This window comes from Serratia sp. CY37869, assembly GCF_052168895.1.
GTDB classification, from domain to species: domain Bacteria; phylum Pseudomonadota; class Gammaproteobacteria; order Enterobacterales; family Enterobacteriaceae; genus Serratia; species Serratia ureilytica.
Window position 1 is genome coordinate 343,797 of record NZ_JBJNLU010000003.1, and the last position, 112,020, is coordinate 455,816.

The window sequence follows — 112,020 nt, forward strand, 5'->3', positions numbered from 1 at the left end:
GGCCGGCAAGGCGGTCAGCGACGATTGGCAGACGGAGGACGAGTACCATCTGTGGCTGCTCGGCCCCAACGGTTTTCATCGTGAAATGCGCGGCGCGCTGAGCCGGCCGCAGCCGGAAGTGCGTTTGCGCCCGACGGGCCGCAGCCTGCTGCTGCAGTTGGATAACCCGGGTGCCGAAACGGTGACGGTCACTCTCGACCGCTGCCCTTACTCGCAACAAGGCCCGTGGCCCATCACGCTGCCTGCGGGCGGCAGCCACCGCCAAACGTTTGACGCCCGCGCCAGCGGCGGTTGGTATGATCTTGCGCTGCACAGCGCCGGAGGCTGGCGGCGCCGCCTGGCAGGCCGACTGGAGGATGGCGAACACAGCGTCAGCGACCCGCTGATGGGCCAGGAGTAGCCTATCGACAGCGAAGAGGTTCAAAAAGCGAAAGGATATCGCTTATCATTGCGTTCTCGTTCCTAGCCGATTACTCAAGGATCTCCATGTCCGCTGTTCTTATCGCCAAAGCCGGCCGCTGGCTGGCCGCCTGCGTTTTGCTGTTGGCCGGCGCCGCTCAAGCCGCGCCGATCGTCGTTACCGATGTCGCCGGCCGTCAGGTTACGCTGCCGCAACCGGCCAAGCGCGTTATCCTGGCCGACGCCCGAGCGCTGTTGGCGCTGAATATTCTGCATCCGCAGGAGCCGCTGAAAAACATCATCGCCTGGGACAACTCGCTGAAGGTCAAAGCGCCGGATCTGGTTGAGGCCTATGCGAAAAAATTCCCGCAGGTCATGCAAATCCCCACCTTCGACAACCCCTACACCAGTGACTTCAGCGTGGAGAGCGCGGTGGTGCGCCAACCGGACCTGATCATTTTCGACATCGGTCTGCTGAGCAAATTGAAAGACAGCGGCGTACTGACCCAGCTGGAAAAAGTCGGCATCCCGGTGCTGATCATCGATTTCCGCCAGCAGCCGCTGACCAACACCGTCGCCAGCATGGCGCTGTTGGGCAAAGTGTTTGACGAGCAGCCCAACGCCGACGCCTTTATCCGTTTCTATCAGCAACGCCTCGAGCTGGTGCGCCAGCGCGTCGCCACGCTGAAACCGGAGCAGCGCCCCAGCGTCTTCATCGAACGCAGCGCCGGCATCAAAGGCGAGCAGTGCTGCAATACCTTCGGCAAAGGCAGCTTCGGGCAGTTTATCGATACCGCCGGCGGCGACAATATCGGCAGCAAACTGTTTTCAGACATGGGCGGTGAAGTGAACGTCGAACAGGTGATCGCCAGCAATCCGGATTTCTATCTGCTGACCGGCGCCGACTGGAGCCGTGGCCATCGCGGTACGCTGGCCGTGCCGCTGGGCTACACCACCGATATGGCCACCAGCCAAAAGAAACTGGCGCATCTGCTGGATCGCACCGGCATTAACGTGTTGAAAGCGGTGAAAGAAAAACGCGTGATGGCGATTTATCATCAATTTTACGACACGCCGCTCAACTTTATCGCGGTCGAGGCGATCGCCAAATTCCTGCACCCGGCGCTGTTTAAAGATATTGATCCGCAAGCGGATATCGAAAGCGTGCACCAGAAATTCACCGCGCTGGATTACAGCGGGGTCTTCTGGCTTACGCCGCAATAATCCCCGCCAGGGCCCGCCAACCGGGCCCTGCTACCGGCATCCTTCATGTAGTTACCCGCTTAACTATTCCATAACAATTCTATTTACTTGCCAATAATTATCATTAAGATTGTCGTTTCTAAAAAAACACATCCGGGTCTGAAACTTCTAAGGCATTATTATGTCAATTCTTTTTCGCCTCTCCCTGCTGGCGACCTCTATCGCCGTTGCTTTCCCCATCCTTGCTGCTGATAACTCATCTCAAAACGATGCCGATACGGTAACCGTCGTCGGCAACTGGCTGGACAACCCTGATACCAGTTCGGTGCTGCTCAACCATCCGGGCGCGCGATCCATCGTCACTCAGCAGCAGATGCATGAGCAAGGCGACCAAACCATCGCCGACAGCCTGCGCGGTGTGCCCGGCGTGCAGGTGCGCGACAGCAACGGCACCGGCGGCAGCGACATTTCGCTCAACGTCGGCGTGCGCGGCCTGACCTCACGCCTTTCTCCGCGATCCACCATTCTGATGGACGGCGTTCCGTTGGCCGTCGCGCCTTACGGCCAGCCACAGCTGTCGATGGCGCCGCTGTCGATCGGCAACCTGCAATCGGTTGACGTGGTGCGCGGCGGCGGCGCGGTGCGTTACGGGCCGCAAAACGTCGGCGGCGTGATCAACTTCGTCACCCGCGACATTCCAAAAGCGTTTGGCGGCACCGCCGGCGTGCAAACTCAGGGCGCCAGCCACGGCGGCCTGAAGACCCTGACCAGCGCCTCGGTGGGCGGCACCGCAGATAACGGCTTCGGCGCCGAGCTGCTTTACTCCGGCCTGCACGGCCAGGGCTACCGCGACAACAACGACAACACCGACATCGACGATTTCATGCTGAAAACGCGTTATGCGTTCACCGATCGTGACGAACTGCTGGCCAATTTCCACTACTACGACGCCAAAGCCGGCATGCCGGGCGGCCTGAGCAGCGCGCAATACGCGCAGAACCCGTTCCAGTCCACGCGTCCCTGGGACCAGTTCGAAGGCCGCCGCAAGGATATGTCGTTCAAATACAAACATCAGGAAGACGACAAACAGTTCGAAGTGTTGACCTACTTCACCGACAGCTACCGCGGCAGCAACATCGAGTCGGAAGGCACCGGCAAAAATGCCGGGTTGCGGCGCATGGTGTCCTATCCGCGCCACTATTCGACCTGGGCGATCGAACCAAGCTATTCGCAGTTGTTTCGCTTCTGGGATATGGCGCACGAGATCACCCTCGGTTACCGCTACCTGAATGAAACCATGGATGAAAAGGCGTCGCGTTCGGCCTGGTATAACCCGGCGAATGTCGGCGCCACGCCGGATACCCCGGACTATTACCAGCACACCTCCGGCGGCACCGCAGCCAACGCGTTCTATATCGACGATACCATTAACGTCGGCAACTGGACGGTCACGCCGGGCCTGCGTTATGAAAGCATTCGCACCCACGTGGACGATTCGTTCAACAACATCAGCCGCGAGAAAAGCTACAGCGAACCGCTGCCGTCATTGAACGTGATGTACCACCTGTCCGACGCCTGGAAACTGTTCGCCAACGCCAACACCTCGTTCGGCAGCATGCAGTACTTCCAGCTGACCAAAGGCGGCAACGGCAACCAGCCTGCGCCGGGGCTGACGGCGGAAAAAGCGCATACCTATGAGTTCGGCACCCGCTACGACGACACCGTGGTCAAGGCCGAAGCCACGCTGTTCTATATCGACTTCGATAATCAGCTGCAATACATCAGCAACGATGTGGGCTGGACCAACATGGGCGCCACCAAGCACAAAGGCATCGAGCTGGCGCTCAGCTACGATCTCAGCGAGCTGAACCGCGCGCTCGACGGCGCCAGCGTCTACACCAGCTATACCTACACCAAGGCCAGCACCGACAAGGGCGACTTCGCCGGTAAAGACCTGCCGTTCTACTCGCGCCAGGTCTATACCGTCGGCACGCGCTACGCCACCGGCAACTGGGTATGGAATCTGGACGGTTACGCGCAGTCCAAACAGCATTCGCCGGGCACCGGGCCGGAGTACGTCACGCAGGAAAGCGCCGATGGTCAATTCGGCAATATCGCCGGTTACATGGTGTGGAACATGCGCGGGGAATATAATTTCGGGCCGCAGCTATCGAACCTGACGCTGGGCGCCGGGGTGAAAAACCTGTTCGATCAGCGCTACTTTACCCGCTCCAACGACAATAACTTCGGCAAGTACGTCGGTGAACCGCGCACCTTCTTCGTGCAGGGTTCCGTCGCATTCTGACGCCCAGCGCCCACTACAGGCGCTTCGTTCATCCATACCGCCCGCTCGCATCGCGGGCGGTATTTCCTGCGCCTGACCCGCCCTATTTTTTGATCTTCCTCACTCCCCAAACGCCTGACGCATTATTTCATTGCTTTGCTAAACCGGTTCTTCTATTTTAGCCACCCATCAGACATCGGTAGAAACAGGGATTAAGCATGGCGAATCGCGTATGGGTGCTGGGCGACGCAGTGGTCGATTTGGTGCCAGAAAATTCAAACAGTTATCTTAAATGCCCCGGCGGCGCGCCGGCTAACGTGGCGGTGGGCGTCGCCCGCTTGGGCGGCGACAGCGCCTTTATCGGCCGAGTGGGGCAAGACAGCTTCGGCGCCTTTCTGCAGCAGGTGCTGAGCGAAGAAGGGGTGGATATTGACCATATGCTTTCGGATCCCGAACACCACACCTCCACGGTGGTGGTGGATCTCGATCAGCACGGTGAGCGCTCATTCACGTTTATGGTGCAGCCCAGCGCCGATCTGTTTTTGCAGCCCGACGATCTGCCGGCTTTCCAACGGGGCGAATGGCTGCACCTCTGCTCCATCGCGCTGTCGCAGGAGCCCAGCCGCAGCACGGCCTTTACGGCGATGGAACGCATGCGGGCAGTCGGCGGCCGGGTCAGTTTCGATCCCAACATCCGCGAAGAGGTCTGGCGTCAGCCGGAAGCGCTGCGCCCCTGCCTGCAAAAGGCGCTGCTGCTGGCGGACGTGGTGAAACTGTCGCGCGAAGAGCTGGTTTTCATCAGCCATCTTGACGATGTGGAGAACGGCATCCGCTGGATGATGCAAACCTACCCGTTGCGCCTGTTGCTGGTCACGCTGGGCGGCGACGGCGTCTACGTGCATGACGGCCAACGGCTGCGTCATTTCCGCGCGGCGCCTGTCGTGCCGGTCGATACCACCGGTGCCGGCGACGCGTTTGTCGCCGGGCTGTTAGCGGCGCTGGCGCGCCTTCACGCATTGCCGCAAGAAGCGCAATGGCCGGCGATTATCGCCCAGGCTCAGGCCTGCGGCGCGTTGGCCACCACCGCCAAAGGCGCCATGACCGCCCTGCCCCGCGCCGAAGAGCTCGCCGCTTTTCTGCGCTGATCCCCTGCATCCACGGCGATCCCCTGGGCGCCGTGGTCTTTTAACCCCACGATTTGCGCACTCGATCACAATAGCTGAATCGGGTTAGCAAACTTGATTGCCAGTCCGCTTCTCGATCGTTATCTTTCGCCATGAAAAACCGGTTTAGCAATTTAGCAAAAAATAATAACAACCCTTCCCGGATGATAGACGATGATGAAAAAACTCAGCTATTTGGCGATAACAACAGGGCTTTTCCTCTCCACTTCTGCCGCTGCGGCCTCCGGCGACGGCAGTATCGAGGCGCGTCTTAACGCGCTGGAACAACGTCTGGCGCAGGCGGAACAGCGCGCCGCTCAGGCTGAAACCCGCGCCACGGCGGCGGAACGCCAGGCGCAACAGCTGGAGCAGCGCACCGCCAGCACCGAGCGGCAAACCGCGCGGGTCGCGCAACGCGCCGCCGCGCTGGAAACGCAATCCCCCGCAACCGGCGCGCTGAAACTGAACGGCTTCAACGATCTGAAGCTATACGGCGACGTGGAGTTCAATCTGGACGGCGCCAGCCGCAGCGGCCAACTGACGTCGTTGAAAGGCAGCGATCACAAGGATTGGAAACCCGGCAACAAAGAGCGCTGGGATATCAACGGCCGTATTCTGGTGGGGCTGGACGGCTATCGCCGCAATCCGGACGGCAACTTCTCCGGTTTCAGCGTCCAGCCGCTGGCGGACATGACCGGCAAAATGAACCTGGACGACGCCGCTTTCTTCTTCGGCAATGAAAAGAACTGGCAAACCAAAATCGGCCGCTTCGAAGCCTACGACATGTTCCCGCTGAATCAGGACACTTTCATTCAGTATTCAGGCAACACCGCCAACGATCTTTACGCTGACGGCTTTGGCTATATCTATATGATGAAAGAAGGCCGTGGCCGCAGCAGCAGCGGCGGAAACCTGATGTTGAGCAAATACGCCGGGGATGTCTATTTCGAACTGAACACGCTGGTGGAAGACGGCACCTCACTGTTCCAGGACAACAGCTACCACGGCAATGCGCTGAACAATAAGAAAAACGTCGCCTATTTGCGCCCGGTGATCGCCTGGAAGAAAGAGGCCTTCAGCATCGCGGCGGCGATGGAAAGCAACGTGGTGAATAATGCCTACGGCTATCAGGACAGCCAGGGCCGCTTCGTCGATCAATCCAAGCGCAACGGCTACGGCATGACCATGAGCTGGAACACCAACGCGGCCGATCCGGATAACGGCGTGGTGGCCAACCTGAGCACCGCCTACCTGGACGCCGCCGGCGAGCAGGACTTGACCGCCGGCGTCAACGTGCTGTGGCGGCGCTTCGAACTGGGTTATATCTATGCGCACAACAACATCAAAGAGTTCAATACCGCCGGGATCGCCGCCGATATCCACAATCCGCTCAGCGAGCCGGGCAACTACGACATCCACACCGTTCACGCGTCGTATCAGATACCTAACATTATGAATATGAAGAATTTCAATGTGTATTTAGGCGCCTATGTTTCGCTGCTGGAAGCCAACGCCGAGAACAAGATCGCCAACGGCGACAACGACCAGCGTTATGGCGTGCGCGCCAGATTCAAGTATTTCTTCTGACATCGATGAACGTATTTCCGCCGCGCAGAGCGCGGCGGCATTTTAATTCAGCAAGGGGACAACATGGACATTACCGCAACCGCCAACGCGCTGTTGCCGCTGCTCGGCGGTAAAGAGAACATCGCCAGCGCCGCCCACTGCGCCACGCGCCTGCGCCTGGTGCTGGTGGACGACAGCAAGGTGGACAAAGAGGCCATCGGCAAACTGGACGGCGTCAAAGGCTGCTTCAGCAACGCCGGTCAGATCCAGGTGATCTTCGGCACCGGGCTGGTCAACAAGGTGCATGCGGAATTCATCAAGGCGGCAGGCGTCAGCGAATCCAGCAAGGCCGAAGCCGCCGATATCGCGGCGAAAAAGCTCAACCCGCTGCAGCGCATCGCCCGCCTGCTGTCGAACATCTTCGTGCCGATCATCCCGGCCATCGTCGCCTCCGGCCTGCTGATGGGGCTGCTCGGCATGGTGAAAACCTATGGTTGGGCGGATGCCGACAGCGCGCTGTTCGTGATGCTGAACATGTTCAGCTCGGCGGCGTTCATTATCCTGCCGATTCTGATCGGTTTCACCGCCGCCCGCGAATTCGGCGGCAACCCCTATCTGGGCGCCACGCTCGGCGGCATTCTGACGCACCCGGCGCTGACCAACGCCTGGGGCGTCGCCGGAGGGTTCCATACCATGAACTTCTTCGGTCTGGAGATCGCCATGATCGGCTATCAGGGCACGGTATTTCCGGTGCTGCTGACGGTGTGGTTCATGAGCCTGTTGGAAAAACGCCTGCGCAAGGTGATCCCCAACGCGCTGGATTTGATCCTGACGCCGTTCCTGACGGTCGTGATCTCCGGGTTTGTCGCCCTGCTGTTTATCGGCCCCGCCGGCCGGGCGCTGGGCGACGGCATCTCCTTCGTGCTCAGCACGCTGATCGCCCATGCCGGTTGGTTCGCCGGCCTGCTGTTCGGCGGCCTCTATTCCGCCATTGTCATCACCGGCATCCATCACAGCTTCCACGCGGTGGAGGCCGGGCTGCTCGGCAACCCCAACATCGGCGTCAACTTCCTGCTGCCGATTTGGTCGATGGCCAACATCGCTCAGGGCGGCGCCTGCCTGGCGGTGTATTTCAAAACGCGCGATGCCAAAATCAAAGCCATCGCGGTGCCTTCAGCCTTTTCCGCCATGCTCGGCATCACCGAGGCGGCGCTGTTCGGCATCAACCTGCGCTTCGTGAAACCGTTCCTGGCGGCGCTGGCGGGCGGCGCGCTCGGCGGCGCCTGGGTGGTGGCCAATCATGTCGGCATGAACGCGGTCGGGCTGACGGCGATCCCCGGCATGGCGATCGTGCAGGCCAGTTCGCTGGTCAGCTATATCATCGGCCTGGCGATCGCGTTTGGCAGCGCCTTCGCCCTCTCCCTGCTGCTGAAATATAAAACGGACGCGCAATGATGGAGGAGCTCAGCTTAATCAAACAGGCACTGCGGGCGGTCATGAACGGCCTGCCACTCGCGCTGCGCGATCCGCACCGCCCGGCCTGGCATCTGGCGCCCAGCGTTGGCCTGCTGAACGATCCCAACGGCTTCATTCAGCACAACGGCGTTTATCATCTGTTCTATCAATGGAATCCGCTGGGCTGCGACCATCGCAACAAGTGCTGGGGACATTGGCAGTCGACCGACTTGCTGCGTTGGGCGCATCAGCCGATCGCCCTGGCGCCGGGCGCCTGTTACGACAGCCACGGCTGTTACTCCGGCTCGGCGGTGGTGGCGGAAGACAAAATCACGCTGATCTACACCGGCAACGTGAAATTCCCCGATGGCTCACGCACCGCTTACCAGTGCCTGGCTCAGGAAAGCGATCGGGACGAGTACCGCAAACTCGGGCCGGTGCTGCCGCTGCCGGCGGGCTACAGCGGGCACGTACGCGATCCGAAAGTGTGGCGTCATCAGAATGCGTGGTACATGGTACTCGGCGCGCGGGACTTGCAGGATCGCGGCAAGGTGCTGTTACTGCGCTCCGCCGATCTGCGCGGCTGGCAACCGTTGGGCGAGATCGCCGGTTCCGGCCTGAACGGCTTAGGCGAATTCGGCTACATGTGGGAGTGCCCGGATCTGTTCTCGCTGGACGACGCCGACGTGTTGATCTGCTGCCCGCAGGGGCTGACGCCGCAGCCGGAACGCTACCTCAATCGCTATCAGGCCGGTTATCTGATCGGCAAGCTGGATTACCGCCAGGCGGCCTTCCGTCACGGCGAATTCCGCGAACTGGACGCCGGCTTCGAGTTTTATGCGCCGCAGACGACGCTGGCGGAAGATGGCCGCCGCTTGCTGTTCGGCTGGATGGGCGTGCCCGAGCAAGATGAAGAAGCCCATCCGACGCGCCGCTACGGCTGGATCCACACCATGACCTGCCCGCGCGAGCTGTCGCTGCGGCATGGCCGCCTCCAGCAGCGTCCGGCGCGCGAGCTGCAACAGCTGCGCGGCGAACGAACATGCTGGCAGGGCCGCGCCGATGGCGCCCCCGCCTGCGCGCTGGGGGCCGCGGAGCTGCAGTTGGCGCCGCAGGGCGCGTTCAACGCCGCCTTTGGCGACGCAATGACGCTGAACTGGGACGGCGAAAGGCTGCGGCTGACGCGCGCTTCCCTGGCCGACGGCCAGCCGGAGCACCGTTACTGGCGCGGCCCGGTCACGCATCTGCAGCTGCTGTTCGATCGTTCCAGCGTGGAGATCTTCATCAACCACGGCGAGGCCGTGATGAGCGCGCGCTACTTCCCGGCCATTGAGCCGCAACTGCGGCTGTCCGGAAACGCGCCGCTGGCGTTGGAATACTGGCCGCTGACGCCATGCATGCTAGAATGACGCATCCTCCGATGACTTCAGATGGCGTCAGTGAAAAAAAATAAACGCATTACCATCAGTGACATCGCCACGCTGGCCGGGGTGTCGAAATCGACCGCCAGCCTGGTGCTGAACGGCCGCAGCAAGGAATACCGGGTGTCCGACGACACCCGCGACCGCATTCTGGCGCTGGCGCACGAGCACCATTATCAGCCCAGCATCCACGCCCGCTCCCTGCGCTCCAACCGCAGCCACACGCTGGGGCTGGTGGTGCCGGAGATGACCAACTACGGCTTTGCGGTGATTTCACGCGAGCTGGAAACGCTGTGCCGCGAAGCTGGCCTGCAGCTGTTGATCGCCTGCACCGATGAAAACCCGGCGCAGGAGATGATGGCGGTGAACAGTCTGGTACAGCGGCAGGTGGACGGCTTGATCGTCGCCTCCAGCCAGTTGAACGACGCAGAATACCAGAAGATCAACGCCGGGCTGCCGGTGGTGCAGATGGATCGCCTGATCGCCGGCTCCGAACTGCCGCTGGTGATCACCGATTCGGTCAATTCGACCGCCGACCTGGTGGAAACGGTCGCGCGCCAACATCCGGATGAGATCTATTTTCTCGGCGGGCAGCCGCGCATTTCGCCGACCCGCGATCGCCTGGCCGGCTTCCAGCTTGGCCTGGAGCGCGCCGGCGTAACGTGCAAACCGGAATGGATCATCAACGGCAACTATCACCCCAGCTCAGGTTACGAGATGTTCGCTCAGCTGTGCGCACAGTTAGGGCGTCCGCCCAAAGCGCTGTTTACCGCCGCCTGCGGCCTGCTGGAAGGCGTATTGCGATATCTGACTCAGCATCAGCTGATGGAGAGCGACATTCACCTGTGCAGCTTCGACGATCACTACCTGTTCGACTGCATGACGCTGAAGATAGACACGGTCGCGCAAGACTGCCTGGCACTGGCGCAACATAGCTTCGACAATGTCACCGCGCTTATCGACGAGCGGCCGCTGGAACAGAACGCGCTGTATCTGCCGGGCCGCATCCACTGGCGCCATGCCGGTTCCAGGGATTTGCTGGCAAAGGCGTGACATCTCTTTAGCCGTAAAAAAAGGGCGCCTGAGCGCCCTTTATCGTTTTGCTGCCGCTACTTGGCGGCGCCTTCCATACCCACCAGCCCCACTTTCAGGTAACCCGCTTTACGCAGGGTGTCCATCACGCTCATCAGCGTTTCATAGTCCACGCTCTTGTCCGCCTGGAAGAAGATGGTGGTTTCTTTGTTAGCCTGGGTGCGTTGATCCAGCACCGAGGTCAGCTGATCGGCATTCACCGGCTGATCGCCGACGTAGAGCTGCTTGTCGGCCTTCACCGACAGGAAGACCGGTTTTTCCGGCCGCGGCTGCGGCTTGGCGGAAGAAGCCGGCAGATCGACGCGGATATCTACCGTTGCCAGCGGCGCGGCCACCATAAAGATGATCAACAGCACCAACATGACGTCGATAAACGGCGTCACGTTGATTTCATGCAGTTCGCCGCTGTCGTCCAGATCTTCATTTAAGCGCATCGCCATGACTCACCCCGCCCGCAGTTGATGTGCGTGCTGTGAGCGCTTGGCTTCCGCCGTTGCGGCCAGATCCAGATCGCGGCCCTGCAGCAGCAAGACCTGGGCCGCCACGTCGCCCACCTGGGCGCGATGGCCGCTGATGACGCGGGCGAAGATGTTGTAGATCACCACCGCCGGGATCGCCGCCACCAGGCCCATTGCGGTTGCCAGCAGCGCCTCGGCGATGCCCGGCGCCACGACCGCCAGGTTGGTGGTCTGCGAATGGGCGATGCCGATGAAGCTGTTCATGATGCCCCATACGGTACCGAACAGGCCGACGAACGGCGAGATGGCGCCGATGGTGGCCAGAAAGCCGTTGCCGCGGCCCATGTTGCGGCTGTAGGCCGCCACGCGGCGCTCGAGACGGAAACCGGTGCGTTCTTTGATGCCGTTGTTGTCGTTGGATTCCGCAGACAGCTCCAGCTCATTTTGCGCATCGTTCAGCAGCACCGCACTGACACTCTCCGCGGAGAAGTTTTGCGCCAGCTCGGAAGCTTCATCCAGCGAGCGCGCTTCGGCCAGCGCCAGCTGCTCGCGGCGCAGACGGCGCTTGGCGCGCAGCAGTTCGCTGCCTTTAGCGAACAAAATGGTCCAGGTCACGATAGACGCCAGCACCAGGCCGATCATCACCGCTTTCACCACCGCGTCGGCGTGCTGGTACATGCCCCAAATGGACAGGTCCATGCCGCGGGTTTCCGGTGGCTGGATCGTCGGTGCCGGGTTCACCGGCGTGATGCTTTCCGGCGCAGCGGCTGCTGGTGCAGGCGCGGTGGTCGGCGCAACGCTTTCGGTAACGGCCGGATTGGCCGCCGGCGCTGCCTGCGCGCTGCCGGCCAGCCCCACAACCAGCACCATAGAAGCCATCAGGCTGCGGCCAAAGGCCTTGCCCCACTGCGCCCGGCCCTGGCCGAACGATCCTTGATTTAAATTCTTGCCAGCCGTTTTCACGCTGTGCCTCCACCCATTACCGATCAAAATTAAGGAATAATTCAGCGTGCGATCATATCAAACCAACCGGGGATTGATAGTAGTTCTCATTATTATTTACCAAATAAACGAGAAAATTTTAGACACCTCCGCAACCAAACGCCAATCTACGCCCGTTCACCGCTAAAAGCCCCTTTTATAGGGCGATTTCGTTACTTTTCTCCCACAACGGCGCAACAACGCCACGCTGCCGAACGGCGTCTCGACCGATGAATGGGCTTCTCTCTGGCCGCTCGGCAGAAGGATGACGCGAAAAATGCGCGGGCGGCAGCCAATTATAGCCGTTTCTATATCCAGAAGTTAAAACGTCTGGATGGCTATAATAACTCATGCTAACGTAAGGGCTATCGCAAACGGGCAGTGCAGAGCAACCAGAGGTGAGCCAGGTACCATGACGTCAAAACACATCGAAACCACGCTGATCGGCGCCGGCCGCGGCAAACGCTACACCCAGGGCTCCGTCAACCCCGTGACTCAACGCGCCTCTTCCCTGGTCTTCGACTCCGTCGCCGCCAAAAAACAGGCCACCGCGCAACGCGCCCACGGCGAGCTGTTTTATGGCCGACGCGGCACGCTGACCCACTTCGCGCTGCAGGATGCGATGGTGGAGCTGGAGGGCGGCGCCGGCTGCGTGCTGTACCCCTGCGGCGCGGCGGCGGTGGCCAATGCGATCCTGTCGTTCGTCGGCGCCGGCGATCACCTGCTGGTCACCGGCTCAGCGTATGAACCGACCCAGGACTTCTGCACCCACATCCTCGGCCGCATGAACGTCAGCACCACCTATTTCGATCCGCTGATCGGCGCCGACATCGCCACGCTTATCCAACCCAATACCCGCGTGGTGTTCCTTGAGTCCCCCGGCTCCATCACCCTGGAAGTGCAGGATATCCCGGCGATGGTGCAGGCCATTCGCGCCGTGGCGCCGGACGTGGTGATCATGATAGACAACACCTGGGCGGCGGGCGTGCTGTTCAAGGCGCTGGATTTCGACATCGACATTTCCATTCAGGCCGGCACCAAATACCTGATCGGCCATTCCGATTACATGCTCGGCACCGCCGTCGCCAACGCGCGCTGTTGGGAGCAACTGCGCGAGTACTCCTATCTAATGGGGCAGATGGTGGATGCCGACACCGCCTACATGGCGAGCCGCGGCCTGCGCACCCTGAGCGTGCGGCTCAAGCAGCACGAACGCAGCAGCATTGAGGTCGCCAACTGGCTGGCCGAACGGCCGGAGGTGGCGACGGTCAATCACCCGGCCCTGCCCAGCTGCAAGGGCCACGCGTTCTACCGCCGCGACTTCAGCGGCTGCAACGGGCTGTTCTCTTTCGTGCTGAAAGAGCGGCTGGATGAGGCGCAGCTGGCCGCTTACCTGGACAACTTCAGCCACTTCAGCATGGCCTACTCCTGGGGCGGCTTCGAGTCGCTGATCCTGGCCAATCAGCCGGAAGAACTGGAAGCGATCCGCCCGGCGGGCGGCGTCGATTTTTCCGGCACGCTGGTGCGATTGCATATCGGTCTGGAGAACGTCGAAGACCTGATCGCCGATCTGGCGGCCGGCTTCGATCGCCTCAACGGCGTGCGCTAAGGCGGATTCCGGTAATTTTCTTCGTCTCGTTTAATGTCGGCTTAAGCTATTAGCGGTACACTAACCGGGTAACTGTCAGATACGGTAACCGCCGCATCCTGGAGAACGTGACCCCGGGCGCAACCGGCATGCAACAGGACATAAAATGGATGTATTACGAGAGATTATTCATGCGCTTTGGCAGCAGGACTTCATCGCCCTCGCCGATCCCAGCGTGATTTGGGTGGTTTACGCCGTACTTTTCACCACCTTGTTTTTGGAAAACGGACTGCTGCCCGCCTCCTTCCTCCCCGGTGATAGCCTGCTGTTGCTGTCGGGCGCGCTGATCGCCAAAGGCGTGATGGGCTTTGCCCCCACCCTGTTGATTCTGACCGCCGCCGCCGGCCTCGGCTGCTGGCTGAGCTATATCCAGGGCCGCTGGCTGGGCCACACCAGCCTGGTGAAAGGCTGGCTGCTGCAACTGCCGGCGCAATACCATCAGCGCGCGCATAACCTGTTCAACCGCCACGGGCTGACGGCGCTGCTGATCGGCCGCTTCCTCGGCTTCGTGCGCACGCTGCTGCCGACCATGGCCGGCATTTCCGGGCTCAACAGCTCGCGCTTCCAGGTTTTCAACTGGCTGAGCGCAGCGATCTGGGTCTGCGCGCTGGTCGGCCTCGGCTACGCTTTCAGCCAAATTCCGCTGGTGAAACGCCACGAAAGCCAGGTGATGACCGGCCTGATGCTGCTGCCGCTGCTGCTGCTGTTCGTCGGCCTGCTCGGCGCCATGCTGGTGGTCTGGCGTAAAAAACGCGCCTCCTCTTCCTGATCCCGGCGCGCTACAGCGCTTTCTCGACCAACGCCAGGCGAGGCGGCAACTTGCTCACCAACGTATCCACCGCCAGCCGCACCTTCAGCGGCAGGTGAGGCGTGTGCGGCCACACCGCATGCGCTTCAAAGGCGGCGCCGGGCCGATCGCGCAGCAGGCGCACCAGCGCCCCGCTCAACAGCTGCTCACGCACCAGCCAACACGGCAGCCAGGCGATGCCGAACCCGGCCGTCGCCGCATCCGCAATCGCCTGCAAATCGTCCATCTGCAATCGGTTATTCGGCATCACTTCCTGCGGCTCGCCGTTCTCGTCCAGCACCCGCCAGCTGCGCCGCGCGCCGGCGCGCATATAGGCCACCGCCTCGTGCTGGGCCAGTTGCTCAATGCTGTGCGGTTCGCCGCACCGCTGCAGATAGGCCGGCGAGGCGCACAGCGTCATGCGGTGATCGCCGATGCGCCGCGCCACCAGCCCATTGCTGTTGGCCAGCGTGCCGTTGCGGATCGCCATATCGAAACCGTCCTCAATCAGATCCACCACCCGATCGCTGAACGACAGCTCCAGCTCCAGGCCGGGATGCTCACGCGTCAGCTCGGTCAGCAGCGGCGCGATGCACATGCGGCCAAACAACACCGGCATCGATACCCGCAGCCGGCCACTGACCTGCCGCTTGCCCGACTCCAGCAGCGTTTCCGCGCCGCGGATCTCCTCCAGCGCCCGCAGGCAACGCTCATAGAACAACGCGCCATCGTCGGTCAGGCTCTGGCTGCGGGTGGTGCGATGAAACAGCCGCACGCCCAGCCGCTGTTCCAGCCGGGCGATCGTTTTCCCCACCGCCGAGCGCGACAGGTGCAGCCGACTGGCCGCCAACGCAAAACTGCCCGCCTCCACGGCGGTGACGAATACCGAAATGCCGCTCAATCGATCGCTCATGGTTTGTCGCTCTAAAAGAAACAATCTGCGGAAATCTTATCGCCACTGGCGAACCTTCATCAACGATATTATCGACAGGTCGTTAATCGCAGACTTTGGAGAACATCATGACCGACACGATGCAACGCTGGACGATGGACGCCCTGGGGCGTGAACACCTGCAGCTGACCACCGACGCGATCCCGCAGCCGGGGCCGCGCGAGATCAGAGTGAAAGTGAAGGCGGTAGCGCTCAACTACCGCGACAAAATGATGATTGAAAGCGGCATGGGGCTGACGCTGCCGCAGTCGTTCACCCCCGCCTCGGACATGGCCGGCGAGGTCGACGCCGTCGGGCCCGGCGTCAGCCGTTTCCAACCCGGCGCCCGGGTCATTTCTACCTTCAGCCCCGGCTGGATCGACGGCCGGCAAAAACCGTACGGCAATGCGCGCCAGGTGCCTTACCACACCCTTGGCGGCTTCTATCAGGGCGTGCTGGCGGAATACGTGATTTTGCATGAAGACTGGTTGGTGGCGGCGCCGGCGTCGCTGGACGACGTGCAGGCCAGCACCCTGCCTTGCGCCGGGCTGACCGCCTGGTTCGCGCTGGTGGAACAGGGCAAACTGCATGCCGGCGAGACGGTGCTGGTGCAAGGCACCGGCGGCGTGGCGCTGTTCGCGCTGCAGATCGCCAAAGCCCACGGCGCGGAGGTCTATGTCACCTCCGGCAGCGATGAAAAGCTGGCGCGAGCCCTGGCATTGGGCGCCAATCATGGCATCAACCGGCTGGACGGCGATTGGGTGGAGGCGATTTATGCGCTGACGCAGGATCGCGGCATCGACCATGTGATCGATACCGTCGGCGGCCCGAATTTGGGCAACTCGGTGCGCGCCGTGGCGATGGGCGGCCGCATCTCAGTGATCGGCGTGCTGGCGGGCGCCGAGATCTCCGCCCCCGCCGGCCTGCTGCTGCTGAAATCGGCGGAGATCCAGGGCATCGGCGTCGGCCACCGCCGCGCGCTGGAAGATCTGGTGCGCGCCGTGGACGCCGTCAACCTGCAGCCGGTGATCGACCAGGTATACCGGCTCGATCAACTGCCGCAGGCGTTGGATCACCTCGATCGCGGCCCGTTCGGCAAGATCGTGCTAACCCCATAGCCCGCCGCCCGGCGGCGGCTCACCCCTCCAGCATCAGCGGATTGGCGTCGCGCAGCCGGGCGACTTCATCCCCCGGCGTGACGCCAAACAGGCGTTTGAATTCACGGCTGAACTGCGACGCGCTCTCGTAGCCGACGCGGATCGCCGCGGTACTGGCCTTCAGGCCATCATGCACCATCAGCAAACGCGCCTTGTGCAGCCGGTACGACTTCACGTACTGCAGCGGCGAGGTGTTGGTCACCGCCTTGAAGTTATGGTGAAACGCCGACACGCTCATGTTGACCTCGCCGGCCAACTGCTCGACGTTGAGGCTCTCGGCATACTGATTTTCTATGCGCCGCAGCGCCTTGGCGATCTGACTGAAATGGGTATGACGGTTGACCAGCTCCTGCAGCGACGCGCCGCAGGCGCCGCGCAGCACGTAGTAGAGGATCTCGCGTACGATCTGCGGCCCCAACACCCGAGCGTCGAGCGGCTTGGCCATCACGTCCAGCAGACGTTCGGTGGCGCACAACAGCTCTTCCGTCAGCTCGGCCAGGTTTACGCCGTTGCTCTCCGCGCGCGGCTGCATCAGGTAGTCGTCGTCGCCGATGTCGATCAGCAAGTCCTGCAGCATTTGGGTATCGATATTGACCGCCAATCCAACCAGCGGCAGCTCCGGGCTGGCGAAGGTTTCGCACTCGAACGGCAGCGGCACCGTCATCAGCAGGTAGTTGCGCGGATCGTACTGGAACACCTTGTTGCCGCAATAGCCGACCTTGTGCCCCTGAAAGATGATGACGATCCCCGGTTCGTACATCACCGGCTGGCGCGGGCAGTGGCGATCGACATACAGGATCTTCACCCGCGGCACCGGTGACGGCGTATAGCCGTTGCCGGTGGCGATAGCCATCGCCTGGCGCGCCATGCGGCTGCGCAGCGCATCGATTTCAGTCACGGAAACACCCTCTTACAGTCAGAACGATTCGGCATAAATCATAATTTAAAACTCTCTATTTCTACAGTCATCTGTAGAAATAGGCAAGAACCAAACAGGAATGTGCATTGTGCGTTACCGCCAGGTTGCTGACAATACGGGCCAGAAACCTTTGCGCCGCTTTGGCGCCCGCCTGACAGAAAGAGAGAAATCAGCCATGCAAAACTTCATTCTGCATACCCCAACCAAAATCCTGTTCGGCAAGCAGCAAATCGCCGAAGTGGCCGGCCAGATCCCGGCGGACGCGCGCATTCTGATCACCTACGGTGGCGGCAGCGTGAAGAAAAACGGCGTGCTCGACCAGGTGTATAGCGCGCTGGCCGGCCGCGACGTGCGGGAATTCTCCGGCATCGAACCTAACCCGACCTACGAAACCCTGATGAAAGCGGTCGAGGTGGTGAAAACGGAAAACATCGATTTCCTGCTGGCGGTCGGCGGCGGTTCGGTGGTTGACGGCACCAAGTTCATCGCCGCCGCGGCTCGTTATACGGCCGACAGCGATGCCTGGCATATTCTGCAGACCGTCGGCAGCCACATCACTGACGCGTTGCCGATGGGCTGCGTGCTGACGCTGCCGGCCACCGGTTCAGAATCCAACAGCGGCGCGGTGATCACCCGGAAGAGCAGCGGCGACAAGCAGCACTTCTTCTCACCGCTGGTGCAGCCGCGCTTCGCCGTACTGGATCCGGTGGTGACCTACTCGCTGCCGCCGCGCCAGGTAGCCAACGGCGTGGTCGACGCCTTCGTACACACCCTGGAACAGTATCTGACCTACCCGGTCGACGCCAAGGTGCAGGATCGCTTCGCCGAAGGCCTGCTGTTGACCCTGCTGGAAGACGGCCCGCGCGCGCTGGCCGAGCCGGAGAACTATGCGGTGCGCGCCAACGTGATGTGGAGCGCCACCATGGCGCTGAACGGCCTGATCGGCGCCGGCGTGCCGCAGGACTGGGCGACCCACATGCTGGGTCATGAGCTGACCGCCATGCACGACCTCGACCACGCGCAAACGCTGGCCATCGTGCTGCCGGCGCTGCTGCACGAGAAGAAAGCGCAGAAACGCGAAAAGCTGCTGCAGTACGCTGAACGCGTCTGGGGCCTGCGCGAAGGCAGCGAAGACAGCCGAATCGACGACGCGATCGCCGCCACCCGCGCCTTCTTCGAGCAGATGGGCGTGCCGACCCGCATGGCGGATTATCAGCTCGACGGCAGCAGCATTCCCGCGCTGCTCGACAAGCTGCAGCAGCACGGCATGACCGCCCTGGGCGAGCATCAGGACATCACCCTGGACGTCAGCCGCCGCATTTATGAAGCGGCGCGTTAATCGCAAAACGGCGATTTTTTGCTAGGCTTTAGTCTTCGCCAGCCATTTTTCGCCGCATTCTGCGCTCGGCCGATCGCCGGGCGCAGTCGGGCGCCTCAGCGCGCCGCCGCTCGTTTCGTACCCTTCGTCTTACCGCTCATTCGCAGGGAGAGCGGGGAGAAAATCGCCCTCCCGCCACCGCTGAAATTAGGCTGGCAAACCCGGCAACCGCCCATTTTGCCAACTAGAATTTATCTATAGCCGTTTCGGTGCCGCAGGCGCCGCAATCCGTACACAAGGAGATGCGCATGACAACGCAACAACCCATCATCAAACTCCACGATGGTAATCTGATGCCGCAGTTGGGTCTCGGCGTTTGGCAGGCGAGTATTGAAGAGACCACCCACGCGGTCAGCAAAGCGCTGGAGATCGGTTACCGCTCCATCGACACCGCCGCGATCTACAAGAACGAGGAAGGCGTCGGCGCCGCGCTGCAGTCCAGCGCGCTGCCGCGCAGCGACCTGTTCATCACCACCAAACTGTGGAACGACGATCAGGGCGATCCGCTGGCGGCGCTGGAAACCAGTCTGGAAAAGCTCAAGCTGGACTACGTGGATCTGTATCTGATCCACTGGCCGCGCCCGCAGCAGGATCAATACGTCTCCGCCTGGCGCGAACTGATCAAACTGCGCGAACAAGGTCTGGTGAAAAGCATCGGCGTGTGCAACTTCCATACGCCGCACCTGCAGCGTCTGTTGGATGAAACCAACGTGGCGCCGGTCGTCAACCAGATCGAGCTGCACCCGTTGCTGCAACAGCGCCAGCTGCGCGCCTGGAACGCCACGCACCATATCGCCACCGAATCCTGGAGCCCGCTGGCGCAGGGTGGTGAAGGGGTATTCGACCAGCCGCTGATCAAGGCGCTGGCCGAGAAATACGAGAAGACTCCGGCGCAGATCGTGGTGCGCTGGCACCTGGACAGCGGCCTTATCGTGATCCCGAAATCGGTCACGCCGTCGCGCATCCGCGAAAACTTCGAGGTGTTTGATTTCAAACTCGATAAGGACGAACTGGGCGAGATCGCCAAGCTGGACGTCGGCAACCGCCTGGGGCCGGATCCGGATACCCTGTAACCCCCCTCAAGCCCTCTCCCGCCGGAGGGGGCTTTTCCTTCCCGCACATTGCTCCTTTGCGCCGCCTGACGTTATGATGACGACGCCGGAGGCTCCGGCCACCGGTTAACGCCGTTAAAAAACAGACAAGCACGGAGCACCATGAAATTCTCTTTCTCACACGGGTCACGGCTGGGCATGCTTTGCATCATGCTGGTGCTGGCGGGTTGCGCCGGCAAGAAACAGCGCGTCAGCTACGATCGCCACGCCTTCGATAGCGCCATTCAAGACGCCGCCAGCGAATACGGCGTGGACGCCAAGCTGATCACCGCCATGATCCAGGTGGAGTCCGGCTTCAACCCTTCCGCAGTGAGCAGATCCAATGCGATCGGTCTGATGCAGCTGAAAGCCGATACCGCCGGCTGCGACGCCTACCGCTACAAAGGCAAACGCGGCTGCCCGGACGACGATGACCTGCGGGATCCCGACACCAATATCGATCTCGGCGCCGCCTATCTGGCCACCTTGCAAAAACAACAGCTTAAAGGGATCGCCAATCCCGTCACGCTGCGCTACGCCACCATCATCGCCTACGTCAACGGTACCGGGGCGCTGCTGCGCACCTTCTCCAGCAACCGCCAGCAGGCGATCGCGATGATTAACAACCTGTCGCCGGAAGCCTTTAACAGGCACGTGCGCAAATACCATCCCGCCCCGCAGGCGCCGCGCCATTTGATGAAAGTGGAAGCCGCTTACGAACGGTTGTAATTAGCCAAAGTAAAAAGGAGAACCCGAGGGTTCTCCTTTTTGTTTGCGCGCGGGCCTCGTCGTTACGGCTTGGCCTTGCGAATCGGTTTGCGCGGCGGCCGGTTGGACGGCGTGCGCTGCCGATTGATGTCGGTATGCTTGGTCAACGCCGGTCGGGTGTGGCGCTGCAGCCGTTTCGCTTCGCGCTGCTCGTCGATGCTCGGCGCCGGTACCAGACACTCGCGGCGGCTGCCGATCAGGTGCTTCAGCCCCATCTCTTCCAGCGCGGTGCGGATCAGCGCCCAGTTGGCCGGATCGTGGTAACGCAGCAGCGCCTTATGCAGGCGACGCTGGCGCTCGCCGCGCGGCACCACCACGTCTTCACTCTTGTACCCCACCTTGCTCAGCGGGTTTTTGCCGCTGTAATACATGGTGGTGGAGTTGGCCATCGGCGAAGGATAGAAGTTCTGCACCTGATCGAGGCGGAAACGGTTCTTCTTCAGCCACAGCGCCAGGTTCACCATATCTTCATCGCGGGTGCCCGGGTGCGAAGAGATGAAGTACGGGATCAGGTACTGCTCTTTGCCCGCCTGCTTCGAATAGTGATCAAACAGCTGTTTGAAGCGATCGTAGCTGCCCATGCCCGGTTTCATCATTTTCGACAGCGGGCCTTCTTCGGTGTGCTCCGGCGCGATCTTCAGGTAGCCGCCGACGTGGTGGGTCGCCAGTTCCTTGATATAGCGCGGATCTTCCACCGCCAGATCGTAACGTACCCCGGAGGCGATCAGGATCTTCTTGATGCCCTCCAGCGAACGCGCGCGGCGGTAAAGCTTGATGGTCGGCTCGTGGTTGGTATCCATATAAGTGCAGATCTCCGGATACACGCACGAGGCGCGGCGGCAGGTCTGCTCGGCGCGCGGGTTGGTGCAGCGCAGCATGTACATGTTGGCGGTCGGGCCACCCAGATCGGAGATCACGCCGGTAAAGCCCGGCACTTTGTCGCGGATCTCTTCGATTTCGCGAACGATCGAATCTTCCGAACGGCTCTGGATGATGCGCCCTTCGTGCTCGGTGATCGAACAGAACGAACAGCCGCCGTAGCAACCGCGCATGATGTTCACCGAGAAGCGGATCATGTCGTAGGCAGGAATGCGTTCCTGACCGTAGGACGGGTGCGGCACGCGCTGGTAAGGCAGGGCGAAGACGCTGTCCATCTCCGGCGTGGTCAGCGGGATCGCCGGCGGGTTGATCCACACGTAGCGATCGCCGTGTTTTTGCATCAGCGCGCGGGCGCAGCCGGGGTTGGTTTCATGGTGCAAAATGCGCGAGGTGTGCGCATACAGCACCTTGTCGCCCTTCACTTTCTCGAAGGACGGCAGCAGCACGTAGGTCTTCTCCCACGGCTTCGGCTTGGCGGCGCGCACCGTGACAGGCTTGGCTTCCGGCTCCTTCGGTTTGGCGCCGTCGGCGCACGGCAGATCCTCGCCGTACGGGTTCGGGATAGGTTCGATGCGGCCCGGCTTGTCGAGGCGGGTGGAATCCACGCCGCTCCAGCCCGGCAGCGCTTCTTTACGCATCACCGCGGTATTGCGAATATCGTGGATATCGCCGATCTTCTCGCCGGCGGCCAGACGGTGCGCCACTTCCACCAGCGGGCGTTCGCCGTTGCCGTAGATCAGCATGTCGGCTTTGGAGTCCACCAGCACCGAGCGGCGCACGGTATCCGACCAATAGTCGTAGTGGGCGATGCGACGCAGGCTGGCTTCGATGCCGCCCAGCACGATCGGCACGTCTTTATAGGCTTCTTTGCAGCGCTGGCTGTAAACCAGGGTGGCGCGATCCGGGCGCTTGCCACCGACGTTGCCGGCGGTGTAGGCGTCGTCGTGGCGCAGTTTGCGATCGGCGGTATAGCGGTTGATCATCGAATCCATGTTGCCGGCGGTGATGCCGAAGAACAGATTCGGTTTCCCCAACCGCATGAAGTCTTCTTTGTTGCTCCAGTCCGGCTGCGCGATGATGCCGACGCGGAAGCCCTGCGCTTCCAGCATGCGGCCGATGATCGCCATCCCGAAGCTCGGGTGATCGACATAGGCGTCGCCGCTGATGATGATCACGTCGCAGCTGTCCCAGCCCAGTTGATCCATCTCTGCTCGCGACATCGGTAAAAACGGCGCGGTGCCATAACATTCCGCCCAATAAGGCTTATAAGAAAACAGTTCACGATCGGGTTGGATCAGGCTGGTGGTGCTCATTCTGCTGCTCTTTTTACAGGTTAATTAATCGCCGGGCGGCGATTATACGCACTAGTGGCAAAAAGAGCATGGTTATTTCGCTAACCATTCACCTCGAATTCATAAACGTCGCTGCGGCACAAGATATCGCTGAACTCCAGCGCCTCGCCCCGGGCGTTGCGGCTGGTTTGGATGATGTGCAACAACGGCGCGCCGCACGGTACGTTGAGCAGCTCGGCGACCTCGCCGCTGCAGGACACCGCCTTCAACAAAAAGTGTTTATCTTCAGGCACGATGCCGCGCGATTGCCATAACGCATACAGCGAATGCTCCAGCTGCGCCGGTTCAGGCAGGAAGCGCAGCGGAATATAGGTGGTTTCCAGCGAGACCGGGCTGCCGTTCAGCAAGCGTAAACGCCGCAGTTTGACCACCTCATCCCCTTCCGCGATCCCCAGCGCCGCCGCGGCCTTGGCCGGCGCGCCGACCCGCGCGCGCAGCAGCCATCGGTTGCTGACGCTGCTGCCATGACGCAGCGCCTGAGCGGTAAAACCGCTGTCCTTATCGAGGGAATAGCCGATACGCATCGCCACGCGGGTGCCAACGCCCTGCTGCCGCGAAATCAGCCCCTTCTCCTCCAGCAGTTTCATCGCCTTGCTGACGGTGACGCGCGACAGCGCCAAACCTTCCGCCATGTGCCGCTCCGGCGGCAGAAATGCCTCCGCCGCCAGCACCTGCTGCCTGATCGCGGTTTCTATCGCCGTCGCCAGCTGAATATAGCGCGGCGCCGCCGCCCCCTGCGCCAGATGTTCACGCAGCCAGGCCATAAAATCCGTCATTCGCCCGCCCTCTTGTTCCGCCCTATGCCCAAACTTCGCTTTCTCCTATCGCCGATCCGGCGATAAAGCCTCTCACCATAACTAAAATATTGCTAATGTTTTCAGAGGGACATCACAATTTTTATTCAATGGACTTTCATTGGATCTAGATCGCGCGTAATCTGTGCTTATTGATGTTGAAACATCAATGGCACCAACACCAGGGATCCACCTTTAAAACAACTAAAAATCCGCTGCCGACCAGACAGGACGCACCTGATGGTCAGGCAGCGGGCATACGCTGTCCGCATCCCGTTCGCTGAAGCGGATGGGCGACCCTTTGGGATGAATTGCCCGCTTCTCGCCGTACCCGATGGGTCACGTTGCCCAAGACGCCACTACAAATGACAAATAATAAGCAACGGTGCTAATGGATAGCTTGCTCACGGCTCATCATCCCCTCGCGCGATCCCCCTTGCGCCGGGTGAAACGGACTGATGCCTGCAAATAAAAACGTTCTCTCTCTTCCAAACTCCGCTGCAGACCCACTCTTTGTCTACACTCATTGGCGCCGTGCGGTCGGCAAGCCTCATCCGAGGCGGCGGCCGCAGCGCCAACAAAATCGCTTTTCAGTTAACTGCGGCGGCCCTCAAGGCCCTGCGCAACAGGGAACAATTGCTATGACCGATATCAATCGCAATGAAGCATGGAAGGTAGAGAGCACCGGTATCGACCGGGTGCCGGATGCGGAACAGACCGGGCGGCCCATCGAGCTGTTTTGGATCTGGTCGGCAGCCAATATCGGCATTCTCGGCGTGGTGTATGGCGCCATCATCGTCGGCTTCGGCTTATCCTTCCTGCAATCGGTGCTCGCCGCCTTGTTCGGCGTCGCCAGCTTCGTGCTGGTTGGCCTCACCAGCTTCGCCGGCAAGCGCGGGCGCACCTCTACGCTGACGCTGTCGCGAGTGATTTTCGGGCTGAAGGGCAACGTGGCGCCTACCCTGTTCAGTTGGATCAATCTGATGGGCTGGGAAGCGGTCAACGTGATCACCGGCACCCTGACGCTGGCGGCGCTGTTCGAGGCCTTCGGGCTGGGGGCCAGCCATCTGCTGACCGCGCTCAGCCTGTTGCTGTTCGCCGGGCTCACTATCGTCGTCAGCCTGCTGGGGCAGAATACCGTAGTCTGGATGCAAAGCTGGTTCAGCCGCATCTTCGGCACCATGACGCTGATCGTGGTGCTCTATATCCTGTTCAACACCGAGTGGAGCCAGGTGCTGGCGCTGCCTTCCGGCAGCTGGCTGACCGGCTTCCTGCCGGCGGTCTCGGTGATCGCCGCCGGTACCGGCATCAGTTGGGCGATCGCCGGCGCCGATTACAGCCGCTATCAAAGCCCGAATTCGTCGAGCAAAAGCATTTTCGCCGCGGTGATGGGCGGCGCCTGTTTGCCGCTGATGCTGCTGATGCTGACCGGCATTCTGCTTTCCGTGCAGCTGCCCGATCTGGCCAACGCCGCCAATCCCATCGCGCTGATAGGCTCAGTGCTGCCCGCCTGGATGGCGATCCCTTATCTGCTGGCCGCCACCGCCGGCATCGTCACCATCGCGGTGCTCAGCCTGTATTCCGCCAGCCTTAACCTGCTGACCATCGGCGTGCAGGTCAAACAGTGGTTGGCGGTATCGATCGACGCCGTGGTGGTGCTGGGTATCGCCCTGTATGTGCTGTTCATCTCCGGCGATTTTATGGGGCCGTTCATCTCCTTCCTGGTGTTCTGCGGGGTGTTCCTGGCGGCCTGGGAGGCGATTTTCCTGCTCGATTACCTGTGCCTGCGCCGCCACCACGGGTATGATGGCAACGCTTTGTACGGTCTGCATGGCCAGAACCGCGGCGTGCGCAAAGCCCCGCTGTTCTGCTGGTTCCTCGGCGCCCTGTGCGGCCTGCTGGTCACCAAAACCGGTTTTATCGACGGCCCGCTGGCTAAAGGCTTGTTTGCCGACTCCAGCCTGGGGCTGTTTGTGTCGTTTGCGGTTAGTCTGATCGCTTACGGTCTGTACCTGACCCAACGCAGAGAACATCAATGAATGAGTGGGAAGCTGTAACGCCTGTCCTGGTGATAGGGGGCGCGGTCGGCGATCTGGTGATGACGCTGCCGCGCCTGCCGACCAGCGGCGAAGATATCGAAGCCCAGCCGCAGGCGCGGCAAATCGGCGGTTGCGCGTTCAACGTGGCGCGCGCGCTGACGCGCCTTGAAGTGCCGGTGATCAACGGTATGCCGGTCGGCAACGGCGAATGGGGCGCGGCGATCGAAGCCGCCATGGGCGAACTGGGGCTGGAGGTGCTGTTGCGCCACGGCCAGATGGACAATGGCTGGTGCCTGGCGCTGGTGGAGCCGAACGGCGAACGCACCTTCATCACGGTTTCCGGTTGCGAAAGCCAATGGAATAAAGCGCAGCTGGCCACGCTGCCGCTGACGGAACACACCCTGATCTACGCCAGCGGCTACGAGCTGGCGGGCGAAAACGGCGAAGCGCTGCGCGAGTGGCTGACGCGCATGCCGTTCGACCAACCGCGTCTGATCGATCCCGGCCCGCGCATTGCCCAGCTCAGCGAAGATTTCTTCGCCATGCTCAGCGACAGCCACACCCTGCTGACGCTCAACCGCGACGAAGTGGCCGCGCTGTGCGGCGCCGGCGACGCCGTGGATGCCGCGCAGCGCTATGCCGCCGCCCGTAATCTGACGCTGATCTGCCGCCTGGATCGCGACGGCGCCTGGATCTGTGACGGCCGCACGCCGCCGCTGCACGTTCCCGCCTATCCGGTGGACGTCATCGATACCATCGGCGCGGGCGATGCCCACTGCGCCGGTTTGCTGGCGGGGCTGTCCGCTGGCTGGCCGCTGCCGCGGGCGGTCGATCTGGCCAACCGGGTCGCCGCCTGCGTGGTGGCCAGCCTCGGCGCCGCCAATCCGCCGGACCGGCATCAACTGCAACAACGCTTCCCGCAGGCCTGACGTTTCAGGGCGCCGCCATCCAGCGCCCTCAGCCTTACTGCGCCGCCGCCGCACTCTCCTGCGGCGAGTGGCGATAGTTGAAGCTCAACGCGAACACAATCCCCAGCACCAGCGTATACAGCGCAAACACCAGCCAGATGCTCTGCCAGTCTTTCACGCCGTCACGGCTGAAGAAATCCACCACTTCGCCGCTGGCGAGTGCCCCCACATAGGCGCCCAGACCGTTGACCATGGTCATGAACAGCCCCTGCGCGCTGGCGCGGATGCGGTGATCGGCCTCCTTCTCGACGAAAATGGCGCCGGAAATATTAAAGAAGTCGAACGCGCAACCGTAAACGATCATCGACAACAGCAGCAGCACGAAACCAAAACCGACCGGCGTGCCGTAGGCCAGGAACAGGAAACGCAGCGTCCAGGCCGCCATGCTGATCAGCATCACCTGCTTGATGCCGTAACGGCGCAGGAAAAAGGGAATGGTGAGGATAAAGAACACTTCAGAGATCTGCGACAGCGACAGCAGCACCGCCGGATACCGGACGCTGAGGCTGTCCTGATATAGCGGATTGAGCGACAGATCGTGCAGGAACGGGTTGCCGAAGGTGTTGGTTATCTGCAGCGCCGCGCCGAGCAACATGGCGAACAGGAGAAACAGCGCTATGCGCCGCTGGCGAAACAGCACCAGCGCATCCAGCCCCAGCACGCTCACCCAGCGCTTCGACTCGGCCGCGCGGTTGGTCGGGCAGCGCGGCAGCGTCAGCGAATAGGCGGACAGTAGCAGCGACGCCGCAGAAGCCAGATACAGCTGCAGATTACTGAGCTCGATTTGGCTGAAACCGACCAGCCACATTGCCAGAATGAATCCCACGGTGCCGTACACCCGCACCGGCGGAAAGTCCTTTACCGTGTCAAAGCCGTGCTTCTCCAGGCAAAAATAGGAAATGGCGTTGGAGAGCGCGATGGTCGGCATATAGACCATGGCGTTGAACAGCATTACCCAGAACATCAGCATCGGTTGCTCAACCTGCGCCGCACAGTACAGCGCCAGCGCCCCGAGCAGGTGGCAAAGCGCATACAGGTAGTTGGCCCTCATCCAACGGTCGGCGATGATGCCCGCCAGGCCCGGCATGATCAGCGCCGCGATCCCCTTGGCGCTGTAAACCATTCCCACCTGCATGCCGCTGAAATGCAGCGTGTTGATCATATAGGAGCCCAGCGTCACCAGCCAGGCGCCCCAGATAAAGAACTGCAGGAAAATCATCACCTTCAATCGTGTTTTTATCGCCATCGCCATCACCTTGTTATTATGCTTTCAACGATGATTGGTGCGGCGGGCCCACTGCAGCCCGCCGCCGGTTTGCTTACGGTGTCACAGCGTTTTGAACAGCTCGCGGATAAGGCGCATGAAATCGTCCGCCGCCAGCGCCGCGCAGCTGAGCGTTTGTTCGTGAGAAAGAGGCGTATCCGACAGCCCTTCGGCGTAGTTGGTCATCGCGGACACCACCAGCACCTTGAGGCCGCAGTGGCGCGCCGTCAGGACTTCCGGCACGATCGACATGCCCACGACGTCGCAGCCGAGGGTCTGCATCATGCGGATCTCCGCCGGCGTTTCGAAGTTCGGCCCGGTGTAAGCGGCGAACACCCCTTCCGCCAGCGGAATGCCCGCGCTTTCGGCCACCGCCGCCAGCTGGGCGCGCAGATCGCGATCGTAGGCGTTCGCCAGGCTGAAGAAGCGCGGCCCGAAGCGCTCGTCGTTGGCGCCGACCAGCGGCGACTCCGGCATGAAGTTGATGTGATCGGTAATGGCGACCAGGCTGCCCGGCGCCACCGAGCGGCGCAGAGAACCGGCGGCGTTGGTCGCCAGCAGAAATTCGCAGCCCAGCAGTTTGAAGGTGCGCACCGCGGTGGTCATCACCTGCATGCCGCGCCCTTCATAGAAATGACCGCGCCCTTTCATGCACAATACCGGTACGCCCTCCAGCTTGCCGGCGACCAGCTGCCCGGCATGGCCGGCGACGCCGCTCACCGGAAAGCCCGGCAGCGCCGCGTAGTCGAGGGTGACGGTTTCGGTCATCACCTCCGCCAGAGCGCCAAGCCCGGAGCCGAGAATCAAGGCCGCTTTCGGCTGGAAACCCGGCAGGCGTGCGCGCACGACATCGGCGCAGGTAAAAGCATCTTCTTGATTAAACATCGTATTCTCTCTTTCAGCGGGGGATAATAATCCCCATAGTAGAGAGCGAGGCTCAGCCGAGACCAATACATTCTTGGCGGCCGATTTATTCCATTTACCTATAAGTTGAGCTGCGTCACAAGGAGACGATATCCCGGATGAATCAGCCCCATGCCCTGCCCGATCCCGGCCGGATTAACTTCCGCCTGCTGCACTATTTCCGCGTGGTGGCGGAAGAGATGAACTTCACCCAGGCGGCGCGGCGGCTGAATATGTCACAGCCGCCGCTCAGCAAGCACATCAAGGAGCTGGAGAGCCAGCTCGGGGTGGTGCTGTTCAAACGCACCACCCGCTCCATGACGCTGACGCCGGCCGGCCGCACGCTGCTGCGTAACGTCGAGCGGCTGCTGGATCAGGCCGACAGCGCGCTGCATCAGGTGCAACAGATGGGGCGCGGCGAAGGCGGCCACATGGTGGTCGGCATGGTCGGCACCTCGGCCTGGGGCGGCCTGATCGCGGCGCTGCGGCGATTCAGCGAGCAAAGCGCCGGCGTCACCTGGTCGTTGAACGAGTTAACGCCCAGCCAGCAAATCATCGCGCTGCAAAAGCGGCATATCGACATCGGGGTCTGGCGAGAGGCGCAGCAGCAGACGCTGCCGGGGTTGACCTGCCAACGGTTGGCGTGCGAAAGCATCGCCGTGGTGCTGCCGCTTGATCATCCGCTGGCGAAGCAGGAAAACATCCCGCTGGCGGCGTTGCAGAACGACAGTTTCATCGTTCTGCCGCCACATGAGGCCAGCCTGGGGCTGTATCTGCACAATCTGTGTCTGCAGCAGGGATTTTTGCCGGACGTCGCTTATCAGGTTAACGAGCCGCAAACCCTGCTGGCGCTGGTGGCGGAAGGCTGCGGCATTACGCTGCTGCCGGACAGCTACGGCCGCATCCCGTGGCCCGGCGTGCGGTTTTGCTCGCTGCAGCAGGCGCCCCCGGCGGATCTGTATGCGGTATACCGTACCGACAGCGTCACGCCGGTGGTGCAGGCTTTTTTGGCGATGCTGCGGGCGCCCTAAGCGGCCCGCAGAGCGGGTTACATCGTCGGCTGCACCATCAGCTGGCCGGCGGTGCCGCGATCGGCCATCTCCAGCGTCTGGCTGTAATACAGGAACGGGAAGTGTTCGGAGGTGGATTGGTTGAAATACACCAGCAGCTCGACGTCGCCATCGACCCAGACGGTATCCTTCCAGCCGCGATCTTCCGCCATCGGCTGCGCGCCGTTGACGCGTTTAATCAGGAACTGCACGCCCTGAATATGGAACGACTGCGGCGTATCCGCATGAATGTTCCAGCGTTCCCAGGTGCCTTGCTGCGCCTGTACGTCGATGCGGTTCATGTCCCAAATTGCGCCGTTGATGCCGACGCCGCCGTCGCCCAGGCGGAAATCGCGGGTGCGGCTGGCGCTGCCGTCCAACAGCTGATCCGCCAGCAGGCGCATCGGCAGGTTGTCGGTCACCAGCGGCAGCAGGCCGGTCGGGCGCAGCGTCAGCACCTGGGTGGACACCAGAATGCTCGACGGCTCGAACAGGCCGCGCAGGCGATCCATGATGCCCGCCGCTTCACCGGCGGTGATGGTCACCTCGTCGCCCTTCGACATGTCGATCAGCACTTCCCGGCGCTCGCCCGGCGCCAACGACAGCTGCTGCACCGCAACCGGCGCAGGCAGGAAGCCCTGATCGCTGGCGATCACGTTGAACGGCCGCCCGTCGCTGAGCTGCAGGGTATAACGCCGCGCGTTGGAGGCGTTGAGCAAACGCAAACGCACCCAGCCGCGCGACACGTCGACATACGGGTTTTGCACGCCGTTGACCAACAGCGTATCGCCGACGAAGCCGCCCTGCGACGGCGCATCGTATTGCGGCGTGCCGAAGTTATCGAAGCGTTTGTCCTGAATGATCAGCGGGAAATCGTCGACGCCGTAGTGGTTGGGCAGCGGCAGCGCTTTGCTGACGGCATCCTCCACCAGCCACAATCCGGCCAGCCCGTTATACACATGCGGCGCCATGCGGTTTGGCGTGTTGGCGTGGTACCAGCAGGTAGCCGCCGCCTGACGAATGGGCAGCACCGGCGACCAGTCGACGTTGGGCGACATCATGCGCGGCGCGCCGCCCATCAGCGTGCCCGGCACCTGCAGACCGCTGATGGTCATCGCTACCGGTTCCTGCAGGCGGTTGCTGTAGATCAGTTTGACGTCGTCGCCGCTGTAAACCCGCACCGTCGGCCCCAGGTACATGCCGTTGATGCCCCACACCGCCGCTTTGCGGTTATCCATAAACGCCCAGTGGGCGCGCTGCAAGGTCAGGAACAGCGGCTGACCGCGGCGAGACTCCAGCAGCGGGGGAATGGGTAATGGGGTCTGCGTTCCGCTCGCCTCAGCCCTCAGCGGCACGGCGCCCGCGCACAGCGCCAGGCCCGATGCCTGTAAAAACTGACGTCGACTGAGTGACATATTTTCTCCATGAAAAGCAATAACTAAACCGTGTGCAAAACCCAAACGCCCGCCAATCAAGATTAGCAGGCGCTCAGGCGTTAACGGCGCTGAACGCCAATTAAAAAACTCTTCTTTGAAGCCGGTAGACTCTTATTTTTTGGCGGCGTTGCGCTGGGCGACTTCGGCGTCCAATTCGGCGATTTTCGCCTCCATCAGCTCGCGGCAATGGGCCGCCAGCTCGCGCACGTTTTCTTTGCCGTATTTGCTGGTATCCACCGGCGCCAACATCTCGACGATCACATGGCCGTTATTCCAGCGATTAAGATTTATATTACCGCTGGTGGTGGATACGCAGATAGGCACAATCGGCACGCCGGCGGCGATGGCCGCGTGGAACGCGCCGGTTTTAAACGGCATCAGCCCACGGCCGCGGCTGCGGGTCCCTTCCGGGAACATCCAGATCGAAATGTCTTTCTTCTTGAACTGCTCCGCCACCTGGGCGATGGTGCCGTGCGCCTTGGCGCGATTATCACGATCTATCAGCAGATTACCGGTCAGCCAATACAGCGGGCCGAAAAACGGGATCCACACCAGACTTTTTTTACCGACCGTCACGGTGCGCGGCTGCACGATATTAGAGGCCGTCACCATGTCGTAGTTATTTTGGTGGTTGGCGATATAGATGCAGTTGCCGTTGTTGGCCGCATCGGCCGGCACGCGGGTTTCAACCTTGATGCCGAACAGCGTCGACAGACGGCCGAAAAGATGGCCGAAGGTCGCCACATGGCGAGGATTACGCGGACTGAACAAGCAATAAACCGAACCGAAAATACACACCAGAATACAGAAAAGAGTGGCGAGAACGGCACGCAAAATCAATAACATAACAACCTCATTAGCACACTGCCAACGCAGTTTACTTCGCTGCGCAGATTCCTTTACTCATTATTTGCCGACCAGGCGGAAAGCACGCCTATGTCGCCTGCATTTCTCGCTATTTTCCCGCCAGGCGGCAGTACGCACAATAATTTTATGCGCAGAAATGTTAACTATTTGGAAAATAAACGCCAGCAAAAATAAATAAGGCGGCCACAGCATGCTGCGACCGCCCGTTAACGCTGGTGCCAACGCTTACTCTTCGCTGTCGCCACCCGACGCCCGCACCGGCGCATCCACTTCGACGCGATCGATGCGCTGCAGGCCGCGCGGCAGTTGGGTGCCCTTGCGGCCGCGTTCCGCACGGAACTTCTGCAGATCTTCCGGACGCAGCGTCAGCTTGCGTTTGCCGACGTGCAGCGTAACGGACGCCTGCGGCGGCAGCACGAACAGCCAGGCCAGCTTGTCTTCACCGGCGGCGGCCTGCGCCGCCGGAATGGAGACGATCTTGTTGCCCTTGCCCTTCGACAGCTGCGGCAGATCGGCGACCGGGAACATCAGCATGCGCCCGGCGGCGGTGATCGACAGCAGCATATCGTCTGCGCCGTGGATCTCCATCGGCGGCAGCGCTCTGGCGTTGTCCGGCAGCGTGATCATCACCTTGCCGGCGCGGTTGCGCGCCACCAGATCGTTAAAGGTGCAGACGAAACCGTAACCGGCGTCAGACGCCATCAGCAGCTTCTGATCGTCGGCCGCCATCAGCACCTGCTCGATGGTGGCGCCCGGCGGCGGCGTCAGCTTGCCGGTCAGCGGCTCGCCCTGCCCGCGCGCCGAAGGCAGCGTCATCGGATCGAGCGCATAGCTGCGCCCGGTAGAGTCGATAAACACCACCGGCTGATTGCTCTTGCCGCGCGCCGCGCCGCGGAAGCTGTCGCCGGCCTTGTAGCTCAACCCGGTCGGATCGATGTCATGGCCCTTGGCGCTGCGCACCCAGCCCATTTCCGACAGCACGATGGTCACCGGCTCGGACGGCACGAAGTCGTGCTCGCTCATCGCCTTGGCTTCCGCGCGCTCGGTCAGCGGCGAACGGCGATCGTCGCCGTAGGTCTGCGCATCGGCCTGGATCTCTTTCTTAATCAGCGTATTCAGCTTGCGTTCGGACGCCAGCAGCGCCTGCAGCTGATCGCGCTCTTTCGCCAGTTCGTCCTGCTCGCCGCGGATCTTGACCTCTTCCAGCTTGGCCAGGTGACGCAATTTCAGCTCGAGGATCGCTTCCGCCTGAGTATCGGAGATGCCGAAACGCTGCATCAGCACCGGCTTCGGCTCATCCTCGCTGCGGATGATGTGGATCACCTCGTCGATGTTGAGGAACGCCACCAGCAAACCTTCGAGGATATGCAGGCGCTTGAGCACCTTCTCGAGGCGGTAGTTCAGGCGGCGACGCACCGTATCGCGACGGTAGGCCAGCCATTCGGTGAGGATCTCCACCAGCCCTTTCACCTGCGGGCGGTTGTCCAGACCGATCATGTTCATGTTGATGCGGTAGCTGCGCTCCAGATCGGTGGTGGCGAACAGGTGATTCATCACCTGCTCCAGATCGATGCGGTTGGAACGTGGCACGATCACCAGACGCGTCGGGTTCTCGTGATCGGATTCGTCGCGCAGGTCTTCGACCATCGGCAGCTTCTTGGCGCGCATCTGGCTGGCTATCTGCTCCAGCACCTTGGCGCCGGAAACCTGATGCGGCAAGGCGGTGATCACCGCGCTGCCATCCTCTTTCTTCCACACGGCGCGCATGCGCACCGAGCCGCGGCCGCTCTGGTAAATTTTGCGAATTTCATCGCGCGGGGTGATGATCTCGGCTTCGGTCGGGAAGTCCGGCCCCTGTACGAACTCGAGCAGGTCATCGAGCGAGGCGCCCGGCTTGTCGAGCAGCGCCACCGCGGCGGCGGCGACTTCGCGCACGTTGTGCGGCGGAATGTCGGTCGCCATGCCGACCGCGATGCCGGTGGTGCCGTTCAGCAGGATGTTCGGCAGGCGCGCCGGCAGCATCTTCGGCTCTTGCAGCGTACCGTCAAAGTTCGGGATCCAGTCGACCGTGCCCTGTCCCAGTTCGGCCAGCAAGACCTCGGCGTATTTGGACAGGCGCGATTCGGTATAACGCATCGCCGCGAACGACTTGGGATCGTCCGGCGCCCCCCAGTTCCCCTGGCCGTCCACCAGCGGATAGCGATACGAGAACGGCTGCGCCATCAGCACCATGGCTTCATAACACGCGCTGTCGCCGTGCGGGTGATATTTACCCAGCACGTCGCCCACGGTGCGGGCGGACTTCTTGAATTTGGCGCTGTTAGTCAGCCCCAGTTCAGACATGGCGTAGATGATGCGGCGTTGTACCGGCTTCAAACCGTCGCCAATGTACGGCAACGCCCGATCCATGATGACGTACATGGAATAGTTCAGATAGGCGTTTTCAGTGAATGTGTGCAGCGGTAAACGCTCTACACCGTCATGAGTCAGATCACTCATTACTCAATTATCCTCAGACCGTGGCTTGGCAATCCCTTGGACGACAAAAGGCATCGCTTGTCGATTCTGCCCGCGATAGTAACCCATCTGCAGGGTGGCTGTCACAGTTGGCGCAAGGATCGCCGGCGGCGGCCGGTTGCGCGATGCGGTTTATGCAAAATTTCGCTGCCTGGCGGCCCATTTATTGACTGGCAGTCAATACTGTTGTGCGCTGGATCGCATTTTTACTTGCCCGCCTAACGATTACACTCGTCGCCAGCGAGCTGGTTTCCGCCTTTTCGGCGGGAAGCATGCCATATCTTAACTCTGACGGGAGCCGCGAAAGATGAGCAATATCCTGATTATCAACGCTAAAAAACAATTCGGCCATTCTAACGGCGAACTCAACCAAACCCTGAGCGACGTGGCGGAAAGCTTCCTGCGCGATCTGCAGCACGATGTGCAGGTCACCGTGGTCGACGACGGTTATGACATCGAAGCAGAGGTAAAGAAATACCTGTGGGCCGACGCGGTCATCTACCAGATGCCGGGCTGGTGGATGGGCGAACCCTGGATCCTGAAAAAATACATCGATGAAGTGTTCACCGCCGGTCACGGCAGCCTGTATGCCAGCGACGGCCGCTCTCGTTCTGACGAAAGCAAAAAATATGGCTCCGGCGGCCTGATCCAGGGCAAAAAATACCTGCTGAGCCTGACCTGGAACGCCCCGCTGGAGGCCTTCACCGATCCCGATCAGTTCTTCCACGGCGTCGGCGTCGACGGCGTTTACCTGCACTTCCACAAGGCCAACCAGTTCCTGGGAATGGAAGCGCTGTCGACCTTTATCTGCAATGACGTGATAAAACAACCGGATATCGAAGCGGACATCGCACGTTATCGCGAGCATCTGGCGAAAATTTTTGCTTAACTGACGCAGAACATACTCATCAACGAGGTAAGCATGATCACCGTAATCGCAGAAATCAAAGTGAAACCCGGCCACCGCGCCACCGTACTGCAAGCCATTGAAAAGCTGGTGCCGCTGGTGCTGGCGGAAGAGGGTTGCGGCGAATACACGCCGATGGTCGACAGCAATACCCAGGCGCCGTGGCAGAAGCGGTCGCCGGATTCGGTGTTCATGCTGGAGAAATGGGAAAGCATGGCGCATCTGGAAAAACATCTGGCCATTGAGCACATGCTCAAACACCGCGACACCCTCAAAGACAGCGTGCTGGACACCGAGATCTACATCCTGGAAAACGCCCTGTAAGCTCCGCCTTATAACGTCTGCGCGTCGATGTGCGCGCTGACGTAGTCAAGAAAACAGGTGATGCGCGCCGCCAATTGCGTATTGCGGTAATACACCGCATTAATCGGCTGGCGCACGTCCAGCGTCTCCTGCTCCAGCAACGGCACCAACTTGCCCGCTTCCCGATCGCGTCGGGTCATAAAGTCTGCCAGCTGTACGATCCCCTCGCCCCGCAGCGCCAATTGCCGCAGCGTTTCACCGCTGGACGCCGAGATCGTCGGCGTGATGGTGAAATGCGGCGCCTGGCGATAGCGCAACGGCCACTGGTTCAGCGATTCCGGCTGGGTAAAACCGAGCAGACAATGCCGGTGCAACGCCTCCACGCTCTGCGGCGTGCCGTGCTTCTGCAGATAAGCCGGGCTGGCGAGGATGCGCAACCGGCTGGCGCCCAGCGCGCGCGCATGAATGGTCGAATCGCGCAACGCGCCGATGCGAATGGCGATATCCGTGCGTTTTTCCAGCAGATCGATAATCAGATTGTCGGTGTTCAGCTCGAGCGAAATTTGCGGATAACGTTCCCTGAACCCCGCCACCAGCGGCACGATGACGTGCTCCATAAAAGGCGCAGCCGCATTGATCCGCAGTCGCCCGGCCGGCATCTGCCGGCGCACCGCCATTTGTTCTTCGGCATTTTCCACCGAGTTGATGATCGTACGCGCATGGCTCAGGAAGCTTTGCCCCTCTTCGGTCAGCTCCAGGCGACGCGTAGTGCGGCGCATCAGGGTGGTATCGAGCTTATTCTCCAGGCGGCTGAGCGCGCGGCTGATGCCGGAAGTCGTCTGGCCGAGCCGATCGGCGGCGGCGGTGATGGAACCGCTGTCGACCACCGAAGTGAACGCCAGCAATTCTTCGAGCGTGATCTTCATGCATTCCGGCCCAGGTTATCGGGCGCCGCATGAACGCCCTGCGGGAAAGCCGGCCCGGCGTTTCACCGGGCCAGGGTCAGGCTCAGACCGCCAATTCGGCCATGTCGCCCTTGTCTTGCAGCCAGTTGCGGCGATCTTCCGAACGCTTCTTGGCCAACAGCATGTCCATCACCGCCAGCGTCTGATCGACATCATCTTCCGCGACCGTCAATTGCACCAGACGGCGGGTGTTCGGATCGAGGGTGGTTTCGCGCAGCTGCAGCGGGTTCATCTCGCCCAGCCCTTTAAAGCGCTGGACGTTCGGCTTGCCTTTCTTGCGCTTCAGCTGTTCCAGCACGCCGGCTTTCTCTTCTTCATCCAGCGCGTAGAACACCTCTTTACCAAGATCGATGCGGTACAGCGGCGGCATGGCCACATAAACGTGCCCGCCTTTCACCAGCGAACGGAAGTGGCGCACGAACAGCGCGCACAGCAGCGTAGCGATGTGCAGGCCGTCGGAGTCCGCATCCGCCAGGATGCAGATTTTGCCGTAGCGCAACTGGCTGAGATCTTCGCTGTCCGGATCGATGCCGATCGCCACGGAAATGTCATGCACTTCCTGCGAGGCCAGCACTTCGTCCGAGGAGACTTCCCAGGTATTCAGGATCTTGCCCTTCAGCGGCATGATCGCCTGATATTCGCGATCGCGCGCCTGCTTGGCCGATCCGCCCGCCGAGTCCCCTTCCACCAGGAACAGTTCGGTCATGGCCAGATCCTGCGAGGTGCAGTCCGCCAGCTTGCCCGGCAGCGCCGGCCCGCTGGTCAGCTTCTTGCGCACCACTTTCTTGGCGGCACGCAGACGGCGTTGGGCGCTGGAAATTGCCAACTCGGCCAGCTGTTCCGCCGCCTGAACGTTCTGGTTCAGCCACAGGCTGAAGGCGTCTTTCACCACGCCGGAAACGAAGGCCGCGCACTGACGCGAGGAGAGACGCTCTTTGGTCTGCCCGGCGAACTGCGGATCCTGCATCTTCACCGACAGCACGTAAGCGCAGCGATCCCAGATATCCTCCGCCGACAGTTTCACCCCGCGCGGCAGGATGTTGCGGAATTCGCAAAACTCGCGCATCGCGTCCAGCAGCCCCTGACGCAGACCGTTGACGTGGGTGCCGCCCTGCATGGTCGGGATCAGGTTGACGTAGCTTTCGGTCAGCAGCTCGCCGCCTTCCGGCAGCCACAGCAGCGCCCAGTCCACCGCTTCGGTATCACCGGCGAAATTGCCGACGAACGGCGCTTCCGGCAGGGTGATCAGGCCGTTAACCGCTTCCATCAGGTAGTCGGTCAGGCCGTCCTGGTAGCACCAGCGCTGCTCGGTGTTGTTCACCTTGTCGATGAAATAGATCTCAACGCCGGGGCACAGCACCGCTTTGGCTTTCAGCAGGTGAGTGAGGCGCGATACCGAGAAACGCGGGCTGTCGAAGAACTGTTCGTCCGGCCAGAAGTGCACGCTGGTGCCGGTGTTGCGTTTGCCGCAGGTGCCGGTCACCGTCAGATCTTGCACTTTGTCGCCGTTTTCGAAGGCGATGCCGTAGACGTTGCCGTCGCGGCGCACGTTGACTTCCACCCGCTTCGACAGGGCGTTGACCACCGAGATCCCAACGCCGTGCAGGCCGCCGGAGAACTGGTAGTTTTTATTCGAGAATTTACCGCCGGCGTGCAGTCGGCACAGGATCAACTCAACCGCCGGCACGCCCTCTTCCGGGTGGATGTCCACCGGCATGCCGCGGCCGTCGTCGATCACTTCCAGCGACTGATCGGCGTGCAGGATCACGTCGATACGCTTGGCGTGTCCGGCCAACGCTTCGTCGACGCTGTTATCGATTACCTCTTGGCCGAGGTGGTTTGGGCGCGTCGTGTCGGTATACATGCCGGGACGACGGCGCACTGGTTCTAGACCGCTGAGTACTTCAATGGCATCAGCGTTATAGCTGGATTGAGTCATCGTTGATTATTTTTTCGTGGTTAAAGGGAGGTGCCGGAACGGTCCGTCAGACCGCGTTTAGCCCTAAAAAATCCACAATCTGGGGGAAGTAGTGCTCGAAACCGACGAAGGCGTGGTTTCCACCCGACTCCACCGTTTGCCGACACGCGGTGTAATACGCCACTGCCTGGCCGTAATCGAGAATTTCATCGCCCGTTTGCTGCAGCAGCCAGATTAAATCCGGCGACTCCAAAGGATCGATCTGCATCACTTTCAGATCGTAAACGTGACGAGACTCTAACACATATTGCTGGCCGGTGTAGGGGTTCTCGTTGGCGCCGAGATAGTCGACCAGCAGCTCAAACGGCTTGACCGCCGGGTTGACCACCACCGCCGGCAGCGAAAAACACTGCGACAGCCAGGTGGCGTAATAGCCGCCCAGCGAGGACCCCACCAATCCGAGCGTTTGTCCGGCGCGTTCCAGCACCAGATTTTCCAGCATTTCGGCGGCCTCCGCCGGAAAGGCCGGCAGCTGCGGCACCAGCATCTCGATAGCGGGATGGTGTTCGGCCAGCCAGGCCTTGAAGGCCACCGCCTTGGCCGACTGCGGCGAGCTGTTGAAACCGTGCAGGTAGAGCAGTGTCGAAGGCATCAGTATCCATCCGAGTCCATATCGGGGCGGAAATCGTCGTTTTCCAGGCGGAACACCTGCGTCTCGACGCGGCCGTCCGGCAGCAGATCGAGGTAACGCCAGCCGGGGGAGACGTCGTCGATGGTAAAGTTAGTGCAGTGCGGCTTGAATTGCACGCAGGTGGACGGCGTCGCCAACAGACGCCGGCCCTGCCATTCCAGATCCAGATCCTGGTGAATATGACCGCACACCACGGTATTCACCTTCGGGTAGCGCAACAGGATCGCGCCCAGCATATGCGGGTTGCGCAGGCTGTGCTGATCGAGCCAGGTGCAGCCGGAAGGCAGCGGATGGTGGTGCAGCAGCAACAGCGTGTAACGCTCGGGGTGCGCCTGCAGGCAGCGCTCCATCCACTCGAGCTGGTATTCGCTCAGCTCGCCGTGCGGTACGCCGAACACCTGGCTGTCCAACATCAGCACCTGCCAGTTATCGCCCAGCAGCACCTGCTTGGAAGGGGCGATGCCGGCGGCGGCCAACGCGTCGACCATCGCCGGTTGGAAATCGTGGTTGCCCGGCAGCCACACGCACGGGGCCGGCAGTTGCGCGATGCCGGCGGCGAAGTGGCGGTACGCCTCCTGCGAATGATCCTGCGCCAAATCTCCCGTGGCGACGATCAAATCGACATCGCAGCGCTGCGCCTGAATGGCGTCCAGCACCGCGTGATAGCTGCGATAGGTATTGATGCCGAGCAACGTCTCGTGTTCGCCGGCAAAAAGGTGGGTATCTGTTATTTGTAGAATCCTGACCGCGGCCCCACTCGCCACGGGCAGTTTAAACAGGCTTTCCAAATGGTGTCCTTTGTTATTTCAGTCTGTCTAACAAACCGGAACCGCCATCGCTCCATGCGCCAAACAGTAGCGCAGCCAATCAGCAAGAAACTGGTTAATTTGATGCTTTTCGTCGCGTTGATGCAACTTTTTATTAGGATAATCATAACGCGCTTTAAAGCGGTAGATCTGCTGACTGGAACACACTTCCGCAACCATGGCGTCATGGTATAACCGCACCGACATCGCGGGCAGGCTCCAGTAGCTGACCGCCGGAAAGATCTGCTCGATCTCCACCAGCGACGTGTAACGCGTGGACTCAACGATGGTCAAACGATAGCCGGCGCCGTTCACCTGATAAGTCACCGTTTCGCCCGCTTCGTCGTTGCGCGGCAGCAAGCGGCGCAATTGCGCGAAGTTGGTTTCGCACAATCTCATCATTTCGGGGAAATCAGGGGTATAGCGCTGTTTCATTAGTTGGCCCACTCTTTTCTCAACGATTCATGGTGCAACGCCAGCCATTGCAATGCAATCACTGATGCGGCGTTATCGATCGCGCCCTCTTCCACCCAGCGGTAAGCCTGCTCACGGCTGACCACATGGACGCGAATATCTTCATGCTCTTCCGCCAGGCCGTGGATGCCTTCGGCGGTGCCGGCGTCCACCTCGCCGACCATGATCGACAAGCGTTCGCTGGTGCCGCCGGGGCTGGCCAGATAGCTCAGCACCGGCTTGCAGCGCCCGACCACCACGCCGGCTTCTTCCTGCGCTTCGCGGCGGCACACGTCTTCGACGCTTTCGCCGGTTTCGATCATACCCGCCACCATTTCCAGCAGCCAGGGCGAATTACTGGTATCGACCGCGGCGATGCGCAGTTGTTCAATCAGCACCACTTCATCGCGCACCGGGTCGTAGGGCAGCAGCACCGCCGCATGGCCGCGCTCGAAAATTTCACGCGTGATTTCAGGACTCATTTCGCCATTGAACAAGCGATGGCGAAACCGGTATAAATTGAGTGAAAAAAAACCACGGTACAGCGTCTCGCGTGCAATAATTTCTACATCTTTTTTATCGAAGGTGACGGGTGACGGCTGCGAACGGTTCATGCGCGAATTCTCCTGCGTGAGTATGCCGATAAAATAAACGGTTTTGATGACAGAAACAGCGGGTCTCACCGCCGCCGCTTTATGTTAGGCTGTTTTTCGCCGCCGGACGCGGCGCGTTTGTGCGCTCGCGGGTAATAGCGGGAAACAATCCTGATTGTCAGCCATAATATCAGCTGCAGTCGGCCCGGGCAGTACGCCAAGGTAAATGGGCGGTCTGAAAGGTAAAAGTTACGTGAGATGGCACATTCAGCCACCTGATGCGTACCGCAGACTCTGCTAGAATCGGCAACTATTTCGTCTATCGTCAGCGCTAACATAGCAATATTGCTGCACAACAAGGAATGCAAATGAAGAAACTGCTCCCCCTTCTTATCGGACTGAGCCTGGGCGGCTTCAGTGCAATGAGCCAGGCAGAGAACCTGCTGCAGGTCTACAAACAGGCCAGGGAAAGTAACCCGGATCTGCGCAAAAGTGCTGCTGACCGCGACGCCGCATTCGAAAAGATCAATGAAGCGCGCAGCCCGCTGCTGCCGCAGCTCGGTTTAACCGCAGGTTACGATTACACCAACGGTTATCGTGACAGCAATGGCGTTAACAGCAACGTCACCAGCGGTTCGCTGGCATTGACGCAGACCCTCTTCGACATGTCGAAATGGCGCCAGCTGACGCTGCAGGAAAAGAGCGCCGGCATCTCCGACGTCACCTTCCAGACCGCAGAGCAGTCGCTGATTCTCAACACCGCCACCGCCTACTTTAACGTGCTGAAGGCGATCGACACGCTGTCGTACACCCAGGCGCAGAAAGACGCGGTGTACCGCACGCTGGATCAAACCACTCAGCGCTTCAACGTGGGCCTGGTGGCGATCACCGACGTGCAGAACGCCCGCTCGAACTATGACACCGTGCTGGCGGCGGAAGTCTCCGCCCGCAACGATCTGGACAACGCGCTGGAAACGCTGCGTCAGGTCACCGGCAGCTTCTACCCTGAGCTGGCCTCGCTGAACACCGATCGCTTCAGCACCCAGCGCCCGGAAGCGGTGAACAACCTGCTGAAAGAAGCGGAAGCGCGCAACCTGAGCCTGCTGTCCGCCCGCCTGAGCCAGGATCTGGCGCGCGAACAGATCCGCGCAGCCCAAACCGGCTATATGCCGACGATTGACGTCAGCGCGTCAACCGGCATCAGCAATACCAAATACAACGGCTCAAACACCGGCGGCGCAAATGCCGCACGCTACAGCGACTCCGATGCGGGCCAAAATAAAGTGGGCATCAGCTTCAACCTGCCGCTGTACAGCGGCGGCGCGACCAACTCGCAGGTTAAACAAGCGCAGTACGGCTTCGTCGGCGCCAGCGAGCAGCTGGAAAGCGCTCACCGCAGCGTGGTGCAGACCGTGCGTTCATCGTTCAACAACGTTAACGCTTCGATCAGCAGCATCAACGCCTACAAACAGGCGGTGATCTCCGCACAGAGCTCCCTGGACGCGATGGAAGCCGGTTATCAGGTCGGTACCCGCACCATCGTCGATGTGCTGGACGCCACCACCACGCTGTATAACGCCAAACGTCAGCTGTCCGACGCGCGTTATACCTATTTGATCAACCAGCTGAACATCAAGTCGGCGCTCGGCACGCTGAACCAGAACGATCTGCTGCTGCTGAACGGCGCGTTGGGCAAGCCGGTATCGACCGCGCCTGACGCCGTCGCACCGCAAAACCGCGCGCAGGACGCCTATGCGGACGGTTATCAGGACAATGCGCCGATGCAACAGACTGCGGCGCCGGCACCGGCGGCCACTCGCGCATCCGCGCCGGCCGTTACCACCAGCCAACCGGCTCGCCACAGCGGCAACCCATTCCGCAACTGATGTCCGCACGCTGACAAACACGGGGTCCGGCCTGCGCCGCGCCCCGTTTTTTTGTCCCGATTTTCCCCGCTTCTGCCCGCCGCCTCACAGCCGCCGCTGCGCCAGGTGATATCATCGTCACTCTCGTTTTCGCAGTTGGATGAGGTTCGATGGACAACGATTCACGTTGGCAGCAACTGATTAACGACGGCGAACTGCCGCCGCCGCTGCGCCCGACGCCGGCGGTGTACGCCTCCTGGCTGCGTTGCCGCAGCCTGATGCAGCCCGATGTCTGGCAAGCGCCGCACCGTGCGCAGGGCGCCACCTTCGAATCGATTTGCCGCCGCAAGAACGATCTGCTGACGCTCGGCCAGGCGGCGCTGGAAGACGCCTGTGAATACATGGAGCCGCGGCGTTGCCTGCTGATGATCCTCGACGAGAGCGGCTGCATGCTGTGGCGCTGCGGCGACGCCCAAACCTGGGAGCATCTGCAGCAACTGGGATTCGCCCCCGGCGCTTACTGGGCCGAAGGGCAGATAGGCACCAATGCCCCGGCGCTGGCGGCGGCGGAAGGCCACCCGGTGCGGGTGAGCGGTAAAGAACACGTGCGCCGAGCGCTGCACGGCTGGTCGTTCTGCGCCACGCCGGTCTACGACAACAGCGGCCGCCAGCGCGGCTCGATCGCGCTGGGCTGCCTGCTGGCCGACTGCGCCGCCGGCGATCTGTCGCTGACGCTGGCCATCGCCCGCGAAATCGGCAACTCGCTGAACGCCGACGGCCTGCTGGCGGAATCCAACCGCCATCTGAATCAGCTTTACGGCCTGCTGGACGGCGTCGACGACGGCGTCATGGCCTGGGATCACCGCGGCTACCTGCAATACATCAACCAACGCGCCGCCGGCCTGCTGAAGCTGGACGAACAGCAGAGCCAGGGCAAACCGTTGGCGCAGCTGTTGACGCTGCCCGCGCTGCTCAAGCGCGCCATCGCCGATCGCCAACCGCTGCAACACGTCGAAGTCACCTTCGAAAGCCAGCGGCAGTTTATCGCCGCCTTGCTGACGCTCAAGCCGATTTTCGACGGCGATCGCTGCAGTTTCATCGCCCTGCTGCACCCGCTCGAACGGCTGCGCCAATATGTCAGCAGCCAGCTGGGGCGCGTCAGCCACAGCTTCGAACAGATGCCTTCCGCCTCGCTGGAAATGCGGCGACTGATCCGTTACGGGCAGCAGGCGGCCAAAGGCCAGCATCCGATCCTGTTGCGCGGAGAAGAAGGCGTTGGCAAAGAGCTGCTCAGCCAGGCTATCCACAACGCCGGCGAACGCGCCGCCGGGCCGTATATCGCCCTCAACTGCCAACTGCTGCCGCAGGCGCAGGGGCTGCGTGAGCTGCTGGGCAGCGACGCCAGCGAAGAAGAGGCGGGCCAGCTCAGTAAATTCGAATTGGCTAACGGCGGCACGCTGTACCTGGAACAGATCGAATACCTGCCGGCGGAGATGCAGTCGGCGCTGCTGCAGGTGCTGAAAACCGGCGTGGTGATCCGCCTCAATTCCAGCCGGGTGATCCCGGTCGATGTGCGGGTGATCGCCGGCAGCGCCGCCGACCTGCCGCTGCTGGTGCAGCAAAACCGCTTCCGCCGCCAGCTGTTTTACAGCCTGCAGGCGTTCGAGATCCAAATCCCGCCGCTGCGTCAGCGGCTGAGCGATATTCCGCTGCTGGTCAAACATCATCTGCGCACGCTGGAGCAACATTTTCAGTGTCGCTTCCAGGTGGATGACGAGGTGATGGCTCAGCTGGCGCTCTATCTGTGGCCGGGCAACGATTTGGAACTGAAAGGGGTGGTGGAGCGCGCGGCAATGATTTGCCACGGCCACCACATCCAGCTGGCGGACCTGCCGGCGCACCTGCTCGGCCAACCGTCGCTGCTGGAAAGCGATCCGCAGCCCGGCGCACCGCTGTTGACGCTGACGGACATGGAGCGCCAGGCGATCCTGCGGGCGGCGACCGTCAGCCGCGGCCAACTGACGGAAATGGCGCAGTTGCTGGGCATCGGCCGCACCACGCTGTGGCGGAAGATCAAACAGCACGGGATCGACATCCGCCAGTTCAAGCTGCGCGCCTAGTGGCTGAGCTGCAACACCCCGCGCGCGGCGTCCAGCATCGCCTTCTGGCCGCTGCGGGTTTTGCTCAGGCAATCCTGCATGCCGACCACCATCGGAATGCCCATCGCCTTCGCCAGAATGGCGCTGTGCGAGAGGGCATTGCCGCCGCTCAGGCAGATGCCGAGCACTAGTCGGCGATCCAGCATCACTACCTCTGAGGGCATCAGCTCATCCATCACCAGTATTGACGGCTCTGCGAGCGCAATGGTCGGCAGCGGCTGCCCCTGCAGGTGGCACAGCGTGCGGCGCAGCATGTCGCGCACGTCCAGTTCGCGCGCCCGCATGTAGTCGTCATCCAACTCGCGGTACTCTTCGGCGATCGCCTCCAGCACCTGCCGCCAAGCCTGCTCGGCGCTGCACAACTGCTGCGCAATGCGGGTGTAAGCCGCCTGCTGCAGATCCGGATCGTCCAGCAGCATGCTGTGGGCGCCGAAGATAGCCGCCTGCGGCTTGCCGATCAGCGTGCCGGTGCGCTCCGCCAGCCGGTTGAGATCGCTCAACGTGTGCTGCAGCGCCTCCCGCAGGCGTTGCTGTTCGCCCAACACCTCGTCCGCGCCGATCCGGCGCTCGGCGGCTGACGGCCAGACACTGCGGGCCTGGAACACCGGCCCACTGGTGACGCTTTCCGCCACCGGAATGCCGTGCAGCGAAGGCTGCTGCCGCTCGGAGACCGTCTCGCCGAAATGCTGCTCCGCCAGCGTTTTGAACGCCGCCAGCGCCTCGTCCGCCTGCGCGCCGTCGGCGATCAAACGGATGGTGTCGCCGTGGCGCACCTGCAGCAGCGCCAGCTGATTGAGGCTGCGCGGATCGACGCACTGCCCCTGTTTTTCCAGCACCAGCTCAGCCTTGAACGGCGCCAGCGCTTCGACCAGCCGCGCCGCCGGGCGCGCGTGCAGTCCGTGCGGGTTCTGCACCGTCCAGGTTGCGCTTTTGCCCTGCGCCAGCGGCAAGGCCGCGCGCTTCGCGGCCGGTGAAGCCTCGCCCAATTGCGCCTGCTTGGCCTGCAGCGCCCCCTGCGCCTCCGCCACCACCTGCTCCAGCGAAGCGCCGGAGTTGGCGGCCACCACCGCCGCCAGCGTGCCTTCGATCAGCGGCGCGGCGCACAGCCGCACCTTGGCGGCCAACTCCGGATCCAGCAGATCGAGCGCGGTTTCGGCACTGAGCAGCGCGCTGCCCAGATCCATCAGCACCAGAATGCCATCGCCGTCGGCGACCGCTTCGATCGCCTCCATGACGTTGACCGCGTCGGTACCGATCGGGTGCTCTTCGTCATCCACGCCCGCCGCCAGCGCCAACTTGCAGCCGTCGCCGCGCATCATCTGCCGCGCCAGTTGCTCAACGCCGCGCGCCAGCAACGCGCTGTGCGACACCACCACGATATTAATCATCTCGCCTCCTGCTAACTGCCGGCGACCTCGGCCAGCGTTTTCATCATCAGCATCACCGAAGTGGCGCCGGGATCCTGGTGGCCGATGCTGCGCTCGCCCAGGTAACTGGCCCGCCCCTTGCGCGCCTGCATGGTGATGGTGCTCTCCACCGCCCGCTCGGCGCTGTCGGCGGCGCGCTGCAGCGCCTCCGCCACGCTCAGGTTCTGCTGCGCGGACTGGCCGAGGCTTTCCACCACCGGCCACCAGGCATCGCACATGGTCTTGTCGCCCGGCTCCGCCTTGCCGCGCATCACCACGCCTTCCACCCCTTCCTGCATCATTTGATGCAGCTCCGCCAGATCCAGGCTTTGCTTGGCGTTCGCCGCCTGCGCCGCGCGGATGAAGAAGGTGCCGAACAGCGGACCGCTGGCGCCGCCTACGCTCGACAGCAGCGTCATGCCGGTGTTTTTCAGGATAAAGCCGATATCCTTGTCCGCCACCGACGGCAGCTTTTCCACCACCTTATTGAAACCGCGATTCATGTTCAGGCCGTGGTCGGCATCGCCGATCTCGGTGTCCAGTTGGGTAAGAAAATCGCGCTCTCGGCTGAACACTTCGCCGCAACGCATCAGCCAATCGACGACCTGTGGTTTGGTCAACGCCATAATTCCTCCTCAGCAACCCCAACGCAGCGCAGGCGTTTTCACCGGCGCATCCCACAAGGACAACAGTTCGTCGTCCACGTTCAACAACGTGATGGACACGCCCTGCATATCGAGCGAAGTGCAATACGCGCCCACCAGGTTGCGTTCGATGATGATGCCCGCCTCGGCGCAGCGCTCCGCCAGCCGATGGTACACGCCGTACAGCTCGGACAGCGGCGTGGCGCCCAGGTTGTTGACCAACGCGATCACCCGATCGCCGCGCGTCAGCGGCTGCTTGGTCTGCATCTCGTCGCGCCACTCACCCTGTTGGCGATCCCAGACGCGGATCGTGCGCTGATAGTGGCCGTGGTCGATCAGCGTATGGAACATGTCATCCACCGCCGCGTTGAGCGTGGTGAACGGACGGCGCGCAATGCCCGGCTCGCCGTGAATGCCGACGCCGAACTCCATCTCGTTCTCCGCCAGGGTGAACGACGGTTTGCCGGCGGCGGGGACGGTACAGGCGCCCAGCGCGATACCGATCGAATGCCCGTGGTTGTTGATGCGATGCCCCAGCGTCACCACGCTGTCCAGATCGTCGCCGCGCGCCGCGGCGGCGCCCAGCAATTTCTCCATCAGCACGGTGTTGGCCACCCCGCGCCGCCCGGCGGTAAACAGGCTGTCCTTGACCGCCACGTCGTCATCCACCAGCACCGTCGCCACCGCGACGCCGCTGTCGTGCAGCAGCTCGGTGGCGGTTTCGAAGTTGAGCACGTCGCCGGTGTAGTTCTTGATCAGCAGCAGTACCCCGGCGCCGCCGTCGATCGCCTGACCGCACTCGTACATTTTATCCGGCGTCGGCGAGGTGAAAATCTCGCCCGGACAGGCGCCGTCGAGCATCCCTTCACCGACGAAACCGCAGTGCATCGGCTCGTGGCCGCTGCCGCCGCCGGACAGAATTGCCACTTTGCCCGCTACCGGCGCGTCGGCGCGGGTGACGAACGCCGGATCCGCATGCACCAGCAACTCGGGATGAGCCTCCGCCAGCCCCTGCAACTGCTCTTCCAACACCGACTCGACCTGATTAATCAGTTTTTTCACGATGGTTTCCTCTGTAAGCCAGGGGCGCGGCGCACCGCGCCCCAACGGTATCAATGACGCAGCAGCCAGGCGGCGCCGAGCCGATCCGCCGTCAGGATCGCCGCCTGCACGCCGGCAGGGGTGACCTTGAACGGCATGTTGTGAATGGTTTCGCCGACGGCGCAGCTGGCCTCGGCCACCGCCATCGTCTTCGTCGCCACGTCGCCGGTAACGCCCATCTGCGCCAGCGTGATCGGCAGGCCGATGCCATGACAAAACGCCAGCACGGTTTCAATCTGCGCCATCGGGCTGTTCTGCAGCACCAGCTGCGCCAGGGTGCCGAACGCCACTTTTTCGCCGTGATACAGGTGGTGACACTCCTCCAGCACGGTGAAACCGTTGTGAATGGCGTGCGCCGCCGCCAGCCCGCTGCTCTCGAAGCCGATGCCGCTCAGATACGTATTGGCCTCAATGATGCGTTCCACCGCTTCCGTCACCACGCCGGCCTCGACCGCCAGCTTGGCCTTCACCCCTTCGGCCAGCAGCGTGTCGTAGCACAGCCGCGCCAGACTGAGCGCCGCCAGCGTCGATTTGCCGCCGGCCATGCTGGTGGCCTGAGCGTCGAAGCAGGCCTGCGCTTCGAAATAGGTGGAGAGCGCGTCGCCCATGCCGGCTACCAGCAGGCGCACCGGCGCTTTGGCGATGATGGCGCTGTCCATCACTACCATGTCCGGGTTGCGCGGGTAGATCAGGTATTCGGCGAATTCGCCCTGTTCGGTGTAGATAACCGACAGCGCGCTGGTCGGCGCATCGGTGGAGGCGATGGTGGGAATGAGCACCACCGGCAGCCGTTGGTAGTGGGCGACGGCCTTGGCGGTGTCGAGCGTCTTGCCGCCGCCGACGCCGATCACCCCGCGGCAGCCGTGGGTCTGCAGCTCGCGGCCAAGCCGGTCTATCTCTTTACGGCAGCACTCGCCGTTGAAGCGGGCCGCATGATGTTTCACGCCGTGCTGCTGCAGGCTGCCCATCAGGGTGTCGCCCGCCAACTGCATCACGAAGTCGTCGGCGATCACGAAATAATGGTCGGCGAGGGATTTGGCGTATTCGCCGACGGCGGCCAGCGCATTGGCGCCCTGAATGTATTTGCCTGGTGACTGGATGATTCTCAACATAACCGGATCCTTGTAGGGAGTTGGCGATGGTAACGTTCAGATATCAGGTGATGACGCGCCGACTTCGCCGCCGGCTTGTTGTTGTGCTTCGACTATGAGCGTCTGCCGCCCGCCTGGCGAGCCACGCGATTTTTGTTCCATTATGGAACATCATCATAGCGATAACGTTTCATGATGAAACGCCAACGCGCGTTTTTTCGCCGCGAAAGCGAACTGGCGCACACCCCAACGTATAACTGCGTAAAGAGTGGATTCTGCGGGCGTTTCAGCTTTAATTTTGACCATGTTTCCCCTATCCTTAGCGCCACTACTGGGAAAGGGCGAAAACAGCCCGCATGATGGGATTGATAACGATGAAACGGACAAAAAACATCAACCAAGAGACGTTCCGCAAATCCTGGCGCAGCTACCGTGTCGCGCCCGTGGCCTTGGCGATCAGCGCCGTCTTTATGCTGGCCGGCTGCGAGAAGAGCGATGAAACGGTCTCCCTGTATCAGAATGCCGATGACTGTTCGCGCGCCAACCCTTCGATGAGCGAGCAGTGCACCACCGCCTACAACAACGCCCTGAAAGAAGCGGCGAAAACCGCGCCGAAATACGCCACCCGCGAAGACTGCGTCGCCGAGTTCGGCGAAGCGCAGTGCACCCAGGCGCCGGCTCCGGCGCAGGCCGGCATGGCGGCGGAATCGCAAAGCAGCGGCAGCTTCTGGATGCCGCTGATGGCGGGCTACATGATGGGCCGCCTGATGGGCGGTTCCGGCTTCGCGCAGCAGCCGCTGTTCACCTCCAAGAACGCCGCCAGCCCGGCGAACGGCAAGTTTGTCGACGCCAGCGGCAAGAGCTACGGCCCGGCCACCGCCGGCGGCCGCACCATGACGGTGCCGAAAACCGCCATGGCGCCGAAGCCTGCGGTCACCAACACCGTGACCCGCGGCGGTTTCGGCGAGACCGTGGCCAAGCAGACCAGCATGCAGCGCAGCAGCGCCACCTCCAACTCCGGCTCTCGCAGCATGGGCGGTTGATGCATGAAACGTATTGCCATTACCGAGCGCCCGGACTGGCGCGAAAAAGCGACCGAGTTCGGCTTCCGTTTCCACACCATGTACGGCGAGCCGTACTGGTGTGAAGACGCCTATTACCAGTTCACGCTGGCGCAGATTGAAGAGATCGAAAATGCCACCGCCGAGCTGCATCAGATGTGCCTGCAGGTGGTGGAGAAAGTGGTCGCCAGCGATGAGCTGATGGCCAAGTTCTGCATCCCGAAACACACCTGGGAATTCGTGCGCAGCTCCTGGCGCACCAACCAGCCATCGCTGTATTCGCGTCTCGATCTGGCCTACGACGGCGTCAATCCGCCGAAGCTGCTGGAGAACAACGCCGATACGCCCACCTCACTGTATGAAGCGGCCTTCTTCCAATGGCTGTGGCTGGAAGACCAGATCAACGCCGGCAAGCTGGATCCGGAATCGGATCAGTACAACAGCCTGCAGGAGAAACTGATCGAGCGTTTCGCCGAGCTGAAAGCGCATCACGGCTTCGGCCTGTTGCACCTGGCCTGCTGCCAGGACAGCGAAGAAGATCGCGGCACGGTGCAATACCTGCAGGACTGCGCGCAGGAAGCCGGTCTGCCGACCGAGTTCCTGTTCATGGAAGAGATCGGCCTCGGCGAGAAAGGCCAGTTCACCGATCTGCAGGATCAGGTGATCGGCAACCTGTTCAAGCTCTATCCGTGGGAATTCATGCTGCGCGAGATGTTCTCCACCAAGCTGGAAGACGCCGGCGTGCGCTGGCTGGAGCCGGCCTGGAAAAGCATCATCTCCAACAAGGCGCTGCTGCCGCTGCTGTGGGAAATGTTCCCGAATCACCCTAACCTGCTGCCGGCTTATTTCGCGCAAGACGATCATCCGCCGATGGATCATTACGTCACCAAACCGCTGTTCTCACGCGAAGGCGCCAATATCCAGATCGTCGAAAACGGTCAGGAAGTGGCGCGCGTCGATGGACCGTACGGTGAAGAAGGCATGATCGTGCAGCAGTTCCATCCGCTGCCGAAGTTCGAAGACAGCTACACGCTGATCGGCAGCTGGCTGGTGAACGATCAACCCTGCGGCATCGGCCTGCGCGAAGATCGCGAACTGATCACGCAGGATCTGTCGCGCTTCTATCCGCACACCATCCTCGGCTGATCGCCCCGCTGAAGGCAAAAACGCCAGTCTCTGACTGGCGTTTTTCTTTAGCCCACCTGCACCGACAGCATGCTCAGCGCTCCCATTTCGATACCGTCGATCGGCACGCTGATGGCCTCTTTTCCATCCCAGCCGCCGAGCACATACAGCAATGGCAGATAGTGTTCCGGCGTCGGGTTCGACAGCGCCGCGCCCTCATGGCGCATGAAATCCACCAGCGGGTGGTTATCGCCCCGATAACGCAGGTTATCCCGGACAAAGTTATTGAAAGACTCCGCCCACGGATAGGCGCTGGTATCGCCCTGCCATTTCACCATGCGCAGGTTGTGTACCACGTTGCCGCTGGCGACGATCATCACGCCCTCATCCCGCAGCGCCGCGAGTTTGCGGCCCAGCTCATAGTGGTAAGCCGCCGGCTGAGTGCCGTCGACGCTGAGCTGCACCACCGGGATATCGGCATTGGGATACATCTTGATCAATACGCCCCAGGTGCCGTGATCCAACCCCCACTCGCCGAGATCCGCCGTTACCGGCACCGGCGCCAGAATGTGCTGCAGCTGCGCAGCCAGCGCGGGGGAACCCGGCGCAGGGTAGCGGGTATCAAACAGCGCCTGCGGGAACCCGCCGAAGTCGTGAATGGTTTTGGGTTTTTCCATCGCGGTGACCGCAGTGCCGCGGGTATACCAATGCGCAGAAACCGCCACGATCGCCTTCGGACGCGGCAATGACTCACCCAACGCACGCCATGCCTGGGTGTAGCGGTTGTCTTCCAGCACGTTCATCGGGCTACCGTGGCCAAGAAACAGTGCCGGCATACGAGAGGTGTTCATAGAGCGATCCTTAGTTCAAATTGTGCTATGGCGTTACATTACGCGCTTTGCCGCAGCAACACAGCCGGATAACCGTGATGAAGATATTCAATAAATTTGAATTAAAAATCGCAAAAATGCACCGGCAAACAAAAAGTTAAAAAATGAATGATTTTCAAATGATTAATAAAAATCATGAATACAATGGCATTACTGCCACACAGATCTAAATTGTGAACAATTTATGTATTTTTTGTTAACACAATCGATACACTCCTCCTGCCGTCGACAGGGTGTTGGCAGCCCGTCGGCGCTACGGGAATCACGTCTCACCAAGGAGGAATTCATGTTCAGACTCACACTGGCAACCCGCCTGGCGCTTTCCATGTCCTTGTTAGCCACCGGGGCGGCAGCCGCCAAAGCGACGGACAACGCGCCGCTGACGCAGCGCGAAGACCCTTACTTCCTTCAGGCGCAAGCTCAGCTGCAACAGCGACTGAAACAGACCCCAAACACCAACCGCGCTAAAAACGTCATTCTGGTGGTCGGTGACGGCATGGGGTTTTCCACCGTGACCGCCGCCCGTATTTTTGAAGGACAGCAGCGCGGCGTGGACGGCGAATCCAACGTGCTGGCCTGGGAAGCCTTCCCCTATCTGGCGGCAGCCAAAACCTATTCTGCCGACGCCCAAATCACCGACTCCGCGCCCAGCGCGGTGGCGATGACCACCGGCGTCAAAACCATCAACGATCTGATGGGTCTCAACCATACGGCCGCCCTCAACAACTGCGAGGATCAGCAAACCAAGGCCGTCACCACGCTGTGGGAGATGGCCGCAACGCTCGGCATGTCCACCGGCGCCGTGACGACCGCGACCATTACCCACGCCACGCCGGGCGCCACCTATGCCCATATCGCCAACCGCGACTGGGAGTCTGACGCCAAAATGCCGGCGGATGCCCTGACCGCAGGCTGCCGCGACATCGCGCGCCAGCTGGTGGAAATGAAATACGGCAACGGCCTGAACGTGGCGATGGGCGGCGGGCGCGCCAACTTCCTGCCCGACAGCGTGAGCGATCCGGAATATCCCGGCAAGAAAGGCGCCAGAAGGGACGGCCGTGACCTGACGCAGGCCTGGCTGCAACGCTACGGCGAGCGCGGACAATACGTCTGGAATCAGGCCCAGTTCGACAAAATCGAACCGGGCAACGTCGACCATTTGCTGGCCCTGTTCGAGCCGTCGCACATGAACTTCGAGCATGACCGGCGGCAAGACGCGGCGGGAGAGCCTTCGCTGGCGGAAATGACCGGCAAGGCCATCGATATTTTGGCCAGGAATCCCGAAGGCTATCTGCTGCTGGTGGAAGGCGGGCGCGTCGATCACGGCAGCCATAACGGCAACGCCTACCGCACGCTAAGCGACGCGGTCGCCCTGAACGAGGCGGTGAAAACCATTGTCGGCAAGGTCAACCTGGACGAAACGCTGGTGATCGTGACCGGCGATCACAGCCACACGCTGACCATCGCCGGCTATGCCAAGCGCGGCAATCCTATCCTCGGCATTTCCGTCGGCGTCGACGGTAAACCTCGGCTGGGCAGCGACGGCAAGCCCTACACCACCCTCGGTTTCGCCAACGGCCCCGGCGGCGCGATCCCGCTGACCGAGCGCCCGGCATTGACCATGGAGCAAACCACCGCGCCCGACTTTATTCAGCCGGCGCTGGTGCCGCTGAAAAGCGAGACGCACGGCGGGGAAGATCTCGGCATCTACGCCATCGGCCCCTGGGCACATCTGTTCCAGGGTACGGTTGAGGAGAACTACACCTTCCACGTGATGAATTACGCCAGCCGCATCGGCGAACGCCTGTCAGAACGGTAGATACAAAAAAGCCGCATTACGCGGCTTTTTTATCGTTGAAAGCGGCCGGCTATCAGCTGGCTTTTTTCTCGTGCGCCTGGCGGTAGGCCACCAGATCTTCGATGGTCAGCACCACCATGTCGTGCTGTTTGGCGAAGGCGATCACTTCCGGCGCATGCGCCATGCTGCCATCGTCGTTGGTCAGTTCACACAGCACGCCGGCAGGTTTGAAACCGGCCATGGAGACCAGATCGATGGTCGCTTCGGTGTGGCCGCGACGGCTCAGCACGCCGCCCGGCTGCGCGCGCAGCGGGAACACGTGGCCCGGACGGTTCAGGTCGCTCGGCTTGGCGCTGTCTGCCACCGCCGCACGGATGGTGGTCAGGCGATCGGAAGCGGAAACCCCGGTGGTCACGCCCTGCGCCGCTTCGATGGTCACGGTGAAGGCGGTCTGGAACTGGCTGGAGTTGTTGGTCACCATCATCGGCAGCTCAAGCTGCTGACGGCGTTCTTCGGTGATGCATAGGCACACGATGCCGCTGCCGTGGCGAATGGTCAGCGCCATCTGCTCAACGGTCATGGTTTCCGCGGCGAAGATCATGTCACCTTCGTTTTCACGGTTTTCATCATCGAGCACCATCACGCCGCGCCCGTTGCGCAGTGCGTCGATCGCGCGTTCAACGCGTTCTGTCGGCGTGCCGAAGTCTGAAAGTAGCGTCTGATTCATGGTAAAAAACCTCATTAAAAATTATGGATTACCAGAACCAGGGCGATCTTGAGGAGTAGCTAGCAATAGCTAAAAAAATAACGCAAGCGGGCGCATGCCCGGCAGATACCGTTACTCTCTCCCATCCGGACTATAACCGTCGGCCCCGGAATTACACCGGATCTGCTGACCTCTAACCGGCCTTTACAGGCTGGCTGAGCGCTCGCGGGCTTTCACCGTAGAAGGTGATTTACCGCCGGTGGGGACTTTCACCCCGCCCTGAGAATAAGCAAGATGACTATAACGCTAATGGATAGACAGGGCAATTGGCAAAAGCACAATTCGGCCACGCGCGGCGAATGCGCTTAATGGTGTTTATCCGGCGGGCAACTCGCATTACACTAAGCGGCAGCTATTAAACTCTGAAAGGGATACGCCATGATTGACCCGAAAAAAATCGAACAAATCGCACGCCAGGTTCATGAGTCCATGCCTAAAGGCGTTCGTGAATTCGGGGAAGACGTTGAGAAAAAAATCCGTCAGGTGCTGCAGTCGCAGTTGACCCGCCTGGATTTGGTTAACCGCGAAGAGTTCGACGTGCAGACTCAGGTGCTGTTGCGCACCCGCGAAAAGCTGGCGCTGTTGGAACAGCGCATGGCCGAGCTGGAAAGCAAGCTGAGCGCGGCGCCGGCCGCCAAACAGGAAGACGAATAATTCCCGCCAAGGGCGCGCACCGCGCGCCCTTGTTCTTTACGTCGCCCGGCGTTAGCCGCGCCCGTCTTTGATCGCTTTGATGATGTTGGTGGTCGACAGGCCGTCTTCAAAGTTCAGCACTTTGACATCGCCGCCGTTGGCCCACACTTCCGCACTGCCGGCAATCTCTTCCGGCTTGTAATCGCCGCCTTTGACCAGCAGATCCGGCAAGATGTCGGCGATCAAGCGCTGCGGCGTGTCCTCCTCGAACGGCACCACCCAATCCACCGCTTCCAGCGCGCCCAGCACAATCATGCGGTTCTCCAGCGCGTTGACCGGGCGTTTTTCCCCTTTCAGGCGTTTGGTCGACGCATCGCTGTTCACCGCCACGATCAGGCGATCGCCCAGCTTGCGAGCATTGGCCAGATAAGAGACGTGGCCGGCATGCAGAATGTCGAAGATGCCGTTGGTCATCACCACTTTTTCGCCGCGCTGACGCGCCTGCGCGACGGCCTGTTTCAACTGCGCTTCGGTCATCACGCCAAAACCGGTCTCGGCGCGGCCGCGCACCGCGTTCTCCAGTTCGATCGGCGACACGGTGGAGGTACCGAGCTTGCCCACCACCACGCCGGCGGCGGCATTGGCCAGGAAACAGGACTCTTCCAGCGAGTTGCCGGCGGCCAGCGAGGCGGCCAGCACGCCGATCACGGTGTCGCCGGCGCCGGTCACATCGAACACTTCCTGCGCCTGGGTCGGCAAGTGCAGCGGCTCAACGCCCGGCTGTAGCAGCGTCATGCCGTGTTCGGAACGGGTAACCAGCAGCGCCGACAGCTCGAAATCCGCCACCAGCTTCATGCCGCGTTCCACCAGTTCCGCTTCATCCTTACAGTGGCCCACCACCGCTTCGAACTCGGACAGGTTCGGCGTCAGCAGCGTCGCGCCGCGATAGCGCTCGAAATCGGATCCTTTCGGATCGATCAGCACCGGCACCTTGGCGGCGCGCGCCAGTTGGATCATGCCCTGCACCTGGCTGAGCGCGCCCTTGGCGTAATCGGACAGCACCAGCGCGCCGATCTGCGGCAGCGCCTGCTGAATGCGCTCCAGCATCGGCTGCGGATCAACGTTGGAGAAGCCTTCTTCGAAGTCGAGACGGATCAGTTGCTGGTTGCGCGACAGCACGCGCAGCTTGGTAATGGTCGGATGGGTCGGCACCGAGACGAAGTCGCAGCGCACGTTGACTTCATTCAGCTTGGCGCTCAGCGCCCGCGCCGCATCGTCGATGCCGGTCAGGCCCACCAGACGGGAAGTGGCGCCCAGCGAAGCGATGTTCATCGCCACGTTAGCCGCGCCGCCGGGACGCTCTTCGATGGTATCGACCTTGACCACCGGCACCGGGGCTTCCGGTGAAATGCGGCTGGTCGGCCCATACCAATAGCGATCCAACATGACGTCACCGACCACCAGCACACCGGCGCGGCGAAAATCAGGCAGCGTAACTTTCATCCGATAACTCCAAAAAAGAACAAAATTTTAGTGGCGCAGATATTACCACAGACCGCCGGAATACCCGCAAAAAGGTATTAATCCAGCCATTTGGCCCAGCTGGCGCGCACCTGCTCGCGCTCGGCGGCAAACAGCCCGCTGCCGACCTTGCCGGAATGTTCCTGCAGCGCCAGGTGGTGGATCTCGTCGCGCATGGTGACATAGGCCTGGGTCAGCGCGCGCGCCTCTTCATCCGGCATGATGTCGTAATTGGCCATCAGCTCGAAGATGCGCACGTTGTCCGACCAACGCGTCAGGCGCGGTTCACCCGGCGCATAGCGTAAGACCAGATATTGGGCGATAAATTCGATGTCGGTAATGCCGCCCTCATCGGCCTTGATATCAAACAGATCGCGCTGCTTGTTGCCGAGATGGTTGCGCATCTTTTCGCGCATCTCGCGCACTTCGCGCTTCAGGGTCTGCGCATCGCGCGTTTTGCACAGGATCTCGCGCCGGATCGCGTCGAACTGCTGATGCAGCGCCGGATCGCCGTGCACGATGCGCGCGCGCACCAGAGCCTGATGCTCCCAGGTCCAGGCTTCGTTTTGCTGGTAGTCGGCGAACGCCTCGACGGTGCTGACCAGCATCCCCGCGGCGCCGGAAGGCCGCAGGCGCGCGTCCACCTCATACAGAATGCCCGAGGACGTGCGGGTGCTGAACAGATGCATCACCCGCTGCGCCAGCCGCAGGTAGAACTGGCGGCCGTCGATGCAGCGATCGCCGTCGGTCATCACCTCCGGCGGGCAATCCAACAGGAACACCAGATCGAGATCGGAACTGTACCCCAGCTCCCAGCCGCCCAGTTTGCCATAGCCGATCACCGCAAAGCCGCGCCCCTCCCGCTCCTGCAAATGGGTGGGCTGGCCATAGCGCGCCACCATGTCGCTCCAGGCCTGTTGCACCACCGCGTCGATGATCGCCTCAGCCAGATAAGTCAGGTGATCGCTCACTTTCATCACCGGCAGCGCGCCGGCGATATCCGCAGCGGCGATGCGCAGCTGCTGAGCCTGTTTGAACTGACGCAGCGCCTCCAGCTTTTGCTCTTCGTCGTCTTCCGGCACCCGCAGCAGATACTGCCGCAGCTCGCTGCGGTAGGCGTCCAGCGCCACCGGCTGATACAGCGTGGCCGGATCCAGCAGCTCGTCCAGCAGCAGCGGGTAACGCGACAGCTGGTTGGCGACCATCGGCGACGCGGCGCACAGGCGGATCAGATGGCTGAGCGCCGCATGGTACTCCACCAGCAACTCGAGATAGGTAGTGCGGGTGACGATGCTCAGCAGCAGCTGCGCCAGCCGCACCAGCGCGGTCGGTGCGTCCTGGCGCGGGCATACCTCCGCCAGCAGGCGCGGCATCAGCTGATCGAGCACGTCGCGGCCGCGCGGGCCGATGGTGCGCTTGTCGACGTCGTGACGAAAATCGGCGATGGTGCGCAGCATCTGTCGACGCGCCTCTTCGTCCAGGTGCGGCGTCAGCGGCGCCAGCTCGTTCTCCTCCAGCGCGTCCTGCCACAGACTGTGATAGTGCTGGTAATCGGGATCTTCGCCGACATCCGGGCTATCGTCACCGATCAGGTCGTCGAACACCGCGCGCACCGCCTGCATGTGCACGTCCAGCGCCGCCATCAGCGCCGGCCAATCCGCCAACCCCATGCCGTAGGCCAACCGGGCCTGATCGAGCGCCTCCTGCGGCAGCGTCTGGGTTTGCTGATCGCCGATCGCCTGCAGCAGGTTCTCCAGCCGCCGCAGGAACAGGTAGGCGGCGCTCAGCGCCCGCACCTGCTTGCTTTCCAGCAGCCCCAGCTCGCCCACCGCCTGCAGCGTCGGCAGCAGCGAACGCCCCTGCAGCGCCGGTTCACGGCCGCCGCGGATCAGCTGGAATACCTGGGTGATGAATTCGATTTCGCGAATGCCGCCGGCGCCCAGCTTGATGTTGTCCTTCAGGCCGCGCCGCCGCACTTCACGGGCGATCATGCCCTTCATGTTGCGCAGAGACTGAATGACGCTGAAATCAATGTAACGACGGAACACGAACGGCCGCAGCGTTTTACGCAGCTCCTGGCTGTAGGCGTCTTCCGCCCCGCCCATCAGGCGCGCCTTCACCATCGCATAGCGTTCCCAGTCGCGCCCCTGTTCCTGGTAGTAATCCTCCAGCGCCGCAAAGCTCATCACCAACGGGCCGCTGTCGCCGAACGGCCGCAGCCGCATGTCCACGCGATAGACGAAGCCATCGATGGTCTGTTGATCCAGCGCCTTGATCAGCCGCTGGCCGAGACGGGTGAAGAACTGGGCGTTATCCAGCTCGCGCCGCCCGCCCTGGGTTTGACCATTTTCCGGGTAAGCGAAGATCAGATCGATGTCCGACGAGAAGTTCAGTTCGCCGCCGCCCAGCTTGCCCATGCCGAGGACCAGCAGCGGCTGCGGTTCGCCGTCGGCATTGCACGGCGTGCCCCACTCGCGGCAACAGGTTTGGTACAGCCAGTCGCGCGCGCTGACGATCAGCGTCTCCGCCAGCCCGCTCAGCTGCAGCAACGTTTCTTCGGTCGAACACAGCCCCTGCGCCTGCGCCCAGGCGATGCGCACCAGCGTTTCGCGGCGAAACAGACGCAGCGTGCGCATCAGTTGCGCTTCGTCGCGCACCTCTTCCAGCTCGTCCTGCAACCAGGCGGCGTAGTGTTGCCACTCGCCAGGCGCCGGCGGCTGTTCGCGCAGCGTCGCCAGCCAGGCCGGCTGGGCGAGCAGCGCGTCGCTGACGAAGTCGCTCGACGCCAGCACCCACTGCTCTTGCTCGCTAAAGGCGCAGTCCGCGCCGTGAACTTCCTGAAAACGCTGCACAACCTGCTGTGCCTGAGCCTGTAACGCGGCTGAAAGTGGCGACATAGTGTATGACCCGTTCTGCGGCCCACGGCTGGCGGGCCGGCTGGATTAACGAAGCGCGCCGTTTAACCAGAATGGCGCATGCGATAAGGCCTGTTTGCGGCTGGCTTCATACCAGCCCTGGCGGCGCTCGCTCAGCGCCGCCTGCAGCTCGCGCCAGGCGTCGATATAAGGCTCGGTCTGCTCGTCGGGGTAAGCACCCGACAGCAGGACCAGCGCCGAAATCTGACGCGTCAGGCGCGGCAATTGTTCCTGATATTCATCTTCGTTCAGCGTACGGCTGAAGGCTTCTTTCAGCTCCGCGCCGCTGCGCCCCAGCATGATGTCGCTGAAGCGTTTGAAAGAACCGTCCAGTTTGGCCTGCCCTTTGGCGTCGATAAACGGCCGCCAGGCGCCGCGCACCAGCCATGATGTGAGCGCCAACTTACATTGCAGATAGGCCGCGCTGTAGCACAGGCTTTCCGGTTGCGCGGCTTTGTCCGCCAACAGCGGTTCGAGCTCGGTCAGGCGGGCGCGCAGATCGGCGCTGGCCTTGCGCGGCACCAGGCCGCCGAAGATCACCAGCGCCTGGCGGATGGTGCCGACCGCTTCGAGGACCGCCCCGCGCGCCTGCGCATCGCCGCGCAGCCACAGCTCCTCATGGTACTGCCAATGGTTGAGCGCCAGCTCGAAGGCGGCGATCATCCCCTGCTCCACGGTCGCCTTCGCCGCCGGCTTCAGCACCCGCAGCGGGCGCACCTCGCGCGGCGGATTGCCCTGCGCCAGGTGGTAGCCGCGCGCCGCCTTGCTCAGGCTGCCCTGACGCAGCCCGCCATGGGCCGCCAGCTCGCCGGCCAATGCCAGCAGATCGGCGGTGTTGCCTTTCAGCAGCTCCAGTTCGATCTCGCTCAGGGCTTCGCTGAGGTCACCGGCACGCACCTCTCCCTGATCCAAGCCAATCTCGATCTCGCTTTGGCCGTAAGTGACCACCCACTTTTCACGCGCAAAGTCGGTACGGAACAGCGGCTGCAACGCCTGCTGCAGCGCCGCGATATCACAATCCTGTGGCCAGATGTCGGCAGGAAACTGCGCCAGCGCCAGCTGCGGCTCGGCGATAGCGACGTTGTATTCCGGACGTTGGTGCAGGCCGGCCACCACTTTACCGGCGGTTTTGATGGTCATCTCATAACGATCGTCGAAACCGCGAATGCGCAGCCCCATGTCGTGATTGCGCAGGAAGTTATCGGCCGTTTCGAAGTAAATGTTGGTCAGTTTTTGCGGCGCGGAATGCTGATGCGGCCAGGCGGCAAGCCATTGCGGCAGAGCGGCCACCGCTTGCGGCGCGGCGATGAATTTCAGTTCAATTTCAACGGTCATAATTCTTTAACACCAATAAGTTATGCATTCACGTCTGTTTCAGCGCGGCGCGTTCGGCCGCCGCATACTGCCCAATGACGCACAGTTGCCGTTATCTTACCGCGATTCCCGGCGCCTTAACCCTGCTAACTGTAGAAAAAACCTGTTACGTTATAAAACGCCGCGCAACTCACAGAATCAGCCACAGTAAGATAGTTCTCATTCCGGTTTTGGCGTTGCGTCGTCAGACTGAACGCTCTACTATCGTTCCATAAATTCACCAAGAAACGATGAACTAATGCAGAAATTACGCCTGATTTGCCTTGCCGCGCTGAGCTTCAGCATCACTTGGGGCGCACATGCCGAAGATAAACGCTATATCTCCGATGAGTTAAGCACTTACGTCCATAGCGGCCCAGGTAATCAGTACCGTATTGTCGGCACTCTGAACGCCGGTGAAGAAGTCACCCTGCTGAGCGTCAACGACAGCACCAACTACGGCCAGATCCGCGATCCGAAAGGCCGCACCACCTGGATCCCACTCGATCAGCTCAGCCAGACGCCGAGCCTGCGCACCCGCGTGCCCGAGCTGGAACAGCAGGTGAAAACCCTGACCGACAAGCTGGCCAACATCGATAACACCTGGAACCAGCGCACGGCGGAAATGCAGGAAAAAGTCGCGGGCAGCGACAGCACCATCAGCAGCCTGCAGAAGGAAAACCAGGATCTGAAAAACCAGCTGGTGGTCGCGCAGAAGAAGGTTAACGCCGTTAACCTGCAGCTCGACGACAAACAGCGCACCATTATTCTGCAGTGGTTCATGTACGGCGGCGGCGTCGCCGGCGTCGGCTTGCTGCTGGGCCTGCTGTTGCCGCACCTGATCCCGCGCCGCAAGAACAACAATCGCTGGATGAACTGATCTCAGTATCGTTCAGTTTGAGTATGGGCGCCTGCGGGCGCCCTTTTCATTGGCGCCGACATCCCGCGGCCAATTCATGTAATCTGATAGACAGAGCCTTACACGATATTCAGGAGTCAACAGTGCAGATTTATCTGGTCGGCGGCGCCGTTCGCGACAGCCTGCTCGACATTCCGGTGGTCGATCATGATTGGGTGGTGGTGGGCGCCACGCCGGCCGAGCTGCTGGCATTGGGCTACCAGCAGGTCGGCAAAGACTTTCCGGTATTCCTCAATCCCGACACCCACGAGGAGTACGCGCTGGCGCGCACCGAGCGCAAATCCGGCCAGGGATACACCGGTTTTACCTGCTATGCCGCGCCGGACGTCACGCTGGAGGAGGATCTGCTGCGGCGCGATCTGACCATCAACGCCATCGCCCGTTCCGCCGAGGGGGAGCTGATTGATCCTTACGGCGGCGTGGCCGATCTGCAGGCGCGCGTGCTGCGCCACGTTTCCGACGCCTTCGGCGAAGATCCGCTGCGCGTACTGCGCGTGGCGCGCTTCACCGCCCGCTTCGCCCATCTGGGTTTTCGCATCGCCGACGAAACGCTCGCCCTGATGCGCCGGATGGCGCACAGCGGTGAACTGGCCGCGCTGACCGCCGAACGCGTCTGGAAAGAAACGGAAAAGGCGCTGCAAAGCCAGAGCCCGCAGGTCTATTTTCAGGTGCTGCGCGACTGCGATGCGCTGGCGGTGCTGTTCCCGGAAATCGACGCGCTGTTCGGCGTGCCGGCTCCCGCCAAGTGGCACCCGGAGATCGACACCGGCGTGCACACGCTGATGGCGTTGGCGATCGCCGCCCGCCTCACGCCGGAGGTGGACGTGCGCTTCGCCACCCTGTGCCATGACCTCGGCAAGGGATTGACGCCAAAAGAGTTCTGGCCGCATCACCACGGCCACGGCCCGGCCGGCGTGCGGCTGGTTGAGGCGCTGTGCCAGCGGCTGCGGGTGCCTAACCCGGTGCGCGATCTGAGCAAGCTGGTGGCCGAGTACCATGATCTGATCCACACCGTGAACAAGCTGCGGCCGGAGACCCTATTGAAGCTGTTCGACGCCATCGACGTCTGGCGCAAGCCGCACCGGCTGGAGCAGATGATCCTGACCAGCGAGGCGGACGCGCGCGGCCGTACCGGCTTTGAGGAGAATCCCTATCCACAGGGCGACTATCTGCGCCAGGCGTATCAGGTGGCGAACGCGGTATCGATTAAAGAGGTGGTGGCCAGCGGGCTGCAGGGCACCGCGATCCGCGACGAGCTCAAACGCCGCCGCCAGCAGGCGCTGGCCGAGTGGAAGCTCACCCAAACCATCATCAACGATCAGGCATAAAAAAACCCCGCGGAGCGGGGTTTTTTCTTGGCGTGAAGGCTTACAGGAACACCATGTAAACCACGGCCGCCACGATAAAGCGGTAGATAGCGAACGGCACGAACGAGATGCGTTTGATCAGCGACAGGAAGGTCTTGATCGCAACCAGCGCCACCACGAAGGCGGTGACGAAACCGACGGCGAACATCGGCAGGTCGCCCCAGGTCAGGAAGTGCAGGCTCTTATACAGATCCAGGCCGCTGGCGCCAATCATCATCGGCACAGCCAGAATGAAGGAGAACTCGGACGCCGCATAGCGGTTCACGCCCACCAGCATGCCGCCGGCGATAGTGGAACCCGAACGGGAGAAGCCCGGCCACAGCGCCAGACACTGGAAGCAACCGATCATGAACGCCTGACGGTAAGTGATGTCATCCAGCCCTTCCGCGCTAGGCTTCTTCGGCTTCAGCCATTCCGCCGCCAGCAGCAGCAGGCCGCCGACCACCAACGCGTACATCACGTTTTTCGGCGCAAACAGCGACTTGATGAAATCATGGAAGGCCAGCCCCAGCACCACCGCCGGGATCATCGCCAGCAGGATGTGCCCCAGCTTCAGCTGGCCGCTGGTTTTGCCTTCGTGCTCCACCGGCTTGCCGCCGAAATGGATGCCGATCAGACCGAACAACCGGCGCCAGAACATCACGACGACGGCCAGGATCGACCCCAGCTGGATAATGACTTCAAAGGTTTTGGCTTTGTCGCCGGTAAAGCCCAGCCACTCGCCGACGATGATCATATGCCCGGTGGAAGACACCGGCAAAAATTCGGTTAATCCCTCGACAACCCCAAGAACAAACGCAATAAACAGTGAATGCATGTCTGCCATGTGCTTCGCTCACCCCATAAAATAACGGCTATCACATAAAAAAGCGGCAATGCTTAAAGACAATGCCGCTAAAACAATTCTCAGGATTAAGACCAGGTTAACGGTCTTTCGTTGCAAGCAGATGACATAAAATCATGCGGGACGGGTGCCGCGCTCAATGATCACGCCGACCCGATTGGCATGTGCTACAGCGCCCGGTTTGCTGACCTTAATACGGACCCAGGGGGAATTGAAGCGCTGGAGCAAAATTTCAGATATTTCCTCCGCTACGCGCTCCACCAGCGCGAACCGGTTCGACTCCACGTGTTGGATCACGGCATCGCTGACGTCGGCATAGCTCAGACAGTCATTTACGTCGTCGCTGGCGGCGGCCGGCCGGTTATCCCAGCCCATTTCGATATCGAACACCAGCTTCTGACGAATGCCCTGTTCCCACTCATAAACGCCAATGGTGGTAATTACGGTAATCTCTTCAATAAATACGATATCCATCACGTCATTCTCTGTTTTTGGCCTTGCCGGATACCACTTCCAGCGGAATGTGCGTATTATCCATAGATGTTGCGAGTAAAACGACCATTATTAAACGGAACCGCGTTATGAGTGCTACCGCGCTTGGCATGATTATCTTCGCGTATCTGTGCGGCTCGATTTCGAGCGCGATCCTGGTTTGCCGGATCGCCAGGCTGCCGGACCCGCGTGAACATGGCTCAGGAAACCCCGGAGCGACCAACGTCCTGCGCATCGGCGGCCGGCTGGCGGCGGCGGCGGTGCTGGTGTTCGATATTCTGAAAGGGATGTTGCCGGTCTGGCTGGCCTACAAACTCAATGTGCCGCCGCTGTATCTGGGCCTGACGGCGATCGCCGCCTGTCTTGGGCACATCTATCCGGTGTTCTTCCACTTCCGCGGCGGTAAAGGCGTGGCGACGGCGTTTGGCGCCATCGCGCCTATCGGCTGGGATCTGACCGGCCTGATGACCGGCACCTGGCTGCTGACGGTGTTGCTCAGCGGCTACTCTTCGCTCGGCGCCATCGTCAGCGCGCTGATCGCCCCGTTCTACGTCTGGTGGTTCAAACCGCAGTTCACCTTCCCGGTGGCGATGCTCTCCTGCCTGATCCTGATGCGGCATCACGACAATATTCAGCGCCTGTGGCGCGGCCAGGAAGGCAAGATTTGGGGCAAGTTCCGCAAGAAGAAAAACGACGCGGATGAGGATAACGGCGACCAGCCGAAAGACGAATAACGTAAGGGCCGGATAATCCGGCCCTTTGTTTTATACCGCAGGCAGTTCCGCCAGCGGCCAGCGCGGCCGCACCGACACGCTCAGCTCCGGGTTGGCGCCGCTCTTCAGCCGCACCATGCCGGCATAGGCGATCATCGCGCCGTTGTCGGTGCAAAATTCCGGGCGGGCATAGAACACTTCCCCGCCGCGTTTCTGCATCATCTCCGCCAGTTTGGCGCGCAGCGTACGGTTAGCGCTCACGCCGCCGGCCATCACCAGGCGTTTGAAGCCGGTTTGCTCCAGCGCGCGTTTGCATTTGATCGCCAGCGTATCCACCACCGCATCCTCGAAGGCGCGGGCGATGTCGGCACGCGTCTGATCGTCGTTGCCGTTGGAGCGGATGGTGTTGGCGGCGAAGGTTTTCAGGCCGGAGAAGCTAAAGTCCAGCCCCGGACGATCGGTCATCGGCCGCGGGAAGGTGAAACGCCCCGCCGTACCCTGCTGCGCCATCTTCGACAGCATCGGCCCGCCGGGATAATCCAGGCCGAGCAGCTTGGCGGTTTTGTCGAACGCTTCGCCGGCGGCATCGTCGATCGACTCGCCCAGCAGTTCATATTCACCGATGCCGGTGACGCTGATCAGCTGAGTGTGGCCGCCGGAGACCAGCAGCGCGACGAACGGGAACGCCGGCGGGTTATCTTCCAGCATCGGCGCCAGCAGGTGGCCTTCCATGTGGTGCACCGGCACCGCCGGCACGTTCCAGGCGAACGCCAGCGCGCGCCCGACGGTAGCGCCGACCAGCAGCGCGCCTACCAGGCCCGGCCCGGCGGTATAAGCCACGCCGTCGATATCGGCCGGGGTCAGGTTGGCCTCTTTCAGCGCCGCCTGAATCAGCGGCACGGTTTTGCGCACGTGATCGCGGGAGGCCAGTTCCGGCACCACGCCGCCGTAGTCGGCGTGCAGCTTCACCTGGCTGTATAATTGGTTGGCCAACAAACCGGTTTGATCGTCATACACTGCAATTCCGGTTTCATCGCAGGACGTTTCTATACCCAGTACTCGCATTACATTTCCCATCATTCACGTGCGGCCGCCAGTCTACCACATTCCGCCGCATTTACCGCCGATGCGGCGCATCTTGTCACCGGTCCGCGCCTATGTCGATGATTCATCCAGAAAATGCCCGAGCGATTAAACACGAGCATTTTTTTCTGATTAGTCTATAATCAGCGCCCGGTGCAAAATTGCGCACGTTGCGGCAGAGCGACGCGGGTTTCAATTTGCGGTGATGCTTTACAAAGCAGCATCCATTGGAGTAAAATTCCGCACCATTTTGAAAAGGCTGGCGCTTGGCCAGCAGCAAACCGAATTTTATTGAGGTGAGAGGCACATGCCGGTAATTAAAGTACGTGAAAACGAGCCATTTGACGTTGCTCTGCGTCGTTTCAAACGCTCTTGCGAAAAAGCGGGTGTTTTAGCTGAAGTTCGTCGTCGTGAGTTTTATGAAAAACCAACTACCGAACGTAAACGCGCTAAAGCTTCTGCTGTGAAACGTCACGCGAAGAAACTGGCTCGCGAAAACGCACGCCGCACTCGTCTGTATTAATTCTTCGGGGGCAACCCCACCGCGTGAATTTCTGATTTTCAAAATCGCGCAGACCGAGTAGTTGCATACGAAGGCCGTGCTTTCCGAAAGGAATGCGCGGCTTGTTCTCGTTTATAGGCTAATGAAGTAAGGGCTTATGGCTGGACGAATTCCGCGCGTATTTATCAATGACTTGCTGGCTCGCACCGACATCGTCGATTTGATCGACGCCCGCGTGAAGCTCAAGAAGCAAGGCAAGAACTACCACGCGTGCTGTCCGTTCCACCACGAAAAGACGCCTTCATTTACCGTTAATGGCGAAAAGCAGTTTTATCACTGTTTTGGATGTGGTGCGCACGGCAACGCCGTCGACTTTTTGATGAATTACGACCGACTCGAGTTTGTCGAAACCATCGAAGAGCTGGCGACCATGCACGGGTTGGAAGTGCCTTACGAAGCGGGCACCGGGCCGACCCAGATCGAACGCCATCAGCGCCAGAGCCTATACCAACTGATGGAACAGCTCAGCGCGTTCTATCAACAGTCACTGCAGCAGTCCTCCGGGGCGCCGGCGCGCAGCTATTTGCAGCAGCGCGGATTAAGTGACGACGTTATTCGCCATTTCGCCATCGGCTTCGCGCCGGCGGGATGGGACAACGCCCTGAAGCGTTTCGGCCGCGACGCCGACTCGCGCCGCGCATTGAACGATGCCGGCATGCTGGTGACTAACGATCAGGGGCGTTCGTACGACCGTTTCCGCGAACGGGTGATGTTCCCCATCCGCGACAAGCGCGGGCGCGTCATCGCCTTCGGCGGCCGCGTGCTGGGCGACGGCATGCCCAAGTACCTGAACTCGCCGGAAACCGAAGTTTTCCATAAGGGCCGCCAGCTGTACGGCCTGTATGAAGCACAGCAGAATCACCCTACCCTGCAGCGGCTGCTGGTGGTGGAAGGGTATATGGACGTGGTGGCGTTGGCGCAATTCGGCATCGATTATGCCGTCGCCTCGCTCGGAACCTCGACGACGGCTGAACACATTCAGCTGCTGTTCCGCGCCACCGACAACGTCGTCTGCTGTTACGACGGCGACCGCGCCGGCCGCGAAGCGGCCTGGCGGGCGCTGGAAACCGCGCTGCCGTACCTGAACGACGGGCGCCAGCTGCGGTTCATGTTTTTGCCCGATGGCGAAGACCCGGACACCCTGGTGCGCAAGGAAGGCAAAGAAGCCTTCGAGCAGCGAATGGAGCAGGCGCAGCCGCTGTCCACTTTCCTGTTCGAAAGCCTGCTGCCGCAGGTGGATTTGAGCAGCCCGGACGGGCGCGCCAAGCTGAGCACGCTGGCGCTGCCGCTGATTACTCAGGTGCCGGGCGAAACGTTGCGCTTGTACCTGCGTCAGGAGCTCGGCAACAAGCTGGGGCTGCTGGACGACAGCCAGCTCGACAAGCTGATGCCCAAGCAGGCTGAAAATGCGAATCCTTATCAGGCGCCCCAGCTAAAACGCACAACCATGCGTATACTGATAGGGTTACTGGTGCAAAATCCGCAGTTGGCTACACTTATCCCTTCGCTGGAAGGGTTGGAGCAGACCAAACAGGCGGGATTGCCGCTGTTCGTCGAACTGGTGCAGACCTGTTTGGCGCAGCCGGGCCTGACAACCGGGCAATTGCTGGAGCTGTATCGCGACAACAAATTCAGCCAGCAGCTTGAAACCTTGGCGACCTGGAACCATATGATCGTTGAGGACATGGTCGAACAGACCTTTTTGGATACGTTGGCCAGCCTGTACGACTCGGTGCTCGAGCAACGGCTGGAAACGCTGATCGCGCAGGCCAGAACGCGCGGCCTGAGCCCGGAGGAACGTGAAGAAGTCCGTTCCCTCAACCAGGTTTTAGCGAAGAAAAACTGAATACCAAACGGCTTAAGTGCCGATAATTGCGAGGGCAGAGCCCTGCACAGTGCCGCCATAGTGGGCCGCGGCGATAACGAAAACGCCCCAAATGCTATTGTTGGCGGTTTCGCCGACCGACACCAACCTAAATACTCTGAAGTGTGGATACCGTCTTATGGAGCAAAACCCGCAGTCACAGCTGAAGCTACTTGTCACCCGTGGTAAGGAGCAAGGCTATCTGACCTATGCTGAGGTCAATGACCATCTGCCGGAAGATATCGTCGACTCCGATCAGATCGAAGACATCATCCAGATGATTAACGACATGGGCATCCAGGTGATGGAAGAAGCACCGGACGCCGATGACCTGCTGCTCGCCGAAAACTCGAACAGCACGGACGAAGATGCGGAAGAAGCCGCCGCACAGGTTCTGTCCAGCGTGGAATCCGAAATCGGCCGCACCACCGACCCGGTGCGCATGTACATGCGCGAAATGGGTACCGTCGAACTGCTGACGCGCGAAGGCGAAATCGACATCGCCAAGCGCATCGAAGACGGCATCAACCAGGTGCAGTGCTCGGTTGCCGAATACCCGGAAGCCATTACCTACCTGCTTGAGCAGTACGATCGCGTCGAAGCGGGCGAAGCGCGCCTGTCCGATCTGATCACCGGCTTCGTCGATCCTAACGCGGAAGAGGACATCGCCCCAACCGCGACCCACATCGGTTCCGAACTGTCGAGCGAAGAGCAAGACGACGACGAAGAAGATGAGGATGCCGAAGACGACGACACCGAAGACGACAACAGCATCGATCCTGAGCTGGCGCGTCAGAAGTTCGCCGAACTGCGCGATCAGTATGAAGCGACGCGTCTGGTGATCAAAAAGAACGGCCGCAGCCACGCCAGCGCCGCGGACGAGATCCTGAAGCTGTCTGAAGTGTTCAAGCAGTTCCGCCTGGTGCCGAAACAGTTCGACTTCCTGGTCAACAGCATGCGCACCATGATGGACCGCGTTCGCACCCAGGAACGCATCATCATGAAGCTGTGCGTTGAACAGTGCAAAATGCCGAAGAAAAACTTCGTCACCCTGTTCGCCGGCAACGAAACCAGCGATTCCTGGTTCGAAGCCGCACTGGCGATGGCCAAGCCATGGTCGGAAAAGCTGAAAGACGTGGCTGAAGACGTGCAGCGCAGCCTGCAGAAACTGCGTCAGATCGAAGAAGAAACCGGCCTGACCATCGAGCAGGTCAAAGACATCAACCGTCGCATGTCGATCGGTGAAGCGAAAGCTCGCCGCGCGAAGAAAGAGATGGTTGAGGCCAACCTGCGTCTGGTTATTTCCATCGCCAAGAAATACACCAACCGCGGCCTGCAGTTCCTGGATCTGATCCAGGAAGGCAACATCGGCCTGATGAAAGCGGTAGACAAGTTCGAATACCGCCGCGGCTACAAGTTCTCGACGTACGCCACCTGGTGGATCCGTCAGGCTATCACCCGCTCCATCGCCGACCAGGCGCGCACCATCCGTATCCCGGTGCATATGATTGAGACTATCAACAAGCTCAACCGTATTTCGCGCCAGATGCTGCAAGAGATGGGCCGCGAGCCGACGCCGGAAGAGCTGGCCGAGCGCATGCTGATGCCGGAAGACAAGATCCGCAAAGTGCTGAAGATCGCCAAAGAGCCAATCTCGATGGAAACGCCGATCGGCGACGACGAAGATTCGCATCTGGGCGACTTCATCGAGGATACCACCCTCGAGCTGCCTCTGGATTCCGCGACCTCGGAAAGCCTGCGTTCCGCCACCCACGACGTGCTGGCCGGCCTGACCGCGCGCGAAGCGAAAGTGCTGCGCATGCGTTTCGGCATCGACATGAACACCGACCACACGCTGGAAGAGGTTGGCAAGCAGTTTGACGTTACCCGTGAGCGTATTCGTCAGATCGAAGCCAAGGCGCTGCGCAAGCTGCGTCACCCAAGCCGCTCCGAAGTGCTGCGCAGCTTCCTGGACGACTAAGTCCGGCGGTTGCACTCAAAACAAAAACCCCGGCCTGCCGGGGTTTTTTTATGCCTCAGAACATGCTGTTGCCGCTGGCGGTCTTCTCCGGCACCGGCTGCGTCACGTCCCAGTGCTCAACGATTTTTCCGGCGCCGTCGAGACGGAAGATATCGATGATCGCCGCTGTCTTGCCGGCCTCGCGCCCGCTGACTTCCACATGCAAAATCACATAGTCACCGTCGACGAACGCCTGTTTTACCTCACTGTGCGAGTTGGGGTAACGCGTTTTCAGCAGCTCGACAAATTGACGAAAACCCGCCACGCCGTCCATGGCGTTGGGGTTATGCTGCTTGTACTGTTCCCCCAAAAACGGCCGCGCCGCCGCAAAATCCTTGTTGTTCAGCCCCTGCCGATAAAACTCCAGCACGTTCTGCTTGTTGCGCGCTTCCTGTGGTGAATGCCCCGCCTGTGCAGCGCCGGTCACCAATAACAGCACCATCACACAGCCTTTCATTATCGATGTCATCGCATACTCCCTTATGTCATTGCAGCGCCAGGAACAGCTCGCGATAGCTGGCGGTAAGCTGCTCCAACGTGGCGCGGTTCAATCCGCTGGGGTTGGGCAATACCCACACCTCGGTTTGCCCCAGCATCATCGCCTGCTTGCCCCAGGGCGCGTTTTTCACCCCGAAGGCGGTGGTGAACGCCTGCTTGCCTAAAATCGCCAGCGCGCGCGGCTGGTAGCGCAGGATCTTCTCTTGCAGCGCCTCACCGCCGCTGCGCAACTCGTCGCGCGACAGCTCGCTGGCCGCCACCGTCGGGCGCGCCACCAGCGCGGTAATGCCGCAGCCGTTATCCTTCAGCTGCTGCCACTGCTCCGGTGCCAACTGGCTCTCGGTAAAGCCGGCCTGATGGATCACCTTCCAGAAGCGGTTGCTGCCGTTGGCGAAAGGGTAGCCCTGATGGGCGGAAGAAAGGCCGGGGTTGATGCCGCAAAACACCACCCGCAGGCCAGGCGCCAGAAGTTCCATGAGTATCGTGAGTCCATTGCAGGGATTTACTGCGGTTATCGCAAAATCCGCCAGCAATTACAACAGGCTAGAACTGCGCAGAAAAGCAACATACGGGCGGGTAACAGTAGACCGCCGCTTAAGGATTCCCTATAATCTCGCGGCTTGGCCCCTTAGCTCAGTGGTTAGAGCAGGCGACTCATAATCGCTTGGTCGTTGGTTCAAACCCAACAGGGGCCACCAAATTTTAGCTTATATAACAGCGCCTTAAGCCACCTCTCAAGAGGTGGCTTTTTACTTTCAGATAGCCAGTGCCTCAAAATTGCCTCACCAGTAAAGGCAACAGCCCCACGCAAGGCACGCACCTCGATGATTTTCGGCTCAAAAGGATATTGTGTAATGGCCTTGAAAAAGTGCAAAGAATGTAAACATGAGGTTTCGACATCGGCCCAAACTTGCCCACACTGCGGAGCCAAAACCAGCTTAGTCATTAAATTCGCAGAAACTGCGCTTGGGATAATAGGTCTGGCTATTATCATCCCTATTCTTTATCTGATTTTCTTTAGCTGAGCAGATGCAAAAAACGAAACATTACGATTTACCATTTTCAGGTATAAAAAAACCCGCATATAGCGGGTTATATCTCTAAGCCGATCACATCCACATAACCTGTTGCTGCCCTGCCACACTGGCACCAACAGGATGCGGCGGAACTGCGTCAACTCTCCCAGGTGTCATGATCGCGCATTGATAGGTTTCCATCGTTTTGAACGTGTGGCCGCAATTGATGTTTTGGCACTGATGATAACGCTCTTTCGTTTGTTGGCTCAGATAGCGGCTGGTGCGGGCATGGGCTGCCGTTCGGCAAAGCGGGCAATGAAACATGTTTAATTCCTCGTCACTGGCTCAATTGCCGCGATAATACCGCTCGCGATCGGAAACAAAAGTAACTTTAAGCTAATTTACAATTATAAAATCAACCTCAAGTTACATCATAAGTCACATCCGATAGCAAAACCTCAAACTCCAGCGCCGTCGTAAAGCCGCTATTGCTGAGATTGTGTGTGACTTTGCTCACTATCCAGTCTTGCGCATCGATCGCCGCTTTAAACCCGCTGACGCGTACCGGCGTTTCCGGCGTGATGTTAGCACGCCCCATGGCAAGCGACAGCGAGAACTCAGCCACACCGCGCTGAAGCTTTTCCCACTTGGCCTGTGCGGCACGCATTGCTGCGGCCTTGGTGGCGTAAATTTTGGTGATCGCAAACACGTTATCATCAGCCCCCACCAGATAGTCGCCTTTCGCCGCCTCCGCCGGTTTCCCCGTTTTTTTGCTGCTGCCCGGCTTCGCCTTAGGGTGTTGCAGCGCGCGCAAATGCTGCTCTTTTGGCTTGCGCTGCAGCTTCACTTTCTTCGGCTTCGGCTGTTTTGTATTGAGCCAGCTCGCCGTTACGCCGGTGTAGGCATCCCGATCGGCAATGCTGAAACTGTGCTGATCGCCATCCTGCCGGGTGATGGTATACACCGGCAACGGCTTCCCGCCTACCGTGGCGCCATTCCCCGGTCGCAACAACAGTAAAGCGCCATTTTTCACCGCCGCCACCGCGCCGTTGAGCGTTGCAAGTCGGGTAATAAATGCAGCGTCCGTCTCCTGCGTCTGGTCGATATGGCTGATTTTGATTCTCCCCAGACCAGCGGCCAGCGAGGCTTTCAGCTTATTGCGCGCAGCGACCTTCTGCACAATGTCGCCCAAGGTGGTGTCGTGGTATGACTCATCGCGACGGGTGTTCAGCGAGCCGCGAAAATCCGCACTACGCGCGCGAATAGTCAGCGTGTCCGGCGCCCCCCGGTGTTCGACCTCATCGACCGTAAACTGGCCCTTGGGCGTCAATGGCGAGCCTTGCCAGCCGAGCGCCAGCGACAGGACCGCATTGCGCTGAGGCATCGCCATCAGTCCGTCGCTGTCGTCCAGCTCGATGTCGAGCTGGTCGGCCTCAAAGCCCCGGTTATCCGTCAGCGACAGCGAAATCAGCCGCTTACGGATGTTTTGCGTGATGTTGTTATCCTGCAGCAACAGCGAAAAATCCGGGGCGACTCGCGCCCCCGCTGGCAGGCTTACGCCGGTGATCATGATAACAGTCCTCCCATAGCACCGGCGGCCTTCCCGGCCACCTCTCCGGCTTTATCGTACAGTTCCCCGGCCTGCTGGCGCAGATCGCCAAACATCGCAGACAGGGATTCATCGACCCGCTTCAGGTTGAGCGTGAACTCTGTGCGGCGCGGGCTGCCGTCGGCGAAAAACTCGGAGTGCGTTTCAGAAATCGACTCGATCACAAACATGCCGTAAATCGTGCCGGTGCCCTCAATGAGCGGCCACGCCCGGCCCTGCTCGGCCATCAATTGCAGCGTCAGCAATGACCAGCGGCCGCCGGTGATCTCCGGCAGCAACACCCCTGACAGCGAGATGGTTTCCTCATCCATGCCCAGAAATTGCGCCGCCGGGCGCAGGCCAACGCGGCCGTTGCTCGGCCAGCGATATTCCGCGTTGCGATTCATTGACTGATAAGGCAGCGTCTGCAGCATAAAAACAAACAGCCCCAGCGTTAGCATCATCATTAATCTCCGTAAGTCATGCGGCTGCGCGCGGCGGCCGCTTGTTTGCGTCGTTCGGCCTCGAGCTGGCGCGATACTTCGCGCGCAATGGAGGCCGCGTCTTGGCCGGGGGCGCCGTACACCTGAATCGTGATCGGGGCTGGCGCCGTGGCAGGTGCAGCAGCCGGTGCCGACGCCATCACCGGCGTTGACAGCGATAACATCGCCGCCGACAGCGCCGCCGTTTTCCGGCGCCCGGTGACGTTGGCCGGGCCGTTGACTATTTCCGGGCCACGCTCGCCGACGATGCCGAACTGGCCGCGCGGGATGATGCCGCCCTTGTCGAATGCCCCCGCATAGCCCGGCCCCGGCATCAGCTCAGGTGCCGGGCGATTGTATGAAATCGACGGGTTAACCTCCGCCTCATCGTCGCCAAACTTCATCCAGTCCGGCAGCATATCCGTGAGGCCGGAAAACTTGTCTTTCAGCGCCTGCCAACGCTCGCTAATGCCGTCAATGACCCCGTTAATCATGTTCATCCCGGCTTCTTTGAACTGCCCCGGCAGCGCCTTGGCCGTTCCTACAAGATCATCCCATTGGCCCGTCAGCCATGCTTTGAGGTTTTCCCATGCCTCCCTTGTCGCTTGTTTAACGTTTTCCCACGCCTCCGCCGTCGCTGCAGTAATCCCAGCCCATGCCCCCAGGGTGGCATTTTTTATCGTTTCCCAGACCGCCTGGAACTTTGGCCCCAGCGCTTCCCAGTTCTGCCAGATGTAAACGGCCGCCATGGCAATCAAGCCGATCACTGCCAGAATGGGGTTAGCCATCATGATGCGGCCCAGCCACATCACCGCCGTTCCCACAAAGCGCAGTCCCTTTACAAGACCGACAAACGACAAGCGCCCAGCGATTGACATCAGTTTGAGCATACCGCCGCCCATCGTTAGCAGGGTGCGGCCAACCACGCCGCCGGTAAACTTCATCACGGTGCCAAGCCCACGAGCGGCGCCGATCAGTCCCTTAAACGAAAACTTAGCGGCAACTCCGCTCAGCCTAAACAGCCCTTTGGTTAGGTTAAGTGTTGGCCCCATTAACAAACTAAAACCGGTGATTACTGGCCCGGCCAGAAACCCCAGAATTGCCATTCCGCCGATCACTGCCGTAAGCGCCAGCACCAGCTTAAACAGCGTGCCGGATAACTCCGGGTTATCCTTTGCCCACTGACCGGCGACGCCAAGCCATTTTGTTGCACTTTGGGTGAGTTTCCTCAGCCCGGAGTCCTGTTTATCGAACACCTCGATCTGAATATCCTCAAAGGCAGAGGACATATTTTTTAAATCACCGTCGAGGTTATCCGTTTTCGTCTTGGCAATCTTTTCTGTTGCCCCTTTGGAGTCCGTTACCGTCTGTTTTTTCGCGTCTAACTTGCCGTTTCCGGCGGCATCAATCAGCTTGATCGCCCCCTTCATTGCCTCTTCACCGAAAATGACTTTCAGGTATTCGGCCTGCTGCGCGGTGCCGAGCTTATGCTTTTTAAATGACCTGTCGATTTTTTTCAGGATGCCCTCAATCGGCAGCATGTTCCCTTTGCCGTCCTTTGTTTTTACGCCCAATTCTGACAGCGCATCAGCCGCCTGCCCGACAGGCGCCTGTAACCGCGTAAACATCGCGCTGGCCGCCGTACCGGCCATAGACCCCTTGATGCCGTTATCGGCCAACACGCCCAGCAAGGCGGTAGTGTCCTCGATACTGGCCCCGGCCGCTTCGGCGATCGGCGCGACGTATTTCATCGCCTCGCCAAAGTCCATCAGGTTGCTGTTCGAACTGGTGAAGCCTTTGGTCATCACGTCCGCGACGCGCTGGATCTCACCGATCGGCATGTTAAACGCCGATTGCATGTTGGTGATGATGTCGGCCGCGTCGGCGATGTCCAGATCTGAGGCCAGCGCCAGATTTACCGTTGATTCGGTCGATTTCAGAATGGCATCGCCGTTAAAGCCCGACTTGGCGAGCACCGATTGCGTGCGGGCAACATCCGTCGGCGAAAACGCGGTCGTGGCGCCAATATCCCGTGCCTGCTGGCGAATGGCGGCCAGTTGCTGGTCGTTCTTCGATAGTCCGAGCGTGGCCTGCGTGTCTGACATCTGCTTATCGAATTGCACACCCGGCAGCATAAAGCGGCTTTCCGCATACCCTGCCGCCGTGGCAACACCCAGCCCGACAGCACTCTGATTACGGACGGTTGCCCCCAGTGCTTTCCCCGCCTGCGCGCGTTGCTGAATGCGGCTCAGTGATTCCTGTTTTTGACTCAGACGCTCCAGCTCGCCTCGCTGGCGGCCCAGCGCTGTCGTGGCTTCGCTGGCGCTGGCCTTCAACCGGCGCTGTTCTGCGCTCAGGTTCCGGGTAGCGATGCCGTCAGCGTTGAGCGCGTCACGCTGGCGCTGCACCGACTGGCGCAGGCCGTTGTATTTCGTTTGCAGCTCGGCGGCGGCGCGCTTTGATGCCTCCAGCAAGCGCGCTTGCTGCGCCGTGGGCTTTTCCGTCGCCTTGAACTGGACGGCCAGCGCGGCCGCCTCTTCCTTGGCTTTCTTGAGTGCCTTGCCGGTAACGGCAAGCTGTCCCTGCGCCTTGCGAAATCCCTCAATCCGGGCGCTTTGCGCGTCCAGAGCCTTGAGGGTTTGCTGCGTGGTTTTGATGTCACCGGCAAGCTGTTTGCTTGCCTGTTGGATACTCTTTAGCGGGCGGGTGGCTTGATCTACGGCCTTCAGCAGCACCTGTAGCTGCAGGCTTTTACTCATCGTGATTAACTCCACTGCGTTGCAGTGCCTTGAGGCGCCAGTTCAACAGCTCCGTGAGCGTCATTCCGGCCATTTCAGACGGCGGCCAGTGGAAGATCACCGCGATGTCCGCCATCAGGTCATCAACGCCCAGCCGGGTGTCGGGGATTACGCCGCCGAGTTCGGCGACAAAAAACCGACCACTTTCCCGGCCAGCGTCACCAAATCCGGCAATTCCAGGCGCGCGCATTCTTCTTTTGTCAGGTTCGGCACGGTCACACGCGGCAGCACAACCAGCAGCGCGTCAACATCGGCGTTGGCGATCGCCGCCAGCCCGACGCCGCGCAGCGCGCCCGCGTTCGGTTTAATCACCTGCACCTCGGTGATGGTGGTTTCACCGCGCTGGATCGGGGTATCGAGGGTAACGGTATTTTCTTTTGCGTCTTTCATGGTGTTCTCTCAAATCAGGGGGAAAGGGCCAGCCCGGCAGGCTGGCACAAAAATTACAGGCCGATCGCCTTGCGATGCTCGGCCAGCCGGTCAACGCCGTTGACCTTTTCGACCATGTTCACGGTATCGACTTCGATCAGTTCTTTGCCGTCCACGGTCAGCTTGAAGTAAGTACACTCGGTGGAAACCTTGGTTTCGGTATCCTCGCCCTGCTTGTACTCGCCAAAATCGATTTCTTTGTGGCGGCCACGCATCACCACTTCCACAGCGGACACCTCGCCGGTGTCGTCACGCTGGAAGGAACCGGCAAAGCGCAGCGGCACGGTATCGACGGCGCCCCACTGCTTCAGCACCAGCTCATCAATGCCGCCCATCGACCACTCAACGGCCAGCGCGTCATCGTCCAGCCCCATATCGATGGAGGCCGCGCCGTTCATGCCGCCGCCCCGGTATTTCTCCAGCTTGCGGGTGAGCTTCGGCAGCGTCAGCGAGGACACCACGCCCATGTAGCTGTAGCCGTCGTTGAAGAGGTTCAGGTATTTCAGTTTTTTCGGCAGTGCCATGTTCTAACGTCTCCTTTAGCGGTTCACGGATGCCGCAAACGTCGCAAGATAGCGATCGGTGATGCGCTGGCGCAGGGTTAAATCTTCCAGCGGTGGCACCGGCGTGTAGTCGTAATCGATAAACAGCTTGCCCGCCTTCAGGGTTTCCTTGGTGTTGGCACTTTCGTCGTACCAACAAGTGCCGTCGATAATCAGCCCGGCGGATTTCAGCTCGCGGAATTTCGCGTTGATACCGTCAATCATGTCACGCACCAGCGTAGGCGTTACCGGGCGGTCAACAGCCCATAGATGCGCCTCGGCCATGGTATCGGCCAGCACCTGCGCGGTGCGGGTGTAGTTCTCGAACAGGAACAACGGATCATCGGAACAGGTGCGGGAACCCCAGAATTTAAAGCCGTCTTTGCGAATAAGGGTGGTGACGCAGGCTTGGTTTAACAGGTCGGCATCGGTGCCGGGCGCCTGCAAATCCCAGAACACGCTGGCGGTGATGCCGGTCACGCCGTTAACGCCGACGTTTGAAAGCGTCTTATGCCAGCCGGTTTCCGTGTCAATTTTGGCACGCAGGCCCAGCGCGCGGGCGGTGGCATAGGCGATGTCACTCTGGTTGGCGGTGGTGTTCCAGCTGACAAAATCCGGCCAGATCAGCATCAGCTCGCGCTGACTGAAATTGTCGCGGTACTTAATCGCCTCCTGCACGGTTTTGCAGCCGTGGGCGCTGATATAGCCGAACGCGCGCAACTGCTGGCAAATCCCGGCGAGCGCCGTCGCGACCTCCTGATTATCCAGCCCCGGCACGCCGAGGATGCGCGGCTTAACGCCCAGCTCAGCCTGTGCAGATAACAGCGCTTTCATGCCGGTGTAACGGCCTTCAGCGTTCGCGCCGCCGATGATGTTGGAGGTGGTTTCCGCCGCGTCTTTGCCGGTGGCAACGCGAACAACCACCGTGACCGGCTTCGCCTGTTCGGCGATCGCCCGCAGCGACGCCGCCAGCGTGCCTTTTTTACCGGCCTTGCCGGAAGCGGCCAGCACGTCGGTGATCAGTACCGGGGTATCGAGCGGGAAAACCGACGCGTCGGCATCCTCCGCCGTGCAGACCATGCCGACGATTGCCGTCGATACGGTGGAAATAACGCGGGTGCCGTCGTTGATTTCGACGACGCGCACGCCGTGATGATAATCGCCCATTAATTTGCTCCTGGTGGTGAGTAGGTGCAGGCATGATGACGCCCGGCGCGCCGGGCCGCACGCGGTGGGTGCTAGAAGGCAGACCAGACAACAGGCAGGGCCGGATTGGGGGATTTTGGAGGAAATAACGATCGCTCGCGCCGATCAATAACGCTGTATTGATCTATGCAATCAATTGGACGGATTTTAGCCGGGCGGGGTAATGTCGAAAGGTAGATGCGGCAACATCAGGGAATACCGCAAATACAAAAGCCCGCATCGCTGCGGGCTTTTTTCTTAGGCGGCGGGCGCCACCGGCCAGTCCATTTCCGGGGCTGACATATCAAGACGATTCAGCGTCACGCGGTATTTTTTCCAGTCCGCCAACAGCGCTTTTTCTGCCTCGGTCGCCATATCCAAATCAACAGCATCCTGAAGCGGCACAACAGCCTTACCCGCGATCGCCAGTAATTCATTTTTTCTGGCTTCCGCCCTCGCCATCATTTCTTCGGCAGAATAGGCGCGCTGGCTCACCTTCTTACCGTCAAACACCCACTCACCATTAGCCAGACAGCGCTTTGGTAGTTTCGTTGGGTTCAGCTCAATAACCGATAAGCCAATCGGCCACAGCATCGACACATCGCTGTTAATCGCGCAGATAATGCCGCTTTCGTCATAAGCCAGTTTTACGGTGTCCGGCGAAAACAATTTTTGCGCAGCGTACCAGTCAATACCGTTATCATCCTGAAGATAAATCACGTTCTCGCCGAGGAATAATTCTTCCGGCGTGTATCTTTTCAAATTCTTAATGTGTTGCATTTTACACCGTTCCAATTGTTGCCCATGTGCCGTTAATCAGCACCTGAACCGCTGAATAAGCGCCCCAGATTGAGGGGTTGTAGTTTGAGCCGGACATGCCGGTATAAACACAGCCCGACGGTAAATCGATGCGCCCGCCGGTATCCGCGATAACCGTGCGCCCGGCCATGCGCACACCCTGAACCAAATTCTGATAGGCCCAGTTCTGCGCATTGTTCTGCGCAGCCGAGATATTTTGATTAAGCCAGTTGCTGAGGTAGCCGCCCCAGCAGCTACCCTGAACGTTGCCGTCAGGGTGCCACGTCGTCCCGCTAGAGGTGGTGATCGCAGGCCATTTACCGCCGATATGAATACCCGACTCAAAAGCGGCGGCGCCGGTTCTGACATCCACAGAGAACGGACGCAGGGCGTTGAATGTGCCGTATTGGTCATTTTCGTTTGTCAGCAGCAGATAAAGCCGGTTGCCGTCATTGCGCCAGAAGGAACCGAACCCGCCGCCGACCATGCGATAATTATCAATGTGGGTAGATTGGATCTCCGCGCTGGTCTTTAGCGTCCCGGTTAGCTGCCCGCCAGTCTTCGCCAGATAGCGGCCATCTGCTTCGGTTTTATTCCAGGCGTTAACGTCACCGGCCAACAAATTCACATCAGCGGACAACGACTTACCGTTCACCTTGATGGAGCGCAGCGCGTATTTCTGGGCGGCCTGCGCGTCGGTCAGCGCGCCGACATCTGCCGCAGTCGGTTTGTAGTCCGTGGTGTATACCTGCGCCCACTTCCGGGCTGTTTCCGGGGTGTCATCACGCATCGAGCGTAACCAGAAATCCGTATTGCCGGAGCCGATCGCAAACTGCACATTGCGATAACGATTTAATTTGAAGGTCAGCAGATTACCGACCGCTCCATTCATCGGATAACCCTTCGATTGGGCCGCCAATTGCTCCAGCGTGAATCCGTTTGGCCGCGTCAGGTCATCGTCGGCATTTACCGGCGGCGCGGACTCGCTGGGGAATGCCACGCGCGGCAGGTTTAGCGTGTTGCTCATCGTGTCGCCGGTGCGCTTCACATAGCGGCCGTCAGCTTCGGTCTTATTCCATGCGTTGACATCACCGGCCAACAGGTTAACGTCCGTAGACAGCGGCTTGCCGTTTACCTTGATAGAGCGCAGCGCGTATTTCTGCGCGGCCTGTGCGTCCGTCAGGGCGCCTACATCTGCCGCCGTCGGCTTGTAGTCCGTGGTGTACACTCGCGCCCAGCGGAGCGAAGCCGCGCTGTCTTTTCGCATCGAGCGCAAGTAAAACGCCAAGTCACCGGAGCCTACGGCAAATTGCACATTGCGGAATTCGTTCACTTTGCCGGTAAACAACACCCCCATGCCACCCGGTACGGGGTAGCCCTTATTAGCAGAGGCAACCAGTGATTCAACGGTGAAGCCATTTTCGCGATTTAAGTCATCGTCAGCATTGGCGGTATTTTCGTTCGGGAATACGACACGCGGCAGCGCTAACGGGCCGCTCATTGTGTCTCCGCTCTGTTTTACAAATCGGCCATCGGATTCTGTTTTACTCCATGCGCCAACGTCTGCCGCAGTTGGTTTAAACTTCGTCGTGTAAGCCTGAAACCACACCACCCCATTACTGGGGATATTCGAACGGCCAAAGAATGCGTTGCCGTTGTTTTGTACCGCCATATACGCGCCCGACGGCCCACCGTCGCAGGGCAAACTCAGCACGCCATAAACATCGCCGCCCGGCGTATTTTTTGACGAACTATTAACCCGGTAGATTTCAGCCTGATTGCAATACGCATCTTCCCGGTGACGTGAGCCGCTTCCCAATCCAAATGCGCCGACCTCCATCAGTTGCCCGCCCTCTACCCCGACGTTTTTCGTCGCGGCCGTACCTAACGCCAAATTGCCGCGCGCGGCGGCCTTGTCGGTCAGGTCTGAGAGGTTCGCGGCCTTTTTCATGCTGGCATCACTGACAGCTTTAAGCGCCTTCGGGGTGCTGGCTTTCGTTTCGTCGGTGCTGGTCGTTGCGCTGCTCAGCTGTACCAGCCCTTTCGCCGTGGTGCTGGCGTCCGGGTGGTTTCGGGTTTTCTCATGCGCGGCGATCGCGTCGGCCACAAAATCCTTGGTCGCCAGCACGGTGTCGCCACCGACGATCACCTGAATCGCCTCGGTGCTGCTGACAATCAGGATCATGCGCAGCGTCTGCGTGCGGCCGCTGCCCTCTTCCAGCTTCGGCTTGTAGCTCTCCGCCATGTTGCTGACGGCAATCAACGTCCCGGCCTCGTCATAGAGGCCCATTTCACGCAACCACCACCCGCCGACGTTCGCCGGAATAATCATCTCGGCCAGAATGTGATTTTTCAGCGCCTTATCGATAGTCAGCCCGTTGAGTGCCGCGCGGTATTTCTCGTTGACCAGCTTGGTCTGGGCCGGGTTAGGTGTCGGCAGCGTGCCGTTCCCGTCGCCGACGGACATAGACACGATTTTCAACTGCGTGCCGCCCGCGCTGGCGGCGGCAATCTTGGCCGCCCCAGCGGTGGTAATAATCGCTTTGTATTTATTCATGATTTTCTCTTATCCGGGGTAAACGGTAATGACATCGCCATCAATGGCGGCCGCGCCGGTGTAAATCCGGCCGGGGATGTCTTGCAAAATGTTGAGGCCGATCAGGTGGCGGCTCAGGGGCTTGGCGTCGGCGATCAGGCGCTCCATTTCCTGATACATTTCCTCGGTAATGCCGGTTTCAAGTACGCCAATATCCAGCCGGAAGGTGCCGGGCGGATCGGCGCCGTCGGTGTGGAACCATTCGATAACGTTAATCAGGTAGCCGAGCGGCTCCACCACGCGGCGCACGGCGCCGATGGTGCCCTTGTGCCGGTGAATGTAGAACGCAGCCGAAACTACGCCCCGCTTCACGTCCTCCGGCCACGCCTCATCCCAGCGATCGACAGAGAACGCCCACGCCAGATAGGGCAGCAGATGCACCGGGCAGGTTTTCGGGTTCCACAGATCACGCAGGGGAACCGGCACGCGCTCCAGCTCAGCACACGCGGCGGCGGCGGCAACTTCCAGCTGTGAGGAGCCGACAGGCAATAGACGGTTAGTCATCGGCTCGCCCTGGGGTAATGTTCACGCCGGTGCAGTAACCCGCCTGCGTTTTATCCAGCACGATGTCAGCAGCAGGCTTGATGATTTCCACATGTTCGACACCTTCAACGGTCAATGCCGCATTCATGCTTGAGCGCCGGATACTGCGCCCGAAGCGCCGCATATTTTGCACATAGGCGCGTAGCCGTTTGTTTGCGGTGTCAAGGATGGGCGCCACTTCCGGGCCGGGATACAGGTATAAAACGGCCTCGATAACATACGGGGCAATTTTGGCTGATTGCACGATGACGCGATCGGCGACCGGGCGAACGTCCTCATCATTCAGCGCATCGCGGACAACCTGCAGCAGTTCGGGGCTGGCGGTGCCGTCGCCGTCTCGTGACAACACGGTGACGGTCACGTTAGCCGGTGATGGGCTGATTGCTGTCACATCGGCCACCCGGCCATCAGCCGAGCGGGCGTGAAAACGATAGGAACCGGCCGATCCCGCCGTACTCATGCCTTCGAAAGCATCCTGCAGACGCAGGCGGTAATCTTCATCCGTTTCCATGACTGCCGGTGTCGGCGGGATAGTGCTTTCATCCGCCGGGGTGATCACCAGTCGCGGCGTGTTGAAGTTGGCGCCGAGCTGGTCGAGATCTTCGCCGGTGGCGTGCGCCAGCATCACCGCTTTCGCAGCATCGTTGACGCGCTGGCGCAGAATCACCTCGCGGTAAGCGTTCTCCTGCAGCAGCTTAACGATCGGCTCCGACTCCAGCGACAGCGTGCGCGCGACGCCCTCCCGCTGTTCCTCCGGGTAAAGCGAAATCAGCGTCGCCTTACGCTCCGCCAAAATATCTTCATAATCCAGCACCTCAACGACGATCGGCGCGGGCAGCTGTGAAAGGTCAATCGTTGCCATGGTTTCAGCTCACAGGAACAGACAGCGACAGCGCGCCGGGGGCATCGGTGCGGGTGCCGGTGATGTCGATCACCATCTTGCCGTCATAGGTGGTATTAAAAGCGATGCCGGTCAGCTTGACGCGCGGCTCCCACGCCAAAATCGCGCTGTAACAGGCGGCCATGATCTGCAGGCGCAGCGCGTCGTTCTGCGGCTGGTCGAGCAGCTCAGAGAGTAACGAGCCATAAGCCCGGCGCATCGGGCGCGAACCCAGCGGCGTGATCAGGATGTCCGCCACGGACTGGCGAATATGCTCGATGTCCGTCAGCGTGCGGCCGGTGCCTCGGTTCATGCCGATATATTTGGCGCTGTTCATGTTGGTTTCCCCGTTTTCCCGCCGCCGGTCTGGACGCCGCCGTGGGCGTGCGTATCAACAACAACGCCGTTGGATGAGAACGAGCCGCCGCTGTGCTCAATGTTCCCGCGCATCGCCCCGCCTTTTTTCACTTCCAGCGTGCCGGTGGTGAGTTTGTTGGTGCAGACCACCTCCGGCGCATCGAGCGTGATTTTGTCAGCCGTAACGATCACCACTTTGGTGCTGGCGGTGATGGACTCCGACGCCTGCACATTGGCAGTTTTAATACCGGACACGCTCAGCGCGCCGGTTTCCGGTTCATACTCGATGACTGCGCCATCAGGGAACGCGATATGCAGCGCATCCGCCGACGCAGACGGGGCCGGGAAGTCATCGGAGAAAACGCCACACAGCACAAAAGCGGTATCGAGTTCGCCGCCCAGCGCAAAGAGCAGCACCTGCTCGCCTACGGAAGGCGCCGACCAGCTGCGGGTACGCCCGGCGCGGAAAGATAGCCAATTAAGCCAGTCGGTAAGATTGCCGCCGGTTTCAACGCGGCACAGACCGTTATCAAGGTCAACGGTGCTCACAGTGCCGATGCGGATCAGGTTGCGCAGCAGGCGCAAAATGTCGTGTTGATTGTTCATGCTGGGAGGATGCCGCCCGGCATGGATGTAGACAACTTTATGTAGTTGGAGTAGAGAAGAAACAACTAGCTAATCTACTCAAAAATAAATATCCTTGGTCCTATTTGACGCAGATAATAAATCCACCTCAAAAAAAACATTGGTATAACATCTATTTAAACGCATAAAAATAACACAGAGAGCAATTCAGAAATGACAAAAGAGAGAAGCCATTCAGAGTCAATCAAGAGTGTTAACTTGCAAATTAAAAAAATAACAATCACCTTGAGGAAATGCGAAAAAGCAAGCACTCAAGCAATTAATGAGTACATAGCAACTCAAGGAAGAGAATTAGAATTAAGCGAAGGTATTTATCTTGAGCAAACAATGGAATATGAAAACCTCCTCAATAGGCTGGCCTCACTAGTAGATTATTACTATATATATATCGCAGAAAAGTTAGGCACCCCAAATGAAAAAATAAGAAATGTACAGTACAGTAAAGTTACAAATTATTTAGCTATTCAGAAACATATAGGCAAAGGTAGTAAACACAAGTCATGGTACGACCTCATGGAGTACTTGCGCCCCCAACTCGAAGAAAAATTCGAGCCTTCGGATATGTGGGATATACACTATTTTATCTGGGGGGATGTATTCAAGGATACATTAGTGAAATGGGGGGTAATGGCCCCAAAAACTCCTGCCTATGAAGAAAATAAAGATGCAAATGGAAAAATAAAACTCACCATTAACAAAAAGATCGAAACTTATTACGCACTAACAGAATTTCTTCACTGTTCTAAGACTGGAGTAGGCCATCGATACAATGTATTCTTAGAGTTAAACAACTGTCTAAAACACAATAAAAGTCCTAATGTAAGTTATGAGGTTCAATTAATACAAAATAAATATGTCGCCTTCTCGTATTTCACAATAAAAGAAGATGCCTACTACTATTTAAATGATGGCATTTTAAAAACATTTGCAGAACTTGACTACAAAAAACTGAAGACAGCCTTAGATTTCAGATTTAAAAACCCCGGATTAATCTCCCCCCTTGAGAATGAGATTGGCTTAACGGTTATAAATTTAGATCGTGAAAATCATTACGAGCGCGACAAAGCCCTTTACTTTTACATAGATAATGTCCTCATAAAAAGGCAGGAAAATTCTATATCAGTGAATATCTTTTGTTTACAAAGAGCGACAAGCCGACTCATAGAAGAAATAAACAACTCTTTAAACTAAGAATTATCATGACGTATCCTTTGTTCTATTTAAAGACTTAGATAGAAAGTGAAGATGGCCTTTGAAAATCATTGGTAGTAGGAAAACACGCTACTACGGACGTTTTTAGCCATTACAATGGCGCTGAACCTTAAAAAATAGTTCAGCGCCTCTCTAGAACAAAGCTAACTATCAAGTAATTAATCCTGCAGGCCATTTCATCTGTCTAAAACGCGTTTTTTAATAACGCACACTTATAGAATCTCAAAAATCAAGCTATACCATTGATAGTAACTAAGCTAAATATTCAATCACAGTAGCTTCTATCGTTTTGACATCATCCGAGCCAAATCCCAGCAACGGACGGGCCTCATATTTTACCGCCTCGCTGCGCGGCGTCGGCCGATCGCGCAGGCCGTAATGGTGAACGTTTACCATGCGTTTCACACGCACGACAAACTCAACCACGGCCGCATCGCTGTTGCCCTGGGCTTTCAGGTAACGGGCCGTGCGCAGCTTGGAGAACATTGCCCGATCGCGCAGGCGCTTTTTGTTGCGAAGCCGAGTTTTGCGCGGCGCGTAGGGTGTGCCGTCCGGTGCCTGCTGGCGTTTGATGTGTTGCTGTTGACCGGCGCGCAGGCGCTTTGACACGGCAATGGCCAGCGACTTTCGCGACTGCGGCGACAGCTTGGCAATCAGCCCGGCAAGCCGGGTGTCAAAGGGATTAAGCTCGCTCATGCCATTCACTCACTAATTCACCGTGAACAAAGAGCTGCATCGGCCGCGTGATGTCCTCCGGTAACCGCGGCTCCGGCAGGTGCTTAACGTGTAGTGCGCCGTTCTGTTCGCTGACCACGACACGCTCAGTCAGCTGCAGCGATACGCTGAAATCGTAAGAGCCGTTGTTGTTGAAGTCGCTCGCGAAGGTGATCCCGGTGCGGCGCTTTTCCTCGGTTGCCATGATGTCCGGCTGGTTCTCCCGTAGCCATGCCTGAATCGGCACCATGATTAAATCCAGATCGCCGGTGTAGTCCAAAAACAGCAGGTTAAGCGTATAGCGGTACTCATGGGACAGCGAGGCGGCAAGCGTGGCGGCCACATTGCCGCGTTCTACCCGCACTTGCAGATTTTCAGGGTTGCGCTGTAGCCACGACAGGCAGCTTGTCAGCTCAGCGCGGAGCTGTTGCGGTTTTAACATCGTGTTGTTCCTGACAGTGTTTTATCGTTTCGACCTGCACCGCGCAGGCCGCCAAGGCGTTTTCAAGCTGGCGAATATCGGCGCTCAGATCGCCGTTAGTCGCCGGGCGGCTGGCCGGGATTTGGCACGGACTCACTTTCGGACAGCCAACGTAGATAATCCGCGGCGTCGGTGAAGCCGGGGCGCTGGTGCAGCCGGGCAACGTCAGCAGGCAAAGCAGTGTTAAACCAATCGCGTAATTGCTGATTTTCATTGAGTAACCTCTGTATTTTCTGCTCGCGCGTCAGCGCCAGCCGGTGCGCGGCGTTTAGGTCGCCCCTTAACTTTTCCTCTTCCTGCGCCAGCACACCTACCGCCGCCTGCAACGTGTCGATCGCCGCGCGGGTATCGGTCAGCGCCGCCGCTATCCGGCCGTTCTCCTGCCGGGCGCTTTCCAGCCGTTCACCCAATGTGACAACCTGCCATTTCATCCAACCGGCGACGACCAGCGCCAGCACCAGAAACCACCCGATCGCGCGGCTCATGGCGCGGCCCCGATCAGGCAGTGGGCCAGCTCCGCCGCCCGGCGCCGTTCCAGCCCCGGCGATTTGACGCCGTTGACGAACACCCAGCGCGGCAACTGCAGACAGGCGCTGCGCCAGTCCTGTCGCTTGATGAAACCGGCCAGCGTAGAGCCGCAGGCGGCCGTGACACCGACGTTAAAGGCAAAGGACACCACCGCGTCATAAACCGGCGGCGGCATCGTGACAGGCATACAGCGCCCTATGCCGCGCTCCACGCGATACACGTCGGCGATGAGGTCAACGGCAGCTTGGCGCTCGCTGATAACCTTGCCGGGCTTTACCCCGGCCGTGTGGCCAATGCCGCTTGTCCAGACGCCCGCCTGACACTGGTACGGCGATAAACGACAGCCCTCGAAATCGGCCAGCAGGCGCAACCCGGCCTCAGAGATCTGCAGCGCGCTGAATTGTGGCAGTAGCACCGCCAGCGCCAGCACGGCGGCCACGCTGCAGCGTTTAGCGATTGAGTTCATCGTAAACCCTCCGGCTGACACCCAACTTGTTCAACAGTTGGTAGCTTTTGCGGCGGTAGTACCAGTTGACGAGGAACGTTCCGACGCCCACGGCGGCGCCAACCATAAAGGCGATATCCTGAGGACTGTATCGGCCAATCCAAGCGAGAAAGGCCGCTACGGTATAGGCCACCCACGACGTAATTTTCTCCATTGCTAATCCCATAAATTGACGGTTTCACGCTGCGGCGCGGCGGTCACGTCCGGCAGCTCGACCGGGTGGCCGTGGGGCAATATTGCCCCAGCAGCGGCCAGCCCTTCATTTAGCGAATAGACCTGCTCAACCACGCCCTGCGTGCGCCCGTAGTAGCGCCAGCAAATCGCGTCAACGGTGTCGCCCTGCAGGGCGTAGACTCTCATCAGAGCAGCCCGATGATGCAGTGGCTACGCTCGGCCACGTTACTGATCGCGTTGCGGGCGTTGCGCCACAGCTCGCCGATCGAGGCTTCAACCACATCAGCCTTGCGGCCGCCGGTGGCGGTGGTGTCGAAACTGCGGTATTGCTCCGAGAGCGTCGCCATGGTCATCGCGCTAACGGCATTGCGGTATTCGCTCACCCGCACGCTTTCGCCGTCGAGCTGTTCGCCCGGCACATCCTCAAGCCGCTGATAGCCGTCGGCCATCTGGTCGCGGCGGAAAGTGAACAATTCGGCGTTCACCTCCGCGATCGCGCTTTTAATTGCCATCCGCAGGCGCGGGGCGGTGATTGTGCCTTCAATGCGCATCACGTCGCGCACGTCCGCCGGGTCAATGTCCGGCCAGAAAAAGACGTTTTTAACGATCGGCTCATCCTCCGGGCGCGGTGCTGGCGCGTCCGGGCGTAGCCGTTGAATCACAACGGTGCTCATATGATCTCAGAAAGTTAGGGGGCGGTGGACGACGGCGTTGACGAGGTGAAACCTGTTGCGGCCGTCGTGCCGCCCGGCGCGGGGCGCGTTCTGTCAGCGGCTGGCGGCGGTGCGTATTGCCCGCTCCAGCCGTTCAATGTCTTTTTTCACGCCGCAGCCGTTATGCAACTGCAGCGCACGCTTAAGGTGGTTCAATGCCAGTTCAGCCCTGCCCGCCGCGCGCAAGACGTACCCGGTGATTTTGTGCAACTTGGCGCGCACTTGGTCGGGCATGTCTTCTGCGTCGGTGAGTTCCATCGTCTGCGTGAGGTGGTCAATGTTGACCGGCTCCCCGGCCTCAAAGGCGCGGGTGGCAGACTCGGCGACGTCTTCTGCGATGAGGTATGGCGTGGAGCGTGCGAAATTGCCCGGCGGCGCCAGCTGATAGCGCAGCGCATAGCGGGCGATGTCCAGCGCGCCGGGAATATCCCCGGCATCCAGACGCCAGATCATGACCGTCATCAGAATGGCGTCCTGCGCGCCGCGACCTTCGGCCAGCACACCGGCAACCCAGGGGGCATAGTCCGGCAGCAGTTGGCGCTTGAGTTCGGCCTTACGCTCTTGTGAGCGCACCTGTTTGAGCTTTCGCTTATCTTCATTGAGTTTAAGCATCATCCGTTCATAGCCGTTGGCGTGGCGCAGCGGGTCATTCTCCCGCTGCGCGGCCTCGACCGCTGACTGGCGCATAAGGTGACGGCGGGCAGGGCTGGTCATGGTTATTTACCGCCTTTCGCTTTGTCGTCTGCCGGTGCTTCCTCCGGGTCTTTCACTTCGGCGACTGGCTCTGCTGGGGCGGTGGCAACCTTCACCGCTTCAACAATGGCACCGGCCAGCGCCTTAATGTCATCGCCGGAGGTCGGCAGTGCGGCCTTGGTTTTTGGCTCGGTCGGCTTGACGGCCAACAGCTCGATGTTCTCCACCAGACAGCCGCAGGCGTAATCCTCCACCACATAGTCCTCGTTGATGGACTCATAGTTTTCGATGCGGTCGCGCTTGGCGTTCTCCACCATATGGCGGCGGTGTGTGTCTTCCTGCCAGTAGATCGACAGGTTATCCATGCGCGTAATCAGCAGCGCATCCGCCGGGAAGTACGGCACCCGCACAGCGGGCAGGTTGCCGATGCGCTTCTGGCTGATAATCAGATCGGCGGCCAGCGCTTCGGTGTTGGGCTGTTCCTGATTGACCAGTGGGAAATACTTGTCGGCCAGCAGCTGACGACCGCAGATCACTACCAGCTCCGGATCTTCCTGATACCACGGTGCAATCAGGGTATTAGTGGCATCCATCACCAGCGCGTCGAGGTTGGCGTAATCGCCACCGGCACCCACGCGGATGTTTTCAGACACCACGCTGCCGTCCATACCCACGATTTTATTCATCACGCGGCCCGGCGCGTTCTCGCGGTACTTCTGCAACCAGCCCGGCGCAATGTCCTGCAGCAGCGGGAACTTGACGCGGTTGGAGGTTTTGGCGCGGTGCGTACCGTTAAAGCCGATCATGATGCGGTCGAGCGCCTGACGTTTCACAATCGCATCGCGTAAGCGGGTCTGGAAATCCTGATAACGCGCCCACAGGTCGAGGGTGTTGTAGCGGATGTGGAAATCGTAGTTCACCTGCTGGCAGAAATAGCCGTCGGCGTCCAGCGTGGCAAAGTCGGCCGTTTCGCGTTCATCGCCGCCGGCGGTGTCGGTGGTGCTGGCAATGGAGCCGCTAACATCCAGCCCGATTTTTTCGCCTTTCATCTCCGGCACCGGCACGATGTTGATGCGGGTCAGGAACGTGGAGGAATCCTGTACACGGGTCATGATGGTTTGCGTAACGGACGGCTCAACGCTGAATTTTTTATCCAGATCGCCGGTAGCGACGCCGTTCAGTTCGGCGAGGCGGGACATAAACGCATTAAATTTAAAACGAGTTTGCTTGCGCATTTTTCTTCCTGTTTTTGTTCGGTTTTATCGGGTGTGACTGCCTTAGCAGTCGGTCAGCACATCTTGCGCGCTGTTGCCGCCGGTGGCATCCGGGCGCGCCTGCTGGCTGAAATCTTCCGAGGTGGAAAGCTGGGCTTGCAGCGCGCTGAACGCATCGCTGCCGGTTTTTACCTGTTGCTTGAGGTCGGCAACCTGCTCACTCAATACGGCTAAAGTCTCGGTAAAGCGGGTGTCCGCTTCCTGTAACTGCTCGGCCACGGTCATCACGGCGCCTTCCATCTCACCAAAGCGCACATCATCGGTGGCCTGCTTGCGGCTAAACATCGCTTTGATGCGGGCAGAGAATGAGGTTTCCGGGTCAGCGACCGGTTCAAAATCGAAACAGACTTCCAGCGGCGCGGAGAACTCGATGTTCTCGTGGCGGCGGCTGAACTCCAGCATGTCAGTGCCGAGGCTCGCCGGATCATCGGTGACGGCCAGCCCGACCAGATACGACTTGCCGGTCTTGGCGAAATCGCGGCGGATCTCCATCGAGGTAAATACTTTTTGGCCCGCGCCGACCATCGACACCAGATCGGCGGTCGGGGCCAGACTGGCATACAGCGCCCATTTGCCGTGCAACAGCGGTTCGTCCGGCTCGTCGATTTTCTCGGCCTTCAGCTCAACCACGCCGCCGTAACGACGAAAATAACCGTCCGGCAAAATTCCCTTGATGTGTTCCATGTTGATGCGGGCGCCGTACACCTTCGGGCTGTAGGTCGCGGCCATCTGCTGAATATCCGCAGCGCCGATCTCGCGGCCGTCAACGGTGTCGCCTTCAACGCCGATGCGGAAAAACTTAGTAACTTTCTTTGCCATGTAAACGGCTCCGGTTGTGGTGATTGGGTTCGGGGCTAGTTTCGGGTGAATGGCGCCGCGTCTCAACGCGTTGCGGTTGGAAGATCTGAGGCACAACAAGGGCTTAATGCGAGTCGCCCGGCGCTTTCGTAGCCTTGGCGGCATGAATACGACACAGGCAACAACCATCATCAGCGATCCGCGCCGCCAAGCAGCCTTGCTCTACTGGCAGGGCTTTTCTGTGCGCCAAATTGCGGAAACGCTGAACCTCAAGGGGCCGACCGTGCAGAGCTGGAAACTGCGCGATAAATGGGACGACATCGCGCCCATTTCCCGCGTGGAACAAAGCATGGAAGCGCGGTTGATTCAGCTCATCATGAAAGACGTCAAGGAGGGGAAAGACTTCAAAGAAATCGACCTGTTAGGCCGCCAGATTGAACGGCTGGCGCGGGTCAATCGCTATTCGGCGACCGGCAACGAGGCGGACTTAAACCCGAACGTCGCCAACCGCAACAAAGGCGAGCGCAAGCCCGCCGAGCGCAACGTGTTCAGCGAGGCCGCCGTGGAGAAGCTGCAAAGCATCTTCACGGAAACCACCTTCGAATATCAGATGGGATGGTATCGCGCCGGGCTGCAACACCGTATCCGCAACATCCTGAAATCGCGCCAGATCGGCGCCACGTTCTTCTTTGCCCGCGAAGCATTACTTGATGCGCTGACCACCGGCCGCAATCAGATTTTCTTGTCGGCCAGTAAGGCGCAGGCGCATGTATTCCGCAATTACATCATTGATTTTGCCCGGCTGGTCGAGGTTGACCTGAAAGGCGATCCGATAGTGCTGCCGAACGGCGCCCGCCTGATGTTCCTCGGCACCAACGTGCGCACCGCGCAGAGCTACACCGGCAATCTGTATCTGGATGAGTATTTCTGGATACCGAAGTTTCAGGAGCTGCGCAAAGTCGCCAGCGGGATGTCGCTGCACAAGCGGTGGCGCACCACCTACTTTTCCACGCCGTCGAGTCTGGCGCACTCCGCTTATCCGTTCTGGTCGGGGGAACTGTTCAACAAAGGCCGCCGCAGCAAAGCCGACCACGTTCAGCTCGACCTCAGCCACAGCCACCTGTCAAAAGGCGTGCTGTGCGGCGATGGGCAATGGCGCCAGATTGTCACGGTTGAGGATGCGCTGACCGGCGGCTGTAACCTGTTCGACCTCGATCAGCTGTCGCTCGAATACAGTCCGGCTGAGTATCAGAACCTGCTGATGTGTGAATTTGTGGACGATACCGCGTCGGTATTCCCGTTCGCCGAGCTGCAAGGCTGCATGGTCGATACGCTGGAAGAGTGGGAGGACTTCAACCCTTACGCCGTGCGACCGTTCGGCTATCGTCCGGTGTGGATCGGCTACGACCCATCGGAAGCCAACGGCGGCGACAGCGCCGGGTGCGCGGTGATTGCACCGCCAATGGTGGCCGGGGGCAAGTTCCGCGTGCTCGAGCGCCACCAGTGGCAGGGCATGAACTTTGCCGCTCAGGCCCAGAAGATTAAAGACCTTACCGAAAAATATTGCGTGGAGTACATCGGCATCGATGCGACCACCGTCGGCCAAGGTGTTTTCCAGCTGGTACGCGAGTTCTTCCCGGCCGCGCGGGAAATCAAATATACCCCGGAAATCAAAACCGCCATGGTGCTGAAGGCAAAAGACACTATCGGGCGCGGCTGTCTGGAATACGACACCAGCCACACCGACATCACCGCCGCCTTTATGGCGATCCGCAAAACTATGACCGCCAGCGGCGCACGCTCCACCTATACCGCCAGCCGCAGTGAAGAAGCCAGCCACGCCGATGTCGCGTGGGCAATCATGCACGCCCTGTTAAACGAACCGCTGACCGCAGGCAGCGGCCACAGCAGCCCGAACATTTTGGAGTTTTATTAATGAGTAAACGCAAAGGTCGTAAGCCACTTACCTCCCCTACTCCCGCCACTCAAGGGCAAGATTTTGAGGCATTCTCTTTTGGCGAACCGTCGCCCGTGCTGGATAAGCGGGAAATTCTGGATTACATCGAATGCACCGGCAACGGCAAATGGTACGAGCCGCCGATCTCGTTCGACGGGCTGGCGCGCAGCGTGCGAGCCGCCGTTCACCACAGTTCACCAATGTTCGTGAAGCGCAACATTTTGGCATCTACCTTCATCCCCCATCCCATGCTGAGTCAGCAGGAATTTAGCCGTTATGCGTTGGATTATCTGGTGTTTGGGAATGCCTTTTTAGAGGTAAGAAAAAACCAACTCGGCAAACCGCTGCGCCTGCAGTGTTCACCGGCAAAATACACCCGCCGAGGTGTTGAACCTGATACGTATTGGTTTGTGCAAGACTGGAAAGAGGCGCACCAGTTCGCTCCGGGTAGCGTGTTTCACTTGATTGAGCCGGATATTAACCAAGAGCTGTATGGCCTACCGGAGTACCTCAGCGCTTTGAATTCTGCGTGGCTGAATGAAGCGGCGACATTGTTCCGCCGCAAGTATTACCAGAACGGCGCACATGCCGGTTATATCCTGTATATGACCGACGCGGCGCAGAGCACCAGCGACGTCGACAGGATGCGCCAAGCGATGCGGGATACTAAAGGGCTGGGCAACTTTCGCAACCTCTTCATGTACGCACCAAACGGCAAGCCCGACGGCATTAAAATCTTGCCACTGAGTGAGGTCGCGACTAAAGATGATTTTTTCAATATCAAGAATGCTACTCGGGATGATTTGCTAAGTGCTCACCGCGTACCGCCTCAGATGATGGGGATTATACCGAATAATACTGGGGGGTTTGGGGATGTTGAAAAGGCTAGTCAGGTATTTGTGAGGAATGAGTTGATGCCTCTACAAGAGAGGATGAAAGAGCTAAATAACTGGAGTGGTAATGAAGTAATTCGTTTCTCCTCTTACAACTTGTCTCCTTTATGAGAAATAGCCGTCAACCATGGCGGCAATTTTATTTTAAAAAAACACAACAACCACCGATATATTTTTCAACCATGATTAACTAAAACTAGCGATTAAGTTTCTTTGATATTCCAGATGCCTCTAAATTCAATCTTTTAAAAAGTTCATCGCCATATTTCAATCGCAATGAATCGTAATAATCTGGCTCAATACTTTTTATATGCGACAACATACCCTGCAAGTAAGGGATATCCTTAACCTTAACTCTATCATTATTATACAAGTGAACGAGAGCTTTTATTTTCTTTCTTAAGTAGCGGCCAACACCTAGATTACCATCATTAGAAATGATAATCCCAGTAACTCTTCGCGAACGCCCTTTCCCTACAAATCTCGTTTTAGCCTTATTAATATTCAACCTTGGTGATTCACATGAATACAATAATTTTTGTATAAACTCAAACACAACATTTAATTTATCAACAGAATCCGAAGAAAACGTCAAGTCATCGGCATATCGAGTATATGGGACATCAATTCCCTCACAAAAGCTCACTATTTTACAATCAAGATCATACATTACAATATTAGATATAATAGGTGATGATGGGGCACCAATGCATAATCTCAAGGTATTATCACCTCTTTCCCGTCTAAAAAGATAATGCTTCAATATATTGTATTCAAAATCACTTATATCTATATCATTCTTTCTCAAACATAATAAAAGATCATCTGGTCTAATTGATGGAAAGAAATTTTTGAAGTCCATCTTTAGCAAAAAAACATTATCTTTATGCTCTTTAGCGTTGTCGTAAATCGACAAACCTTTTACATATGCTTTTGCACTTGAATGTATTGGTAATTTGTATAAAAGTGTTGAAACTACTGCGCGCTGTACGTTTTTCACATCTGGCGACGGCTGAGCAACCTCTCTTAGTTTGTCACTTCCCTTTTTCTTAATGTAAAATACTTTATATTTCTTTGGTGCCTGAAGGTAGCCAGAGATCAAAGAAACAACAGAGCCATCCATCGAGCCGGCTAAATCATTTAAATAACTCATAAGAACCTCCTCTTAATTATTTATAACAGACGCTCTTGGTGCATCATGTTCCCTGTAATAAAGTATCATTTTAGCTTTTACCTCACTTACATCTGTAAATACTAAAATATCATCTTTATCATCATCATATCTATATTTAATAAACCCTTCATTTAATGCAGTGGCAACATAATAAACATCACCTGCATTTTCTTTCGAAATTATTTTCAACTTCTCCAAAGTATAAAGGAAAACCTTTATTTTATTTGGTTGAATCTCGATACCAAACCCTGCTAAGAGATACTTCTTAATCTCTCCTAACTTAAGAGCCGAAAATATATATATTAAATCAGCAATCGCTAGACAAACATGCCCCTTTGTATCCTCACTAAAAGTGGCGCTAGACTTTGTTTTATTATTTATTTCTTCTTTTAATCTCGCCAAAATAATATCAGCTTTGCTATATATATCTTCATTTGTACCATTCAGAACAAGGTTAACATTGTTTCGCCTAGCACCACGGACCACATATTCCACATCCCATCCATATCGAAGGATGGTTCTTTGATTATCGTCTAGATATTTAATAACACCTAAATTTATAAATGAACGTTCAATAACTGTACTTGTATTAACAACAGTAATCAGCTTTCTGGATATAGATTCAATAACACTAAATGCACCTAGTTCAGCGTATGCACCCAACCCTTCAACAACGAGAACTACTGCACTTGCTAAGTCTGCAAGAATTATTTCAAAATCGATTAGATTATCAACTTGAGAATGCTCAAGCCAATCTTGGAATTCTTCTGCTTCTTTTATTCTTTCACTTAAGACTAGATCTGTCTCAGAAAGGCGCCGTAATAATGCATCACGCATAGAACCAGGCTTAGGTACATCTAACTCATGCCTGATCCCACCACAAATGAATACAAAATTCGGCAAATTTTTTAGCCGCAACCTTGTAGAATCAACGCATAGCAAGAAGTTATCTCTAATGTCGTCCATAACTTGGATGTAAGTCGCTGCTACAAGTGGAAAGTGTAACCCCGGAAAACCGGGGTTGTATGCTCTTTACCAAGAAAGGCACGGTCTGAGTCAAAATCGCGAGATTTTTACTCAGACCGTGGCACAAATCGCCACAATCAAAAAGTTCCGGTGATACACCAGATGAAGCCGTGTACGCTTCGAACGCGTAAAGAGTAGGACCATAGTAAGTTTTTCAAACTGGCTAATCAAGTAGTCATGTCATAGCTTTGCGCGCAATGCTATCCCCGCCTCGCCTGCCCGCTTCATGTATCCCTTTTAATGCACTTGCATGATCCGGCGCGATCCACGCCAGTACTGGCGCTGCGGGGGGTATAACTCACACCGGATCATCATGCGATTCCATGCATCTAATGCATGCATAGAATATTTAGCTATATTAGATCAGACTTGAGCTGACAACATTCTGTGGCAGCACACACTCAAATCTGACAGTCCGCTCTGAGTGAGAAACGAACCTTAGCCTTTCAGGCTTATCTATAAACCCATTGAGCTGCCACTTCAATGTTAATACACTCTTTTTCCATTTCACTTCTGATATTGGGTACGGCTTAGGTGGTTTACTCAAGACTGGGGTGCATGCATGAACTTCCTTTTCAGCCGACCATCACGTCTTGTAAAGGTAACCAAAAGAAAAAAATTCGTAGCTATAATCAATCAGGGAGCCTTGATGAAACCATCTGCCCTAAGCCATTGAAATATAAGCTGTGTCATTTGAAATAGTGAGATACACATATAAGATAATGCGAAAAATGGAAATATAGTTGGGAGAATTAGGATCCACTTATTATTAGAAAAGCCAAGCGTAAACTGCAACAGCGCTGTAACTATGCATGAAAATATAGCCATGACCAACGCACCGGTTATCACAACAAGTGGCTTGTAAAGGTCACCCTTCCTAATTTGCTCACCGGAAAAAATTGATGAATGCTTCGCATATATATTTAGATAATCTTCTGAATCAAACATCTTCTCTTTCAAGTTTATCACTACAAATGTAAGGAGGGATAACAAAAAAGATGAAATACCTAAAAAAGCAGAAAATAAATAACCACGCATATTATCATGATAAACAGTAATAAAAGAGTAAACATCACCTTTTATCTTTACGCCAGCATAGACGGCAAGTATATAAAAAACAACCCCAATAACTAATCCCGTAACTATATTTCGAGCTATCATAAAACGCTCCTTTCTATTTAAGCAGCTTATTCGAAAGAATTAATGCTTTCTTTTCAGAGAATATTTTGCTCTTGAGGAAGTCATTTAGCTTAATACCATTCAAATCTTTCAAGTACTCATCATGGTCAAAAGAAGCTATGCTATTTACAGCATCAATTAGTCCAATAGTCTCACCTGCAGAGTTAGCCGTGGTTCTACCTTTTAAGCTGACGCTACCTGACTTTTTTGAAAGTTCAGATAAATAACCTACTAAGTCATCCTTTTCTACTTTAGTGCTTATAGGTATAAGTCCAGTTCTCATAGTAACTCTGACACTTTTTGACTTGTTGTATAGAGAGCCATTCAAAAAACGCTTGCTTGCTACATTCCCTGTAAAAGTTGCGTTTATTTCTTCCACAAAAGAAAACTTTGATATTTTATCTAGCAGAATGGAGTTATCCACAACCCTGCTAAACATAAATTTTTCATCTCTTTTTTTTGAGTTAAATCTTCCACGCAAGGTGCTATAGTAGTGTGCTCTTATCTTAGCCTCAAAGGTATTAAGCGGCATAGAACCCTCGTTATGAATATAAACTCCGGCCATGTTGTTTTTTTTCATAATAAGGATATTAGCTTCACTAAGGGTACTTCCACCCGCCCCCTTTACGCTTAATGTGAAATCATTTTTGTCTTCATTAGCTTCACAGTAAGATTTTGATTTCTTCATGGTAAGAACAACACATAAATAAACATCCCCATCTTCAAAAAACCTAAAAACAACTTTTTTATCTGTCGTCTCTGAATCTATTTCCTTTCCATAGGACAAAGCAAGCTGATTAAAAAATGAAGAAGCACTAAGCCTTCCACTTGTACATTTGATTTTTAATGGTGTGCAGTAAACTTTCATGTCATCCCGCCAATAGCATAAAAATAAATATTAGCTTTATTATCCACTTTTCAACAAACATTAGCATTAAAAATAACTACCATTAAATCAATAGGTTAAACAAATAGAACCACTTGAAATTAATAGGATTATTGGAGATTTCATGAGGAAATTATTACTTATCAGTATAACTTGGCGGTGATTCTGCTAATATATATTGCCCTATAGATCGCAGCCCCCTGAACAGGGTAGAATTTGTCATAACATTCCTGAATTGCGCTAAACACCAATATCTGTGTATGACACAGAGCTACCTTGCTAGCTTAGGTTATAAGCTCTGTGCTGTGACAATGTCAGATCAAGTCTGAGATAATACAAGTTTTAGCCCAAATAAAGGTATGTGTTATGCTGATAACGCCCTTCGTCAATCAGCCTGAAAACGTGGCCGGACTGGTGCTTGATGTAGTAATTAGCCTCTTCAGGCGTTAGGTGTGTGCCGAGCCGGTTTGCGGCGTGAATGAAATCAACGGTATTTATGCGGCGGCCCTTACCGTTCTCGTTGAAGTTAAGCGCCTCCATAAACGCCCCGGCTAAGTTTAAATCTTGTCTCATACGTCACCTATGGATTAAGAGATCGCGGCAAGCTGCCTGATCACTTCTGCTTTTTCAGGGGCAATGCTGGTTTTCATCTCCCCCGCCAGTTCTGAAATCCATATCAGTGCAATGTCTTTGTCTTTCGCTTGGCTCTCATAACAAACCCCCAGACGGGCGATGAGTTCAATTCTTTCTAAAACAACCACTTCATCCACTGCTTGCACCCTTTCCCTCCGATGCTTATTTACTGTATACATATACAGTATATGCCTATCAGATTTAATTGCGCAAGAAATTATTGGAAGCCCGCCGAATCGCTAACCGCTGGATAGTACATTGAAATATCGCCAAATTTGACTTTAGCGCCGCGCGCCAGTGCCTCAAGTTCCCAGCGCGTCGGCTCGATGCCATGTAGTGCCAGCTCTGAGTAAATTCTGGTTACGCGATCGTGCTCGTCAGTGGTCAATCTGGCCGAGGCAGCAGGCTCTATGCGCTTATGTGGGTCAATTCCTCTTTGCTGCCAGCTTATCTGCGGAGCATTTGCCCGTAAACGCGTCATAACAGACCGTGCAACGGTCATGTCATCCCAGTCAATTGGGGTGTCTGGATGGTGTTCCATCACCGCCACGGACTCTACAGTCTCCCCATCCTGCGTATTTTCGGCGCCGCCGCTGCCGACCAACCCACAGTTATTGACAGGACTCCGAGGCGCGCCGGAGGCGCTTTTCAAAGTCAAAGGCTCAACGGCAACGGCTTTAGCGACGATGCGCCATTGCGTGGTGCGGGTTTCATAAACGCGATCGGCGCCGATGTGCGGAGCAAAAATCCCCGCAATTTTCTGCACTTCTTCGTCATAGGCGTTGCGCTCGTCGGCAACCCTGCGGGCTACACGCACAGTCTGATCGTCGCGGGCAACGTTAGGGCCACCCTGCGCCAGAATGTAAGCGGCAAAGTCACCGGCATCAGCAGCAGCGCGCACCGCCTCAACGGTTTCGTCAAACTCATCGGTCAGACTGACAGATCGGATCTTCCGGCACTCACGCCATGCGCCGCGCGACGGCAGGCCGATAAAGTGGAATTGAGGGATACGCCATGTTGACGCCCACGCGGTGACGGCGGCCGCCGTATCAGTCAACAGCTCGCCGGTTTCATGATCGCGCTCGCCGTCCAGCGCGTAGCCGTCGATGTTTTTTGCAATGTATTTGGCGATATAGCCCGCCGCACCGCCTTTGTTCAGGTGCTTGCAGTCAAAACGGTTTTTGGCGGCGCCGCGCTCGTCCCCATCTTCAGCCATGGCATAACGGCGCATGATGTCGATCACCTGCTGCCGCTGTTTTTTGGAGGTAAACAGCATCATATGCCAGTGCGGCGTCGCATCATGGTGCGGTTCGACAACGCGCACGCCGTAGACCTGCAGGCCCGCATCTTTAAACGCTGTGCGGATCTTGCTAAACAGCTTCACAAGATAGCGCTGACCGTCTTTTGGCGTGTACGCTTCTTCATCCCATTTGTGATTAAAATGCACCTTCGGGCTGTTCTTGCCGACGGCGCGCGTCGGGTGATACTTGGATGGGGTGGTGATGGTGATAAACATCCCTTTATCTCCACGGATAGCGGCGGCCTGCTCAACACCGGCGATCATCGCCATTAACTCCATACGACGAATTTCCGGGTTAGAGATACTTGCCATCACCTTGTCGATGAGGCTGAAGCGTTCGCCGGTTTCGACGTTCTCAAGCTCGCGGCTGTTCAGATAATCAAAATTGGACTGGCGGCGCGCTTTTACATCCCGAATAGCCTGCTTACTGGCATACGACGACGCCCCGCGGTTCACATTACCCAGGGCGATCAGCAACGCCTCGCACCAGCGCGTGCGCTGGGCCTTCAACTGACGTTCCCACCATTCGGAATTAACCAACCGCTGCAAACTGGCAATCGCTGACCGGGCATCCAGTTTGCCCTTGCGGTATTTGCGCCAGTGCATCGGGGTGATGTTGAAGGCGCGCGCCATACCGGCAATGCGGCCATAAAATTCTGATTGGGTGGTATCTTCGAAAAGCCCGGCATTGTCGCCGCCGTTCTCCGCCACAAACTCATCGCAGTAATCTGCGTAATTCTGCAGAAGCTGACCGGCCACGCGATCGGCAAGGCGGCGTAACTCTTTGTCATCCATGCCGGGCAGAGCTGCGTAGTTATCGACTTCAGCAGAAAACCGCATTGACGCGGCGAGGTTCATCGCGTTCTTGGCGCTCACCGTTTGCAGGCGCGGCCAGATGCGGCGATCGAACTGGAATACCAGCCATTTGTTGGCGTCGTGCAACCCTTTGCTCTTGAGCAAGTTGGTGTAACGCGTCAGGAACATAGCGCTGAGGAAGCGCGGCAGGCGGCGAATATTGGTTAAAACAGCTTGCCCCTGAGCGAGTTCCTCACGGGTAAGCGGTCTTACCGGCCCGGCAACAGCCGGGCGCGGTTCGTTCCATGGATAAGCGTAGGCCGTAGCCGCTTGGCTCATTGAACTTTCGCCGCCTCACATGCAGCAAAAGCCTCTTGGCACAAATTGCCAATGCGGCCTATCTCCGCGCCCAGTGATGCAATGCTATTAACACTGGAATTACGGACGCTGTGATGAATAAGGCCGTTCACAAGCTGGTTAATTGTAGGGTAATAGCCGATAGCCTCGTAACGCTCTTGACCTTCGCTTTTTCCTGTTTTCCCTACCTTCACCGTATTAAGAATGAATTGCAGGTTATCGCTGGTGATAACAAACTCAGAGCCGATTTTAATTTCCATGTTATTTCCTCAATCGTAATTTTGGCTTTCTGGTCTGCGAGCAAATTCGGAATCACTCAAATCAGCCGCAATAAAATGACCTGCCAGCAACGCCAGCAGGCCGAACAAAATAGAGAACTCCGTCATGCCTTCCCCGCGTAAAGGTGACTTTGCGTCTCGCGGATCTGCTGACAGCTTACGCAGGTATCAACGCCGGGAACTGCTGCGCGACGCGCTGCAGGAATCGGAGCGTCACATTCTTCGCAAACGAAAGCAGAAGGCCGCGCGGAGGATTTGCGAGCATTGGTAATCTGCGCCTCCAATACCAGCGCTTGCCGCTCCTGTTCGTAGTCCATCAAGTCGGCCATTAGTGCAGCTCCTGCGCTTGATGCTCGATGGCTTCAGCCTCTTGGCGCAACAGCTCCACAGCCTCGACCGCTGTTAACCCCTCTTGGGTGATGTGGGCCGCCAGCCGAACCAAACGCGCAGCAGCTACCTGAGATTGGTTTTTACGCTCATCAATACGCGCGCTATCTAACAAATCTTGAAACTCATTTGTTAAGGCAGAAACCGTGCGGTAAGTACCAGCGACAACACCACGCTGAAAGGCGTTATTTGCCGAGCTGGTTAAATTTGGAGTAAAAAGCAAAGATTCTTTCATCGTAAATTCCTTATTTCAGACAAAGCGATGCCCGGCGGGTTAACGCCAGAATTACGCAATGCGGTTAATTAACGTTTAATTCGCAATCATCATCACTGATAAATCGCGGCAAGGTTTTTGATAAATCAATCAGGTCATTCAGCGCCCACACAATTTGTTTACGCTCTGAATAACTCATTTCTGCAAACTTCATTTTTATATGCCGCTCTTTCAGCCCGGCATGAAAACAAACAGTTCTGCGGATATGTTCCGGCGACTTATCAAAAGCCTCTTGCGCCTGATTCCGCTTATGCGGGAACAGCTCACGCTTAATCTGTGAAATGCGCTTAATACCGATCGCTTTTTGTGTTTCAGTAGCCAACAACATAACAGCCCCAATTAACGGCAAAACAAACGGCGCAGCGGTGAAACAGGTTTAGCCGTTGACAGGCCACGCAGTAAGGCCGCCTGATCGTGACATGGGCGCCAGCGCTTACCGCCCGGCAGTTCAATAAAACCGTGTTCAAAATGCCGCGATGGGCTTTGTTGTTTCAGCAGTGGAGCGATAGAAATAACCACGGCGATCACCTCAGCTTAAACCAGCAACAGCGCTCAGCCCGCTTATCACGTCAACGGTGGAGGCCAAAGCCGGGGTGGATTGGATGCGGTTCTGAACGGTCAAGCCGATCAGCGACAAATGGCGGATCGCTGTGTTGACGCTTTCAAGCAGTGCGCTTTTGCGTACCGGCGTTTTGTGGTCGCCCTGCACGGCGGCGGCGGCGACGCTGCCAACTGCGGCTGTAGCCTGCAGTGCATACGTTGGAATATTCCCGGCGCAAGCCTCATTGACAGGCACGGACGGCATGCAGTTGATTTGTGCCAACAAGGCATCAATCAGATTGGAATCCTCTGTAGTGTCAGTAATCGCCAGCAGCTCGGCACAGGTGAGCTGATGCGGCTGGCCCGGACTCAATTTGTTGCGCAGCGTCTGGGCGTTCATGCCGAGCTGTTTCGCCAGCGCCGTCACATTGTGGCGTGCTGGAAACTGTCGGCAGGCTTCATCGAAGTGCGGATGTTTAGAAACAGCGTAATCAAACATAGTTCACTCAAAGTTAATCTGACAGGATAACTACACATTTAGTGAAATTTTGCATTCAGACAGCGCTTGAACCGTCAATGCAGCCATGTTGATCTCAACTGCTCCAGATTTGGTCTGCTTAGGTTTAATGGGTAAGCGCCCATCTTCAACCATGTGGCGTGCTGTACCGATCGGTGTGCCAGTAATACGGCAATATTCAGCCAAAGGCAGGTAAGGGGTAGGAATCGCAATTGTAATGTTTGGGCGCATGAGGCAAGATCCGAAGTTAATCAATAGTGCTCAATAGTCATCAATGTTGCTTCAATCAACATTGGCAATGCTACGACAGCTTAAAGCGACATTGCAAGGATAAATTAACGTGAAGTTACATATAGAGTTTGATCAAGGCGGCAAGGCAGTCATAGAGCGGATCGTTGAAGCATACGGATTCAGCACCCGCGTAGCTTTGGCTGAACATCTCGGCATAAGTAGTAGCAGCATGTCCATGCGCTACAAACGAGACTTTTTCCCGGCCGACATAGCGATCCGCTGCATGGCCGAAACAGGTGTTAAGCTCGAGTGGTTAGCGACCGGTAAAGGCAAAATGTATGACGATGGACGATTAGATGTGTTGGAGTTGCCCAGCAAAAAGTTGGTAGACGGTGAAGTCTTCGAAGCTTCAAATTTAGTGCTTGATAAAAGTTTCTTCCCAGCCAGCCAGCAACCGCCTATCAAACCAGTAATGATCTATGACGCCTCAAACCAATATGTCATTGAGACCGAATTTAAAGAAGTTTATGACGGTAAATGGCTAGTGAACATTGAAGGAAAAACGAGTATTCGCGATCTGACACGCATCCCCGTTAATAAAGTGCGTGTTACTGGTGCTGGTGTGCCTTTCGATTGTGGTATTGATGAGATCGGCATTTTAGGCAGAGTAATAAGTAAAATAGAGTATTACTAAACACATGGGCATCAAGAAGTTAAATGACGGCCAATGGCAGCTTGACCTTTATCCTCTAGGGCGGGCTGCAGGTAAACGTATAAGAAAGAAATTTGCGACAAAGGGTGAGGCGATGGCTTTTGAGCGCCACGCTTTAGATCTCTCGACCAGCAAACCATGGCTGGGAGAGGCAACTGATAAGCGGACGCTGAAAGAGCTGATTGATACCTGGTATTCATTACATGGGCTCAGCCTAGATGATGGCGAAAAAAGGCAAACAACTATGCATCATGCCTTTGAGTGCATGGGGCGGCCATTAGCCACGGAGTTTAATGCTCTGTTGTTTACTAAATACAGAAAATCCCGACTTGAAGGTAAGTTTCCTAGAACTAGTCGCGTGCAGAAAGTTTCTCATCGCACAATGAATTTGGAGTTTGCTTATTTTCGAGCGATGTTCAATGAGTTAAAGCGCCTCGGACATTGGAAAGGGGAAAACCCCATAGAAAATGTAACCGAATTTAAAATTGATGAATCAGAAATGGCATTTCTTTCTCAGGATGAGATTCAACGCCTACTGACCGAGTGTGAAAATAGCTCGTCTCGCGATTTATCTACCGTGGTTGAAATTGCGCTGAGTACAGGTGCACGATGGTCAGAAGCTCAAGAGTTACGGCGCTCACAGGTAACTAAGCACAGGATCACATTCACCAAAACAAAATCGGGGAAAAATAGAACTGTGCCAATCAGTGAATCTCTTTACGAGAAAATCCCCAAAAATAACGGCATATTATTCAGCTCATGCTATTCAGCATTTCGTTCTGCTGTCGCTCGGACAGGGGTAGAGCTTCCTGATGGTCAATTGACGCACGTGTTAAGACATACTTTCGCTTCACATTTTATGATGAACGGCGGAAATATTCTAGTGCTCCAAAAAATACTCGGGCATAGCGATATAAAAACAACAATGCGCTATGCACACTTTTCACCAGATCACCTCAGTGACGCGGTAAGACTAAATCCATTAGCTAAAGGAATTATCAGTGAAAAATAAAATTCACATTATGGAAGAAAAAAATAGACACCTAATTAAAAACACAATACTTATAATAATTATAATTTCCATTTTACCAATATCTTTGTATTTTTATAAATTTCACAACGGCCTCTCAAGTAACCCTACAGACTGGGCCAGTTTCGGATCATACATAGGTGGCATTCTTGGACCTATTTTTTCTGGCCTCAGTCTTTTAGTACTATCGATAACATTTTATCATTCGAAAGAAAGTGACATTAAGCAAATGGCATTGGCTGTTGCGGAACAAAACCTTAATAAGATATTGGAAATATCAAAAACTTTAAAAGAAAGTATAAGTTCTAAAGATTACTATTCGGCTATGCTTGGCGATTCAGATTTTAATAATTACATGAAGAGAATAGAGGACCACCTATCTACGTATATAGCTATGCGATACTATAAAACTGAGGAAGAATACTGGCATCAGTACAAGTTTTTTTTTAAAGTATCAAAAATAGACCTGAGTGATGAGCTGAATTTACTTTTAGAGGCATACCACATATTAGATAATTCTGACGATGGAGAAAAACCTATTCTTCGTTCCACTTTCAACTCAACGGTTTCTAAAGAAATGCGTTTCTTGCTATGCTTGTATGGTCTTAATAATGCCGATGGATTTGAAGAGTTATGCTCTAAATGGAGTGGGTTTAAAACAATACCATGGGAGATAAACTACCCTGATGAAACCGAGCAAAGTGCCTCAAAACTGCCTCAACAGAACGGGAACCCTGAGTAAATGTGATTAGCACTGAGTACTCAAGGTATTGATTTTTATTGCAACTCATTGTTTTACAAGACCATACCAAGGGTCTCATAATCGCTTGGTCGTTGGTTCAAACCCAACAGGGGCCACCAAATTTTTGCTTTAAAATCATATAAAAAAGCCACTTTTCTCGAAGTGGCTTTTTTATTTCTTGCTCACAGTGGCGGTAAAATGGCGGCAGTATGCCAACACTCTCAGCTATCTTTACCCTCTTAACCAGCCTATAGCCAGACTTACCAGGAAGCCGGCAAAGAAGATCGCGACAGCCGCAGCGATAGATTTCCACCACTCATCAAACCAGAACAAGGCAACAAATGCCGCTATAGAGAACAGGCCAATGACTATGGACTCAGCCAAGTCAGCAGTTTGTCGGCCAACAAATTTAACGAACTTCACAAGAAAGGATTTTAGCCAGTTCATTGATTTTATTACTTAACGATAGGAAGTCATCATCACTTAACCATTAGTTAAAATCCAACCGCTGGCTTTTGATTGATCCATCCGCTATCGGTCACCTCTTACAAGGCTACACAAAGCAATAGTGACAAACACCAGTAACAGGAATATTGCCGCGCTCAGAATTCGTTGCCACCATTCGTCGAACCAGAACAGTGAGCCAAACGCAGCGACAGAAAATATCCCGCCCAAAATCGCTTCCACAAGGTGCGACAATCCTTTACCGAGCTTACTTCCCCAAGACTTTAGATAGCTCATGATTCACACCTTCACAGAACATTTTCGATTTGCTGGTATAGGCAACAAAGGGTTCAAGATACTCCTCCGCCAGAAAGTAGATCATGTCCAAATTTCGTGGCGTGAGCTTATGGTACGTTGAGGGATATTGTTCCCGCAAACGACGCGAAGAAACGGCGGCCTGTTCAATAATTCCTTGTAAAAGAATGATGTTTAGCCCAGCAATGGTGACACCTTTGAATACCCATTTGAAAAGTGTGCTGCCGATAACCTTTTTCAAAATATGGTGTGTGATTTGCTGAACCAGAATGAACTGCGTCCCCATACGTCCTGTAAGATAACCCTCTACATGGTTTAATTTTTGGCTTAGCACGGTTTGTGTTTGCAGATCCATCCGCTGATAGCAGTCACGGATAATCACCGCTATCAGCTCACGTAGCGGGGCTTCGATACCATAGCCGGCACGAACGACCTTGATGAACCGTTCCGTTTCGATTTCATTGCGGCGCTTAAGCTCTCGACCGCCGAGCCCTGCTCCCTGCCATGTCCTACGAGCACTATAGGCAATGCCCCTTGGTAAAGACTCTATTCCCTCAAGAATTCCTTGAGCTACGGCTTTCGCATCCATAACAATCCCTTATCAGCGCCCTGGCCGTACCCTATACTAACTTCGCTTAAAATATCAACACCCCTTTCATCCTAATGAAGGGCGCCCCTCGGCATAATGGCTTTTTTGTTTCCCGCTGCCGTGCCACACTTCCCTCTCGGCATTCCTGATTTATTCCGACTCATAAGGCCCCTGCATGATCGTCAACTGCGACCACGACAACCTTGATGCCTGGCTGGCGCTGCGCTCGGCGCTGTGGCCCACCTGCCTGCGGGAAGAACACCGCGCAGAAATGCGCGAAATATTGGCTTCGCCGCACCACACCGCGTTTATGGCGCGGGGGCTGGACGGCGCTTTCGTTGGCTTTGCCGAGGTCGCGCTGCGCTACGATTATGTCAACGGCTGCGAATCGTCGCCGGTGGCGTTTTTGGAAGGGATTTATACCGTCGAACGCGCCCGCCGCCAGGGCTGGGCGGCGCGTTTGATCGCGCAGGTGCAGGAGTGGGCCAAGCAGCAGGGGTGCAGCGAGCTGGCGTCGGATACCGATATCGCCAATCTGGACTCCCAGCGCCTGCATGCGGCGCTGGGCTTTGCAGAAACGGAACGGGTGGTGTTTTACCGCAAAACGCTGGGCTGATCAGGCGGCCTTGCTTTGCCGCTGGTGCGCCAGCTGCTCGGCGCGCAGCAGGATCTCCTGCAGATCGTCCTCGTCGATATCGAACAGATCCCCCTCCATCAGCGCCTCGTGCAGATCGGCGCGGGTGATGGCAACGGCATCGATCGGCAGATTGGTCGGCTTGGCCTCCGCCGGCGCCAGCGCGTGCGGGTAGCGCCGCCCGGCCAGGTTATTGAACAGAATGGCCAGCGCCGCCAGCAGCACCGAGTTCAGCAGCACCGGGTACAGCACAAAGTGATAGCCCATCTGGTGAATGCCGGGGCCGCCGAGGATGGCGGTCAGCGCCACCGCGCCGCCCGGCGGATGCAGGCAGCGCAGCTTGAACATCAGGCCGATGGCCACCGCCGCCGCCACGCCGCAGGCCAGGCCCGGATCGGGGATCAGCAGACCGGCGCTGACGCCCACCGTCGCCGCCAGCGCATTGCCGCCGACGATCGACCAGGGCTGCGCCAGCGGGCTGTTGGGCACGCCGAACAGCAGCACCGCCGAAGCACCCATCGGCGCGATAAACCACAGGTTCACCTCACCCAAAATAAAGTGGCTGATCCAGCCGGCGAGCATCAGCCCCAAACCGGCGCCGACGCTGGAAATCAGCATCTCTCGCTTGCCCACCGCCAGCGGGTGCGGCCACAGGCGCGCAACTCCCACTCTTACCCGTTCTATCCACTGCGTCTTCATGTTACCCGATACGGCTCAATTCACGTGTTGGCAACAAATATATCACGTCGCGCCAGCGCCGCCGTCCGCCGCGTCATAAAAGAACTTTTAGGCTAACAGATTGATTTTTAGCCTCCCCTCGACAATGATGAATGTTCCCCCCTTAACCCCGAGGAACCGCCGATGTCTCAACCGATCATCGAACTTTACACCGACAGTGAATTTTTCAGCCCGTACGCCATGTCCGCCTTTGTCGTGCTGACGGAAAAAGGCATTCCGTTCACCGTGAAGCCGGTGGATCTGGCGAAAGAAGAGAACAAAGAGGCAGCCTACGCGGCGCTGTCGCTCACCCGCCGGGTGCCGACGCTGGCGATCGGCGAGTTCCAGCTCTCGGAGTCTTCGGCGATCGCCGAATACCTGGAAGACATCCACCCGGCCCACGCCGTGTATCCGCGCGACGTGAAGCTGCGCGCCAAGGCGCGCGAGATCCAGGCCTGGCTGCGCAGCGATCTGCTGCCGATCCGCGCCGAGCGCTCGACCGAGGTGGTGTTCAACAACGGCAAGTTCCCGCCGCTGTCCGAAGCCGCGCAAGAGGCCGCGCGCAAGCTGATCGCCGCCGTGGAAAAGCTGCTGAGCCACGGGCAGGACAATCTGTTCAGGGAGTGGTGCATCGCCGACACCGATCTGGCGCTGATGCTCAACCGGCTGGTGATGCACGGCGATCCGGTGCCGGAGCGCGTGCGCCACTATGCGCACAAGCAGTGGCAGCGCCCGTCGGTGCAGGCCTGGCTGGCGTTGTCGGAAAAGCGGCGCGCGTGAGAAAAAAATCGGCGGCCACGACGCCGCCGTTCTCAATGCCGAGAAACAACATCACTGCTTGAGGGAAGGCAAATCACCATCCAGAGGGCAGATAGCCTAACAATGAAGCGATGGCGTACACCGCGCTGGCCAGGTACAGCAACACAATGCTGATCTGCAGCAGCGGATGCGTGATCCAGTTGCACTGCCAGCGCGGGGTTTGGTCGCCGTGTTTGCGCGCGCCGCGCAAGATCAGCATCGGCATGATCGACAGGATCACCCCGCTGAACACCCCGGCGAAGTAGAGCGCGTTGACGAACGACACCAGCCCGCTGTAAGCCAGCACGAACGGCGGCACCACCACGAGCAGCAGCACGCCGAAACGGCGCAGCGGCAGCTCGTCGTTGCCCAGCCTAAACTTGTCGAAAATATTGGTCAGAAAACTGCCGCCCAACCCCCAGTACGAGGTCAGCATCGCGCACAGCGCGAAGATGTTGGCGGAGAAGAACGCCCACTGCCCCAGCGCCTGGCCCCAGGAAATGGTGGCCACATCGGAGATGTCATCCAGCCCGCTGAGCGCAATCACCGACATCGGCACCACCGCC

General features: G+C 58.4%; 113 protein-coding genes, 1 tRNA gene and 1 riboswitch (2 of these 115 running past the window's edge). Of the genes, 40 read left to right on the forward strand and 74 right to left on the reverse strand.

What is annotated here, in order from left to right:
- The 8 genes from ACJ8J1_RS17155 to ACJ8J1_RS17190 all read left to right on the forward strand — a co-directional run.
- Nucleotides 1-400, forward strand: the 3' portion of a protein-coding gene (locus ACJ8J1_RS17155; protein WP_033644640.1) for a phosphocholine-specific phospholipase C. 1,748 nt of this gene lie to the left of the window's left edge; the window shows 400 of its 2,148 coding nt (coding positions 1,749-2,148); its start codon lies beyond the left edge, outside the window; its stop codon occupies nt 398-400.
- A gap of 86 nt (nt 401-486) precedes the next feature.
- The gene (locus tag ACJ8J1_RS17160) at nt 487-1,623 is read left to right on the forward strand and encodes an ABC transporter substrate-binding protein (protein ID WP_033644639.1); all 1,137 of its coding nucleotides are present in this window, start codon (nt 487-489) and stop codon (nt 1,621-1,623) included.
- Between the two features lie 160 nt (nt 1,624-1,783).
- Nucleotides 1,784-3,907: a TonB-dependent receptor family protein gene (locus ACJ8J1_RS17165; protein ID WP_033644638.1), complete on the forward strand. Its 2,124-nt coding sequence runs from the start codon at nt 1,784-1,786 to the stop codon at nt 3,905-3,907.
- A 197-nt stretch (nt 3,908-4,104) separates the two neighbouring features.
- A complete protein-coding gene (locus ACJ8J1_RS17170; protein WP_033644636.1) occupies nt 4,105-5,031 on the forward strand; it encodes an aminoimidazole riboside kinase in 927 nt (308 codons plus the stop codon).
- Nucleotides 5,032-5,226: 195 nt separating this feature from the next.
- Entirely contained in the window at nt 5,227-6,636 is a 1,410-nt protein-coding gene (locus ACJ8J1_RS17175; protein WP_033644920.1) for a carbohydrate porin, read from the forward strand.
- A gap of 63 nt (nt 6,637-6,699) precedes the next feature.
- Nucleotides 6,700-8,070 carry a sucrose-specific PTS transporter subunit IIBC gene (locus ACJ8J1_RS17180; protein WP_033644635.1) on the forward strand — a complete coding sequence of 457 codons (1,371 nt, stop codon included), beginning with the start codon at nt 6,700-6,702 and terminating at the stop codon, nt 8,068-8,070.
- A complete protein-coding gene (locus ACJ8J1_RS17185) occupies nt 8,070-9,479 on the forward strand; it encodes a sucrose-6-phosphate hydrolase (protein ID WP_033644634.1) in 1,410 nt (469 codons plus the stop codon). The genes ACJ8J1_RS17180 and ACJ8J1_RS17185 overlap by 1 nt, the downstream gene beginning before the upstream one ends.
- Nucleotides 9,480-9,500: 21 nt before the next feature.
- Entirely contained in the window at nt 9,501-10,544 is a 1,044-nt protein-coding gene (locus tag ACJ8J1_RS17190; RefSeq protein ID WP_033644632.1) for a LacI family DNA-binding transcriptional regulator, read from the forward strand.
- 56 nt (nt 10,545-10,600) lie between these two features.
- On the opposite strand, the gene exbD is transcribed toward ACJ8J1_RS17190, so the two are convergent.
- Together exbD and exbB are read right to left on the reverse strand one after the other, a co-directional pair.
- A complete protein-coding gene (gene exbD / locus ACJ8J1_RS17195) occupies nt 10,601-11,023 on the reverse strand; it encodes a TonB system transport protein ExbD (protein WP_004937307.1) in 423 nt (140 codons plus the stop codon).
- 3 nt (nt 11,024-11,026) lie between these two features.
- Nucleotides 11,027-12,004: a tol-pal system-associated acyl-CoA thioesterase gene (gene exbB, locus ACJ8J1_RS17200; protein ID WP_080273417.1), complete on the reverse strand. Its 978-nt coding sequence runs from the start codon at nt 12,002-12,004 to the stop codon at nt 11,027-11,029.
- A gap of 430 nt (nt 12,005-12,434) precedes the next feature.
- On the opposite strand from exbB, the gene metC reads away from it, so the two are divergent.
- Both metC and ACJ8J1_RS17210 read left to right on the forward strand, forming a co-directional pair.
- Nucleotides 12,435-13,631: a cystathionine beta-lyase gene (gene metC, locus ACJ8J1_RS17205; protein WP_033644631.1), complete on the forward strand. Its 1,197-nt coding sequence runs from the start codon at nt 12,435-12,437 to the stop codon at nt 13,629-13,631.
- 145 nt (nt 13,632-13,776) lie between these two features.
- The gene (locus tag ACJ8J1_RS17210; RefSeq protein WP_033644630.1) at nt 13,777-14,439 is read left to right on the forward strand and encodes a DedA family protein; all 663 of its coding nucleotides are present in this window, start codon (nt 13,777-13,779) and stop codon (nt 14,437-14,439) included.
- Between the two features lie 10 nt (nt 14,440-14,449).
- On the opposite strand, the gene ACJ8J1_RS17215 is transcribed toward ACJ8J1_RS17210, so the two are convergent.
- Nucleotides 14,450-15,370 carry a LysR family transcriptional regulator gene (locus ACJ8J1_RS17215; protein WP_033644629.1) on the reverse strand — a complete coding sequence of 307 codons (921 nt, stop codon included), beginning with the start codon at nt 15,368-15,370 and terminating at the stop codon, nt 14,450-14,452.
- Between the two features lie 107 nt (nt 15,371-15,477).
- Between ACJ8J1_RS17215 and ACJ8J1_RS17220 the strand changes: the two genes are divergently transcribed.
- A complete protein-coding gene (locus ACJ8J1_RS17220) occupies nt 15,478-16,506 on the forward strand; it encodes a zinc-dependent alcohol dehydrogenase family protein (protein ID WP_103681879.1) in 1,029 nt (342 codons plus the stop codon).
- Between the two features lie 19 nt (nt 16,507-16,525).
- Here the strand turns inward: ACJ8J1_RS17220 and ACJ8J1_RS17225 are convergent, their stop codons facing one another.
- Nucleotides 16,526-17,413 (reverse strand): AraC family transcriptional regulator, encoded by an 888-nt coding sequence (locus ACJ8J1_RS17225; protein WP_202396379.1) that lies wholly within the window; start codon nt 17,411-17,413, stop codon nt 16,526-16,528.
- Nucleotides 17,414-17,639: 226 nt separating this feature from the next.
- On the opposite strand from ACJ8J1_RS17225, the gene yqhD reads away from it, so the two are divergent.
- The 3 genes from yqhD (at nt 17,640) to ACJ8J1_RS17240 (ending at nt 20,662) form a co-directional block, all read left to right on the forward strand.
- Entirely contained in the window at nt 17,640-18,803 is a 1,164-nt protein-coding gene (gene yqhD / locus ACJ8J1_RS17230) for an alcohol dehydrogenase (RefSeq protein WP_046687816.1), read from the forward strand.
- A gap of 287 nt (nt 18,804-19,090) precedes the next feature.
- The gene (gene dkgA / locus ACJ8J1_RS17235; RefSeq protein WP_046687817.1) at nt 19,091-19,915 is read left to right on the forward strand and encodes a 2,5-didehydrogluconate reductase DkgA; all 825 of its coding nucleotides are present in this window, start codon (nt 19,091-19,093) and stop codon (nt 19,913-19,915) included.
- Nucleotides 19,916-20,056: 141 nt separating this feature from the next.
- Nucleotides 20,057-20,662: a transglycosylase SLT domain-containing protein gene (locus ACJ8J1_RS17240; RefSeq protein ID WP_442520385.1), complete on the forward strand. Its 606-nt coding sequence runs from the start codon at nt 20,057-20,059 to the stop codon at nt 20,660-20,662.
- 62 nt (nt 20,663-20,724) lie between these two features.
- Here ACJ8J1_RS17240 and ACJ8J1_RS17245 read toward each other — a convergent pair whose 3' ends face one another.
- Complete coding sequence (locus tag ACJ8J1_RS17245; RefSeq protein ID WP_033651302.1) at nt 20,725-22,893, reverse strand: YgiQ family radical SAM protein; 2,169 nt, start codon at nt 22,891-22,893, stop codon at nt 20,725-20,727.
- Between the two features lie 80 nt (nt 22,894-22,973).
- Nucleotides 22,974-23,708: a GntR family transcriptional regulator gene (locus ACJ8J1_RS17250; RefSeq protein ID WP_033644622.1), complete on the reverse strand. Its 735-nt coding sequence runs from the start codon at nt 23,706-23,708 to the stop codon at nt 22,974-22,976.
- A gap of 659 nt (nt 23,709-24,367) precedes the next feature.
- Here ACJ8J1_RS17250 and ACJ8J1_RS17255 point away from each other — a divergent pair.
- Nucleotides 24,368-25,765: a purine-cytosine permease family protein gene (locus ACJ8J1_RS17255; RefSeq protein ID WP_033644620.1), complete on the forward strand. Its 1,398-nt coding sequence runs from the start codon at nt 24,368-24,370 to the stop codon at nt 25,763-25,765.
- Nucleotides 25,762-26,694, forward strand: a complete 933-nt coding sequence (locus tag ACJ8J1_RS17260; protein ID WP_033644619.1) for a PfkB family carbohydrate kinase — start codon at nt 25,762-25,764, stop codon at nt 26,692-26,694. The genes ACJ8J1_RS17255 and ACJ8J1_RS17260 overlap by 4 nt, the downstream gene beginning before the upstream one ends.
- A gap of 34 nt (nt 26,695-26,728) precedes the next feature.
- Here ACJ8J1_RS17260 and ACJ8J1_RS17265 read toward each other — a convergent pair whose 3' ends face one another.
- Nucleotides 26,729-27,979: a nucleoside permease gene (locus ACJ8J1_RS17265; protein WP_033644917.1), complete on the reverse strand. Its 1,251-nt coding sequence runs from the start codon at nt 27,977-27,979 to the stop codon at nt 26,729-26,731.
- Nucleotides 27,980-28,060: 81 nt separating this feature from the next.
- Nucleotides 28,061-28,882 carry a xanthosine phosphorylase gene (gene xapA, locus ACJ8J1_RS17270; RefSeq protein ID WP_033644617.1) on the reverse strand — a complete coding sequence of 274 codons (822 nt, stop codon included), beginning with the start codon at nt 28,880-28,882 and terminating at the stop codon, nt 28,061-28,063.
- 137 nt (nt 28,883-29,019) lie between these two features.
- Between xapA and ACJ8J1_RS17275 the strand changes: the two genes are divergently transcribed.
- Nucleotides 29,020-29,931 (forward strand): LysR family transcriptional regulator, encoded by a 912-nt coding sequence (locus ACJ8J1_RS17275; RefSeq protein WP_033644616.1) that lies wholly within the window; start codon nt 29,020-29,022, stop codon nt 29,929-29,931.
- A gap of 17 nt (nt 29,932-29,948) precedes the next feature.
- Here ACJ8J1_RS17275 and ftsP read toward each other — a convergent pair whose 3' ends face one another.
- The 3 genes from ftsP to parC form a co-directional block, all read right to left on the reverse strand.
- Nucleotides 29,949-31,364, reverse strand: coding sequence for a cell division protein FtsP (ftsP, locus tag ACJ8J1_RS17280; RefSeq protein ID WP_033644615.1), 1,416 nt, complete (start codon nt 31,362-31,364; stop codon nt 29,949-29,951).
- 132 nt (nt 31,365-31,496) lie between these two features.
- A complete protein-coding gene (locus tag ACJ8J1_RS17285) occupies nt 31,497-32,231 on the reverse strand; it encodes a 1-acylglycerol-3-phosphate O-acyltransferase (protein ID WP_004937266.1) in 735 nt (244 codons plus the stop codon).
- A 246-nt stretch (nt 32,232-32,477) separates the two neighbouring features.
- Nucleotides 32,478-34,751: a DNA topoisomerase IV subunit A gene (gene parC, locus ACJ8J1_RS17290; RefSeq protein WP_004937261.1), complete on the reverse strand. Its 2,274-nt coding sequence runs from the start codon at nt 34,749-34,751 to the stop codon at nt 32,478-32,480.
- A 325-nt stretch (nt 34,752-35,076) separates the two neighbouring features.
- Between parC and ACJ8J1_RS17295 the strand changes: the two genes are divergently transcribed.
- On the forward strand, nt 35,077-35,658 hold the full coding sequence (locus ACJ8J1_RS17295; protein ID WP_033644614.1) for an NAD(P)H-dependent oxidoreductase: 582 nt from the start codon (nt 35,077-35,079) through the stop codon (nt 35,656-35,658).
- Nucleotides 35,659-35,691: 33 nt separating this feature from the next.
- Nucleotides 35,692-36,000, forward strand: a complete 309-nt coding sequence (locus tag ACJ8J1_RS17300) for a putative quinol monooxygenase (protein ID WP_033644613.1) — start codon at nt 35,692-35,694, stop codon at nt 35,998-36,000.
- Nucleotides 36,001-36,008: 8 nt separating this feature from the next.
- Here the strand turns inward: ACJ8J1_RS17300 and ACJ8J1_RS17305 are convergent, their stop codons facing one another.
- The 6 genes from ACJ8J1_RS17305 to nudF all read right to left on the reverse strand — a co-directional run bounded on the left by ACJ8J1_RS17305 (nt 36,009) and on the right by nudF (nt 41,426).
- Nucleotides 36,009-36,905, reverse strand: coding sequence for a LysR substrate-binding domain-containing protein (locus ACJ8J1_RS17305; protein WP_033644612.1), 897 nt, complete (start codon nt 36,903-36,905; stop codon nt 36,009-36,011).
- 82 nt (nt 36,906-36,987) lie between these two features.
- On the reverse strand, nt 36,988-38,883 hold the full coding sequence (gene parE / locus ACJ8J1_RS17310) for a DNA topoisomerase IV subunit B (RefSeq protein WP_025304305.1): 1,896 nt from the start codon (nt 38,881-38,883) through the stop codon (nt 36,988-36,990).
- 46 nt (nt 38,884-38,929) lie between these two features.
- Complete coding sequence (yqiA, locus tag ACJ8J1_RS17315) at nt 38,930-39,514, reverse strand: esterase YqiA (protein WP_004937252.1); 585 nt, start codon at nt 39,512-39,514, stop codon at nt 38,930-38,932.
- Nucleotides 39,514-40,341 (reverse strand): 3',5'-cyclic-AMP phosphodiesterase, encoded by an 828-nt coding sequence (gene cpdA / locus ACJ8J1_RS17320; protein WP_033644611.1) that lies wholly within the window; start codon nt 40,339-40,341, stop codon nt 39,514-39,516. The genes yqiA and cpdA overlap by 1 nt, the downstream gene beginning before the upstream one ends.
- 27 nt (nt 40,342-40,368) lie before the next feature.
- Nucleotides 40,369-40,794 carry a DUF1249 family protein gene (locus ACJ8J1_RS17325; protein ID WP_033644610.1) on the reverse strand — a complete coding sequence of 142 codons (426 nt, stop codon included), beginning with the start codon at nt 40,792-40,794 and terminating at the stop codon, nt 40,369-40,371.
- Entirely contained in the window at nt 40,794-41,426 is a 633-nt protein-coding gene (gene nudF, locus ACJ8J1_RS17330) for an ADP-ribose diphosphatase (RefSeq protein ID WP_004937242.1), read from the reverse strand. Before nudF ends, ACJ8J1_RS17325 begins: the two co-directional genes overlap by 1 nt.
- Nucleotides 41,427-41,773: 347 nt before the next feature.
- Here nudF and hasF point away from each other — a divergent pair, with 347 nt between their 5' ends.
- Nucleotides 41,774-43,291 (forward strand): multidrug efflux transporter outer membrane subunit HasF, encoded by a 1,518-nt coding sequence (gene hasF / locus ACJ8J1_RS17335; protein WP_033644608.1) that lies wholly within the window; start codon nt 41,774-41,776, stop codon nt 43,289-43,291.
- A gap of 149 nt (nt 43,292-43,440) precedes the next feature.
- Nucleotides 43,441-45,390: a dihydroxyacetone kinase operon transcriptional regulator DhaR gene (dhaR, locus tag ACJ8J1_RS17340; protein ID WP_033644606.1), complete on the forward strand. Its 1,950-nt coding sequence runs from the start codon at nt 43,441-43,443 to the stop codon at nt 45,388-45,390.
- Here the strand turns inward: dhaR and dhaM are convergent.
- Genes dhaM through ACJ8J1_RS17360 form a run of 4 tightly spaced genes read right to left on the reverse strand, consistent with a single transcriptional unit; the run spans nt 45,387 to nt 49,692 of the window.
- Nucleotides 45,387-46,817: a dihydroxyacetone kinase phosphoryl donor subunit DhaM gene (dhaM, locus tag ACJ8J1_RS17345; protein ID WP_033644605.1), complete on the reverse strand. Its 1,431-nt coding sequence runs from the start codon at nt 46,815-46,817 to the stop codon at nt 45,387-45,389. The two genes, dhaR and dhaM, sit on opposite strands and share 4 nt — an antisense overlap.
- Before the next feature lie 11 nt (nt 46,818-46,828).
- Nucleotides 46,829-47,461, reverse strand: coding sequence for a dihydroxyacetone kinase subunit DhaL (gene dhaL / locus ACJ8J1_RS17350; RefSeq protein ID WP_033644604.1), 633 nt, complete (start codon nt 47,459-47,461; stop codon nt 46,829-46,831).
- Nucleotides 47,462-47,470: 9 nt separating this feature from the next.
- Nucleotides 47,471-48,541 (reverse strand): dihydroxyacetone kinase subunit DhaK, encoded by a 1,071-nt coding sequence (dhaK, locus tag ACJ8J1_RS17355; protein ID WP_033644603.1) that lies wholly within the window; start codon nt 48,539-48,541, stop codon nt 47,471-47,473.
- A 50-nt stretch (nt 48,542-48,591) separates the two neighbouring features.
- On the reverse strand, nt 48,592-49,692 hold the full coding sequence (locus tag ACJ8J1_RS17360; protein ID WP_033644602.1) for a glycerol dehydrogenase: 1,101 nt from the start codon (nt 49,690-49,692) through the stop codon (nt 48,592-48,594).
- 353 nt (nt 49,693-50,045) lie between these two features.
- Here ACJ8J1_RS17360 and ACJ8J1_RS17365 point away from each other — a divergent pair, with 353 nt between their 5' ends.
- Nucleotides 50,046-50,714 (forward strand): DUF1190 family protein, encoded by a 669-nt coding sequence (locus tag ACJ8J1_RS17365; RefSeq protein ID WP_033644601.1) that lies wholly within the window; start codon nt 50,046-50,048, stop codon nt 50,712-50,714.
- Nucleotides 50,715-50,717: 3 nt separating this feature from the next.
- Nucleotides 50,718-51,878 (forward strand): glutathionylspermidine synthase family protein, encoded by a 1,161-nt coding sequence (locus ACJ8J1_RS17370; protein WP_033644600.1) that lies wholly within the window; start codon nt 50,718-50,720, stop codon nt 51,876-51,878.
- 47 nt (nt 51,879-51,925) lie between these two features.
- Here the strand turns inward: ACJ8J1_RS17370 and ygiD are convergent, their stop codons facing one another.
- Entirely contained in the window at nt 51,926-52,708 is a 783-nt protein-coding gene (gene ygiD / locus ACJ8J1_RS17375) for a 4,5-DOPA dioxygenase extradiol (protein WP_033644599.1), read from the reverse strand.
- Nucleotides 52,709-53,033: 325 nt separating this feature from the next.
- On the opposite strand from ygiD, the gene ACJ8J1_RS17380 reads away from it, so the two are divergent.
- Nucleotides 53,034-54,566, forward strand: a complete 1,533-nt coding sequence (locus tag ACJ8J1_RS17380) for an alkaline phosphatase (protein ID WP_033644598.1) — start codon at nt 53,034-53,036, stop codon at nt 54,564-54,566.
- Nucleotides 54,567-54,618: 52 nt separating this feature from the next.
- Here the strand turns inward: ACJ8J1_RS17380 and ribB are convergent, their stop codons facing one another.
- Nucleotides 54,619-55,272, reverse strand: coding sequence for a 3,4-dihydroxy-2-butanone-4-phosphate synthase (gene ribB / locus ACJ8J1_RS17385; protein ID WP_033636071.1), 654 nt, complete (start codon nt 55,270-55,272; stop codon nt 54,619-54,621).
- A 109-nt stretch (nt 55,273-55,381) separates the two neighbouring features.
- A riboswitch (FMN riboswitch) is annotated at nt 55,382-55,542 on the reverse strand.
- A 147-nt stretch (nt 55,543-55,689) separates the two neighbouring features.
- On the opposite strand from ribB, the gene ubiK reads away from it, so the two are divergent.
- On the forward strand, nt 55,690-55,965 hold the full coding sequence (ubiK, locus tag ACJ8J1_RS17390) for a ubiquinone biosynthesis accessory factor UbiK (protein WP_004937216.1): 276 nt from the start codon (nt 55,690-55,692) through the stop codon (nt 55,963-55,965).
- A 51-nt stretch (nt 55,966-56,016) separates the two neighbouring features.
- Here the strand turns inward: ubiK and hldE are convergent, their stop codons facing one another.
- The 3 genes from hldE to ACJ8J1_RS17405 all read right to left on the reverse strand — a co-directional run bounded on the left by hldE (nt 56,017) and on the right by ACJ8J1_RS17405 (nt 61,715).
- A complete protein-coding gene (gene hldE, locus ACJ8J1_RS17395; RefSeq protein WP_033644597.1) occupies nt 56,017-57,447 on the reverse strand; it encodes a bifunctional D-glycero-beta-D-manno-heptose-7-phosphate kinase/D-glycero-beta-D-manno-heptose 1-phosphate adenylyltransferase HldE in 1,431 nt (476 codons plus the stop codon).
- Between the two features lie 77 nt (nt 57,448-57,524).
- Nucleotides 57,525-60,362, reverse strand: a complete 2,838-nt coding sequence (gene glnE / locus ACJ8J1_RS17400) for a bifunctional [glutamate--ammonia ligase]-adenylyl-L-tyrosine phosphorylase/[glutamate--ammonia-ligase] adenylyltransferase (RefSeq protein ID WP_033644596.1) — start codon at nt 60,360-60,362, stop codon at nt 57,525-57,527.
- Nucleotides 60,363-60,407: 45 nt separating this feature from the next.
- The gene (locus ACJ8J1_RS17405) at nt 60,408-61,715 is read right to left on the reverse strand and encodes a CYTH domain-containing protein (protein ID WP_033644595.1); all 1,308 of its coding nucleotides are present in this window, start codon (nt 61,713-61,715) and stop codon (nt 60,408-60,410) included.
- Between the two features lie 277 nt (nt 61,716-61,992).
- Between ACJ8J1_RS17405 and ACJ8J1_RS17410 the strand changes: the two genes are divergently transcribed.
- Both ACJ8J1_RS17410 and ACJ8J1_RS17415 read left to right on the forward strand, forming a co-directional pair.
- Entirely contained in the window at nt 61,993-62,613 is a 621-nt protein-coding gene (locus ACJ8J1_RS17410) for a TIGR04211 family SH3 domain-containing protein (protein WP_033644594.1), read from the forward strand.
- Nucleotides 62,614-62,735: 122 nt separating this feature from the next.
- Nucleotides 62,736-63,980 (forward strand): multifunctional CCA addition/repair protein, encoded by a 1,245-nt coding sequence (locus tag ACJ8J1_RS17415; protein ID WP_033644593.1) that lies wholly within the window; start codon nt 62,736-62,738, stop codon nt 63,978-63,980.
- A 40-nt stretch (nt 63,981-64,020) separates the two neighbouring features.
- On the opposite strand, the gene bacA is transcribed toward ACJ8J1_RS17415, so the two are convergent.
- Nucleotides 64,021-64,845: an undecaprenyl-diphosphate phosphatase gene (gene bacA, locus ACJ8J1_RS17420; RefSeq protein WP_033644592.1), complete on the reverse strand. Its 825-nt coding sequence runs from the start codon at nt 64,843-64,845 to the stop codon at nt 64,021-64,023.
- A gap of 132 nt (nt 64,846-64,977) precedes the next feature.
- Nucleotides 64,978-65,337 carry a bifunctional dihydroneopterin aldolase/7,8-dihydroneopterin epimerase gene (gene folB, locus ACJ8J1_RS17425; protein WP_033644591.1) on the reverse strand — a complete coding sequence of 120 codons (360 nt, stop codon included), beginning with the start codon at nt 65,335-65,337 and terminating at the stop codon, nt 64,978-64,980.
- A gap of 107 nt (nt 65,338-65,444) precedes the next feature.
- Here folB and plsY point away from each other — a divergent pair, with 107 nt between their 5' ends.
- A complete protein-coding gene (plsY, locus tag ACJ8J1_RS17430; protein ID WP_033644590.1) occupies nt 65,445-66,089 on the forward strand; it encodes a glycerol-3-phosphate 1-O-acyltransferase PlsY in 645 nt (214 codons plus the stop codon).
- 30 nt (nt 66,090-66,119) lie between these two features.
- On the opposite strand, the gene tsaD is transcribed toward plsY, so the two are convergent.
- Entirely contained in the window at nt 66,120-67,133 is a 1,014-nt protein-coding gene (tsaD, locus tag ACJ8J1_RS17435) for a tRNA (adenosine(37)-N6)-threonylcarbamoyltransferase complex transferase subunit TsaD (protein WP_004937199.1), read from the reverse strand.
- A 325-nt stretch (nt 67,134-67,458) separates the two neighbouring features.
- On the opposite strand from tsaD, the gene rpsU reads away from it, so the two are divergent.
- The 3 genes from rpsU to rpoD all read left to right on the forward strand — a co-directional run bounded on the left by rpsU (nt 67,459) and on the right by rpoD (nt 71,558).
- The gene (gene rpsU / locus ACJ8J1_RS17440) at nt 67,459-67,674 is read left to right on the forward strand and encodes a 30S ribosomal protein S21 (protein ID WP_001144069.1); all 216 of its coding nucleotides are present in this window, start codon (nt 67,459-67,461) and stop codon (nt 67,672-67,674) included.
- 136 nt (nt 67,675-67,810) lie between these two features.
- Complete coding sequence (gene dnaG / locus ACJ8J1_RS17445) at nt 67,811-69,559, forward strand: DNA primase (protein ID WP_025304325.1); 1,749 nt, start codon at nt 67,811-67,813, stop codon at nt 69,557-69,559.
- Nucleotides 69,560-69,716: 157 nt separating this feature from the next.
- Nucleotides 69,717-71,558 carry an RNA polymerase sigma factor RpoD gene (gene rpoD, locus ACJ8J1_RS17450; protein ID WP_025304326.1) on the forward strand — a complete coding sequence of 614 codons (1,842 nt, stop codon included), beginning with the start codon at nt 69,717-69,719 and terminating at the stop codon, nt 71,556-71,558.
- A 55-nt stretch (nt 71,559-71,613) separates the two neighbouring features.
- On the opposite strand, the gene ACJ8J1_RS17455 is transcribed toward rpoD, so the two are convergent.
- A complete protein-coding gene (locus ACJ8J1_RS17455; RefSeq protein ID WP_033644589.1) occupies nt 71,614-72,066 on the reverse strand; it encodes a nuclear transport factor 2 family protein in 453 nt (150 codons plus the stop codon).
- A gap of 16 nt (nt 72,067-72,082) precedes the next feature.
- The gene (mug, locus tag ACJ8J1_RS17460; RefSeq protein WP_033644588.1) at nt 72,083-72,571 is read right to left on the reverse strand and encodes a G/U mismatch-specific DNA glycosylase; all 489 of its coding nucleotides are present in this window, start codon (nt 72,569-72,571) and stop codon (nt 72,083-72,085) included.
- Between the two features lie 146 nt (nt 72,572-72,717).
- On the opposite strand from mug, the gene ACJ8J1_RS17465 reads away from it, so the two are divergent.
- A tRNA-Ile gene (locus ACJ8J1_RS17465) sits at nt 72,718-72,793 on the forward strand.
- A 411-nt stretch (nt 72,794-73,204) separates the two neighbouring features.
- Here ACJ8J1_RS17465 and ACJ8J1_RS17470 read toward each other — a convergent pair.
- The 14 genes from ACJ8J1_RS17470 to ACJ8J1_RS17535 all read right to left on the reverse strand — a co-directional run bounded on the left by ACJ8J1_RS17470 (nt 73,205) and on the right by ACJ8J1_RS17535 (nt 85,915).
- Nucleotides 73,205-73,435: a DNA-binding transcriptional regulator gene (locus tag ACJ8J1_RS17470; protein WP_071824297.1), complete on the reverse strand. Its 231-nt coding sequence runs from the start codon at nt 73,433-73,435 to the stop codon at nt 73,205-73,207.
- Nucleotides 73,436-73,532: 97 nt separating this feature from the next.
- A complete protein-coding gene (locus tag ACJ8J1_RS17475) occupies nt 73,533-74,681 on the reverse strand; it encodes a phage late control D family protein (protein ID WP_442520386.1) in 1,149 nt (382 codons plus the stop codon).
- Complete coding sequence (locus ACJ8J1_RS17480; RefSeq protein ID WP_442520418.1) at nt 74,678-75,163, reverse strand: phage tail protein; 486 nt, start codon at nt 75,161-75,163, stop codon at nt 74,678-74,680. The genes ACJ8J1_RS17475 and ACJ8J1_RS17480 overlap by 4 nt, the downstream gene beginning before the upstream one ends.
- Nucleotides 75,164-75,165: 2 nt before the next feature.
- Nucleotides 75,166-77,940, reverse strand: coding sequence for a phage tail tape measure protein (locus ACJ8J1_RS17485; RefSeq protein WP_442520387.1), 2,775 nt, complete (start codon nt 77,938-77,940; stop codon nt 75,166-75,168).
- Nucleotides 77,933-78,055, reverse strand: coding sequence for a GpE family phage tail protein (locus tag ACJ8J1_RS17490; protein WP_442520388.1), 123 nt, complete (start codon nt 78,053-78,055; stop codon nt 77,933-77,935). Before ACJ8J1_RS17490 ends, ACJ8J1_RS17485 begins: the two co-directional genes overlap by 8 nt.
- A 32-nt stretch (nt 78,056-78,087) precedes the next feature.
- On the reverse strand, nt 78,088-78,369 hold the full coding sequence (locus ACJ8J1_RS17495; protein WP_442520389.1) for a phage tail assembly protein: 282 nt from the start codon (nt 78,367-78,369) through the stop codon (nt 78,088-78,090).
- Nucleotides 78,370-78,422: 53 nt separating this feature from the next.
- Nucleotides 78,423-78,932 (reverse strand): phage major tail tube protein, encoded by a 510-nt coding sequence (locus tag ACJ8J1_RS17500; RefSeq protein WP_442520390.1) that lies wholly within the window; start codon nt 78,930-78,932, stop codon nt 78,423-78,425.
- Nucleotides 78,933-78,947: 15 nt separating this feature from the next.
- A complete protein-coding gene (locus ACJ8J1_RS17505) occupies nt 78,948-80,117 on the reverse strand; it encodes a phage tail sheath protein (RefSeq protein WP_308324822.1) in 1,170 nt (389 codons plus the stop codon).
- A 276-nt stretch (nt 80,118-80,393) separates the two neighbouring features.
- Entirely contained in the window at nt 80,394-80,915 is a 522-nt protein-coding gene (locus tag ACJ8J1_RS17510) for a tail fiber assembly protein (RefSeq protein ID WP_442520391.1), read from the reverse strand.
- A 1-nt stretch (nt 80,916) separates the two neighbouring features.
- Nucleotides 80,917-83,490, reverse strand: coding sequence for a phage tail-collar fiber domain-containing protein (locus tag ACJ8J1_RS17515; protein ID WP_442520392.1), 2,574 nt, complete (start codon nt 83,488-83,490; stop codon nt 80,917-80,919).
- A 9-nt stretch (nt 83,491-83,499) separates the two neighbouring features.
- Nucleotides 83,500-84,033, reverse strand: coding sequence for a phage tail protein I (locus ACJ8J1_RS17520; RefSeq protein WP_046687838.1), 534 nt, complete (start codon nt 84,031-84,033; stop codon nt 83,500-83,502).
- The gene (locus ACJ8J1_RS17525) at nt 84,026-84,934 is read right to left on the reverse strand and encodes a baseplate assembly protein (protein WP_442520393.1); all 909 of its coding nucleotides are present in this window, start codon (nt 84,932-84,934) and stop codon (nt 84,026-84,028) included. The genes ACJ8J1_RS17520 and ACJ8J1_RS17525 overlap by 8 nt, the downstream gene beginning before the upstream one ends.
- 4 nt (nt 84,935-84,938) lie before the next feature.
- The gene (locus ACJ8J1_RS17530; protein WP_442520394.1) at nt 84,939-85,289 is read right to left on the reverse strand and encodes a GPW/gp25 family protein; all 351 of its coding nucleotides are present in this window, start codon (nt 85,287-85,289) and stop codon (nt 84,939-84,941) included.
- Nucleotides 85,286-85,915, reverse strand: a complete 630-nt coding sequence (locus ACJ8J1_RS17535) for a phage baseplate assembly protein V (protein WP_442520395.1) — start codon at nt 85,913-85,915, stop codon at nt 85,286-85,288. Before ACJ8J1_RS17535 ends, ACJ8J1_RS17530 begins: the two co-directional genes overlap by 4 nt.
- 237 nt (nt 85,916-86,152) lie before the next feature.
- On the opposite strand from ACJ8J1_RS17535, the gene ACJ8J1_RS17540 reads away from it, so the two are divergent.
- Nucleotides 86,153-87,145, forward strand: a complete 993-nt coding sequence (locus ACJ8J1_RS17540) for a hypothetical protein (RefSeq protein ID WP_442520396.1) — start codon at nt 86,153-86,155, stop codon at nt 87,143-87,145.
- Between the two features lie 273 nt (nt 87,146-87,418).
- On the opposite strand, the gene ACJ8J1_RS17545 is transcribed toward ACJ8J1_RS17540, so the two are convergent.
- From ACJ8J1_RS17545 to ACJ8J1_RS17595, 11 genes are all read right to left on the reverse strand, one after another.
- Nucleotides 87,419-87,862, reverse strand: coding sequence for a phage virion morphogenesis protein (locus ACJ8J1_RS17545; RefSeq protein WP_442520397.1), 444 nt, complete (start codon nt 87,860-87,862; stop codon nt 87,419-87,421).
- The gene (locus ACJ8J1_RS17550) at nt 87,849-88,322 is read right to left on the reverse strand and encodes a phage tail protein (RefSeq protein ID WP_442520398.1); all 474 of its coding nucleotides are present in this window, start codon (nt 88,320-88,322) and stop codon (nt 87,849-87,851) included. Before ACJ8J1_RS17550 ends, ACJ8J1_RS17545 begins: the two co-directional genes overlap by 14 nt.
- Nucleotides 88,294-88,524, reverse strand: a complete 231-nt coding sequence (gene lysC, locus ACJ8J1_RS17555; RefSeq protein ID WP_265260408.1) for an Rz1-like lysis system protein LysC — start codon at nt 88,522-88,524, stop codon at nt 88,294-88,296. Before lysC ends, ACJ8J1_RS17550 begins: the two co-directional genes overlap by 29 nt.
- Nucleotides 88,418-88,846: an Rz-like lysis system protein LysB gene (gene lysB / locus ACJ8J1_RS17560; RefSeq protein WP_442520399.1), complete on the reverse strand. Its 429-nt coding sequence runs from the start codon at nt 88,844-88,846 to the stop codon at nt 88,418-88,420. The genes lysC and lysB overlap by 107 nt, the downstream gene beginning before the upstream one ends.
- Nucleotides 88,843-89,355 carry a lysozyme gene (locus tag ACJ8J1_RS17565; protein ID WP_442520400.1) on the reverse strand — a complete coding sequence of 171 codons (513 nt, stop codon included), beginning with the start codon at nt 89,353-89,355 and terminating at the stop codon, nt 88,843-88,845. The genes lysB and ACJ8J1_RS17565 overlap by 4 nt, the downstream gene beginning before the upstream one ends.
- Entirely contained in the window at nt 89,339-89,548 is a 210-nt protein-coding gene (locus ACJ8J1_RS17570; protein WP_015379117.1) for an HP1 family phage holin, read from the reverse strand. Before ACJ8J1_RS17570 ends, ACJ8J1_RS17565 begins: the two co-directional genes overlap by 17 nt.
- 2 nt (nt 89,549-89,550) lie before the next feature.
- Nucleotides 89,551-89,754 (reverse strand): tail protein X, encoded by a 204-nt coding sequence (locus tag ACJ8J1_RS17575; protein ID WP_015379118.1) that lies wholly within the window; start codon nt 89,752-89,754, stop codon nt 89,551-89,553.
- Nucleotides 89,754-90,242: a head completion/stabilization protein gene (locus tag ACJ8J1_RS17580; protein WP_442520401.1), complete on the reverse strand. Its 489-nt coding sequence runs from the start codon at nt 90,240-90,242 to the stop codon at nt 89,754-89,756. Before ACJ8J1_RS17580 ends, ACJ8J1_RS17575 begins: the two co-directional genes overlap by 1 nt.
- A gap of 93 nt (nt 90,243-90,335) precedes the next feature.
- A complete protein-coding gene (locus ACJ8J1_RS17585; RefSeq protein WP_033649039.1) occupies nt 90,336-90,995 on the reverse strand; it encodes a terminase endonuclease subunit in 660 nt (219 codons plus the stop codon).
- Nucleotides 90,996-90,997: 2 nt separating this feature from the next.
- Nucleotides 90,998-92,209: a phage major capsid protein, P2 family gene (locus ACJ8J1_RS17590; protein WP_442520402.1), complete on the reverse strand. Its 1,212-nt coding sequence runs from the start codon at nt 92,207-92,209 to the stop codon at nt 90,998-91,000.
- 42 nt (nt 92,210-92,251) lie between these two features.
- Entirely contained in the window at nt 92,252-93,067 is an 816-nt protein-coding gene (locus tag ACJ8J1_RS17595) for a GPO family capsid scaffolding protein (protein WP_442520403.1), read from the reverse strand.
- A 142-nt stretch (nt 93,068-93,209) separates the two neighbouring features.
- On the opposite strand from ACJ8J1_RS17595, the gene ACJ8J1_RS17600 reads away from it, so the two are divergent.
- Both ACJ8J1_RS17600 and ACJ8J1_RS17605 read left to right on the forward strand, forming a co-directional pair.
- On the forward strand, nt 93,210-94,982 hold the full coding sequence (locus ACJ8J1_RS17600; protein WP_442520404.1) for a terminase ATPase subunit family protein: 1,773 nt from the start codon (nt 93,210-93,212) through the stop codon (nt 94,980-94,982).
- Nucleotides 94,982-96,007, forward strand: a complete 1,026-nt coding sequence (locus ACJ8J1_RS17605) for a phage portal protein (protein WP_442520405.1) — start codon at nt 94,982-94,984, stop codon at nt 96,005-96,007. The genes ACJ8J1_RS17600 and ACJ8J1_RS17605 overlap by 1 nt, the downstream gene beginning before the upstream one ends.
- Nucleotides 96,008-96,092: 85 nt before the next feature.
- Here ACJ8J1_RS17605 and ACJ8J1_RS17610 read toward each other — a convergent pair whose 3' ends face one another.
- From ACJ8J1_RS17610 to ACJ8J1_RS17675, 14 genes are all read right to left on the reverse strand, one after another.
- The gene (locus ACJ8J1_RS17610) at nt 96,093-97,049 is read right to left on the reverse strand and encodes a retron St85 family RNA-directed DNA polymerase (RefSeq protein ID WP_442520406.1); all 957 of its coding nucleotides are present in this window, start codon (nt 97,047-97,049) and stop codon (nt 96,093-96,095) included.
- Nucleotides 97,050-97,061: 12 nt separating this feature from the next.
- Entirely contained in the window at nt 97,062-98,036 is a 975-nt protein-coding gene (locus tag ACJ8J1_RS17615) for a retron St85 family effector protein (protein WP_442520407.1), read from the reverse strand.
- Nucleotides 98,037-98,732: 696 nt separating this feature from the next.
- Nucleotides 98,733-99,257, reverse strand: a complete 525-nt coding sequence (locus ACJ8J1_RS17620) for a hypothetical protein (RefSeq protein WP_442520408.1) — start codon at nt 99,255-99,257, stop codon at nt 98,733-98,735.
- Nucleotides 99,258-99,270: 13 nt separating this feature from the next.
- Nucleotides 99,271-100,143, reverse strand: coding sequence for a hypothetical protein (locus ACJ8J1_RS17625; protein ID WP_442520409.1), 873 nt, complete (start codon nt 100,141-100,143; stop codon nt 99,271-99,273).
- Between the two features lie 360 nt (nt 100,144-100,503).
- A complete protein-coding gene (locus ACJ8J1_RS17630; protein ID WP_442520410.1) occupies nt 100,504-100,734 on the reverse strand; it encodes a hypothetical protein in 231 nt (76 codons plus the stop codon).
- A 14-nt stretch (nt 100,735-100,748) separates the two neighbouring features.
- Nucleotides 100,749-100,931, reverse strand: coding sequence for a hypothetical protein (locus ACJ8J1_RS17635; protein ID WP_102780101.1), 183 nt, complete (start codon nt 100,929-100,931; stop codon nt 100,749-100,751).
- 80 nt (nt 100,932-101,011) lie between these two features.
- On the reverse strand, nt 101,012-103,228 hold the full coding sequence (locus ACJ8J1_RS17640) for a replication endonuclease (RefSeq protein WP_442520411.1): 2,217 nt from the start codon (nt 103,226-103,228) through the stop codon (nt 101,012-101,014).
- Nucleotides 103,225-103,506, reverse strand: coding sequence for a DUF5405 family protein (locus ACJ8J1_RS17645; protein ID WP_117287275.1), 282 nt, complete (start codon nt 103,504-103,506; stop codon nt 103,225-103,227). The genes ACJ8J1_RS17640 and ACJ8J1_RS17645 overlap by 4 nt, the downstream gene beginning before the upstream one ends.
- A gap of 122 nt (nt 103,507-103,628) precedes the next feature.
- Nucleotides 103,629-103,853 (reverse strand): TraR/DksA C4-type zinc finger protein, encoded by a 225-nt coding sequence (locus ACJ8J1_RS17650; RefSeq protein WP_273830272.1) that lies wholly within the window; start codon nt 103,851-103,853, stop codon nt 103,629-103,631.
- Entirely contained in the window at nt 103,853-104,146 is a 294-nt protein-coding gene (locus ACJ8J1_RS17655) for a DUF2732 family protein (protein ID WP_442520412.1), read from the reverse strand. The genes ACJ8J1_RS17650 and ACJ8J1_RS17655 overlap by 1 nt, the downstream gene beginning before the upstream one ends.
- Before the next feature lie 64 nt (nt 104,147-104,210).
- Entirely contained in the window at nt 104,211-104,513 is a 303-nt protein-coding gene (locus tag ACJ8J1_RS17660) for a hypothetical protein (RefSeq protein WP_031221632.1), read from the reverse strand.
- A gap of 11 nt (nt 104,514-104,524) precedes the next feature.
- Entirely contained in the window at nt 104,525-104,704 is a 180-nt protein-coding gene (locus ACJ8J1_RS17665; RefSeq protein ID WP_197791829.1) for a phage filamentation protein Fil family protein, read from the reverse strand.
- Between the two features lie 10 nt (nt 104,705-104,714).
- On the reverse strand, nt 104,715-105,224 hold the full coding sequence (locus tag ACJ8J1_RS17670) for a phage regulatory CII family protein (protein WP_442520413.1): 510 nt from the start codon (nt 105,222-105,224) through the stop codon (nt 104,715-104,717).
- 30 nt (nt 105,225-105,254) lie between these two features.
- Nucleotides 105,255-105,473 (reverse strand): regulator, encoded by a 219-nt coding sequence (locus tag ACJ8J1_RS17675; protein WP_442520414.1) that lies wholly within the window; start codon nt 105,471-105,473, stop codon nt 105,255-105,257.
- A 109-nt stretch (nt 105,474-105,582) separates the two neighbouring features.
- Between ACJ8J1_RS17675 and ACJ8J1_RS17680 the strand changes: the two genes are divergently transcribed.
- The 3 genes from ACJ8J1_RS17680 to ACJ8J1_RS17690 are packed head-to-tail and all read left to right on the forward strand — an operon-like array spanning nt 105,583 to nt 107,957.
- The gene (locus ACJ8J1_RS17680; RefSeq protein WP_102779913.1) at nt 105,583-106,167 is read left to right on the forward strand and encodes a phage repressor protein CI; all 585 of its coding nucleotides are present in this window, start codon (nt 105,583-105,585) and stop codon (nt 106,165-106,167) included.
- Between the two features lie 4 nt (nt 106,168-106,171).
- A complete protein-coding gene (locus ACJ8J1_RS17685; RefSeq protein ID WP_442520415.1) occupies nt 106,172-107,197 on the forward strand; it encodes a phage integrase in 1,026 nt (341 codons plus the stop codon).
- Nucleotides 107,187-107,957, forward strand: a complete 771-nt coding sequence (locus tag ACJ8J1_RS17690; protein ID WP_442520416.1) for a hypothetical protein — start codon at nt 107,187-107,189, stop codon at nt 107,955-107,957. Before ACJ8J1_RS17685 ends, ACJ8J1_RS17690 begins: the two co-directional genes overlap by 11 nt.
- Before the next feature lie 231 nt (nt 107,958-108,188).
- On the opposite strand, the gene ACJ8J1_RS17695 is transcribed toward ACJ8J1_RS17690, so the two are convergent.
- The gene (locus tag ACJ8J1_RS17695) at nt 108,189-108,404 is read right to left on the reverse strand and encodes a hypothetical protein (protein WP_033644548.1); all 216 of its coding nucleotides are present in this window, start codon (nt 108,402-108,404) and stop codon (nt 108,189-108,191) included.
- Nucleotides 108,405-108,669: 265 nt separating this feature from the next.
- Nucleotides 108,670-109,305: a hypothetical protein gene (locus tag ACJ8J1_RS17700; RefSeq protein WP_033644547.1), complete on the reverse strand. Its 636-nt coding sequence runs from the start codon at nt 109,303-109,305 to the stop codon at nt 108,670-108,672.
- A 175-nt stretch (nt 109,306-109,480) separates the two neighbouring features.
- On the opposite strand from ACJ8J1_RS17700, the gene aac(6') reads away from it, so the two are divergent.
- Complete coding sequence (gene aac(6') / locus ACJ8J1_RS17705; protein ID WP_033644545.1) at nt 109,481-109,921, forward strand: aminoglycoside 6'-N-acetyltransferase; 441 nt, start codon at nt 109,481-109,483, stop codon at nt 109,919-109,921.
- Here aac(6') and ACJ8J1_RS17710 read toward each other — a convergent pair whose 3' ends face one another.
- Nucleotides 109,922-110,638: an HPP family protein gene (locus ACJ8J1_RS17710; protein WP_033644544.1), complete on the reverse strand. Its 717-nt coding sequence runs from the start codon at nt 110,636-110,638 to the stop codon at nt 109,922-109,924.
- Nucleotides 110,639-110,800: 162 nt separating this feature from the next.
- On the opposite strand from ACJ8J1_RS17710, the gene yfcF reads away from it, so the two are divergent.
- Nucleotides 110,801-111,436 carry a glutathione transferase gene (yfcF, locus tag ACJ8J1_RS17715; protein WP_033644542.1) on the forward strand — a complete coding sequence of 212 codons (636 nt, stop codon included), beginning with the start codon at nt 110,801-110,803 and terminating at the stop codon, nt 111,434-111,436.
- Between the two features lie 73 nt (nt 111,437-111,509).
- Here yfcF and ACJ8J1_RS17720 read toward each other — a convergent pair whose 3' ends face one another.
- Nucleotides 111,510-112,020, reverse strand: partial view of an aromatic amino acid transport family protein gene (locus tag ACJ8J1_RS17720; RefSeq protein WP_033644540.1) — the 3' end only. It continues 731 nt past the right edge of the window; the window shows 511 of its 1,242 coding nt (coding positions 732-1,242); its start codon lies off the right edge, out of view; it ends in the stop codon at nt 111,510-111,512.

Excerpts from the sequence above, each read along its gene's own strand:
- ACJ8J1_RS17160 (WP_033644639.1), top strand. The coding sequence starts at position 487 with ATGTCCGCTGTTCTTATCGCCAAAGCCGGCCGCTGGCTGGCCGCCTGC.
- ACJ8J1_RS17165 (WP_033644638.1), top strand. The coding sequence starts at position 1,784 with ATGTCAATTCTTTTTCGCCTCTCCCTGCTGGCGACCTCTATCGCCGTT.
- ACJ8J1_RS17170 (WP_033644636.1), top strand. The coding sequence starts at position 4,105 with ATGGCGAATCGCGTATGGGTGCTGGGCGACGCAGTGGTCGATTTGGTG.
- ACJ8J1_RS17175 (WP_033644920.1), top strand. The coding sequence starts at position 5,227 with ATGAAAAAACTCAGCTATTTGGCGATAACAACAGGGCTTTTCCTCTCC.
- ACJ8J1_RS17180 (WP_033644635.1), top strand. The coding sequence starts at position 6,700 with ATGGACATTACCGCAACCGCCAACGCGCTGTTGCCGCTGCTCGGCGGT.
- ACJ8J1_RS17185 (WP_033644634.1), top strand. The coding sequence starts at position 8,070 with ATGGAGGAGCTCAGCTTAATCAAACAGGCACTGCGGGCGGTCATGAAC.
- ACJ8J1_RS17190 (WP_033644632.1), top strand. The coding sequence starts at position 9,501 with ATGGCGTCAGTGAAAAAAAATAAACGCATTACCATCAGTGACATCGCC.
- exbD (WP_004937307.1), bottom strand. The coding sequence starts at position 11,023 with ATGGCGATGCGCTTAAATGAAGATCTGGACGACAGCGGCGAACTGCAT.
- metC (WP_033644631.1), top strand. The coding sequence starts at position 12,435 with ATGACGTCAAAACACATCGAAACCACGCTGATCGGCGCCGGCCGCGGC.
- ACJ8J1_RS17210 (WP_033644630.1), top strand. The coding sequence starts at position 13,777 with ATGGATGTATTACGAGAGATTATTCATGCGCTTTGGCAGCAGGACTTC.
- ACJ8J1_RS17215 (WP_033644629.1), bottom strand. The coding sequence starts at position 15,370 with ATGAGCGATCGATTGAGCGGCATTTCGGTATTCGTCACCGCCGTGGAG.
- ACJ8J1_RS17220 (WP_103681879.1), top strand. The coding sequence starts at position 15,478 with ATGACCGACACGATGCAACGCTGGACGATGGACGCCCTGGGGCGTGAA.
- ACJ8J1_RS17225 (WP_202396379.1), bottom strand. The coding sequence starts at position 17,413 with ATGGCGCGCCAGGCGATGGCTATCGCCACCGGCAACGGCTATACGCCG.
- yqhD (WP_046687816.1), top strand. The coding sequence starts at position 17,640 with ATGCAAAACTTCATTCTGCATACCCCAACCAAAATCCTGTTCGGCAAG.
- dkgA (WP_046687817.1), top strand. The coding sequence starts at position 19,091 with ATGACAACGCAACAACCCATCATCAAACTCCACGATGGTAATCTGATG.
- ACJ8J1_RS17240 (WP_442520385.1), top strand. The coding sequence starts at position 20,057 with ATGAAATTCTCTTTCTCACACGGGTCACGGCTGGGCATGCTTTGCATC.
- ACJ8J1_RS17245 (WP_033651302.1), bottom strand. The coding sequence starts at position 22,893 with ATGAGCACCACCAGCCTGATCCAACCCGATCGTGAACTGTTTTCTTAT.
- ACJ8J1_RS17250 (WP_033644622.1), bottom strand. The coding sequence starts at position 23,708 with ATGACGGATTTTATGGCCTGGCTGCGTGAACATCTGGCGCAGGGGGCG.
- ACJ8J1_RS17255 (WP_033644620.1), top strand. The coding sequence starts at position 24,368 with ATGACCGATATCAATCGCAATGAAGCATGGAAGGTAGAGAGCACCGGT.
- ACJ8J1_RS17260 (WP_033644619.1), top strand. The coding sequence starts at position 25,762 with ATGAATGAGTGGGAAGCTGTAACGCCTGTCCTGGTGATAGGGGGCGCG.
- ACJ8J1_RS17265 (WP_033644917.1), bottom strand. The coding sequence starts at position 27,979 with ATGGCGATAAAAACACGATTGAAGGTGATGATTTTCCTGCAGTTCTTT.
- xapA (WP_033644617.1), bottom strand. The coding sequence starts at position 28,882 with ATGTTTAATCAAGAAGATGCTTTTACCTGCGCCGATGTCGTGCGCGCA.
- ACJ8J1_RS17275 (WP_033644616.1), top strand. The coding sequence starts at position 29,020 with ATGAATCAGCCCCATGCCCTGCCCGATCCCGGCCGGATTAACTTCCGC.
- ftsP (WP_033644615.1), bottom strand. The coding sequence starts at position 31,364 with ATGTCACTCAGTCGACGTCAGTTTTTACAGGCATCGGGCCTGGCGCTG.
- ACJ8J1_RS17285 (WP_004937266.1), bottom strand. The coding sequence starts at position 32,231 with ATGTTATTGATTTTGCGTGCCGTTCTCGCCACTCTTTTCTGTATTCTG.
- parC (WP_004937261.1), bottom strand. The coding sequence starts at position 34,751 with ATGAGTGATCTGACTCATGACGGTGTAGAGCGTTTACCGCTGCACACA.
- ACJ8J1_RS17295 (WP_033644614.1), top strand. The coding sequence starts at position 35,077 with ATGAGCAATATCCTGATTATCAACGCTAAAAAACAATTCGGCCATTCT.
- ACJ8J1_RS17300 (WP_033644613.1), top strand. The coding sequence starts at position 35,692 with ATGATCACCGTAATCGCAGAAATCAAAGTGAAACCCGGCCACCGCGCC.
- ACJ8J1_RS17305 (WP_033644612.1), bottom strand. The coding sequence starts at position 36,905 with ATGAAGATCACGCTCGAAGAATTGCTGGCGTTCACTTCGGTGGTCGAC.
- parE (WP_025304305.1), bottom strand. The coding sequence starts at position 38,883 with ATGACTCAATCCAGCTATAACGCTGATGCCATTGAAGTACTCAGCGGT.
- yqiA (WP_004937252.1), bottom strand. The coding sequence starts at position 39,514 with ATGCCTTCGACACTGCTCTACCTGCACGGTTTCAACAGCTCGCCGCAG.
- ACJ8J1_RS17325 (WP_033644610.1), bottom strand. The coding sequence starts at position 40,794 with ATGAAACAGCGCTATACCCCTGATTTCCCCGAAATGATGAGATTGTGC.
- nudF (WP_004937242.1), bottom strand. The coding sequence starts at position 41,426 with ATGAACCGTTCGCAGCCGTCACCCGTCACCTTCGATAAAAAAGATGTA.
- hasF (WP_033644608.1), top strand. The coding sequence starts at position 41,774 with ATGAAGAAACTGCTCCCCCTTCTTATCGGACTGAGCCTGGGCGGCTTC.
- dhaR (WP_033644606.1), top strand. The coding sequence starts at position 43,441 with ATGGACAACGATTCACGTTGGCAGCAACTGATTAACGACGGCGAACTG.
- dhaM (WP_033644605.1), bottom strand. The coding sequence starts at position 46,817 with ATGATTAATATCGTGGTGGTGTCGCACAGCGCGTTGCTGGCGCGCGGC.
- dhaL (WP_033644604.1), bottom strand. The coding sequence starts at position 47,461 with ATGGCGTTGACCAAACCACAGGTCGTCGATTGGCTGATGCGTTGCGGC.
- ACJ8J1_RS17360 (WP_033644602.1), bottom strand. The coding sequence starts at position 49,692 with ATGTTGAGAATCATCCAGTCACCAGGCAAATACATTCAGGGCGCCAAT.
- ACJ8J1_RS17365 (WP_033644601.1), top strand. The coding sequence starts at position 50,046 with ATGAAACGGACAAAAAACATCAACCAAGAGACGTTCCGCAAATCCTGG.
- ACJ8J1_RS17370 (WP_033644600.1), top strand. The coding sequence starts at position 50,718 with ATGAAACGTATTGCCATTACCGAGCGCCCGGACTGGCGCGAAAAAGCG.
- ygiD (WP_033644599.1), bottom strand. The coding sequence starts at position 52,708 with ATGAACACCTCTCGTATGCCGGCACTGTTTCTTGGCCACGGTAGCCCG.
- ACJ8J1_RS17380 (WP_033644598.1), top strand. The coding sequence starts at position 53,034 with ATGTTCAGACTCACACTGGCAACCCGCCTGGCGCTTTCCATGTCCTTG.
- ribB (WP_033636071.1), bottom strand. The coding sequence starts at position 55,272 with ATGAATCAGACGCTACTTTCAGACTTCGGCACGCCGACAGAACGCGTT.
- ubiK (WP_004937216.1), top strand. The coding sequence starts at position 55,690 with ATGATTGACCCGAAAAAAATCGAACAAATCGCACGCCAGGTTCATGAG.
- hldE (WP_033644597.1), bottom strand. The coding sequence starts at position 57,447 with ATGAAAGTTACGCTGCCTGATTTTCGCCGCGCCGGTGTGCTGGTGGTC.
- glnE (WP_033644596.1), bottom strand. The coding sequence starts at position 60,362 with ATGTCGCCACTTTCAGCCGCGTTACAGGCTCAGGCACAGCAGGTTGTG.
- ACJ8J1_RS17405 (WP_033644595.1), bottom strand. The coding sequence starts at position 61,715 with ATGACCGTTGAAATTGAACTGAAATTCATCGCCGCGCCGCAAGCGGTG.
- ACJ8J1_RS17410 (WP_033644594.1), top strand. The coding sequence starts at position 61,993 with ATGCAGAAATTACGCCTGATTTGCCTTGCCGCGCTGAGCTTCAGCATC.
- bacA (WP_033644592.1), bottom strand. The coding sequence starts at position 64,845 with ATGGCAGACATGCATTCACTGTTTATTGCGTTTGTTCTTGGGGTTGTC.
- folB (WP_033644591.1), bottom strand. The coding sequence starts at position 65,337 with ATGGATATCGTATTTATTGAAGAGATTACCGTAATTACCACCATTGGC.
- plsY (WP_033644590.1), top strand. The coding sequence starts at position 65,445 with ATGAGTGCTACCGCGCTTGGCATGATTATCTTCGCGTATCTGTGCGGC.
- tsaD (WP_004937199.1), bottom strand. The coding sequence starts at position 67,133 with ATGCGAGTACTGGGTATAGAAACGTCCTGCGATGAAACCGGAATTGCA.
- rpsU (WP_001144069.1), top strand. The coding sequence starts at position 67,459 with ATGCCGGTAATTAAAGTACGTGAAAACGAGCCATTTGACGTTGCTCTG.
- dnaG (WP_025304325.1), top strand. The coding sequence starts at position 67,811 with ATGGCTGGACGAATTCCGCGCGTATTTATCAATGACTTGCTGGCTCGC.
- rpoD (WP_025304326.1), top strand. The coding sequence starts at position 69,717 with ATGGAGCAAAACCCGCAGTCACAGCTGAAGCTACTTGTCACCCGTGGT.
- ACJ8J1_RS17455 (WP_033644589.1), bottom strand. The coding sequence starts at position 72,066 with ATGACATCGATAATGAAAGGCTGTGTGATGGTGCTGTTATTGGTGACC.
- mug (WP_033644588.1), bottom strand. The coding sequence starts at position 72,571 with ATGGAACTTCTGGCGCCTGGCCTGCGGGTGGTGTTTTGCGGCATCAAC.
- ACJ8J1_RS17470 (WP_071824297.1), bottom strand. The coding sequence starts at position 73,435 with ATGTTTCATTGCCCGCTTTGCCGAACGGCAGCCCATGCCCGCACCAGC.
- ACJ8J1_RS17475 (WP_442520386.1), bottom strand. The coding sequence starts at position 74,681 with ATGATCACCGGCGTAAGCCTGCCAGCGGGGGCGCGAGTCGCCCCGGAT.
- ACJ8J1_RS17480 (WP_442520418.1), bottom strand. The coding sequence starts at position 75,163 with ATGATGCTAACGCTGGGGCTGTTTGTTTTTATGCTGCAGACGCTGCCT.
- ACJ8J1_RS17485 (WP_442520387.1), bottom strand. The coding sequence starts at position 77,940 with ATGAGTAAAAGCCTGCAGCTACAGGTGCTGCTGAAGGCCGTAGATCAA.
- ACJ8J1_RS17490 (WP_442520388.1), bottom strand. The coding sequence starts at position 78,055 with ATGGCGGACATCGCGGTGATCTTCCACTGGCCGCCGTCTGAAATGGCC.
- ACJ8J1_RS17495 (WP_442520389.1), bottom strand. The coding sequence starts at position 78,369 with ATGAAAGACGCAAAAGAAAATACCGTTACCCTCGATACCCCGATCCAG.
- ACJ8J1_RS17500 (WP_442520390.1), bottom strand. The coding sequence starts at position 78,932 with ATGGCACTGCCGAAAAAACTGAAATACCTGAACCTCTTCAACGACGGC.
- ACJ8J1_RS17505 (WP_308324822.1), bottom strand. The coding sequence starts at position 80,117 with ATGGGCGATTATCATCACGGCGTGCGCGTCGTCGAAATCAACGACGGC.
- ACJ8J1_RS17510 (WP_442520391.1), bottom strand. The coding sequence starts at position 80,915 with ATGCAACACATTAAGAATTTGAAAAGATACACGCCGGAAGAATTATTC.
- ACJ8J1_RS17515 (WP_442520392.1), bottom strand. The coding sequence starts at position 83,490 with ATGAATAAATACAAAGCGATTATTACCACCGCTGGGGCGGCCAAGATT.
- ACJ8J1_RS17520 (WP_046687838.1), bottom strand. The coding sequence starts at position 84,033 with ATGACTAACCGTCTATTGCCTGTCGGCTCCTCACAGCTGGAAGTTGCC.
- ACJ8J1_RS17525 (WP_442520393.1), bottom strand. The coding sequence starts at position 84,934 with ATGGCAACGATTGACCTTTCACAGCTGCCCGCGCCGATCGTCGTTGAG.
- ACJ8J1_RS17530 (WP_442520394.1), bottom strand. The coding sequence starts at position 85,289 with ATGAACAGCGCCAAATATATCGGCATGAACCGAGGCACCGGCCGCACG.
- ACJ8J1_RS17535 (WP_442520395.1), bottom strand. The coding sequence starts at position 85,915 with ATGAACAATCAACACGACATTTTGCGCCTGCTGCGCAACCTGATCCGC.
- ACJ8J1_RS17545 (WP_442520397.1), bottom strand. The coding sequence starts at position 87,862 with ATGAGCGAGCTTAATCCCTTTGACACCCGGCTTGCCGGGCTGATTGCC.
- ACJ8J1_RS17550 (WP_442520398.1), bottom strand. The coding sequence starts at position 88,322 with ATGTTAAAACCGCAACAGCTCCGCGCTGAGCTGACAAGCTGCCTGTCG.
- lysB (WP_442520399.1), bottom strand. The coding sequence starts at position 88,846 with ATGAGCCGCGCGATCGGGTGGTTTCTGGTGCTGGCGCTGGTCGTCGCC.
- ACJ8J1_RS17565 (WP_442520400.1), bottom strand. The coding sequence starts at position 89,355 with ATGAACTCAATCGCTAAACGCTGCAGCGTGGCCGCCGTGCTGGCGCTG.
- ACJ8J1_RS17570 (WP_015379117.1), bottom strand. The coding sequence starts at position 89,548 with ATGGAGAAAATTACGTCGTGGGTGGCCTATACCGTAGCGGCCTTTCTC.
- ACJ8J1_RS17575 (WP_015379118.1), bottom strand. The coding sequence starts at position 89,754 with ATGAGAGTCTACGCCCTGCAGGGCGACACCGTTGACGCGATTTGCTGG.
- ACJ8J1_RS17580 (WP_442520401.1), bottom strand. The coding sequence starts at position 90,242 with ATGAGCACCGTTGTGATTCAACGGCTACGCCCGGACGCGCCAGCACCG.
- ACJ8J1_RS17585 (WP_033649039.1), bottom strand. The coding sequence starts at position 90,995 with ATGACCAGCCCTGCCCGCCGTCACCTTATGCGCCAGTCAGCGGTCGAG.
- ACJ8J1_RS17590 (WP_442520402.1), bottom strand. The coding sequence starts at position 92,209 with ATGCGCAAGCAAACTCGTTTTAAATTTAATGCGTTTATGTCCCGCCTC.
- ACJ8J1_RS17595 (WP_442520403.1), bottom strand. The coding sequence starts at position 93,067 with ATGGCAAAGAAAGTTACTAAGTTTTTCCGCATCGGCGTTGAAGGCGAC.
- ACJ8J1_RS17600 (WP_442520404.1), top strand. The coding sequence starts at position 93,210 with ATGAATACGACACAGGCAACAACCATCATCAGCGATCCGCGCCGCCAA.
- ACJ8J1_RS17605 (WP_442520405.1), top strand. The coding sequence starts at position 94,982 with ATGAGTAAACGCAAAGGTCGTAAGCCACTTACCTCCCCTACTCCCGCC.
- ACJ8J1_RS17610 (WP_442520406.1), bottom strand. The coding sequence starts at position 97,049 with ATGAGTTATTTAAATGATTTAGCCGGCTCGATGGATGGCTCTGTTGTT.
- ACJ8J1_RS17615 (WP_442520407.1), bottom strand. The coding sequence starts at position 98,036 with ATGGACGACATTAGAGATAACTTCTTGCTATGCGTTGATTCTACAAGG.
- ACJ8J1_RS17620 (WP_442520408.1), bottom strand. The coding sequence starts at position 99,257 with ATGATAGCTCGAAATATAGTTACGGGATTAGTTATTGGGGTTGTTTTT.
- ACJ8J1_RS17625 (WP_442520409.1), bottom strand. The coding sequence starts at position 100,143 with ATGAAAGTTTACTGCACACCATTAAAAATCAAATGTACAAGTGGAAGG.
- ACJ8J1_RS17630 (WP_442520410.1), bottom strand. The coding sequence starts at position 100,734 with ATGAGACAAGATTTAAACTTAGCCGGGGCGTTTATGGAGGCGCTTAAC.
- ACJ8J1_RS17640 (WP_442520411.1), bottom strand. The coding sequence starts at position 103,228 with ATGAGCCAAGCGGCTACGGCCTACGCTTATCCATGGAACGAACCGCGC.
- ACJ8J1_RS17645 (WP_117287275.1), bottom strand. The coding sequence starts at position 103,506 with ATGGAAATTAAAATCGGCTCTGAGTTTGTTATCACCAGCGATAACCTG.
- ACJ8J1_RS17650 (WP_273830272.1), bottom strand. The coding sequence starts at position 103,853 with ATGGCCGACTTGATGGACTACGAACAGGAGCGGCAAGCGCTGGTATTG.
- ACJ8J1_RS17655 (WP_442520412.1), bottom strand. The coding sequence starts at position 104,146 with ATGAAAGAATCTTTGCTTTTTACTCCAAATTTAACCAGCTCGGCAAAT.
- ACJ8J1_RS17660 (WP_031221632.1), bottom strand. The coding sequence starts at position 104,513 with ATGTTGTTGGCTACTGAAACACAAAAAGCGATCGGTATTAAGCGCATT.
- ACJ8J1_RS17670 (WP_442520413.1), bottom strand. The coding sequence starts at position 105,224 with ATGTTTGATTACGCTGTTTCTAAACATCCGCACTTCGATGAAGCCTGC.
- ACJ8J1_RS17675 (WP_442520414.1), bottom strand. The coding sequence starts at position 105,473 with ATGCGCCCAAACATTACAATTGCGATTCCTACCCCTTACCTGCCTTTG.
- ACJ8J1_RS17685 (WP_442520415.1), top strand. The coding sequence starts at position 106,172 with ATGGGCATCAAGAAGTTAAATGACGGCCAATGGCAGCTTGACCTTTAT.
- ACJ8J1_RS17695 (WP_033644548.1), bottom strand. The coding sequence starts at position 108,404 with ATGAACTGGCTAAAATCCTTTCTTGTGAAGTTCGTTAAATTTGTTGGC.
- ACJ8J1_RS17700 (WP_033644547.1), bottom strand. The coding sequence starts at position 109,305 with ATGGATGCGAAAGCCGTAGCTCAAGGAATTCTTGAGGGAATAGAGTCT.
- ACJ8J1_RS17710 (WP_033644544.1), bottom strand. The coding sequence starts at position 110,638 with ATGAAGACGCAGTGGATAGAACGGGTAAGAGTGGGAGTTGCGCGCCTG.
- yfcF (WP_033644542.1), top strand. The coding sequence starts at position 110,801 with ATGTCTCAACCGATCATCGAACTTTACACCGACAGTGAATTTTTCAGC.